The organism is Vibrio metoecus (genome assembly GCF_009665255.1).
In the GTDB taxonomy this organism is placed as follows: Bacteria; Pseudomonadota; Gammaproteobacteria; order Enterobacterales; family Vibrionaceae; genus Vibrio; species Vibrio metoecus_B.
The window spans coordinates 519043-634385 of the sequence record NZ_CP035687.1; the positions used below are offsets into that span (position 1 = coordinate 519043).

General features: G+C 47.1%; 99 protein-coding genes and 3 pseudogenes (2 of these 102 only partly in view). 43 read left to right on the top strand and 59 right to left on the bottom strand.

The genetic code is table 11. The features are described 5' to 3' along the window. The 5 genes from rbsK to rbsD all read right to left on the bottom strand — a co-directional run. Nucleotides 1–337, bottom strand: the 5' portion of a protein-coding gene (rbsK, locus tag EPB59_RS15840) for a ribokinase (RefSeq protein WP_154173762.1). It extends 584 nt beyond the left edge of the window; the window shows 337 of its 921 coding nt (coding positions 1–337); it begins with the start codon at nt 335–337; its stop codon lies beyond the left edge, outside the window. A 138-nt stretch (nt 338–475) separates the two neighbouring features. After that, the gene (rbsB, locus tag EPB59_RS15845; protein WP_069213207.1) at nt 476–1354 is read right to left on the bottom strand and encodes a ribose ABC transporter substrate-binding protein RbsB; all 879 of its coding nucleotides are present in this window, start codon (nt 1352–1354) and stop codon (nt 476–478) included. 60 nt (nt 1355–1414) lie between these two features. Beyond that, nucleotides 1415–2398, bottom strand: a complete 984-nt coding sequence (gene rbsC / locus EPB59_RS15850; RefSeq protein WP_431355124.1) for a ribose ABC transporter permease — start codon at nt 2396–2398, stop codon at nt 1415–1417. Between the two features lie 14 nt (nt 2399–2412). After that, nucleotides 2413–3915, bottom strand: a complete 1503-nt coding sequence (rbsA, locus tag EPB59_RS15855; RefSeq protein WP_154173766.1) for a ribose ABC transporter ATP-binding protein RbsA — start codon at nt 3913–3915, stop codon at nt 2413–2415. A gap of 26 nt (nt 3916–3941) precedes the next feature. Further along, nucleotides 3942–4361 (bottom strand): D-ribose pyranase, encoded by a 420-nt coding sequence (gene rbsD, locus EPB59_RS15860; RefSeq protein ID WP_154173768.1) that lies wholly within the window; start codon nt 4359–4361, stop codon nt 3942–3944. A gap of 281 nt (nt 4362–4642) precedes the next feature. On the opposite strand from rbsD, the gene EPB59_RS15865 reads away from it, so the two are divergent. Beyond that, nucleotides 4643–4903: a DUF3012 domain-containing protein gene (locus tag EPB59_RS15865; RefSeq protein ID WP_055050116.1), complete on the top strand. Its 261-nt coding sequence runs from the start codon at nt 4643–4645 to the stop codon at nt 4901–4903. 58 nt (nt 4904–4961) lie between these two features. Here EPB59_RS15865 and EPB59_RS15870 read toward each other — a convergent pair whose 3' ends face one another. The 19 genes and pseudogenes from EPB59_RS15870 to EPB59_RS15960 form a co-directional block, all read right to left on the bottom strand. Further along, the gene (locus tag EPB59_RS15870) at nt 4962–5405 is read right to left on the bottom strand and encodes a hypothetical protein (RefSeq protein WP_154173770.1); all 444 of its coding nucleotides are present in this window, start codon (nt 5403–5405) and stop codon (nt 4962–4964) included. After that, entirely contained in the window at nt 5392–8457 is a 3066-nt protein-coding gene (tssI, locus tag EPB59_RS15875) for a type VI secretion system tip protein TssI/VgrG (RefSeq protein ID WP_154173772.1), read from the bottom strand. The genes EPB59_RS15870 and tssI overlap by 14 nt, the downstream gene beginning before the upstream one ends. Before the next feature lie 240 nt (nt 8458–8697). Next, complete coding sequence (locus tag EPB59_RS15880) at nt 8698–9960, bottom strand: type VI secretion system ImpA family N-terminal domain-containing protein (protein ID WP_154173774.1); 1263 nt, start codon at nt 9958–9960, stop codon at nt 8698–8700. 51 nt (nt 9961–10011) lie between these two features. Next, a complete protein-coding gene (gene tssM, locus EPB59_RS15885) occupies nt 10012–13512 on the bottom strand; it encodes a type VI secretion system membrane subunit TssM (protein WP_195707188.1) in 3501 nt (1166 codons plus the stop codon). A gap of 60 nt (nt 13513–13572) precedes the next feature. Further along, a pseudogene (tssA, locus tag EPB59_RS15890) lies at nt 13573–14975 on the bottom strand (type VI secretion system protein TssA). A 9-nt stretch (nt 14976–14984) separates the two neighbouring features. Beyond that, the gene (gene vasI / locus EPB59_RS15895) at nt 14985–15632 is read right to left on the bottom strand and encodes a type VI secretion system-associated protein VasI (protein ID WP_195707177.1); all 648 of its coding nucleotides are present in this window, start codon (nt 15630–15632) and stop codon (nt 14985–14987) included. After that, nucleotides 15629–17215 (bottom strand): sigma-54 interaction domain-containing protein, encoded by a 1587-nt coding sequence (locus EPB59_RS15900; RefSeq protein ID WP_154173780.1) that lies wholly within the window; start codon nt 17213–17215, stop codon nt 15629–15631. The genes vasI and EPB59_RS15900 overlap by 4 nt, the downstream gene beginning before the upstream one ends. Before the next feature lie 2 nt (nt 17216–17217). Further along, entirely contained in the window at nt 17218–19827 is a 2610-nt protein-coding gene (tssH, locus tag EPB59_RS15905) for a type VI secretion system ATPase TssH (RefSeq protein ID WP_154173782.1), read from the bottom strand. 25 nt (nt 19828–19852) lie between these two features. Continuing rightward, entirely contained in the window at nt 19853–20626 is a 774-nt protein-coding gene (gene icmH, locus EPB59_RS15910) for a type IVB secretion system protein IcmH/DotU (protein WP_000083403.1), read from the bottom strand. Between the two features lie 2 nt (nt 20627–20628). Continuing rightward, complete coding sequence (gene tssK / locus EPB59_RS15915; RefSeq protein ID WP_055050124.1) at nt 20629–21963, bottom strand: type VI secretion system baseplate subunit TssK; 1335 nt, start codon at nt 21961–21963, stop codon at nt 20629–20631. A gap of 6 nt (nt 21964–21969) precedes the next feature. After that, the gene (gene tssJ / locus EPB59_RS15920; RefSeq protein ID WP_055029344.1) at nt 21970–22446 is read right to left on the bottom strand and encodes a type VI secretion system lipoprotein TssJ; all 477 of its coding nucleotides are present in this window, start codon (nt 22444–22446) and stop codon (nt 21970–21972) included. A gap of 2 nt (nt 22447–22448) precedes the next feature. Then, nucleotides 22449–23936: a type VI secretion system-associated FHA domain protein TagH gene (gene tagH, locus EPB59_RS15925; RefSeq protein ID WP_154139124.1), complete on the bottom strand. Its 1488-nt coding sequence runs from the start codon at nt 23934–23936 to the stop codon at nt 22449–22451. 2 nt (nt 23937–23938) lie between these two features. Beyond that, complete coding sequence (gene tssG / locus EPB59_RS15930) at nt 23939–24955, bottom strand: type VI secretion system baseplate subunit TssG (protein WP_154173784.1); 1017 nt, start codon at nt 24953–24955, stop codon at nt 23939–23941. Beyond that, complete coding sequence (gene tssF / locus EPB59_RS15935) at nt 24919–26688, bottom strand: type VI secretion system baseplate subunit TssF (RefSeq protein ID WP_154173786.1); 1770 nt, start codon at nt 26686–26688, stop codon at nt 24919–24921. Before tssF ends, tssG begins: the two co-directional genes overlap by 37 nt. Nucleotides 26689–26693: 5 nt before the next feature. Continuing rightward, a complete protein-coding gene (gene tssE, locus EPB59_RS15940) occupies nt 26694–27131 on the bottom strand; it encodes a type VI secretion system baseplate subunit TssE (protein ID WP_000221000.1) in 438 nt (145 codons plus the stop codon). A 2-nt stretch (nt 27132–27133) separates the two neighbouring features. Beyond that, a complete protein-coding gene (tssC, locus tag EPB59_RS15945) occupies nt 27134–28609 on the bottom strand; it encodes a type VI secretion system contractile sheath large subunit (protein WP_055050128.1) in 1476 nt (491 codons plus the stop codon). A 37-nt stretch (nt 28610–28646) separates the two neighbouring features. Then, nucleotides 28647–29153: a type VI secretion system contractile sheath small subunit gene (tssB, locus tag EPB59_RS15950; RefSeq protein ID WP_000031393.1), complete on the bottom strand. Its 507-nt coding sequence runs from the start codon at nt 29151–29153 to the stop codon at nt 28647–28649. 427 nt (nt 29154–29580) lie between these two features. Beyond that, nucleotides 29581–30501 (bottom strand): sel1 repeat family protein, encoded by a 921-nt coding sequence (locus EPB59_RS15955; protein ID WP_055050447.1) that lies wholly within the window; start codon nt 30499–30501, stop codon nt 29581–29583. A 67-nt stretch (nt 30502–30568) separates the two neighbouring features. Next, entirely contained in the window at nt 30569–30853 is a 285-nt protein-coding gene (locus EPB59_RS15960; protein WP_055050129.1) for a type VI secretion system PAAR protein, read from the bottom strand. A 595-nt stretch (nt 30854–31448) separates the two neighbouring features. On the opposite strand from EPB59_RS15960, the gene EPB59_RS15965 reads away from it, so the two are divergent. Further along, nucleotides 31449–33128 (top strand): RluA family pseudouridine synthase, encoded by a 1680-nt coding sequence (locus tag EPB59_RS15965; RefSeq protein ID WP_154173790.1) that lies wholly within the window; start codon nt 31449–31451, stop codon nt 33126–33128. A gap of 74 nt (nt 33129–33202) precedes the next feature. Here the strand turns inward: EPB59_RS15965 and EPB59_RS15970 are convergent, their stop codons facing one another. Further along, nucleotides 33203–34972, bottom strand: a complete 1770-nt coding sequence (locus EPB59_RS15970) for a SulP family inorganic anion transporter (protein ID WP_431355116.1) — start codon at nt 34970–34972, stop codon at nt 33203–33205. A gap of 174 nt (nt 34973–35146) precedes the next feature. Between EPB59_RS15970 and EPB59_RS15975 the strand changes: the two genes are divergently transcribed. The 4 genes from EPB59_RS15975 to EPB59_RS15990 all read left to right on the top strand — a co-directional run bounded on the left by EPB59_RS15975 (nt 35147) and on the right by EPB59_RS15990 (nt 39244). Further along, complete coding sequence (locus EPB59_RS15975; protein ID WP_195707189.1) at nt 35147–35785, top strand: HAD family hydrolase; 639 nt, start codon at nt 35147–35149, stop codon at nt 35783–35785. A 140-nt stretch (nt 35786–35925) separates the two neighbouring features. Continuing rightward, the gene (locus EPB59_RS15980; RefSeq protein ID WP_154173796.1) at nt 35926–37509 is read left to right on the top strand and encodes an EAL domain-containing protein; all 1584 of its coding nucleotides are present in this window, start codon (nt 35926–35928) and stop codon (nt 37507–37509) included. 68 nt (nt 37510–37577) lie between these two features. Beyond that, nucleotides 37578–37955, top strand: coding sequence for a rhodanese-like domain-containing protein (locus EPB59_RS15985; RefSeq protein ID WP_154173798.1), 378 nt, complete (start codon nt 37578–37580; stop codon nt 37953–37955). 188 nt (nt 37956–38143) lie between these two features. After that, nucleotides 38144–39244, top strand: coding sequence for a methyl-accepting chemotaxis protein (locus tag EPB59_RS15990; protein WP_055050135.1), 1101 nt, complete (start codon nt 38144–38146; stop codon nt 39242–39244). Here EPB59_RS15990 and EPB59_RS15995 read toward each other — a convergent pair. Together EPB59_RS15995 and pncB are read right to left on the bottom strand one after the other, a co-directional pair. Next, nucleotides 39222–40271 carry an oxidoreductase gene (locus EPB59_RS15995; RefSeq protein WP_154173800.1) on the bottom strand — a complete coding sequence of 350 codons (1050 nt, stop codon included), beginning with the start codon at nt 40269–40271 and terminating at the stop codon, nt 39222–39224. The two genes, EPB59_RS15990 and EPB59_RS15995, sit on opposite strands and share 23 nt — an antisense overlap. 39 nt (nt 40272–40310) lie before the next feature. Next, nucleotides 40311–41618, bottom strand: coding sequence for a nicotinate phosphoribosyltransferase (gene pncB / locus EPB59_RS16000; protein WP_154173802.1), 1308 nt, complete (start codon nt 41616–41618; stop codon nt 40311–40313). Nucleotides 41619–41903: 285 nt separating this feature from the next. Between pncB and EPB59_RS16005 the strand changes: the two genes are divergently transcribed. Continuing rightward, nucleotides 41904–42620, top strand: coding sequence for an NUDIX hydrolase (locus EPB59_RS16005; RefSeq protein WP_055050138.1), 717 nt, complete (start codon nt 41904–41906; stop codon nt 42618–42620). A 142-nt stretch (nt 42621–42762) separates the two neighbouring features. Next, nucleotides 42763–43392: an esterase/lipase family protein gene (locus EPB59_RS16010; protein ID WP_154173804.1), complete on the top strand. Its 630-nt coding sequence runs from the start codon at nt 42763–42765 to the stop codon at nt 43390–43392. 166 nt (nt 43393–43558) lie between these two features. Here the strand turns inward: EPB59_RS16010 and EPB59_RS16015 are convergent, their stop codons facing one another. Both EPB59_RS16015 and EPB59_RS16020 read right to left on the bottom strand, forming a co-directional pair. Next, nucleotides 43559–43855 (bottom strand): DUF134 domain-containing protein, encoded by a 297-nt coding sequence (locus tag EPB59_RS16015; RefSeq protein ID WP_055050140.1) that lies wholly within the window; start codon nt 43853–43855, stop codon nt 43559–43561. A gap of 118 nt (nt 43856–43973) precedes the next feature. Further along, nucleotides 43974–45065 (bottom strand): ElyC/SanA/YdcF family protein, encoded by a 1092-nt coding sequence (locus tag EPB59_RS16020; protein ID WP_095456402.1) that lies wholly within the window; start codon nt 45063–45065, stop codon nt 43974–43976. Between the two features lie 319 nt (nt 45066–45384). On the opposite strand from EPB59_RS16020, the gene EPB59_RS16025 reads away from it, so the two are divergent. Next, entirely contained in the window at nt 45385–46263 is an 879-nt protein-coding gene (locus tag EPB59_RS16025) for a DMT family transporter (protein WP_154173806.1), read from the top strand. A 280-nt stretch (nt 46264–46543) separates the two neighbouring features. After that, nucleotides 46544–47842, top strand: a complete 1299-nt coding sequence (locus tag EPB59_RS16030; RefSeq protein WP_055050142.1) for a dicarboxylate/amino acid:cation symporter — start codon at nt 46544–46546, stop codon at nt 47840–47842. Between the two features lie 89 nt (nt 47843–47931). Here the strand turns inward: EPB59_RS16030 and EPB59_RS16035 are convergent, their stop codons facing one another. Continuing rightward, on the bottom strand, nt 47932–48399 hold the full coding sequence (locus EPB59_RS16035; protein ID WP_000005594.1) for a YjiG family protein: 468 nt from the start codon (nt 48397–48399) through the stop codon (nt 47932–47934). Next, nucleotides 48396–49124 (bottom strand): nucleoside recognition domain-containing protein, encoded by a 729-nt coding sequence (locus EPB59_RS16040; protein ID WP_154173808.1) that lies wholly within the window; start codon nt 49122–49124, stop codon nt 48396–48398. Before EPB59_RS16040 ends, EPB59_RS16035 begins: the two co-directional genes overlap by 4 nt. 472 nt (nt 49125–49596) lie before the next feature. Between EPB59_RS16040 and nhaD the strand changes: the two genes are divergently transcribed. Further along, entirely contained in the window at nt 49597–51030 is a 1434-nt protein-coding gene (gene nhaD, locus EPB59_RS16045) for a sodium:proton antiporter NhaD (RefSeq protein ID WP_055050144.1), read from the top strand. On the opposite strand, the gene EPB59_RS16050 is transcribed toward nhaD, so the two are convergent. Together EPB59_RS16050 and EPB59_RS16055 are read right to left on the bottom strand one after the other, a co-directional pair. Continuing rightward, complete coding sequence (locus EPB59_RS16050) at nt 51027–51704, bottom strand: response regulator (RefSeq protein ID WP_055029333.1); 678 nt, start codon at nt 51702–51704, stop codon at nt 51027–51029. The two genes, nhaD and EPB59_RS16050, sit on opposite strands and share 4 nt — an antisense overlap. 2 nt (nt 51705–51706) lie before the next feature. After that, nucleotides 51707–53269, bottom strand: a complete 1563-nt coding sequence (locus EPB59_RS16055) for a sensor histidine kinase (protein WP_154173810.1) — start codon at nt 53267–53269, stop codon at nt 51707–51709. Nucleotides 53270–53536: 267 nt separating this feature from the next. Here EPB59_RS16055 and EPB59_RS16060 point away from each other — a divergent pair, with 267 nt between their 5' ends. Continuing rightward, nucleotides 53537–54943 carry a DASS family sodium-coupled anion symporter gene (locus tag EPB59_RS16060; RefSeq protein ID WP_154173812.1) on the top strand — a complete coding sequence of 469 codons (1407 nt, stop codon included), beginning with the start codon at nt 53537–53539 and terminating at the stop codon, nt 54941–54943. 62 nt (nt 54944–55005) lie between these two features. On the opposite strand, the gene EPB59_RS16065 is transcribed toward EPB59_RS16060, so the two are convergent. From EPB59_RS16065 to EPB59_RS16075, 3 genes are read right to left on the bottom strand one after another with little or no spacing between them, the layout of a single operon-like run. Continuing rightward, a complete protein-coding gene (locus EPB59_RS16065; RefSeq protein ID WP_055029330.1) occupies nt 55006–55407 on the bottom strand; it encodes a hypothetical protein in 402 nt (133 codons plus the stop codon). Between the two features lie 10 nt (nt 55408–55417). Continuing rightward, entirely contained in the window at nt 55418–55891 is a 474-nt protein-coding gene (locus tag EPB59_RS16070) for a methylated-DNA--[protein]-cysteine S-methyltransferase (protein WP_154173814.1), read from the bottom strand. Continuing rightward, the gene (locus EPB59_RS16075; protein ID WP_154173816.1) at nt 55892–57250 is read right to left on the bottom strand and encodes a DNA-3-methyladenine glycosylase 2 family protein; all 1359 of its coding nucleotides are present in this window, start codon (nt 57248–57250) and stop codon (nt 55892–55894) included. Between the two features lie 269 nt (nt 57251–57519). Between EPB59_RS16075 and EPB59_RS16080 the strand changes: the two genes are divergently transcribed. After that, complete coding sequence (locus EPB59_RS16080; RefSeq protein ID WP_055027912.1) at nt 57520–57957, top strand: DoxX family protein; 438 nt, start codon at nt 57520–57522, stop codon at nt 57955–57957. 93 nt (nt 57958–58050) lie between these two features. Here the strand turns inward: EPB59_RS16080 and EPB59_RS16085 are convergent, their stop codons facing one another. Then, nucleotides 58051–58929, bottom strand: coding sequence for a LysR family transcriptional regulator (locus tag EPB59_RS16085; RefSeq protein WP_055050149.1), 879 nt, complete (start codon nt 58927–58929; stop codon nt 58051–58053). A 150-nt stretch (nt 58930–59079) separates the two neighbouring features. On the opposite strand from EPB59_RS16085, the gene EPB59_RS16090 reads away from it, so the two are divergent. Further along, nucleotides 59080–59439 (top strand): DUF413 domain-containing protein, encoded by a 360-nt coding sequence (locus EPB59_RS16090; RefSeq protein WP_055050150.1) that lies wholly within the window; start codon nt 59080–59082, stop codon nt 59437–59439. A gap of 82 nt (nt 59440–59521) precedes the next feature. Further along, entirely contained in the window at nt 59522–61513 is a 1992-nt protein-coding gene (locus tag EPB59_RS16095) for a flavohemoglobin expression-modulating QEGLA motif protein (RefSeq protein ID WP_154173818.1), read from the top strand. Between the two features lie 126 nt (nt 61514–61639). Here EPB59_RS16095 and EPB59_RS16100 read toward each other — a convergent pair whose 3' ends face one another. Continuing rightward, nucleotides 61640–61891 carry a DUF3081 domain-containing protein gene (locus tag EPB59_RS16100; protein ID WP_055050152.1) on the bottom strand — a complete coding sequence of 84 codons (252 nt, stop codon included), beginning with the start codon at nt 61889–61891 and terminating at the stop codon, nt 61640–61642. A 365-nt stretch (nt 61892–62256) separates the two neighbouring features. On the opposite strand from EPB59_RS16100, the gene nagB reads away from it, so the two are divergent. Next, nucleotides 62257–63057, top strand: a complete 801-nt coding sequence (gene nagB / locus EPB59_RS16105; RefSeq protein WP_055050153.1) for a glucosamine-6-phosphate deaminase — start codon at nt 62257–62259, stop codon at nt 63055–63057. Between the two features lie 84 nt (nt 63058–63141). Here the strand turns inward: nagB and EPB59_RS16110 are convergent, their stop codons facing one another. Beyond that, entirely contained in the window at nt 63142–64290 is a 1149-nt protein-coding gene (locus EPB59_RS16110) for a tetratricopeptide repeat protein (RefSeq protein WP_154173820.1), read from the bottom strand. A 176-nt stretch (nt 64291–64466) separates the two neighbouring features. Beyond that, nucleotides 64467–65393, bottom strand: coding sequence for a LysR family transcriptional regulator (locus EPB59_RS16115; protein ID WP_154173822.1), 927 nt, complete (start codon nt 65391–65393; stop codon nt 64467–64469). 319 nt (nt 65394–65712) lie between these two features. Here EPB59_RS16115 and EPB59_RS16120 point away from each other — a divergent pair. The 3 genes and pseudogenes from EPB59_RS16120 to EPB59_RS16130 all read left to right on the top strand — a co-directional run bounded on the left by EPB59_RS16120 (nt 65713) and on the right by EPB59_RS16130 (nt 71637). Next, a pseudogene (locus EPB59_RS16120) lies at nt 65713–67349 on the top strand (alpha,alpha-phosphotrehalase). Between the two features lie 54 nt (nt 67350–67403). After that, on the top strand, nt 67404–69182 hold the full coding sequence (locus tag EPB59_RS16125; RefSeq protein WP_154173824.1) for an alpha-amylase family protein: 1779 nt from the start codon (nt 67404–67406) through the stop codon (nt 69180–69182). Nucleotides 69183–69318: 136 nt separating this feature from the next. Then, complete coding sequence (locus tag EPB59_RS16130) at nt 69319–71637, top strand: amylo-alpha-1,6-glucosidase (RefSeq protein WP_241666234.1); 2319 nt, start codon at nt 69319–69321, stop codon at nt 71635–71637. 215 nt (nt 71638–71852) lie between these two features. On the opposite strand, the gene EPB59_RS16135 is transcribed toward EPB59_RS16130, so the two are convergent. From EPB59_RS16135 to EPB59_RS16145, 3 genes are all read right to left on the bottom strand, one after another. Further along, nucleotides 71853–72689 carry an alpha/beta hydrolase gene (locus EPB59_RS16135; RefSeq protein ID WP_154173828.1) on the bottom strand — a complete coding sequence of 279 codons (837 nt, stop codon included), beginning with the start codon at nt 72687–72689 and terminating at the stop codon, nt 71853–71855. An 81-nt stretch (nt 72690–72770) separates the two neighbouring features. Next, nucleotides 72771–73616 (bottom strand): MalM family protein, encoded by an 846-nt coding sequence (locus EPB59_RS16140; RefSeq protein ID WP_154173830.1) that lies wholly within the window; start codon nt 73614–73616, stop codon nt 72771–72773. 62 nt (nt 73617–73678) lie between these two features. Beyond that, nucleotides 73679–74965 (bottom strand): carbohydrate porin, encoded by a 1287-nt coding sequence (locus EPB59_RS16145; protein WP_055044726.1) that lies wholly within the window; start codon nt 74963–74965, stop codon nt 73679–73681. A 430-nt stretch (nt 74966–75395) separates the two neighbouring features. On the opposite strand from EPB59_RS16145, the gene glgX reads away from it, so the two are divergent. The 4 genes from glgX to EPB59_RS16165 all read left to right on the top strand — a co-directional run bounded on the left by glgX (nt 75396) and on the right by EPB59_RS16165 (nt 81240). After that, nucleotides 75396–77366 carry a glycogen debranching protein GlgX gene (glgX, locus tag EPB59_RS16150; RefSeq protein ID WP_154173832.1) on the top strand — a complete coding sequence of 657 codons (1971 nt, stop codon included), beginning with the start codon at nt 75396–75398 and terminating at the stop codon, nt 77364–77366. Between the two features lie 358 nt (nt 77367–77724). Further along, nucleotides 77725–78939 carry an NRAMP family divalent metal transporter gene (locus EPB59_RS16155; protein ID WP_154173834.1) on the top strand — a complete coding sequence of 405 codons (1215 nt, stop codon included), beginning with the start codon at nt 77725–77727 and terminating at the stop codon, nt 78937–78939. A gap of 79 nt (nt 78940–79018) precedes the next feature. Next, the gene (locus tag EPB59_RS16160) at nt 79019–79270 is read left to right on the top strand and encodes a DUF2999 family protein (RefSeq protein ID WP_154173836.1); all 252 of its coding nucleotides are present in this window, start codon (nt 79019–79021) and stop codon (nt 79268–79270) included. Nucleotides 79271–79608: 338 nt separating this feature from the next. Beyond that, nucleotides 79609–81240, top strand: a complete 1632-nt coding sequence (locus tag EPB59_RS16165; protein ID WP_154173837.1) for a methyl-accepting chemotaxis protein — start codon at nt 79609–79611, stop codon at nt 81238–81240. 131 nt (nt 81241–81371) lie between these two features. Here the strand turns inward: EPB59_RS16165 and EPB59_RS16170 are convergent, their stop codons facing one another. The 3 genes and pseudogenes from EPB59_RS16170 to EPB59_RS16180 form a co-directional block, all read right to left on the bottom strand. Further along, on the bottom strand, nt 81372–81779 hold the full coding sequence (locus EPB59_RS16170) for a hypothetical protein (RefSeq protein WP_195707122.1): 408 nt from the start codon (nt 81777–81779) through the stop codon (nt 81372–81374). A gap of 314 nt (nt 81780–82093) precedes the next feature. Beyond that, nucleotides 82094–83362 (bottom strand): annotated as a pseudogene (locus EPB59_RS16175) (ABC transporter substrate-binding protein); the annotation flags it as partial. 7 nt (nt 83363–83369) lie between these two features. Next, nucleotides 83370–85349, bottom strand: coding sequence for a HAMP domain-containing methyl-accepting chemotaxis protein (locus EPB59_RS16180; RefSeq protein WP_154173841.1), 1980 nt, complete (start codon nt 85347–85349; stop codon nt 83370–83372). A gap of 262 nt (nt 85350–85611) precedes the next feature. Here EPB59_RS16180 and EPB59_RS16185 point away from each other — a divergent pair, with 262 nt between their 5' ends. After that, nucleotides 85612–85860 carry a DUF3297 family protein gene (locus EPB59_RS16185; protein ID WP_001000415.1) on the top strand — a complete coding sequence of 83 codons (249 nt, stop codon included), beginning with the start codon at nt 85612–85614 and terminating at the stop codon, nt 85858–85860. Between the two features lie 196 nt (nt 85861–86056). Here EPB59_RS16185 and EPB59_RS16190 read toward each other — a convergent pair whose 3' ends face one another. The 4 genes from EPB59_RS16190 to EPB59_RS16205 all read right to left on the bottom strand — a co-directional run bounded on the left by EPB59_RS16190 (nt 86057) and on the right by EPB59_RS16205 (nt 90672). After that, the gene (locus EPB59_RS16190; RefSeq protein ID WP_154173843.1) at nt 86057–87352 is read right to left on the bottom strand and encodes a DEAD/DEAH box helicase; all 1296 of its coding nucleotides are present in this window, start codon (nt 87350–87352) and stop codon (nt 86057–86059) included. Between the two features lie 119 nt (nt 87353–87471). Then, entirely contained in the window at nt 87472–88662 is a 1191-nt protein-coding gene (uxuA, locus tag EPB59_RS16195) for a mannonate dehydratase (RefSeq protein ID WP_000438600.1), read from the bottom strand. Between the two features lie 127 nt (nt 88663–88789). Then, nucleotides 88790–89581, bottom strand: a complete 792-nt coding sequence (locus EPB59_RS16200) for an FCD domain-containing protein (RefSeq protein WP_000877540.1) — start codon at nt 89579–89581, stop codon at nt 88790–88792. A gap of 107 nt (nt 89582–89688) precedes the next feature. Further along, complete coding sequence (locus EPB59_RS16205) at nt 89689–90672, bottom strand: TRAP transporter substrate-binding protein (RefSeq protein WP_154173845.1); 984 nt, start codon at nt 90670–90672, stop codon at nt 89689–89691. Nucleotides 90673–90994: 322 nt separating this feature from the next. Here EPB59_RS16205 and EPB59_RS16210 point away from each other — a divergent pair, with 322 nt between their 5' ends. From EPB59_RS16210 to EPB59_RS16240, 7 genes are all read left to right on the top strand, one after another. Further along, on the top strand, nt 90995–91510 hold the full coding sequence (locus EPB59_RS16210; RefSeq protein WP_001038354.1) for a TRAP transporter small permease: 516 nt from the start codon (nt 90995–90997) through the stop codon (nt 91508–91510). 11 nt (nt 91511–91521) lie between these two features. After that, nucleotides 91522–92823, top strand: a complete 1302-nt coding sequence (locus EPB59_RS16215; RefSeq protein WP_000455167.1) for a TRAP transporter large permease — start codon at nt 91522–91524, stop codon at nt 92821–92823. Between the two features lie 51 nt (nt 92824–92874). Then, complete coding sequence (locus EPB59_RS16220) at nt 92875–94338, top strand: fructuronate reductase (RefSeq protein WP_154173847.1); 1464 nt, start codon at nt 92875–92877, stop codon at nt 94336–94338. A 12-nt stretch (nt 94339–94350) separates the two neighbouring features. Beyond that, complete coding sequence (uxaC, locus tag EPB59_RS16225) at nt 94351–95763, top strand: glucuronate isomerase (RefSeq protein WP_154173849.1); 1413 nt, start codon at nt 94351–94353, stop codon at nt 95761–95763. Nucleotides 95764–95766: 3 nt separating this feature from the next. Further along, on the top strand, nt 95767–96732 hold the full coding sequence (locus tag EPB59_RS16230) for a sugar kinase (protein WP_154173851.1): 966 nt from the start codon (nt 95767–95769) through the stop codon (nt 96730–96732). 9 nt (nt 96733–96741) lie between these two features. Next, nucleotides 96742–97368, top strand: coding sequence for a bifunctional 4-hydroxy-2-oxoglutarate aldolase/2-dehydro-3-deoxy-phosphogluconate aldolase (locus EPB59_RS16235; RefSeq protein ID WP_000094948.1), 627 nt, complete (start codon nt 96742–96744; stop codon nt 97366–97368). A gap of 70 nt (nt 97369–97438) precedes the next feature. Continuing rightward, entirely contained in the window at nt 97439–97933 is a 495-nt protein-coding gene (locus tag EPB59_RS16240) for a YgjV family protein (RefSeq protein ID WP_000367971.1), read from the top strand. Between the two features lie 22 nt (nt 97934–97955). On the opposite strand, the gene EPB59_RS16245 is transcribed toward EPB59_RS16240, so the two are convergent. Continuing rightward, complete coding sequence (locus EPB59_RS16245) at nt 97956–98900, bottom strand: LysR family transcriptional regulator (protein ID WP_148531796.1); 945 nt, start codon at nt 98898–98900, stop codon at nt 97956–97958. A gap of 120 nt (nt 98901–99020) precedes the next feature. Here EPB59_RS16245 and grxB point away from each other — a divergent pair, with 120 nt between their 5' ends. Together grxB and EPB59_RS16255 are read left to right on the top strand one after the other, a co-directional pair. Continuing rightward, a complete protein-coding gene (gene grxB / locus EPB59_RS16250) occupies nt 99021–99674 on the top strand; it encodes a glutaredoxin 2 (protein ID WP_154173853.1) in 654 nt (217 codons plus the stop codon). A gap of 9 nt (nt 99675–99683) precedes the next feature. After that, nucleotides 99684–100787, top strand: a complete 1104-nt coding sequence (locus EPB59_RS16255; protein WP_154173856.1) for an alkene reductase — start codon at nt 99684–99686, stop codon at nt 100785–100787. A gap of 120 nt (nt 100788–100907) precedes the next feature. Here EPB59_RS16255 and ctlX read toward each other — a convergent pair whose 3' ends face one another. Beyond that, nucleotides 100908–101879 (bottom strand): citrulline utilization hydrolase CtlX, encoded by a 972-nt coding sequence (ctlX, locus tag EPB59_RS16260; RefSeq protein WP_195707123.1) that lies wholly within the window; start codon nt 101877–101879, stop codon nt 100908–100910. 370 nt (nt 101880–102249) lie between these two features. On the opposite strand from ctlX, the gene vcaM reads away from it, so the two are divergent. Both vcaM and EPB59_RS16270 read left to right on the top strand, forming a co-directional pair. Continuing rightward, a complete protein-coding gene (gene vcaM / locus EPB59_RS16265; RefSeq protein WP_154173860.1) occupies nt 102250–104109 on the top strand; it encodes a multidrug efflux ABC transporter VcaM in 1860 nt (619 codons plus the stop codon). Between the two features lie 151 nt (nt 104110–104260). Then, nucleotides 104261–104965, top strand: a complete 705-nt coding sequence (locus tag EPB59_RS16270; RefSeq protein ID WP_195707124.1) for a DUF445 domain-containing protein — start codon at nt 104261–104263, stop codon at nt 104963–104965. Between the two features lie 89 nt (nt 104966–105054). On the opposite strand, the gene EPB59_RS16275 is transcribed toward EPB59_RS16270, so the two are convergent. Next, on the bottom strand, nt 105055–106098 hold the full coding sequence (locus EPB59_RS16275) for an alkene reductase (RefSeq protein WP_000129732.1): 1044 nt from the start codon (nt 106096–106098) through the stop codon (nt 105055–105057). A gap of 149 nt (nt 106099–106247) precedes the next feature. Between EPB59_RS16275 and EPB59_RS16280 the strand changes: the two genes are divergently transcribed. Beyond that, a complete protein-coding gene (locus tag EPB59_RS16280; protein WP_154173863.1) occupies nt 106248–106823 on the top strand; it encodes a TetR/AcrR family transcriptional regulator in 576 nt (191 codons plus the stop codon). 71 nt (nt 106824–106894) lie between these two features. On the opposite strand, the gene EPB59_RS16285 is transcribed toward EPB59_RS16280, so the two are convergent. Continuing rightward, nucleotides 106895–107524: a LysE family translocator gene (locus tag EPB59_RS16285; RefSeq protein WP_000568041.1), complete on the bottom strand. Its 630-nt coding sequence runs from the start codon at nt 107522–107524 to the stop codon at nt 106895–106897. Nucleotides 107525–107727: 203 nt separating this feature from the next. On the opposite strand from EPB59_RS16285, the gene EPB59_RS16290 reads away from it, so the two are divergent. From EPB59_RS16290 to EPB59_RS16300, 3 genes are all read left to right on the top strand, one after another. Then, the gene (locus tag EPB59_RS16290; protein WP_055029304.1) at nt 107728–108558 is read left to right on the top strand and encodes an AraC family transcriptional regulator; all 831 of its coding nucleotides are present in this window, start codon (nt 107728–107730) and stop codon (nt 108556–108558) included. A gap of 151 nt (nt 108559–108709) precedes the next feature. Beyond that, the gene (locus EPB59_RS16295; protein ID WP_154173865.1) at nt 108710–109429 is read left to right on the top strand and encodes an AzlC family ABC transporter permease; all 720 of its coding nucleotides are present in this window, start codon (nt 108710–108712) and stop codon (nt 109427–109429) included. After that, nucleotides 109426–109743: an AzlD domain-containing protein gene (locus EPB59_RS16300; protein WP_000605630.1), complete on the top strand. Its 318-nt coding sequence runs from the start codon at nt 109426–109428 to the stop codon at nt 109741–109743. Before EPB59_RS16295 ends, EPB59_RS16300 begins: the two co-directional genes overlap by 4 nt. 51 nt (nt 109744–109794) lie before the next feature. Here the strand turns inward: EPB59_RS16300 and EPB59_RS16305 are convergent, their stop codons facing one another. Both EPB59_RS16305 and EPB59_RS16310 read right to left on the bottom strand, forming a co-directional pair. Beyond that, nucleotides 109795–110409, bottom strand: a complete 615-nt coding sequence (locus EPB59_RS16305; protein WP_154173867.1) for a fumarylacetoacetate hydrolase family protein — start codon at nt 110407–110409, stop codon at nt 109795–109797. Between the two features lie 115 nt (nt 110410–110524). Then, nucleotides 110525–110983 carry a MarR family winged helix-turn-helix transcriptional regulator gene (locus EPB59_RS16310; RefSeq protein ID WP_154173869.1) on the bottom strand — a complete coding sequence of 153 codons (459 nt, stop codon included), beginning with the start codon at nt 110981–110983 and terminating at the stop codon, nt 110525–110527. A gap of 111 nt (nt 110984–111094) precedes the next feature. On the opposite strand from EPB59_RS16310, the gene EPB59_RS16315 reads away from it, so the two are divergent. The 4 genes from EPB59_RS16315 to EPB59_RS16330 all read left to right on the top strand — a co-directional run bounded on the left by EPB59_RS16315 (nt 111095) and on the right by EPB59_RS16330 (nt 114481). Next, complete coding sequence (locus EPB59_RS16315; RefSeq protein WP_154173871.1) at nt 111095–111517, top strand: organic hydroperoxide resistance protein; 423 nt, start codon at nt 111095–111097, stop codon at nt 111515–111517. Nucleotides 111518–111768: 251 nt separating this feature from the next. Beyond that, nucleotides 111769–112764, top strand: coding sequence for a porin (locus EPB59_RS16320; protein ID WP_154173873.1), 996 nt, complete (start codon nt 111769–111771; stop codon nt 112762–112764). 195 nt (nt 112765–112959) lie between these two features. After that, nucleotides 112960–113817, top strand: a complete 858-nt coding sequence (locus EPB59_RS16325; protein ID WP_195707125.1) for a DMT family transporter — start codon at nt 112960–112962, stop codon at nt 113815–113817. Nucleotides 113818–113863: 46 nt separating this feature from the next. Then, a complete protein-coding gene (locus EPB59_RS16330; RefSeq protein ID WP_055050287.1) occupies nt 113864–114481 on the top strand; it encodes a glutaredoxin domain-containing protein in 618 nt (205 codons plus the stop codon). Nucleotides 114482–114596: 115 nt separating this feature from the next. Here the strand turns inward: EPB59_RS16330 and EPB59_RS18855 are convergent, their stop codons facing one another. The 3 genes from EPB59_RS18855 to EPB59_RS16345 form a co-directional block, all read right to left on the bottom strand. Next, nucleotides 114597–114731: a hypothetical protein gene (locus EPB59_RS18855; RefSeq protein ID WP_277753098.1), complete on the bottom strand. Its 135-nt coding sequence runs from the start codon at nt 114729–114731 to the stop codon at nt 114597–114599. 103 nt (nt 114732–114834) lie between these two features. After that, on the bottom strand, nt 114835–115185 hold the full coding sequence (locus EPB59_RS16340) for a hypothetical protein (protein ID WP_057568088.1): 351 nt from the start codon (nt 115183–115185) through the stop codon (nt 114835–114837). Between the two features lie 132 nt (nt 115186–115317). Next, a protein-coding gene (locus tag EPB59_RS16345) for a multidrug effflux MFS transporter (protein WP_154173879.1) crosses the window boundary here: on the bottom strand, nt 115318–115343 show its final stretch. 1186 nt of this gene lie beyond the right edge of the window; 26 of the gene's 1212 nt are visible here — the last part of the coding sequence; its start codon lies beyond the right edge, outside the window; its stop codon occupies nt 115318–115320.

The following is a 115343-nucleotide window of genomic DNA, read 5'->3' on the forward strand; positions in this document are numbered from 1 at the left end:
CTTCTGCAGAAATACAGATGCTGTTCTCACCACTGTCAGAGACTTGAATCATCGCAATACCGGTTGGGCAGTTCGGTTGCAGCTTCACGCCCACCGTATTAATGCCATCTAGCTTAAAACTTTCACGAATATTAATGCCAAACGAATCATCGCCAACACAGGCAATGAAACCGACATCCGCTTGCATACGCGCGGCGGCAACGGCTTGGTTTGCCCCTTTTCCGCCCGGAATGACTTGATAATTGCGCCCGTGTAGGGTTTCTCCGGGGCGAGGAAATGAAGGCACTTGCAGCACATGGTCTGCATTGACGCTACCCAGAACCACCAACTTATTCATACGGTTATCCTTTGTATTGATGAGGAAAAACAGAGTGGTTTAATGGCTGATACCCTCTTTATTCTTTGGGTAAACGAGGAAAATAAAACCAGTAAACCGCTCGGTTTTCCCTCCTCATGTGAGGAGGGAAAGAGGAGATTATTTTGCAATCACTTTCAGAGCGACTGGGATGTAAGCTTCCACTTTTTCACCCTTGAGCATTTTGTCGGCAGTTTCAATACCAATCGCGCCAATCATGTCTGGCTGCTGTGCAACAGTGGCTGCTAATTGACCGCGCTCTACCGCTGCAATGCCATCATCAGTGCCATCAAAGCCAACAATCATCACAGACTTACCTGACGCTTGAATTGCACGCAGTGCGCCCAACGCCATTTCATCGTTTTGCGCGAAAACCGCTTGAACATCTGGGTTCGCTGCCAGTAGGTTTTCCATCACGTTCAAACCTTTAGTGCGGTCGAAATCCGCAGGTTGGCTAGCCAGCAGTTGCATCTTGCTGCCTTTCACTGCATTCATGAAACCTTCACCACGCTCACGAGCCGCAGAAGTTCCGGCGATGCCTTCCAATTGGATCACTTTGGCATCGCTACCAATCTTCTCTTCAATAAAATGGCCTGCCATTTCACCGCCGACTACGTTATCAGAAGCGATGTGGCTCACTACCTCACCACGGCTTGCGCCACGGTCAAGCGTCAGCACTGGGATCTTTGAGCGGTTCGCGATACGAATCGCGTTAGAAACCGCATCCGAATCAGTCGGGTTGATCAGAATCGCTTTCACGCCGCGCACGGTGAGGTCTTCCACGTTTGAAAGCTCTTTGCTTGGGTCATTTTGCGAATCCAGCACAATCAGGTTGTAGCCAAGTTCTTTGGCTTTCGCTTCGGCTCCATCCTTCATGGTCACGAAAAACGGGTTATTCAGCGTTGAAAGTACAATCGCCACGGTATCTTGCGCTTGCGCAGCAAAAGAAACCGAAGTGGAAAGTAGAGCAGCAGAGATAAGAGTGGTCAGTTTTTTCATTCTCATAGTCCTTTTTGGTTTAGCCTCGCAGCCCTTGCCCTGTCGAGGCGGATTCACGTTTTATTTATTTTTGTTGTCTACCAAGACCGCCAGCAAAATAACCACAGCTTTCGCAATCATTTGGTAGTAGGAGGAAACATCGAGCAAGTTCAATGCGTTGTTTAAAAATCCGATGATGAGAGCGCCGATCAGCGTGCCCATGATGCGACCTTTGCCGCCCATCAAACTGGTGCCACCGAGCACGACAGCCGCAATCGCATCCAATTCATAGCCCATACCCGCAGTGGGTTGCGCAGAAGAAAGGCGTGAAGTGACGATGATGCCCGCCAGGGCAGCCAGTAAACCGCAGATGGCATACACGCCGATTTTGACGCGATCTACGTTGATACCTGAAAGGCGAGTCGCCGATTCGTTACCGCCCACCGCATACACATAGCGGCCAAAGCGAGTGTGATTGAGTAGATACCAAGCGCCGGCAAACACCACTACCATCAGCCATACCGGAACCGGAATGCCCAACGCGTAGCCAGTACCGAACCACGCAAAGGTGTCCGCCGTATCGGTAAATCCGGTCGAAATAGGACGACCATCGGTGTACACCATGGTCACGCCGCGCAGCAGCGTCATGGTGACTAGAGTGGCAATAAACGCCTGCACTTTGCCTTTTGCAATGATGATGCCGCTAATCGCACCCAACGCTGCGCCAGCCAGCAAAGCCGTCGGTACAGCCAGCAAAACCGGCACTTCCATCGCAATCAAACTTGCAGCGAAAGCACCACACAAGGCGAGCACCGAACCGACGCTCAAATCAATCCCTGCGGTTAAGATGACCAAGGTCATACCCACCGCGATGATCGCGTTGACCGAAGTTTGGCGCAGAATATTCAGTAAGTTATCAACCGTGAAAAAATTCGGGTTTAAGAAAGAGACGACAACCACTAAAAACAGCAGTGCGATCAGCGATTTTTGTTCAATCAACCACTCTTTGCTGAGCAGTTTTTTACGGTTATCAGATGTCGTATTAGTCATGGTTCGGGTACTCATGCTGTATCCTTGTTTCATGCTGCGTGAGCAGGGTTACGCCCTACCGCACACGCCATTAATTTCTCTTGATCGGCTTCGCTCGCCATAAACTCGCCGCTAATGCGCCCTTCATGCATCACTAGAATGCGATCACTCATGCCAAGTACTTCTGGCATTTCTGAGGAGACTAAAATGATACTCATACCTTCAGCTTTGAATTGGTTGATCAGTTGGTAGATCTCTTTTTTCGCACCGACGTCAACGCCGCGAGTCGGTTCGTCCAAAATCAGTACTTTGGGTTTGGTCATCAGTCCTTTAGCGATCGCCACTTTCTGCTGATTGCCCCCAGAAAGATTGCCAATAATTTGATCTCGACTTGGGGTTTTGATGTTGAACAAACGAATAAAGTCATCCACAGCAATCACTTCATCGGCATGACGAATTTGCATGCCATTGCTCAGCCGATCGAGCGCGCAAAGTGACATGTTCTCTTTCACCGAAAGGCCTAGTACCAAGCCATCGCCTTTACGATCTTCAGAAATATAAGCGATACCATTGGCCAAACCATCTTGCGGGCTGACTGGGTTAACCGTGCGCCCGTTGAGGTTAATCACGCCACACTCCGAAGGCAGCGCGCCATAAATCACCTTCATCAGTTCAGTGCGTCCAGCCCCCATCAGGCCAGAGACACCAAGAATTTCGCCTTTTTTAAGCGTAAAGCTGACATCGTGCACACCCGAGCCAGTTAGGCCAATCACCTCAAGGCTGATGTCACCTTGCTGCGCAGCAATGCGTGGGTACTGTTCTTCCAGTTTACGGCCAACCATCATCTCAATCAGGCCATCTTCATTGGTATCGCACACGCGGCACTCACCAATAAATTTGCCGTCACGCAGTACGGTGATGTCGTCACAAATCTCAAAAATCTCTTTCAAACGGTGTGAGATATACACAATGCCGCAGCCTTGTTCGCGCAGTTCATTAATGACATTGAACAGCGATTCAGTTTCGGTATCGGTCAGCGCATCGGTCGGTTCATCCATGATGATGACTTTCGATTCAAACGACAGCGCTTTGGCAATTTCTACCATCTGCTGCTCACCCAAGCTCAGATCACCGAGCAAGGTTTTGGCACTGTGTTTTACATTCAAACGCGCGAGCAGTTGATCGGCTTTGCGGTACATTTCATCCCACAAAATGCGCCCAAGAGGTGACGTCATTTCACGGCCAAGGAAAATATTTTCCGCAATCGTCAGCTGCGGGATCAGGTTGAGCTCTTGGTGAATAATGCTGATGCCCGCCAGTTGCGAATCTCGTGGGCCTTTAAAACTCACAGGTTGGCCTTGATACTCGATGCTTCCTGCATCTTTGCTGTAGATGCCGGTCAGCACTTTCATCAAGGTTGATTTGCCTGCGCCGTTCTCACCCATTAACGCCATTACCCGCCCCGGATAGACATTCAGGCTCGCTTTGTCCAAAGCTTTCACGCCAGGGAACGCTTTTTCAATTTGGCTCAGGGCTAAAATTGCTTGAGTCATAGTGTTTACTCCATGGTTAGGCGTGGTTAAAACACGACACCCGCTTGGAAAATCACATTAGCGTAAGGTGTACATTCACCGGTGCGCACTACCGCGCGGCTTTGCAAGGTGCGTTGTTTAAACGCTTCATGGCTGATGTATTGGATAGCAATTGGCTTACCGCACAACTGTTCTTCTTCTTTCAGCTCGCGACATAAGGCTTCATGCAACACCGGACTTACTTGAGCAAACTCTTGTGCCACGATGACACTTTCAATCTGCGATTCAGACAAAATCACCCGCACCGTTTCCAAAAAAGAAGGCACCCCGTGAGTCAGCGCGAGATCAATACGCGTCACTTCATCAGGGATTGGCAGCCCAGCATCACAGATCGTGATTTCATCGGTATGGCCGAGTGTTGCCACCAAGTAAGAGAGTTCAGAGTTTAGTAGGGTACTTTTTTTCATGGTGATACCTTTTATTGATTCACGTTTGAATAACGACAGCATCACCTTCAATTGGCGAAAAAATGCACATCGAAACGTTTCGATGACATAATAGTTTACTCAATTAAGTTTGCACGCGACAAATCCACAGAGTGTGAAAACGATCAGCAAAATGACGCTTCACATACGCAACTGAATGAATTCAATTCGAGACAACACAATCTTTTCGCGCTGATTTAACACAGCGGCCTCATGGATCGGTATAGTGATGCCAACAAACTAAAGCAGTAAATGAGGATCGAATGAAAAACACTCTATTAGTAATATTGAGTGCGCTAACGCTTTCAGCTTGTACCGAAGTGGGCAGCAAAGCTTGGTGTGAAGATATGCGCGAAAAACCAAAAAGCGAGTGGAATACTCAAGACACGCTCGACTTCGCCAAACACTGCATTTTCAACAACGAAGTCGGTAGCAAATCTTGGTGCGAAGATATGGATGAGAAATCCAAAGGTGACTGGACAGCCAAAGAAGCGGGTTCGTACGCTAAATATTGTGTGCTGTGAGAAGGAAAAACCCCAGAGCACATTTGGCTCTGGGAGTAAAGTTTACAATAAATTTTATTTAATCACAGCCAAGTGCAGAATCAGTGTCACAAGCTAACTTTGTTGATAGATCACTAAGGCGATCGATATGTACAGTTTCACATTCGTAATTTGATTCTTTTTTGTTGTTTATATTAGCAACAATTATTCCACGTTTTTCCTGATTGCTCTCATAATTACTGAAGATAGTATATTTGTAATCTAAATTAATAAATGAAACATTGAAATAGTCGGTTTGAAACCTTGAGTAATGATTATATTTAAAGCCTAAAAATCCATCACCTTTTGACTCAAAGACAATCTCATTTTTTTTATCTCTTACTAAAGTGTAACTAAGTACACCTTGACTTTCCTCCAGAAAAACTGTTCCCTTTTTTGTATCACAAGAAAAATACAATTCATTTCCAAATGATGAGCCACAATATAAAACTGACAACAGTGTAATAAATTTATAATAGGTCATTGTAATTTTTCTCCATTTTCAAATCATAACCTTTCTGTCTTGGACCATTATATCTTTTGGCGAATGAAAGCCAGTTTTTAGAGCGTATAGAACTAAGTAAAACCTTATCAGACTTAATGAAGTTAACAAATGATTTCAGTTGATTTTTCTCAGATTTACTTATGTCTAGAATAAAATCTTCTGGACTTGAATACCCTGCTTCTACATAATTCGATGCTAAGATCTGAAATTTACCCCAAGACACGGATTTTAATGCTGCTCTTTTATCGAGAGCATATGCCTTCATTAATTTAGAATACTGCGTTGATATAGTTCCGTAGCCACCAGCGATAGGATTCGATATGTCTTCATACATGTCATATTTTCCGTTTGTATATTTATGAAAATGATGTCTTTCAAACAATATAGCGGGAACATCATCATCACCTTGTCCAAAATTAAAATATGCACCATAAGAGCCTGTTTCAGTTTTTGCTACAGCTTTAATTGCAGCCACCTCACAATTTAATTCTCTTGCAGCTTTCTCATAATCAGACTCTTCGATTTCATCACCATTATAAAAATTGAGAAACTCTATTGGTACTAATTCTCCATTAACCAGAGTCATCGGGAATCGGGGACTTTCATACACCCACCCATCCATCAAGGCTTCGTCTAGTGCCAGTAGTGTACCTTTGCCGACAATACCGTCAACAGCGCCAATGCTGTAAGACAGGTGGGTTTGGTGGCTTGGTTGATAGCTTTTCTGAAACTGCTCAATCGCGGTTTTAGTTTTGCCACCAAAGTCACCATCAGCTCCTGCTTTCCCGAGATCAAACCCCAGTTTTATGAGCGCTTCTTGTAGTAACTTAACCTCATCGCTGTTATTACCTTGACGATAAGCACTGGCTTGTCGCTTGGCGAGTTTCTCTAACTCATCGGATGGTTTGAGAAGATCGGATTTTAAAATTCGCTCCGGTGTTTTCTCTTCGGCCACAGGCGCATCATTTGCCGTGTTATTGGCTGAACTCGGCATCATAGTGGGGAGTGATGCCACATCAATAACACGCGCCGCGCCTGATTGCATTGAGGCAGCAATATCCGGCTGAACCAATTCTGCTACTGGTTTAGCTTGCGCTAACATTCTTGGTGCTGCCGCTAATTGCCCACCATAAGCGCTACCGCAGCCTGCACTGCCGCCCGCGTTTAGGTTAATGGCAGGACCGACTAAGTGCACGCCACCTGCATCGACTTTTACAAAGCTGCCCCCTGCTTTTAGGGTTAACTCCGCTCCGGCTTCAACCACGATTTTTGCGCCGCTTTTGAGTGAAATCTCTTTACCCGCCTCGACAGCAATGCGTTGCCCGACTTTGTGTTGTAGTGACGCGCCGACTTCATGACTGCTATCGAGTGCGATTTTACTACGGACTTCACCTTCAACCGTTAAATGTTGGTTGCGCTGAATGCGGGTAAAGCAATCATTGTCCACGGTGAGATGTTGATCGTGGCGAATCACTTCGGTGTGATTATGCTCAATCAACGCATCCCAATCTTTTTGTGCATGCAGCAAAATCTGTTCGCTGCCCGCTTGATCCTCAAAACTCAGTTCGTTGTAGCCTTGCCCTTGGTGAGTCTCAGTGCGCAGCACGGTTTTGGTTTTGTGGTCAGGCAAGGCGTAAGGCGCGGTATTGGTCGCATGATACGTACGACCCGTGATAATGGGTTGATCCGGATCGCCATTCAGGAACGAAACAATCACTTCATGGCCAACTCGCGGAATCGCCATACTACCGTATTGGCTACCTGCCCATTCTTGTGCCACTCGCACCCAGCAAGAGCTTTTCTCATTGCTACTTGAGTAGCGATCCCACGGGAAATGCACTTTCACGCGACCAAAGTTATCGCAATAAATCTCTTCACCTTGTGGCCCAACTACGGTGGCGATCATGGGACCATCCACTTGCGGCTTAGCACAAGGCCTTGCTCGCCAAGTGATGTGAGCAGGGATAAGTTTTAGCTGATTGCTGTAAGTGGTAGCGCCTGAGCCGCCTTCTTCTTGTAATGCTTGTGGCTGAGTCCCTTGGTGATTGGCTTGTACCACGAGCCAATCTCGATTCATTGCGGGATCAAGGTGATCTTGCAAGTCAAAACGCACTCCCGCCAATAGCAAAGGTTCGTCACTCTTCGCATCAGCAAGCAAAGCATCGCGGCGTAAATACTCTAAGCGAATTTGGCTAAAGGCTTTGCCATTTGCATCGTCTTTGTAGCGTCCCGGAGCATCAAAATACTCATAATTTGGCTGCTGATAAGCGATGTCTTTGCCCTGCGTGCGCTGAGTAAATCCGTAAGCAGGCTTTTTAAAGCTGTAATCTTTAAGTTCGGCATGGCTGACTTGCGCGGTAGTTTTTAATTTAAGATCAACAATATAAGGAATATTGATCTGCCCACCCGCCAAGGCGTTATAAGGTACTGGCTTGGTTAACTTTGGCTGATTATCAGTGCTGTCGGTAAACAGTAGCGTGTGTTTCTGCGCTTCGTGTAGGTGGCTGTAAACCAAGCCTTCTTCAGCGGCGATACGGTGTAAAAACTGCAAATCCGTTTCACGATACTGTACACAAAACTCACGCTGGGCGCACTCACGCTTGAGGGCAAATGCATAATCTTCAATCCCCATCTCTTGCAGTAAAATGGAGATAATTTCCGGTACTGTTTGCTGCTGAAAAATACGGCTATTACTACGCAGAGAAAGCCTTTCCAACGCAGGAACTAGCGTTAATGAATAGAAAGTATGTCGATGGCCGGTATCCCCTTTGCTGAATTGACGCACAATACCGTTTATTTGCTGCACCACTTGCCCATCACGCAGAATGGTGAGATGGGCTGTTTGATCAACAAATTGTTCGGCTGTTAAATCAACATACGCGCTCGCGAGATCAATCTGATAACGGAAACCGTAGCAGGGTTGCTTACACCACACACTATCAGACAGGGATTCTTGACCTTCAAATCCGCGTACGACTAACGATTCATCATCAAGGCCATCCACTTGCAATTGAAACTGTAACCTAGCCATCCCATTTTCCTTGTTCGCTTTTTATCGACTGCATTGCTAAACGTCACAGCCATATTAGGTTGGGTGAAATCATGTGTGACAGAGATTGGCAAACTCAATGCCAACTTTTTATCCCTTTTTTCTTGGTAATGCAGGGGCTTATTTTTCCCTGCGAGCAACCCCTTGCCTCAACGAAGCAAAAAGCTGCCCACGAGCGATTTTTTGCCCCTATACCGAACCGAAATGCAACTGATTGAGTGATTACTGCACCTTAGCGGCATCAGCCATGCGCAATTCCAGCTCAGCCATTTTCCAACTCAGGCTATCGAGTCTTTGCTTAAGGATCGCAAACTCTTTCTGTGCATTAGGAATATCGCCTTGCTCAAGCAAGCCTTGCACATAATCAACTCGGCCATAGATAGGAGACAAGCTCACGGCAAACTCTTCTAGAGACTTCGTTTGCTTCTCCAATTCGCTCCATTTACCTCGCTTCGCGAGTAACGCGATATTGGCCATTCTGGTGCGAATTTCGCTGAACTTCGCCACAAACAGTGCTGTTTGCTCCAAAGCTTCTTGCTGCTGAAGGTTAAACTCTTTATTCAACGCATTGACCTGCTCATTCTCAGGATAAAGAGTACGCAGCAGTAGTAGATGACTCATGGCCTGCTGCTTAGAATCACTGAATGAGGCGGCTAAATTGCGTTCAAGAGTCGAACGATAAAGTGCTACCAATGCCTCTTGCCAACGAGCTCGATCTTGTTGAGAGGATTCACCAATTAAGGCCTGTGCTTGCTGCTCATTATTGAGTGAGGTCACCTGTTGTGGCGTTGCATACGGTGTAGTGTAAAACCACGGCCAAGCTTTGAATCCCCCCATCAATCCTACCCCAACACCAAGCAGGCTCAGCGCCACCAAACCGTAGCCTCGCTGCCAAAATTTGAGCTTAGGCGGTTCGCGGTTTTCCTGTTTTTTTAGCATGCTGTGGTATTGCGTTTCTATCCGGTCAATATGCTCAAACAGAGCAAAGCCAACCCCTTCAAAGTCCACTTTGTATTCGGTTTGTTGCTGTTCAAACAGCTGATGTAACCGCTCGCAATGGCGCTCGGCCCGATACAAATCACGCAGCGATTCATAAGTCGGCTTCAGCGCTTTTAGCTCCTGCACCACGCGTGCATTAACCCAATCAAGGATTTCTTTACGCACTTTGGCGCTTTTAACATCACAATCGCCCTGATTGGCAAGGCTTGCACTCATTAGCTCCATGCCCGTGGCATAACCCGCCAAACCCTGCGTTTTCAAGCAGGCTACTGCGTAATATCCGCAGATCAGAAAATCCATCCCGTGATGGCGAGCCAATCGCTCACACTGCTCTTTCACCTGTTGCCAATCCGTGCCCCCTGCAATCGGATTAAAACGGCGATTTATCTCTTCTCGAACTTTAAGGTAAGGTTCTAATCCTCGTATTTCCTCTGAATCATTGGTTAATCGGTAGCAAACGGAATCAATAAAAATCATGTTGGACATAACAACTTCGTCCTAAAAAAGCCAGAGCGAGACACTCGCTCTGGCAACTTATTAATAGAGTGTCTTAGACAGCTTGAACGACTTGAACAGGCGTTCGGTAAATGGGTTAGCATCGGCTTCAGAGTTGATGCGATAAATCATCTCGCCTCCATCGACGATAAATTTAAAATCAACCGAAGTCGGGCTTGCAGAGACAACATCACCTTGATCCAACAAGCGGAAGAACGCCCACGGACCTTGGATTTGCAAACTGCGTGGCGACATATTGGTTTTGGTCGGGATCAAGGTCACCTTAGACACCGCCGAATCACGCAAGGTATTCGGCCAAATCAGCTCAACATTTTCACGCGGGCCATGGCTATACGCTAAAAATTGACCATCCACATTCAACACACTACGACGCTTGTTGTTACTCAAACTCAGCGGCTCAACCGTGAAGTTCACATCGAGAATTCCCTTACGGTTAAAGAACGCTTCACGGATTTTCTGCGCCTGTTTGATTTGATCCAGTACCTCTTTGCGAATAATAGATTGCGCTGAATCATCCTCAGCAACCGTAATATTCTCTTCGATAAACATCTTCAACTGGTGGTTGTAGAAATTATCTAACGTGCCGTTGGGGGCAAAGAAGGACTCAAAATCTTCCAGAGAAGCATCTTTACTGGAAGCCGGATTAAACGGATAACGTCCAGCCAACTTGTTTTGGAAAGTTTTGTACACATCTTCCGTCCAGCGGACTTCAAGATGTTTGATCGCTTCTTGCTTTACCACGTACCAACTTTCATCGGCCAGTTTCGTCATCATGGTATCTAATGGTTTAGGCAAACCAGATGAGATGCGTTTCAACGTGTAAATCGGATCAGCATTGACCAATTTAACGCGTGCTTTAGTTGCATCTAAGGCTGCCATTCCTACATCCGGTGCATCTTGAATTGATTTTAAATAACTTTTCAATTCATCGACTGACGCCAACACTTCTGTCATGTAAGCCGGTTTGCTGCCTACCGGCTTCAACATACCATTGAGATCCGCAAACGGGGTTTCGATCATCGAAGCCACTTTGTATTTCGGACTTTTCAGCACTTCTTTCAGTGCCGATTCATCTTTAGGTAAAGCGCTATAAAGCTGAGTATTACCGTCTAAAGTACGCAATAAGCGTTGCATCGGTTCAAGGTTACTGGTGATGTTTTCCAATACCAGTACCGCATCGTTGATGTCATTGAAGTATTTCACATCAATTTCATTAAGCGCTGCTCGCCATGTATTGGTGTAATCCGCCACATAGAGGTCACGGATTTTATCGCGCAGCGCCTGTTTATCCGCTTCGCTAAATTGTGCCGTTTTAGTTTGCCCTAAAACCCAACTGTCGATTAATGCCAGTTCAGAAACGGATTCTGATTGCGGCATAAAATAGTTATCAAAACCACGTTTAGTGAGCATCTGGGGAATGTACAAATTGTTGCTATTGAGCACACGTTCTTCAAACACCACATCGAAAACCGGTCCAATCAGGCTGCGTAGATTGATCGAGGGGCCTAATACCGTCTGCGCACTCAGTTTTAAGTTACGATATACACGCTGATCATTGGGCATTGAACCAAGTTCAACCTGAGCACGAGCGACCACTTTATCGTAAGGGCGCATCACCTGCTCTGCCCCTTTATCCCCATTCAGACGTTCTGCTGTCAGATCGGTATGGCGCATCGCATAATCTAAGTGACCCAGCAACTCTTCTTGGATCTGGCGCTGGCCTGAGAAAGACTTCTGCCAGTATTTGGCAAAATAATCCATCACGTAATCTTGGTAACGTCCACTCTTATCCACCAACATGCGATAGACGCGCAACACTGCCAGTTTCTCTTCATCGGTTTGAGCTTGATTCAGCGCCACCACAACGTCCGCCATGAGCAAAGGCAAGAAGCGGGTCTCTAACAAATTAAGGTAGGTTTCTTCCACTTTAGGACCAATAGTGTGCCCTTGGTAAAGACCGAAATCAGAAATGTACTGTGGTTTGTCACGGAAGAAGCCGAACTCAAGTGTTGCTTCACGGATCTTGTTCAGCGGCTCTAGCACCTCTTGTTGCGAGGCTAAAGATCGGCTAGTCGGGAACTGCTCTTTATACTGATTGACTTTCGTCAGCACTGTATCAGCATGCTGCACGTTATTGAGATAGTTACGATGCCAAGTACCCGCCAGCAGTAAAGTGGCGATCGAACAGGCAACAAAAGAAAGCAACATTAAACGCCGTTTATTCTTGGCCACTCGAAAGTTGTCGGAAGCCAAACCTGCTTCAGGATAGATGATGTGAGTAAACAGTTTTTGCGTGAAATAAACGGTTGAATTCTTCGCGCGTTGCGCGGTATTGATCGCATGTGAAAGACCATACCGACGCGATGCCGCGTCATCAAATGCGTTGGTTGGTACACCTTGTTGGTAAACCGACGTGAAATAGGCACCACGAACCAGCGCAGACGTTGAGAATTGATCACTCGCCAACGCTTCTTGGAAAAATTGTTGCAAGATTTCTTTAAGACCGGAAATTTGGCGAGTAAAACTGTAAATCGCGTTTCGCTCTTCCAGCGTCATCGGGGCTGAAACCGCATGGGGCAACATGCTATTCATGCGCTCAACAAACTGACCATATTCTGCGGCAAACTCTTCCAACCATGAATCCAAGTTATCCACCGAATCCATCGAAAAAGTAAAGCCAAGCACTTCTTCGCGCTGGCTTTTAGTGTAGTGCTTAAAGAAAGGTTCAAAGCCGTGCAGCAGATCGAGCTTAGTCAACGCAATGTAGACAGGAAGGCGAGTAGATAAGGTTTCCATCAGCTCACGCAGACGAGCACGCAACAAATTAGCATAAGCTTTGCGCTCAGATGCTGTTGCAGTCGCAAGATGAGAAACATCCAACGCTAAGACGATCCCGTTCAATGGTCGTCGGCTACGAGTGCGCTCCAACCAATTGACAAAGTGCATCCATAGGCGGCGCTCCAACGCACCATCATTTTCTTCACTGCGATTGCCTTGGGTAAGCAATTCACCATCAGGATCAATCAGTACCGATTCATCACCAATCCACCAGTCAAACGAGTACGGATTTTCACTTTTTTGTCCAGAAGCTCGCATCACCGAAGAAAACACAAAGTTCTGTCCAGAGCGGTTGATCAAACTGGTTTTACCGGCATTTTCTAAACCCAGTACCAGATACCAAGGCAGCGCATACAAGTAGTTATGCTTATTCAGGCTCTGCTTCATATTGAGCATCACCTGATTCAGTTCCACTTCTTGTCGCTCTTCGTAGACTTTGATCGGGTCTTGGCGCAGCTGATCTTCGCGTTTTTGATCCGCTTTGAACGCTTGCAGCTTACGCCACTGCCAAATCCCCCAGACCGCTAAACACCCAAGAGTAAACAAGCTGCTCGCCATAACGCGAGCCATCGTCGACTCTAATGGTTTATAACCAGCCACCTCTAGCCAGGGGCCGGCCCACCAAATGGCAACATTCAACAAAATGAATGTAGTGAATAGCAAAATAGGTAAGGCTGCCACCACCGTGGGTTGAAAACGCCTTACTATTCCGACAATGAATTTCCACATGAATTGTGTCCTTGTTTACTCTGACGTTGTATATCTTTGAATTTGTTCGACTAAACTCGGCTCCCACTCAGGTACTGACAGAGTCGTGACCTGAGTAAACAGAGTTTGATACTGCTCATTCGCCATGGCATCGAGATGATTTGCACGCAACAAATCTGCCGATAGCAATCGCCAATAAAATTTGTCGCGAGGTTCAATGGCACTGACTAGGCCATCATTGAGCATCGAGAGCGCCACCGCGATGCCACCCTCTTTAGCTAATTGGAATGCCTCTTTACGCTTCTCTTGCCAATCCCCACTGACGGATTGAGCCGAGCCTTGGCTCTGGCCTGCGCTCGCTAGCCACTCTTTAACCGCATCGCTGACAAACGGCTCCCCCCTTTGAATTTGAGATCCAGTAGAGAAGGTAAACGGCGTAAGAAGTTTTGTGTTTCCTCAACAATCGCTTGGCACCAATCATTTTTCCCCAGTTGCTGGGCGATGGTGTAACTCATCCACTGCCCCTCAAACCAATAAGGCGCCATCGTTAGACTCTGCTCCACTTTGCGCCACAGCGCTAAATCAGGATGACGCAATTGATCTTGGTAATCTTTAACCCGATCCGCTTGCATGCTGCGTAGCAGGGTTTCACCATCAGGTTTATGATCGGGCAGAGAAGTAATGCTGCCCCACACCGCAAAGCGGCGCAGACGAATCGACAGCGCGATACCAAACTCTTGTTCAGCCAAAAAATCAGCGACTTTAAGCAGCGTCTGTTTCGCCGCTTTATCACTAGAATGATCGACCACCATACTGGCTGTTGGTGAAGAGGCGGCGACACTTGGCGTTTCACGTTCAGAACTCTGCGCTATCACTTGCTGACGTTGTTCTGCACGTTTGATCTCCGACTCAATTCGCACCACAACGGATTCAACCAGATCCGATGATAACCCTTGCTTTTCAACCGCTTGCTGCCACTCTTCAACCGCCGCTTGCAGCGCTTGGCGATCCGCTTCATCCAAATGATGAAAATCGAACTTTTCGATCACTGCCGCAAAACGTTGCGCCATCTGGCTAAAGAATTTACGACGCGGCAAATTGCCACGAGCTCCCGGCGCGGGGTAACTGTCATTCCAATATTGGTTAAGAAATTCACTCATCACAGCAAACGAGGTGATGAGGCGTACTGGCGTCACTTGGTTATGCAAACACTGCAGTAAATACACCAACAGTTTGATGTCTTTACTCTGCTCACCCAACAATTTGAGAGTGCTGTGCTCAACTTCATCCCACTGCACTGAAGCGTGGGAAAGTGAACCCACTTTCATCATTTGATCTTCGATAAAATCAAATAATGGATGATCGACCAAACGTTCACCCACGGAACTACTGCCACTGATCGGTTTAGCAATGCACTGACGGTATTCGGTTATTTCCATACTGTCCCCTTACCAACCACAACGTTCGCGCAGTGCATCAAGAGCTTCATTTAACCCTCGTGTATCAAACTGCAAGCCATCAGCAAAAGGCGCATTCGAGCGAAGCAGAAGGCGAGGTTCACTCGCTGCCGACTTCATCATTTCAATCGCGGGCATGCCGCGTGCCGAAGAGAACAGAACACCATGATCATCGCTACGCCAAAACTGCTTTGCGTGTCGAATAGAGACTTGAATACGTGCATCCGCCACTTCTTTGGGCAGCGCAAGTTCAATACGACTCAAGTTGTTAATGCAACTGAGCAAGAGAATGGGGGGCGTTTGATCGCCAGTGACTCGATTTTGCGCAGGTAAAGCAATCCAAGCACTGCTGCCTTTACCCTCTCCTTCTGTCACCAAGGCCCAGCCCGACTCTGAGACAGGTTGGGTTAACGCAGACATTGCCCGCCGCCATTCGGCAGGATAAGGATTCGTAGGTGCTGTCACTACGGCTTCTAACGGTGTCGCGAATACGCGGTCAAAACAGGCTAAACGCTCCAAACGAGCTGGGATTTCACGACATAGTTCCGCTTGATCCACAAGCGATGCTGCAGATTGTGCCCAAGCCGCAGAAGTGGGCAAACCGAAGAACACACTGACCACGAGAGTGGGTATTTTCATGGGGTTTTGATCTCCAGTTTCAGGCACTTATAGGCCAACGTACGCTTAGGAATACCCAGACTTTGCGCGGCTTTTGCGCGATCGCCAGAAAAACGAGTAAGACGCTCGCTAATGATTTGCGCTTCATATTCATTCAACGCCTGCTTCAAATCATTGATGACGGCAAAGTCTGGTTCAGTGTTCATCACAGACGTATGCGATGTTGCCGGAATTTGCGAGACAGAAGCGTTCACCGGGGCAGAGCCATTTAAGCACTCCATTGATTGCAATCGGTGCGCAAAGCAACTGGCTTCCACTTCGGTACCATCGGTGGTTTGCGCACAACCAAACTCAATTAAATGCTTCAGTTCACGAACGTTGCCCGGAAAGTCATACTGCTTCAGGCAATCGATCGCACGATAGTTCAAGCCACGAATACGCGTGTTGTGTTGTAAATTAAACACACGCACAAAATGCTCACCCAGCAGTTCAATATCTTCCAAACGTGCCGCTAACCGCGGCAACGTGATCGGATATTGGAACAAGCGATAGTAGAGATCTTGGCGAAAGGCTTTTTTGCGTACCTGATCGAGTAAGTTAACGTGAGTTGCAGAAACAAGGCGAAAGTCGGAACTCAGTTCTTGCTTGCCACCAAGAGGACGAAAAGTGCGTGACTCTAGTACTCGCAACAACTTAGCTTGCAAAGTCAGTGGCATATCGCCGATCTCATCCAAAAACAAGGTTCCACCATTGGCTTGAGCGATCAACCCTTGTTTATCTGAATCCGCGCCAGAAAATGCACCTTTGCAATACCCAAATAACTCACTTTCTAGTAGGTGCTCAGGGATCGCCGCACAGTTGATCGCGACAAATGGCGCCGACTTACGTGAGGAGAGCTCATGCACAGCTGCGGCAACCAATTCTTTTCCCGTTCCCGTTTCACCTTGCACCATCACGGATAACTGGGAATTAGCGGCAGAGACAATCTGTTCACGCAGCTTTTGCATGGCGGCACTTTCACCAATCAAAGTACGCGATAACGCATTCGCGAGTGAGCGTTGTGCCGAATCACGTTCTATATCGGTCAAGGATTGCTTCAATTCCAAGCGGTTTTGCTCTTCCCGCTCCATATCATTGAGCAACGCCCATTGTTGCGAAAAGACATCGACAAATTTCAGGAAATCGTCATCGGCAAAAGCATTCACAATGCCGTGACTTTCGCCCATCAATAATAAAATAGAGTGCACTTGGCGTGTGCTCATCGGCAAAGGTTGCACCCAAACCGAATCAAACATACCCACTTTGGCCGTTAACTGGCTAAAGGTTCGATTAGATTGCCAGAAAACCAATTCTTCTGCGGTTAAATGCATGGCGTTGGAAGACTGCAATACATGGGCAAATGGCACATCAAAATCGGTAACAGACCACGCAAGCTGACGCTGTGGATCATGAGGCACAAGCAAGCGCCCATCAGATGATGGTAACAACAAAAGGCTATCACTCAGATCCAAACCTTGAGTCAGCAGATCAACAAATTGCAGCGCAAGCTGGTGGGATCTTCTCACTCCCACCAATTGAGTTGCAAACGTCAGCCATTGACTCATGGTTACGCCACCTCTCCAATAAACTCACCCTCTTCCGCCGCTAGGCGAATACGCTCAACGGGCGCTCTCTCGGCGAGTTTGTTAAGCAATGCTAACGAGACAGGAGGAAGCAGTTGACCTTCAATGATCGCCTCTAACATACGTGCGCCATTTTCACTCCGTGTCGCGCGGTTCAAGATCTCTTCAATCAAACTCTCTTCAATCACCACTTCGGCGTTGTAACGCGTCTTGAACAGTTTTTCGAGTCGAGCCAGCTTGCCGCGAACAATCTGTGCCAACACTTCTTTACCCAGTGGCAAGTAAGGGATCACTTCCATACGTGCCAGCAGAGCGGGTTTAAAGAAAGCGGCCAATTCTGGATAGAGTGCTTCATCGAGCTTGGCAGGTTCATCGGCATAATCGACTATGGTTTGGTAGCCTAAGTTCGACGTCAGGAAGAACACGATGTTTTGGCAGTCGATGACTCGACCTTCACCATCAGCGATTTCCCCTTTATCAAAGCCTTGGTAGAAGATATTTAAAACTTCTGGATGGGCTTTTTCGACTTCATCGAGCAAAACCACAGAATAAGGCATCTTACGGATCGCTTCGGTCAGCACACCGCCTTCACCGTAACCAACATAACCCGGAGGCGAACCAATCAGGCGGGAAACGGTGTGTTTCTCTTGGTATTCTGACATGTTGATGGTGGTTAGAAACTGCTTACCACCGTAGAGTTGTTCCGCCAGTTGCACCACGGTTTCTGTTTTACCCACACCACTTGGCCCAACCAATAGAAACGCGCCTTTCGGACGCCCAGGACGACGCAAATCCGCACGCGCAGTCAACAAATGGCGATGGATTCGTTCGATCGCCGTCTCTTGCCCTCTAATGGCTTGACCTAAAATCTCTGTCAAATGCGTGATTTTATGCAGCTCATCGGTGTTCATTTGATCCACTGGGACACCTGTCCAATCGGCGATGACTTCAGCAATTTGGTCTGCATCGACTTGGGGGTGCATCAGACGTTGTTCATGTGCAATCGCTTCAAGGGCTTGATACTGCTCTTGCAGTGCCGTACGCACCACAGATAAATGGTCAGGATCTTGCTCTTCGGTTTGGCTCAGCTCCATAAGCTCCGCTCGCAGCGCGATGATCGACTCCACCAAGCTTTTTTGCTGTTGCCAACTTTCCGTCAATGCGGCTTTTTCCGCTTCATCGGTCAACTCTTGATTACGCAAAACATCAAGACGCTCACTATCGACGTCTTGTCCTAGGAATTGCGCGCGCTGCAACATGTCAATTTCTAACTGACGTTGATGGCACAAGGTTTCCAATAGTGCTAAACGCTTAGGCGGAGTAGTCATGTTGATCGCGATACGCGCACAAGCGGTATCCAACACATCAATCGCCTTGTCTGGTAGTTGACGGCCAGAGATATAGCGTGCCGAAAGCTCAGCAGCTGCTTTTAAGGCATCATCGGTGATCAGCACATTGTGCGCCTTTTCATACACGCTATTGAGGCCGCGCAGAATATCCACTGCTTGTTCAATCGTCGGTTCATCGAGTTTGACCAACTGGAAACGGCGCGTTAACGCAGGATCTTTCTCAAAATATTTTTTGTATTCTTTCCAAGTGGTTGCCGCGACCGTGCTCAATTCTCCACGGGCTAATGCCGGTTTAAGCAAGTTAGCGGCATCACTGCCCCCTTCTTGGTTGCCTGAACCAATTAAGGTGTGTGCTTCATCAATAAACAAAATGATGGGTTTAGGTGACTGTTTGATCGCATCAATCACCCCTTTTAGGCGTTTTTCGAACTCCCCTTTCACCGATGCCCCCGCTTGTAAACGGCCAAGGTCTAGCGAATAAAGTTCAACATTTTGCAGTTGTGTCGGCACTTTTCCGGCAACAACCCGCAGAGCCAAACCTTCAATCATGGCACTTTTACCCACACCGGCTTCACCCACAACTATCGGGTTGTTTTTGCGGCGGCGGCACAAAATGTCGATCATGAGGTTAAGTTCATTTTCACGGCACAATACGGGATCCAATTCACCGTTGCGCGCTTGTTCAGTCACATTGGTGCAAAAACGTCCTAGCGGTGTTTCCGCAGCCGCTTGCAGTGGGTTCACGAGAGTTTTCTCGCTCTGCTCAACGGCGGTTTCGGCAGAATCACTCAAAATCATCACAAAGTGTTTTTTTAAGTTTTCGCGGTTGATACCTTCAAACAGGCTGATCAATTTAAACGATAGGTAGCGATCCGCACGCGTTAATGCGGCTAAGAAAATTGCGCCTGAACGCAGCTCATTTTGGTTAAGTTCTGTGCTCGAAAGCAGCCAAGCCTCTTGTAATAATTCAACAAGCAGGGGCGAAAACGCAGGATACGTATCGAGTACCTGTTCACGACTGTAGGTCGATGCGATCGCTTGTTTGACTTGATCGATGTCTAGCCCAGCTTGCTTGAGCACAAGGCGCACATCCGATAGAGGGTTATCCAGTAACACATCCAGATAATGTTCGAGAGTGACTTCCGGATGCTGGCGTTCAATACAGAGCGACGCAGCTTGCTCCAGTGCTAATTTGCTTTGTGCATTCAGTTTTGCAATAAGAGTGGGTAATTCAATACGGATCACAACGTACCACCTAGCCTAATTATGTTTAAAGTATTTGATTGAGTTGATTGAGCACATCACTGGATTTGCTGTGCAGTAGATAGCTGTAACCAAGAAACAGACCGATCCAGAGCACGATAAAGCCAGCAAAAACCGACCAAACCGGCATCTGCCGACTTAAGGTGTATTTCGCTCGTACCACATGATCAGTTGGGCGCGTGAAATCTTGCGGTTCACTCTCCTCAAAACTGCTGAGCAAATGATGCAAACGGTTGATCACTTTTTCGCGCTCCGCTTGCCCTCCTTCCATGACTCGGTATTTCCCTTCAAAGCCTAAAATTAGGCATTGATAGATAAAAGCTAACAACGCTTGGTAGCGATGGGGTTCACCTTCAAGACGGCTTAAAATGGTGAAGACTTTCTCGCCGCCCCAAGTCTCATTATGAAAGCGGGACAACATAGAGTGTTCCGCCCACACACTGGATGCGCCCCATTCTGTTCCCATCACAGACTCATCCAAAAATGCACACAGGATGTAGCGATAGGCCATTAAGATCGCATGCTCGTAGCCTTGTTCGGTGAGTTCGATTTCAATCGCTTTAATCTCTTCTATCGTTTGGCGATAGATCTGTTCAATGTTGTCGCATTCGGTCAGTGAACGAACTCGTAGTGAAAGACCAAACAGGGGCGTTGCTGCATCAATCAACACATTCGGATTATCACCACGCAGTTGAAACCAGTAGTCTTGGTCGTGATTGATTTTTTCCACATCGTCAAACAACAAACTGGCTAGTGGTGTCTCTTTTTTACTCTGTGACATGATTAGCTCCTGATGGCCCAGAATTGCAGCTCAAGGTCATCAAAAGCTGCAGCAACATGGAACGCGAAACCGCTAGAGTGCGTTAACATCGCCCACGCGGCGCTGGTTTTATCCAATTGGTAGTAGGTGTAACCCGCATGGTATGGCAACTGACGCGGCGCGACAGGTAATGGTGTGAGTGGAATACCCGGCAACTGCAGTGAGATAAGCTCGCGAATTTTCTCCACCGAAGCCACTTTGGTTTGCTGAGTAAACAGACGACGCAGCTCATCCAAAGGCATGCGTGCTTTCACTGCAATAATAAATTCAGCGCTGTCCATCAATTGTGGATCATGAATTGGCGCGACCATCAAACCGTACTTACGTTTATCAAGCTGAATCGAAACAGCCCGCGGCTCTAGCACTACGCTCAAGCTCTGGCGCAGACTGTGGATCAAAGGCTGAAATGACTGGCTTGGTAAGTCATGGTTATAACTGGGTAGACTCGGCGGTAGACGGCTTTCATCAGTAAAAGTAGCAAGTTCACCACACACCGAAGAGAGACATTCAAATAAACGTTCAGGCGCCAAACTGCGTAGCTCGGCGAGATGTTTCATTTGCGGTTGTAGACGGTTTAATGCTTGCAACAACATAAAATCAGACACATCCGCCACACCACCTTGCGCGGGGGAACTGATCCGCTGGGCAATATTTTTCGCTCGCTCACGCATTAGCCCTGACATCTCATTAATAAAGCGGTGCAGTGACGAAATTCCCACCACATTGAGGTGGCAAGGAATAAAATCGGGATCGAGCACGACACTGCCATCAGGGCGTTTTTCTAAGATGCGACCAATCGCAATCGAAGCAAATGAGCTGCGGTCTTCACGCTCAAGCATGAGTTGCAAGCGCACTGGAGAGACATCAATCGTTGTAGTATCGCCTTGCACACTGTGCACATCACGCACCTCAAGACGACGGCTGATGTAACGTCCTGTACCACGTTCTTCAGGCCAGTTAATCTCCATTAGGGATTCACTGCGTAGTGGTACCGCCAGATAAACAATCTGATTGGCCAATGACGCATCGGTCACTTCGAGCGCATCAGGCAGATGATCTTCTTGCGGAATACGGAAAGCCGTTCCATCAGGCATCACCCCTACTGCGCGCTCAATCGCGATGCGGCCAAAAGAGAGGTATTCAGGGTTAAGTGATAACTCAGAAATACCATACAAATAACGACTCACGGTGCTCAGGCGTTCATCCAGGCAGTACTCCGTATATCTCTGCTGTTGCTGAAAATGCTGGGGTTTAATGAACAGCCCTTCATTCCAGATCACTCGGTTACGCGCAAACATCGTTTGTTATTCCACCTTATCCAATTTCACATCGTAGTCTTTGAATAGCATCAGCAAGTGATACTCTCGTCCTTTGTTAAGCACCTTGACCGCTTTCTTCCACTCGCTCAGCTCTGGCTCGGCAAAATGCGCCATAACGCCGATGTAGTTCGTTTCTTCATCCACTTCAAAAGCGTTCACAAACTTGAACTGTCCGGGCGTCAATACGTAGTCGTAGTTTTTAACAAAGTTACTGCGCAGCGCTTTTTTATAATCGGTTTTGAGCTGGTCGTAGTCGGATGACATAAACATTGAGTCATCTTTTAGCTCAAAGACTTGAATTTCAATCGGTGACGCTTCCCCCCAAATGTTGGGGTTCACCCCTTCATCACTCACAAGACTGAAGGTCACTTTAGTTGGCTCTTTCGCAGGCTCGTACTGTTCCGACGAACTGCAAGCGGTCAATACCATCAACGAAAACAGCATCCACAGCACTTTGTTCACGGTTATAGCTCCAGTTGCTTCTCGCGAATTTTGCGATCGTAGGCTTGCTCAAAGATCTCCCAGAACAGTTTTTCAAATCCACGCTGACGATTAGAGGTCAACTCTTGGTAATAGCTGCAATACATATTCCAAGCCCATGCATCCGTTGAAGTTTGCGTAGCATCCGAATTACGTTTGTAATGATGGAAACGGCGCAGCATCACTTGTGGAGAGAAAGCATTGAGGATTTGGCTTAACGCTTCTGACGTCGCAAACTGCATGGCTTCGTTATGGTCACGTACCGTTTTTAGGCTTTCCGCAATCGCAGCGGGCGCTGAAAGGTGCACCACACTTTTCTCTGCATCGTATAGCGTGCGTATTGTTTCTTCGTAAGAGAGGCCTAAACGCAGTGGGTTATCTTCAATCGGTTGTAGGTTGCGATTCAAAGTACCGAAACGGCTTTCACTGACCTGTTGGTGCAAATCGAGTAAACCACGAACACACGCTTGTAAAGATTCACCTAACTCTTGCGACAGCAAATGCATGCGTGTCATATCATGCTCATCGCTCAAATCAACACCCAGTCCTTCTAAGATCGGGCCGGTAACTAGGTGGTTAACTTGGCTAGTCGGTGAGGTATGCAAGTGAGAATATGCGTTTTTTTCCTGCTGCGGCTGGAAACTTTTCGCGACTTCCTCTTCTAACAAATCCAGTACTTTTTCATCCATTGTGAAGCCCTCTGATACGTTGCTTGCGCTAGTGTTATTGTGTGAAACGGTGGGATTAGAGGAAGCCATATTGGGTGCTTCCGTTTTGATTTGTTTTGAAAATGTGGCTTTCGCAAAACCGAGAATTTTCTTCAGACGGATCGATGACGTCATTTCATATTCACTGTCCGCCTGCGGCGTAAAATCGGCGTTTTGCAGTACCAAATTGTCCTGCGGAACCAAGTTAGGCTGTTCCTGTGGGGCCAGTTCATGCACTGATTCATCCAGAAGTGACGTGGCTCGGTCAGAGGTTCCCATTAAGGTGTCGAGTGCCTGTAACGGGTCGGTATTGGGTGATACGCCGGTTTTTTCTGGTTCGATATCCAAGGTTAAATCAGCCAACAAATCTTCTTGCTGTGATGAAAACAGCGTGTCGAGTGAGCCATATTGCTCTTCCACTTCCAGCGCATTACCGAACAACACTCGTAACCGATAAGGCCCAACACTGATTTCATCTTTATGAGTAAGACGTGCTAACTTTTCCCGCCCCAACGGCATGTCTGCCCCATTGACGTAGGTTTCACCACAGTTGTCTTTTAAGCAGTACGCGCCATCGACCATCATGACTTCACAGTGCACCGGTTTTACGCTGCCTTGCGCATCCACTAAACGCCATTGTGCTGCAGGCGAAGCACCAATCACGCCGCCGGCGGATGTCCAAGTATGCTGAGCCGACAAGCCCGATTCTAGGTGTTGCGCATTGGTGACTAAGAGGGTCAACGAAGGGAGCGTCACTGAGTTCATGGTTATTGCCTTACTTGAATTAAAACGTGTTTATTGGCTGCATCTTGGCCAAGAAACGAGGTCCAGCCGAGGGCGATGTTTTGTTCAGAATCCAGACAAAATACTGGAGCTTCACTCTCATCCATCGTCAGCTCAAGGTCATACGCCATCTGCTCACGTAAGATGAACTCGACTAACTTACAAAGCGGTTGATACTCTTTGCCAGATGGCAAGAAATCCGCAAATCGACTGCGCGATAACTGTTTAATGCAGATGATGAATTTCCCGCAGCAGTCCACGACAGATTCACCAATCACCGTATCGACACCTAAGCGCGCATTCTGATGACCAAGTGCAAATTGTTGGCTACGGTCAATCAACACCCGACGTCTGACCCACTGGCGAATGGATACATCCGGCAAATCAAAGCAATGTGCGATAATGCCTGCAACCACTTGCGGAGAGCGACTGCGCCCAGCCAACGTGCCAGCATAAGCCAGCATCTTGCACCAGTTGATCGGCGTTTCACCGCGCAGATCTGGATCACCCAATCCCACTAGCGCAAACAGTTGTGCTGAGAACACATCCTGCGCACCGGGCTGAAAGCGCACGTAGTAGCGGTATTTACGCCAAACTCGATAAACTAAATTAATCAATCGGTTATTGAAAAAATCGAGGAATGGTTGTTTATGTCCACCCGGCTCTTCTGTCACCAACTGTTCAATAATGAATCCGGGTAGAGGGGACTGTGCGCCCGACAAACCAAAAAAGTTGGTGAGCATGACCCAACGCTCATCTTCACGAGCGTCTAACGCCATCACATCACTAGGCGAAAATCCAAGGCTCGGGTTGGCACTAAACACCAAGCGGCAATCGCGCTCCCACTCTTCCGACTCTGGATTCAGATCCGCCAGCTTTTGCAATAGCTCAACCAGTTGATAGAAGTTGTATTCCCTAACATTGCTCGGCAAGCCCATCGGAGAGGCTTGCGCTGGATCTGAATTCAGATCAACGGCTGCATTCCGCTCTGTGTGCCCCATGAGTACTTCTCTTGATTGCTGATGTTGACCACGACTAGCTCGTGGAATGAGTTAATGCTGGCGTAAAGCGCAAAGAAATGACTCAGTACCGTACCAAACAAGAACAGATCGCCTTCGGACCCAAAACCTGCTTGATCAACGTACAAAGTCGATTGCAAACCACGTACAGGTAAACCACGAAGGATTTTATCCATCGGTTTCGATTCGATTTTGACTATGCCATCGAGGCGCATGCGTGCGACTCGCTCAGCTTGCCTATCCACCAAGGCGCGAAAATCGTAGGCGCGCAGCACGCAGCTCAGGGCGTCCTTTGATAACAAAGAGAGATAATTGAGCGAGAGGTTCGAAATCAACGTCCACAATAAGCTGCCATCGAGCACGGGACGCAGCGACTGTGACGGTACCGTAATATTTTTAAATGTGGCAAAAGGAGGTGAGCTATCTGTCGCCACACAAATATCTCCCACCCCGAGTTCCAACGGCAGCAAGCGATTGGTGCAGGTGAGCTTGATCGAGACGGCTTCATCTACGCCGATGGACAGCGTTTCATCACCACGCACAAAAGAGATAAATGAATCAAACCCATCCCCCCGGATGCTCTCTTTCACTCGTGTGCGGTAGTAAAGTGCCTGACGATGACGAACTCGTTCGACCTCATGTTGAAAACTCTCGAAGGAGGAGTAAACCCGCTTTTCACCGCGGATCCGTTTCCCTTCTGATTGGGTATCTTGCCAACCAACCACTTGATCCACGCTGAAAATTTCATAATGGGCGGGATAACGGCTAGATGGCACAATACGATACTCTGAACGGCGTCCTGTCAAATCAATCGGGTCAGCATCATGCTCAAACAGATTAATGACTGGCGTACAGTAGAGTTGAAAATTATCCTGACGAACTCGCGTATCCGCGGGCAATGTTTTTGAAAAATAGATACGTAAGGTGAAATCACCACCCACCGTTTTCGGTAAAGCTTTGGCAAAGCCTTTCACATCAAAGAAATGAAATGCCTCAGGAAACGACAGATACTCTTGTAAGATTCGATAGCCGTCATAGACATTTTTTGGATAAGGCAGCAGTGCTTGATTGCTAGAAAAACCGACGGTAGAAAACGCATCGGTCGGTAGCGAAAACTCGACACCCTGCACTTCAATGGTCATTTTTTGCAGATAGTGATGTAACCAAAGATAAAGAGTTTGCGAGCTGTATTTATCGCCACCCAAATAAAAACGCAGTGTATCGAGCTTAGCATCACCCACCGTCATATCGCCCAGCATGCGCAGAGAGATCTGAATAGTGGTCGCTTCGCGAGTATGCTCAGCATGAACACCTTGACACTGCATCGGATACAAAACGACATCACGGCAAGTATTGAAATGACATGCGGTGCCAAATACAGGCTTACTATCCAATTGAGTATTACGTGGGATGACTTGCTTTTCGCTGACACTTTTATCAGGTTCAAACGCCACCACACTCATGCTCGGAATAGGGCGCAGATAATTTGGCCACAGCATGTTAATGATGGAGTGAGTAAGTTCAGGGAACTCATCCTCCACCTTTTCGCGCAAACGCGCGGTAAGAAATGCAAACCCTTCCAAAAGACGCTCAACGTCAGGATCGGTCGTACGGCCATGAAGAAAACGCGAAAGCTGAGGGTGAATTTCGGTAAATTCTTTCCCCTGCTCTTTTAAAAAAGCGAGCTCTTCCCTGAAATACTTGTCTTGCGTCATAGAGGTTAAAACACTCGATATTTTCTGCTTTGATCCAATAACAGACTGAACTGGACTTTTTCGTGTAACGCTTCGCTATTGATGGTCGCGGTAATGTGGAACCTTAACGTCAGCGGGTTAAAGCTATCTTGATCCGCTCTCACCAGAACGCGAGTTAAACGCGGCTCGTAGCGCTCAAGGCACTGTTGAATCGCCAATTTAATTCGCACGGAGAGATCTAAGGTTTCCAGCGTTGCATCATTAAAATCCACCAACCCGAGATGAGGGGCACTTTGTGCTCCGCCAATTCGAGTGTTCAGAATGTTAGAGACATTCCGTTTGATCGATTCGAGGACATCCCACGCGTCTGGCCCACGGGTCAGCGACATAGGTTTGGCGTTGGCTTCCAAACGTTCGAAAAAGCCAACACCAAATGCACTCTCTTCAGGTGCGATGTACGTCATAATCAGGCTTGATCAAGACGTCCAACTAATGACAACTCAAAGTTCGCCCCCATGTACTTAAAGTGAGGACGAACCGAGAGTGACACCTGATACCAACCTGGATTGCCTTCCACATCCATCACTTCAATGCGCGCAGCACGAAGTGGACGACGGCTACGTACGTCTGCGGGTGGGTTCTCTTGATCAGCAACGTATTGTTTGATCCATGAGTTCAGTTCACGCTCAAGATCTTGACGCTCTTTCCAAGCACCAATCTGCTCGCGCTGCAGAACTTTCACGTAATGCGCTAAACGATTGATGATCATCATGTACGGCAACTGGGTACCCAACTTGTAGTTGGTTTCCGCTTCTTTACCTTCTTTGGTATTTGGGAAAATCTTAGGTTTTTGAATGGAGTTTGCAGAGAAGAACGCCGCGTTATCACTGCCTTTACGCATAGTAAGAGCAATAAAACCTTCTTCCGCCAGTTCAAACTCTTTACGATCAGTGATCAGAACTTCGGTTGGAATTTTGCTTTGCAATGCACCCATGGATTCAAAGACATGCACAGGCAGATCTTCAACCGCACCACCGCTTTGTGGACCGATGATGTTTGGACACCAGCGATATTTAGCAAAGCTATCTGTCAAACGAGTCGCGAAAGCAAATGCCGTATTACCCCACAAATAGTGCTCGTGTGAAGCACTGACGTTTTCCGCATAGTTGAACGACTTCACTGGATTTTCGATAGGATCGTAAGGAACGCGCAGCAGGAAACGAGGCGCGGTTAGACCGAGATAGCGAGCATCTTCAGACTCACGCAATGAACGCCACTTGGTGTATTTTGGACTTTCAAAAGTGGATTTCAAATCTTTAACATTCGGCAGTTCTTCAAACGAATCAATACCGAAGAATTCAGGCCCAACACTAGAGATAAATGGGGCATGCGCCATCGCACCAAGAGCACCCATGTACTGTAGCAATTTCATATCAGGCGTTGAAGGAGTAAAGGCGTAATTACCGATAATCGCACCGACAGGTTCACCACCAAATTGGCCATAACCTGATGAATAAACATGTTTATAAAGACCGGATTGTGCAGTTTCTGGTGCAAACTCGAAATCTTCCAGCAATTCTTCTTTCGTAACGTGAAGGATTTCGACTTTGTTGTTTTCACGAAAATCGGTGCGATCAATGAAAAGCTTCAAGCCACGCCATGAAGATTCCATTGCTTGGAATTCGGCATGGTGAAGAATTTCATCCATTTGTGCACTGATTTTTTTGTCTAACTCCACCAACATCTGGTCGACTAGAGATTTGTTAACAGGCTCAGCAGAGTGCTGTGAACCAATCAGATTTTCGATAAACGCAGCGACACCTTTTTTCGCAATGTCATAACCCTCTTCGCTTGGTGCGATGCGGGTTTGCGCCATAATTTCATCAAGAAGGCTGCTTTGGGCAAGCTGTGGCCTTTCCAATACTGTTTCAGTAGTAGACATCATTAAGTTCCTAATGAGTAATTAATTGGATGATTGCTTACGCTTGGGGTTCTTCTTGGCCACTGAGTAGGTTCAGTTCAGCCAATAGCTTCTCTCTCGACTCATCAGAGTTGAGCAAAGATTGCAAACGATCGCGAAACGCAGGGATATTACCGAGAGGTCCTTTAAGAGCGACCAAAGCTTCGCGAAGCTCAATTAATTTTTTCAATTCAGGAACTTGTGTTGCCACGGCATCGGGAGCGAAATCGCCTAGAGATTTGAAATTCAGTTCTACAGGAAGATCTGCATTTTCATCATCACTTAGCTTATTTTTCACCGTAGTTGTGATTTTCAACTCGCTTTCGCGCATTACAGCTTCAAAGTTATTCTTGTCGACTGTCACCGTGGCACGTTCTTCCAATGGGGTTTGCTCCGCATGCCCTTTGAAATCACCAACCACCAGAGTTTTGAGTGGAAGCTCAACCTCAGCCTGTGCATCCCCCGTCGCTGGAATATATTTAATATTAATCCGCTCTTTGGGAGCTACACTTCCTTCTTTAGACATATTACGTCTCCAATACCTATGCCAAACGTTGTCAATGAAACAGCGGTTTAAATTCACGTTCAAACCACCAAGAATCTTGAACTCTCCCTAGTCATTGCTAAGGTTGCCCATTTCAATATATGAAATTGAGTCAATATCCTCTGTGAAGTGGTGAAATGTAATATCCCACCCTAAGCCATACGTTCACAGGGTATTTTGATTGATTCGTTAACACTGGAATTAATATGCAAAACTATCATTAACAGCGCTTTGCTGTTATGTGTCAGTTATCCGATCTCGATATTTTTTGCTATTGTTTAATGCCAATTAATTATGAGATGGCATTCTATTCAAGGAGACAAAAAAGGTAATATAAAAAACCTCAAAGCGTGATCTCTTCCCAGAAAATGACGCCTATAACCATACTCAAACTATATTTACCGTTTTATTAATAATCCCAATACGCATCATGATTAAAAAATGGCTGATAATTTTCCAGTTGCAACTCTATTTCACTCGCTTCCATTTTTTCCTGCTCGGATAACTGTAGAGAAATATCAGTCATCTGTTTTTCACTATTTTGGTAGAGATTAGAAAGACGATCAGGACCTGCGGTTTCTAAATACAACCCGAAATACGCTTTCGCTTGTTTAATATCACTCTCAACAAATCGATAAAGGTCACTTTGACCGCTTAGGATATTTCCCATTGCCACTAATGCGGTCAAATCACTATGTTGTATCGCTTGTTGGCGCCAATAATACGCATCCCTGTATTTCCCTTTATTTTCAAGTAGTTGAATGTAATTTCGTATCGCAGGTATGTATCCGGTCTGCGCAGCCTGCAAGTAGGTTTTACGCGCTTCTGTTGCTCGACTGCCAGGCATGGGGTAGCTTCCCTCTCCTCGCTCAATCTGCTGAGCAGCGAGCATTAATGCTGCGGGATGCTCAAGCTCAGCCGCTATCTTTAAATAATGTTGAGCAAGCGTTGGATCGCTATATTGATAGTAAAGTGCTAGCTCATAAGCCGCTTGACTTGGTTTCTTTGCTCCTAAATCAATCACCGCATCATGGTAACGTTGCTGCCATATACGTCGTTCCGCCGTTCTGAGCCACTCACCATCTTGGTATAACACTCGCATTGCTTGACGACTGCCACCTTGCGCCGCCAGTAACAAATAGTGCTGACTTTCTGGTGGTGTGCGAATGGTGGTGCGATAATTGGCGACTTCCATAGCATAGAGGTAGGCAGCATTAGGCTCTCCGAGATCTGCTGCATACTTTAGATACTGACGCGCAGCTAAATTTTTAAATTGTGCACGCAGTAAGCGCCCCTTCTCAAAGGCTTGCTGAGCAGACAACTGTTGCATATCGTAGTTTTTTTCTTCACTAAAACCACTGAACGCAAGCAGCAATCCCACTATACCAATCAACACCTTACCCAATATTGACACTACTCGCCCCCTGTAATACGCCACCACAATCGACAGCATCTCCCGCTCTTGCTGCCGGCTTACCATCAATCATGACGGTGCCAGACCCTACCGCAATCGAGCGACCATGTGCAGGATGTTTCGGCTTATCATGAGGCGCTAACGGATCACCAACCCGAGCAGCTGGAATGCCATCGTAGCGAACCGTTCCTGAACCGGCAGTGATCGGCGTAGGAGGAAAACCATCATGATCTGTACCAATATGTCCGACTACAATTCCATTACCCATATTTAATCCTCAATTTCAATTTATGAACTTTCAAGCAATTAATGTTCCACTCTTTGTTATGAAAACACACCGATAAGCCACCCATGCCTGGGCAATATTTTGCCCGCAAGGGCATAACACACACCATTTCGAGCAAAAAGCTGCCCAAAACAACTAATGTCATAAAAATGTCAAAAAACAAATAAATAAACCATTCTTGGGATGCTTGTTCCTATTTAACTCATCGATAATAATTAAAATAGTAAATATAATTTAATCCATTAAATAGTGTAATTTAGATATTACTAAACATTAGCTTTATCGAAATAGTCTATTTGAACAAACACACTCTTCTTAAGAATAAACTTTTTTCTATATTTACACTTCATTCTTACATTGTAATTCATTATATATTCCATTAAATCCATACTGTTTATTACTTAATCAATTTTCTATCATTTAATGAATGATTATGAACTTAATCTCACAATGATTAATCTAAAAAGAGCAGAATTTAAATACTTTAAGATGAATAGATGAAACCGAAACATTGCCTGACAAGTATTGCCTAAGCGGGTAAAATGCATATTGGCTTGAATCTACCCTATTGCTTGTTATGTCTGCGTTACCAAACTGCTTTACTCACTTTGAGTCATCAATTGCTGAGATCACACTTCCAGAATGTTTTACTTATCCATTTTGTTATCAACCTCATCCATTGTGTGAAATCGCTGCCCATGAGCTGCAACAGCACCTGCTGACCCAAAAACAGTGGCATCACCCCTTTGGCTTAACCGATTCGGATCCGCAAGCCCATGGCAAAATGTTTGGCGTTTTAGTTGTGCAGCATCTCTCTGGGCAATTAGGCTATTTATCAGCATTTTCTGGTCAATTAGCTGAGCAGAATGAATTACCCGGTTTTGTCCCTCCTGTCTTTGATCGTTTTGCTGATGAGCGTTTTTTCCGTATCGATGGCGATGACATTGCTGCTATTAATCAACAGGTTCGTGAACGAGAAGCGGATCCAGAACTGACGCGCCTCACTCATCTTCTCGCACAAGATCGCAACCTAGCGGCACAGGCCATAGATCAACATCGCTTATTGATGGTCGAGCAGCGCGACTATCGTAAACAGCAACGTGCTCAAGCAAGCGAATTGTCGGAGTCTGAACGAACAACGCTTTTCGCCGCCTTAGCGGAAGCGAGCGTATTACAAAAACGTCAATTACATCAGCTCAAGCAAGATTGGGAACAGCGCATCACTAACACGCAAACTCAATTAGAAAGTAAACTCGCAGTTCTTATGCAACTGAAGCAACAACGCAAACAGCGGTCGGCGGCATTACAAACCAAGCTGTTTTCAGCCTATCGATTTCTCAACATAAGTGGGGTTGAAAAAAATCTTGTCGACCTATTTTCTGTTACTAAGAATCCGTTGCCTCCTGCGGGTTCGGGTGAGTGCGCAGCACCTAAACTGCTGCACTATGCGTTTAAGCATCAACTCAAACCCATTGCGTTAGCCGAGTTTTGGTGGGGGCGTTCTCCTAAGTCAGAAATTCGGCAACATAAAAAGTTTTATCCCGCTTGCCAAAGTAAATGTCAGCCCATCTTGGCGCACATGCTGCATGGGATGAAGTTGGAAGAAAATCCATTATTGAACAATCCAGCCGAAGGGCAAGAGATCGACATTGTGTATCAGGATGACGCCATCGTTGTGGTCAATAAACCTGCGGAGTTTCTCTCTGTCCCCGGTGTACATGTGCATGATTCTGTGTTGAGCCGCTTACAAGCACAATTTAGCGATGCCGAAGGCGTATTTGCTCTGCATCGTCTCGATATGTCTACATCTGGACTTCTGATCTTTGCATTGACTCGACGTGCCAATAAGCATCTGCAAAAGCAATTTATTACTCGTGCAGTACAAAAGCGCTATGTCGCACTGTTGGAAGGAACACTAGATAAAGATCGAGGTGAAATTCAATTGCCTCTGTGTGGCGATCTTGATGATAGACCGAGACAAAAAGTTTGCCTACAACAAGGCAAACCGGCTCTCACACATTGGGAAGTGATCCGCATTGAGCAAGGTCGAACCCGAGTACATCTCTATCCACATACTGGCCGCACTCACCAACTACGGGTTCATTGTGCTCACCAACTTGGGCTAAATTGCCCAATTGTGGGTGATGATTTGTATGGCCAGCAAGCCCAACGTTTGCATTTGCATGCTGAGCAATTGTGTTTTACCCACCCCTATACCAAACAACTTATGACTTTCCAAGCTAGTCCTGACTTTTAAGCCTCAACGTCTTATATCGATGGTGGGTAAGAAAAAGGGGCTCACACAGAGCCCCATCCAACCCAATAAGTGAGTTACGCCACTTCCGTTGCTGTCGGTGTTAACAGTACGCTAATCTCTGGCTCCTTTTGTACCGCAGGAACATGGCCTTCTTCCATAGCACTCAAGTAACAACCACTGAGCTTAATCGCTAAGTACATATCCGCACGCAATACCACCCCACCTTCAGCAGTATTAATTCCAGTTAACTCACACCAGTGGCGTAAACTCCGCTTTCGCCCTGCAAGGATTAAGCGAATACCGCGTTTTTTAAGTATGCCGTGCAAATCTGCCAGCATCGCCATCACACTGAGATCTAAGTGAGTAAAGCTGGCCACCGCATCGATAACCACACAACCGACTTGCGTTCCTTCTCGTTCTGTTTGATCGAGGATGCGTCGCTTGAAATAAGGGGCATTAAAGTACGTTAACGGTGAGTTGAAACGGAAAATCACCATACCTGGAATCGGTTTGGCTTTCTCTGAACCATCTAAAGTACGCAGAGTGCCTTGATCATCAAGTCCCATCATTTGATCGGTGGGGCGCATGATCACTTTGAGAAATTGGAACAACCCCAGTAGCACCGCCAGCGTAATGCCCGGAATAACCCCTATCACTAACACCGAGATGAACGTAATCAGTGCCAGATAAAAGGCATCTTTATCGCGTTTTCTGAGATTCCAGATCCCTTTGAAATCCAGTAGAGAAAGCGAAGCGATCACCAGCACTACCCCCAACGCGGCAACCGGAATGAACTGGAGAGGTTGATAAGCAAAAACCGCGACTAACGCAATCATCAAGGCGGCAATCACAGAGACCAGCTGTGATTTACCTCCATTGGCATCATTCACCGCCGTACGAGAATCCGCACCGCTGATCGCAAAACCTTGCGAGAAGGCTGCTGCGACATTCGCGACGCCAAGTGCACGAAACTCTTTATCGGCGTCAATATCGTAACCATTTTTGGCAGCGAAACTACGCGCGGTCAGCATCATACTCACAAAACTCACCATAGCTAAGTTCAGGGCTGGCATGACCAATTCACGGCTGATCCCTAAGTCAAAAGCAGGAGCTTGAAATTCAGGTAAGCCACCTTGAATCACCCCTACCACTTGTATTCCAACACTTTCTAGATCCAGCCCCCAAACTAACAAAGCAGCAACCATAATGGCAAACATGGCCGCAGGCCAACGAGGTTGCCAGCGTTTGATAACAAGGTAGGTAGTCAACGTCAGAATACTCACACCTAAGGTTTGCCAATGTAATGAATACAGAAGATCTGGAGCTTCAATAATCCGCTCAAGTAAGTAACGTTTCTCATATTTCAAACCGAGGACTTTGGCAAACTGACCAACAATGATAGTCAGGGCAACGCCATTTAAAAGCCCAAGCAAGATCGGGCGAGAAAGAAAATCGGCGAAAATACCCAGTTTTAGTCGACTAGCAAGAATGCACCATAACCCGGTCATGGCCGTCATCGTCATCACCAACTGCCAATGTTTGGTCGAATCTCCAGCGGCAAGCGGAGTCACCACTGCCGCAATCACTGCACAGGTAGCAGCATCTGGCCCGACAATCAGTTGGCGTGATGTACCCATTAAGGCATAAACCAGCATTGGCAAAACACAAGAGTAAAGACCAACAATCGCCGGCACTCCGGTCAACTGCGCATACGCAATTGCAACCGGTAAAGCCACCGCGACCACGGAAAATGCGGCGCGAACATCATCCGTTACCCATCCCCGTTCATAGTCTTTAAATTGGTAGAGTCCGGGGAACCACTGCCGTATCCATGCTGATTTCAATTCTCTCACCTGTTAGGCATAAAATTGTCATTGTTTTGCAACATAGTTTAGCGGAAATTGTTGTAACTCTCCCGCTAATTTGCTGATTTAAAATGCTCTCTTCGATGAGGGGTTCTCAGCCATCCATAAAGTATGGGACAATAACTGCTCACTTTTTTGACGTAGGTGGAAATGATGGAATTTCAAGCGGCCATTTTTGATATGGATGGTCTACTGCTCGATACCGAACGAGTGTGCATGCGCGTGTTTCAAGAAGCCTGCACTGCTTGTGAATTGCCTTTTTATCAAGAGGTGTACTTATCCGTGATTGGTTGTAATGCCAAAACGATCAACGGCATTCTCAGCCAAGCCTATGGTGATGATTTACCGAGATTACATCACGAGTGGCGTCATCGATATAACGCAGTGGTCATGCATGAAGCCATTCCCCATAAAGAAGGCGTTTTGACATTACTCGACTGGCTAAAAGCCCGTTCTATCCCCCTCGCCGTGGCGACATCAACTCAAAAAGAGGTCGCGCTAGTCAAATTGCAACTCGCGGGTTTAGATACCTATTTTGATGTCATCACCACTGGCTGTGAAGTGGCACAGGGTAAGCCTCACCCAGAAATCTACCTGCTCGCCGCGCAACGCTTAGGGGTGGAACCTGAGCTCTGCCTAGCGTTTGAAGATTCCAACAACGGTATTAAAGCGGCCATTGCTGCACAAATGCGGGCGTTTCAAATCCCAGATTTAGTGAAACCCAGTGCCGAAGTTATCGCCTTAGGACATCCTATTTGTCGCAGCTTAAATGAGGTGATCGAACTGCTGTAATGTGTACGACGCCGTAGCAATACGGCGCCGTTACTCTTTGGTTATTCCTTTATCATCATAAACAAGACACACCAATGCATTGCTTTGCATTTCATTGTGTTACATAGTTCATGTCTTATTCGCCACGATGATACATCGCCATGGCTAAAGGAAAGGCTGTGATTTCAAAAATACCCACAAGAATTGCACTTGCGATTTTCAGTGCACCATTGGTTGTTTTTTTACTGACCCAACAACTTTGGGCCCCCTATGTAGCCCAATACTTGCTGAATCAGAAATTCTCCGAGATCAATCAATATCTTGACCAACGAAGCCTAGCCTTAGATAACATGATCCAAAGGCAAGCGCAGTCGGTTTCCTTTCGTTGTAATATCGACGATATTCGTTTAATCCGTGACCCTCAGTTCTACAACCGGTTCGTCCGCCTGATCGGAATTGAAAGTGCACAAGGCGTCGGTTGCTCAACGGTTGGTTACCCCATTCAATTGCCTCCTATGATCGGCCAAACACACATCAATCGTGATTCCGAAAACCCATTACCAACCAGATTCCACCTTTCTGCAACGCCGAAAAGTCAAACAGCTTCCAGAGAACTCTTAGTGCAATATATTGAGCCTAGAGGGCGAATGTTTTGGGTGATTGATGGGAGTTGGGCGCAAGAACAGCTGCGACAAACCTGTACCGATTGTTTCTATTTACAATTCAGATTCTTAGACCCTACACTCAGTGAGTTGGCGATCCAACGCGGTAACCCCGCTCTCGCCCATCAACCCAGCCATATTTCCGTCCATCGCACTTCGGGAGTGGCACCATTCCATAGCGAGCAAACATTAATTGCCGGAGAGGCTTTAGAAGACTTTGCTCGCCAGCAAACTCTGGTTTGGGGTATTCCCCTCACTGTGCTATTGGGACTGCTGTTAGCAAGTGGTTACCTTATTTTGCGTAACTACCGAAATTCGATTGAAGGCTTGATCGAAAAAGGGTTACGCGATGAAGAGTTTATTCCCTATTATCAACCTATTATCGATTCCAGAACCCAAGAAGTCGTCGGTTATGAAGTATTGTTACGCTGGAAAAAAGGCCATCAAATGGTGCCACCCGGTATGTTTATTTCCGCAGCCGAAAACTCAGGCCTGATTATTCGAATCACGAACCAACTAATGCATCAAGTCTATCGAGATTTAGCGCGGCTCCCTACATCATGCTGGGTTAGTATTAATGTGGTGGCCGAGCACCTTGAACAACATCATCTTTCTCATTTTCTGGAACAACTCCAGTGGCCATACAGTGAACGGCTCAAATTTGAATTGACTGAGCGAGTACCGATCAAAACCATGACTCAAGCTCAAGAAGAAGTGTTTTATCTCCTGAAAAAGGGCTACCAATTTAAAATTGATGACTTTGGTACTGGTTACGGCGGATTCGCTTACTTACAAAACCTACAGATCAGCAGTATCAAAATAGACAAAATGTTTGTCGATACTATCGATACCAGTGATGTAAAAATCAGTGTGCTAGATTCCATCATCGCTTCTGCCAAACAAGGCAATATCGAAGTGATCGCAGAAGGTGTCGAAGGACAGCACCAAGTCGATTACTTAGCAGAGCGCGGCGTATACTGGATTCAAGGCTATTTTTATGCCAAACCAATGCCAATCAACGAAGCTCTGGCTTTTCATGTTACTACGCGAGCCTCAACCAAGATGGCCACGAATAAAACATAAATCACTTGATTCTGTAACGGATCTCATAGCAAATTAGGCACTCGATTTTGGGATAAGGAGTTCCTGACATGCAACAAAACTGGCTTAAAGCAATCGTCACACTGTTTACCGCTTGGATCAGCACAGGAGCGCACGCTTCTGAACGCGCGGATCTCGCATGGCAAATGATACGAGAAGGTGCGTTATTAGTTGACGTCCGCACCGTTGAAGAATATGCCCAAGGCCATCTCGACAATGCTTTAAACTGGCCACTCAGCGAGGTAGAGACGGCGTTTCAATCTATCGCGAAAGATCGACCGATTGTGGTTTATTGTCGCAGCGGCAATCGTTCAGGGATGGCTCAAAAATACTTAATGGACCAAGGTTACACACAAGTACACAATGGCGGTGGCTATGATGAGCTGCAACGCGCCGTTCGCCTAGTGGATGCCACACCCGACCAATAACCCACCACGTTGAGCCGATGGGAACCCCTCATTCACAAGCGCTACGACTAAAGGGGAATTGCTACCAAAACGATTCGCACGCTATGCTTGTACTGTACAGCGCTAGGCTCAACTAAAAACAATAAAAATCATTATGTTAGATTTGCGGTTGTTTTGCCCACTCGGCTCACCGCGTTTTAGGGGATACTATGCTGCTATTCAATAAAGCCCTCATACATGAGCGCGACACACTGAAACAACAACTTGAGCAGATCACTCAAGCTCATGAACAAGAAGTCGCCCGCTTACAAGCCATCATCCAACAAAAAGACACGGAAATTCGCCAGATCAATCAAGATGCGTTACTGATGAGTACCTTAGCCTCCAACCAATTGACGGGGGGAGCATTGCTGGATGTGATTCGCAATGGGCTTGCTGAAAACACCCAAAATTTAGTGGCAGAAAACCAAACGCTCCAAGAGTTTGGCCAACTCTTTAATCAAACTCACCACGCACTGGAACAGCTTTCACAACGTACGCTTGAAATCGACCGTCAAGCCAAACAGAACATGCAAGCCGCCAACCAACTCGATCAAACCGCGTCTTCTATCGGTAATTTGGTTCACACCATTCAAGAAATCTCCTCACAAACGAATTTACTGGCGCTCAATGCTGCGATTGAAGCCGCTCGTGCCGGTGAAAGTGGGCGCGGATTTGCAGTCGTGGCTGATGAAGTGCGTTCCTTAGCGGCTAAGGCACAGCAAGCCAGTGAAAAAATCCATGAACTTGTCGGCCAAGTGGTGTCTCAAACCTCCGATATCAAAAATTCGATTGTTGATAACCAGACCATCACTCAAGATATGGAGGTCACCGCCAGTCAGATTAAATCGGTCGTTTCTGAAGTGCTTTCGCGCTCCAAACACATGCAGTTCGTGATTGGAATGTCGACCGCGACGATGTTCCTCAATACCGTCAAATTGGATCATGCGGTTTGGAAACATCAGGTCTATAAGCATCTCGATGAAGGGAACAAGGAAGGACATGTCGCGACACATCATGAATGCCGCTTAGGACGTTGGTACTTTGAAGGTGAAGGAGCAAAACTCTATAGCCATCTTCCAAGCTTTGCCAGTTTAGATAAGCCGCATAAACAAGTGCATGATGCAGGACAACAAGCTTTAAAGGCCTATGCTTCAGGCAATATTGCCTCCATCATCAACCACTTATCGATGATGGAGAATGCCAGCTTTGATGTGACCAGTGTGATTGACCGCTTACTGGGTGAAATTATTCACCATCTTGAGCAATAGCCATTCGTAAGCCTTGCGCGCTACTCTCTAAGGCCAACTCAATCAGTTGGATGGAGCGTAGCGCGGATTCTGCACTCACTGGGCTCGCCTCACCATCACGAATCGCCGCCACAACTTGTTGGAAGTAGTGTTGATACCCGCCTTGCTCAGTCGGAATAACCTCGCTTCCCTCTGCATGATAGAACATCCCAAACTGCTCTGGCGTTTCTTGCGCCCATTCGGGAGTAGAAGGAGCAACACCCGCTTTCAAACGATCCTCTTGTGGATCCAAGCCGTATTTGACGAACTTACCTAAGCTACCAAGCACTTGATAACGCACATTGGGTTCAGGGCTATACAAGTTGGCATGCAGCCGCACTACATGTTGCGGGTAGTACAATTGCAGATCAAAATAATCAATCGTGCTTGCCTCTGGCCTCATAATTCGGCAATCCGCCGATAACGATTGTGGAAGACCAAACAACGCTAAGGCTTGATCAAGTAGGTGGGGGGCTAAATCGAACAAAATGCCGCCCCCCTCTTGGGCTTGTTCACGCCAACGTTGGCGAACAATGGGGCGATAGCGGTCAAAATGTGATTCAAACAGTTTTATTTCGCCTAGTCGGCCGTCCCCAATCAGTTTCTTGATGGTCAGAAAATCCCCATCCCAACGTCGATTATGAAACACACTCAATACTAGGTTTTTCTGTTGTGCTAATTCGATGAGGGTTTTGCCTTGCTCAATACGCGTAACAAAGGGCTTTTCCACAATCACATGTTTACCTTGTTCTAACGCCAGTTTAGCGAGAGAAAAATGCACATCATTCGGTGCGGTGATAATCACCAATTCAACAGCACTTTCTGTGATCAGCCGTTCAGCGGTATCATAATACGCGACCTGAGGATGCGCTTGTTGTACGGTTTGCTGCTGGCTAGAGCTGATCGCCACCAGCATCAGCGAATCTAATGCCTCAATAAACGGTAAGTGAAAGGTTTTTGCGGAATATCCATAACCAATAACGCCGACCTTTAATGCTCTTTCTTGCATGGCAAACAACCTTTCGTTAAACGCTGAGTGGGAAATAGATCATGCCGCCGAAATATAATGTCGGGGTGACCGTTTTTGCTGACGAAGCTCTTGGATAAGGGCATCAACATCCAGTTCAATATTGAAACGACGCTTCAAGTTTGCCAGAAAGATCGGATCTTCACACATCGCTTTCTCTGGCTGATCACTAATTTTGGCAACAGGGCGGCCTTGGCACTCGGCCAATTTGATAACGATAGACAAGGGACGATACTCAACCCCTGCTGTGTTACGCCATTGTGCCAAATCATTGGTTAAAAAGGTGCCAATCCCAAATGAAATGTTCACCCGTCCGGCAAAATATTCACACAAATCCAGCGCTTGCTCAAAATCCAAACCGTCAGAGAAAATAAACAGTTTCTTCATAGGGTCTATCCCCAACTGCTGATAATGAGCAATCATCTTATCTCCCCATCGGAATGGGCAGCCGGAATCATGTCGCACACCATCATAAACATTCGCTAAATGGCGGTTAAAATCATTCAAAAAAGCATCAATGGTTAAGGTATCTGTTGGAGCAATCGCCAACATACCATCAAATGCAGCCAGCCAACGCTCCAATGCCACTTGTTGTGAATCACGTTCATTGACTAGGGCTTGGTGACCCATAAACCACTCATGGGCAATGGTACCAATTGGTTTGAGTTCAAACTCGCGGGCAAAATGATAATTACTGGTTCCCAGCATCCATTGTGGAATTTCTTGCTTCAAGCACGCCAATACATCACGCTGTACTTGGCTAGAAAAACGGCGACGTGTTCCCATCTCAGTCAGTGAAAAGTTGGTGATGCCACGACGGGCAATCTCTGCTTTTAGATGGTTGAGTTTGTTGTGTAACACACTGATAGGCAATGTTTCTGGCACATCAGCCCAACGCTGACGACTACGAACTTCCGAGACAATCGCCATCACAAGAGTTTCATACAAAATCGTATCGCGCCAACTGCCACGAATACCGATTCGCAACTGTTGTTTGCCCGCCTGCTTAAGAATGCCTATCTCCACTTGCTCTTGCGGTGTAAAACGGAAATAACGCAGCGATTGTAAGAAAGTCGGTTTGAGGTGCGGCGCATGTTGCGTCAAGTAGTGAATATCTGCATCGGAAAAACGTAATGACCCGAGCTGAGTGATTTCTTGGCGTATTTCATCAAGCAGTGTACTGACATCTTCATCACTACGCACAATCAATTCATAACGGACCGAAACATCGGGATAAAAGTGATGTATCGCCTGCATCATATTGATTTTGTAGGCATCGAGGTCAAGCAGACTACGAATGATGTGGGGAGAAAACAGGCGCGGGTTCATGGTAGCCTTCCTTCAGTTCACTTCTGATGTTAGTAACATTTTGTTGCTAACTTTTGCTGGCACGATAATCGAGCCACCTATGTTTGTCAACTTTTGTGACAAACCCATGTTCATAGCATGGATTAGCATGCTATACCATCAACTAAGCTAGACAGCACTCTTTTTATCATGCGTCGAGTAGCCGGTTAGTTTTCTGCACAATAAGTTTGTCACATTCCGTTATTTACATTTGACCCTTACCTTTCAGTTACCTAGAATAGCCGCATCTCACTTTAGGAAAGTTGTATGATTGTCACCATCGATATGATCTGCTTGCGTCTTGCTCCCACGGGCATTGAGACTTTATTAGTCAAACGCAGCAATCCCAATCGACCAGACTGTGGCCTGTGGGCAATCCCAGGCGGTTGGGTATTCGATGAGGATCTGAGTGGACAAGGAGGAGAGCCAGCGGATAAAGATTTTGACTCGGCACGCCGCCGCATTTGCCGGCAAAAAATCCATACCTACCCGAACTTTATTAGTGACCCTTTAGTGGATGGCAACCCTAAGCGCGATCCCAGTGGTTGGAGCATTAGTATTTCTCACTACGCACTGCTTAATCACTCCAACGTCAAACAGATTGAAGATGCCGGAATGGATAGAAGCCGTGTTGATTGGTTTGCACTGGAGAGTATTTTGCTAGGCAAACAACCCTTAGCGTTTGATCATGTGGCGCAAATTCAACACGCATGGAAGAAATTGCGCGCAGCAGTGGAGTACACCTCTGTGGTGCTATTTTCACTTGAACACGAGTTTTTGGTGGCAGACATTATTGACGCGTACGCCAAATTCGGGGTTGAAATGAACCGGATGACGGTTAAACGCAGGTTGATTGATACCGGTGTGATTATCAGCACGCAGCGCATGGCAGCTTCAAGCAAAGGCAAAGGTGGTAAGCCTGCAACGGTTTATCGGCTCGCGAGTAATGAGGTGACATACTTTCAAACCTGTTTACGTAGCTAACTCCGCACTTTTCCGTTTACCACCGCAGGTAGTAAGCTTCAATCTCCGTGCAACCTCCCGTTCTTTTTCATCACTCTTTTTATTCCCCGTCAAGCGTGGTTAGATAGAACCCTCTACGTAGCGATCGGAGAACCCGCTAGTGATGAACATTGTCATTTTGCATGGTTTGTACATGCATGGTTTAGTGATGCAACCTCTTGCCCAGCGTCTGAATAAACTCGGGTATCAAACGAAAGTGCTCAGCTACAACACCCTCGCCATTGATGATGAAAAGGTGTTTCAGGCGATGGATGATGCCTTAAATCCAGATCAGGTTAACGTACTGGTCGGCCATAGTCTGGGTGGGTTGATGATCAAACATTATTTACGTTCTCGCCACCCATCTCTGAGTATGATCTCTCATGTGATTACCTTGGGTTCCCCCCTTAAAGGTGCCTCAATTGTCGGCAAAATTCAGCAAATGGGCTTAGGTGCGATGTTAGGTAATGCCAATTTATATGGCCTAGAACTTCACCAAGATCATTGGGAACTCCCGCAATTACTCGGCAGTATTGCCGGAACCTTACCGCTAGGCTTTCGCCCCTTATTACTCGGGGGATCACCCTTGTGCGATGGTACAGTAACGGTGGCAGAAACCCAGATAAGTGGAATGACCGATCATCTTCTCCTGCGTCAAAGCCATACCGGTTTGGTGTATAGCCATCAAGCCGCTCACCAAATTGACCATTTCATTCGCCACAATCAGTTCGACCATAAAAAAATCCCCGAATGAGATGATAAGCCTCAATTCGGGGAGAGCCAGGTGAATATAGTTTGGCAAAAGAACCACTTTCACTATCGTAGAAGGAGAAAGTGGTTGGTCACAGCGGTTCTGTGACATTCAATTTACTCGTCATCTGGCCATTACGCAGGCGGGTTGTCTCGATTAATGTGATAGCTTAATCCGATGAGTCATTTTCAACAGACTGAATGTGCAATGCTTTTTGATTTAGCAAGCATTCCACTACTTTAAAACGGGCAGCTTTAACTAAGTTAGCTAACGTTTGCCTTGATACTTGCATCTGCACCGCGGCTTGTTGCTGCTGTAAACCGAGTTGGTCAACCAGCCTTAGGGCTTCAAGCTCATCCGGAGCCAACGTAACGCTATCCAGTTCACTTAAAGGGATTCCGTTAGGTTTAAAACAAGAGGCTTGCGGGTGGCAACCAATTCGGCGCGGGATTTTAGGGCGAACCACTGTACAGCTCCTATCAACGTAGACCGAGGTATTGAACGAGAAATCAGTCAAAAACTCAACTCATCCCTATCGCCTTATCCAATAAAAAGGCCGCTCCGTGCGGCCATAGTGTATATGATTAACGAGATTCAAGCGGATAAGAACGGTAACTCCACATTCCATACGTTCTGAGTGCATCACGGTAAATACCTAAAAGCTCTCCACTTGACGCCGTTTCTAATTCACTCAGTGGTTTATCTGGGTAAGACACCGTATCGAAAGTAATCCCTCTTGGTCCTGTTTGCCAACTGGCGATCTCAAACAGCGTTTGTCCACGGCGCACATGACTCGCGGAGCTAATAATCGTCGCATGTTTAATGCCGTGACGAGCCAACGCATAACTACTGAACAGCGCGTTGTCTACCGTACTGGTCGCGTAATTTTCTTCAATAATGCGTGTCGCACTGACACCATGCTCCACCAACCAATCGGCCATCAACTTCCCTTCTGTTTTGTGGTTTTGCGGAACACCTCCCGTCAAAACAATCACCGCGTCGGGATTGGCTTTTGCCATTGCAAGTGTCGTTTCCAATCGTTTAATCAGGATCTCATGCATAGAACCATCAGGGTTGAGTGCATAACCCAAAGTCACAATGGCACCATCTTGCCCCAGTTTTTGTGTGGCTTCGGCTTTCAGAGGCGTGGCGATAATCCGATCAACCGTTTCAATGATGTGTTGCAGATCAGCGGCTCGGCCAAGATTCAACGATTCTACGGCTTTCATGTGTTGTTGGTAAGCGACTTCGTTACCTTTGAACTTTTGCCATACCGCAAGGTAGCTGTGTACATCAACATCATCTGGAGCCACACTCAACGCTTGGTTAAACAACTCGATCGCTTGATCAACATTCTTATTATAAATTTGCGCGTTAGCCGCCGAGATCAGCAAGTCTGTACGATACGGCTCCAGTTGATAAGCCTCTAACAGCCTTTGAGTGACTATCTCCATATTGCTTGGCATTTTAGCGGTAAAACCCGCATGGGAGACTCGCGCCGGAGACTTAAAGGCTATCAATGCATCTTGTAAAAGTTGATCGACCACTTGCCGCTGAGTGACAAACTGACTGTATTCAACACTCGGTTGCACCACCTTTTCCTTCGCGATGACCGAGCAAGGTAAGGAAAAAGCCATAACGCTGGTGATAGCGAGTGTGAGTAGCGATTTATTCATAATGATGATTCCTTATTTGGAGCAGCAAAAAATCAATCTATGAAGTAACACCCCAACAAACCGTGATTCGGTTCGCAGAGTGGGCATCGCTAGTAAATAGAAAAACGGAACACTGGCAGCAACCTCACTTTCTGGCTAGCTTAGCCGATCAACGCCACCATGCCCTGCCACTCTATCTTCTCAGAAACGATAAAAAGCGGATGATTAATAAATTAACATCCACTTTCTCGCCACTTCCGGAACTCGATTCTATTTGTCGATTGCATATTTTGAGTTTGTGGTTGAGATTACATGCTCTCAATCAGAAAAGGGGATAAGTATGTCGTTCGTGCACCTTCTGCAACTTTTGTGTTTGGCTGCAATATGGGGAGGATCATTTCTTTTTATGCGCATTGCCGCACACAGTTTTGGCCCCGCTTATCTGATTGAAGCCCGCGTCGGGTTTGCGGCACTCAGTTTGCTTTTGGTTTCCCTGCTGTTGAAAAAGTCGCTCCCAGTGCGCCAACATTGGCGGCATTTCATGATATTAGGTTTGGTCAACACGGCCGTACCGTTTTTATTTTTTGCTTATGCCGCACTCACGCTGAATGTGTCCACGCTCTCCATTCTCAATTCAACGGCTCCCATCTGGGGAGCGGTAATTGGCTTTTTTTGGCATGGCACGCCATTGACGCGCAAAGCTTTAGCTGGGCTAGTTTGCGGTGTGATGGGAGTCGCGGTCATTGTCGGTTGGGATGTCGCCGCCATCGGTCAACAAGCCACACTACCGGTCATTTGTGCAGCGCTGGCCGCCGGCAGTTACGGCTTAGCCACCAATTACACCAAGCATGCGCCACAAATTACCGCTTTTGAAAATGCGCATGGCAGCATGTGGGCCGCCTGCTTGTGGGTGGCTCCGCTGATGTGGTTTATCCCGTTACGCGCCCAACCTTCGAGTTTGGAATGGGGAGCAGTCGTGCTATTGGGGGTCATCTGCACTGGGTTGGCGTATTTAATCTATTTCCGCTTAGTCAAAGCGATCGGGGCGGCATCAACGTTATCGGTGACGTTTTTGATCCCAGTGTTTGGCATTCTCTGGGGCTATTGGATCCTTGATGAGTCTATCGGTCTAAATACTTTCTTTGGCACGCTATTAGTTCTCACCGGAACGATGTTGGTAACCGGTTTTTCTCTGCGAAAAGCCCTACTTCCGCATTAATTTCAAACGTATTCACCTTAGAACATTCAGCCATTTTCATTCGATGAGAATGGCTTTTTTTGTTGCATATCCAAACTTATATGTTGCATTTGATGCAAAAGACAACATTTAAGGCTAAAACTTTGTTACCAAAAGTGAGCTCCAGCCACAGTTTAAGTGATAAAGATCACAATGAAGTGGCATGATTTACTTTTTATTTTCGAGTTTTTCTTTACCCCTGCTAACCTCCCGCTCGCTTTGCAATGATGTCAGAGCGAAAAAACTATAAGGAGTGTTCTGGATGAATACCAAAAAACCGTTATCGCTCACCGCCAAGGTTATTCTTGGTATGGTAGCCGGTATTTTGACTGGATTTGCGATTCGCGCCCTGTTTGCAGGAAATGGATTTGTAGACGCATATATCGTTAATGGACTGTTTGATGTTGGCGGAAAGATTTTTATCGCCAGCTTGAAAATGTTAGTCGTACCACTGGTGTTTGTTTCCCTAGTCTGTGGTACCAGCTCACTGAAAGATCTCTCGACCTTGGGACGCATGGGTAGCAAAACTTTAGGCTTCTACCTTGCAACAACCGCAATTGCGATCACGTTAGCCCTAACCATGGGTAGCCTATTCCAACCCGGAGCCGGCGCTGATCTCACTGCCGCCAGCAATTTTACCTCGGCGGAAGCGCCCTCACTGGGCAAAGTGATTGTGGATATGTTCCCAACCAACCCGATCAGTGCAATGGCGCAAGGCAATACCTTGCAGATCATCATCTTTGCTGTGTTGTTTGGTGTCGCTATCAGTGCCGCAGGCAAACCGGGTGAACGCATTGCTCAAGTATTCAGTGATCTGAATGAAGTGATCATGAAGCTGGTTGCGATGCTGATGCACCTTGCGCCATACGGTGTATTTTTCCTCATGGCGAAATTGTTTACCGGTCTTGGCCTTGGCGCCATTTTGAATCTGGCCGAATACTTCGTGGTGCTGGCAGGTACGTTATTGCTGCATGCTTTTATCACTTACGGCTTGATGCTGAAAACCTTCGCAGGTCTAAGCCCGTTGGTGTTCTTCCGTAAAATGGAAGATGCCATCATGTTTGCGTTTTCGACCGCATCATCCAATGCCACCATTCCTATCACCATGGAAACGGTGAAAAACCGTTTAGGTGTTGACAACAAAGTGGCTTCTTTCACCGTACCACTCGGTGCTACTGTCAACATGGATGGTACCGCGATCATGCAAGGTGTCGCGACTGCATTTATCGCCCAAGCTTTTAATATCGACCTCACCATGACTGATTACCTGATGGTGATCCTGACGGCCACGCTCGCCTCTGTCGGTACAGCAGGCGTTCCTGGGGTCGGCTTAGTCATGCTAGCGATGGTACTGAACCAAGTGGGTCTACCACTGGAAGGGATTGCACTGATTATGGGTGTCGACCGCCTACTCGATATGATCCGCACCGCCGTTAACATTACTGGGGATGCGTGCGTATCTTGTATTGTGGCGAAATCAGAAAACGCTTTTGATGAAGCTCGTTTCTCTGACCCCAAAGCAGGTGAGAAAGAAGAAGCGGTACATCTATCACAAGCGTAAGCAATCACCACCACTAAAAGCAGTGGTTTAGGGATGATAAGAAATAGGCCTCGCATTTTGCGAGGCCTTTTGCATAACAATGTCGTGAATTACAAAAACAGGTTCATCACCCACATTGCCCCAAAGGCATTCAATACTGAAATGCCGATCATCACTGGGATGTAGCGACCTTCCGTACCAATTGGGCCAAGAATACGGCCAATGTACTGCACTTGTGATCCCATCAAATAGATTGCAGGAGCCAAAATCGCAATATGAGTACCGTTCAAAATGCCTTGGTCAAACAGCGTGATGACAACGCCGACCGCACCACCCATCGACATCCATGCACCAATCAGCACCGCCGCCGCTTCACCTGGCAAACCAAAAATCGCCATCACAGGGGAAAATACCGTACCCATAAGTTCCAACGCACCGGTAATTTGCAGTGCTTTGATGATCACGAATGCCATCAACACATTTGGCACCGTTGAAGTTGTGGCAATCACCCAACCTTTCTTCGCCCCTTCGACGAAGATATCAGTCACCATTGGCTTTTTCGCTTTCACTTCACTCATTTTACCGCTTCCTCTTGTTGTGCTTCTGGGTTAGATGATTCTTTACCTTCGGTCAGATTTAGGTAGATGCGGAAAAGGTTGGCACCGACAATTTTGAAGATAAACATCACGGCAACGGCAAGACCGATTGAAGAAGTCACCGCAGCGGAACCATCTGCCAGCGTGAGCGTAAATAGCACCGCGCCAGAAGAGAAGAAGTTCACGATAGTTGCCCCAGCCGAGAACTGGAACATGGTAAACACATCCGCCTCACGCTTAGTCATATGACCTTCGTCTTTGAGCTGGCGAGTCATCGCGGCACCGGCATCGGTACTTTGTAGCGATGCAATTAATGCTAAACCCGTGTTACCCGGAACACCCATGATTGGACGCAACAAAGGAGTCAGCAGTTTACGGGCTGCGTCTAATGCGCCGTAATGTTCAAGCACATTGATCATGCCTAGCGCAAACATCACCGTAGGGATTAAGGTCAGTGCGAAAAGAAAACCATCACGTGCACCGCTACCACCTTGACCACGCAAAGAGGTGGTGGTCACTTGCAGGCCATCGGCCGTTTCACTCACGTTGTAAGCCACCTTACCAAATGCACCGTTTAACGTGGTGAAATCAAATACACCGTACCACTGGTTGGACTGCAGTAAACCAGAGAAAAAGACCACGGCGAACGCTAACGCAACGTAGCACCCCCATGTCACTTTTCGCTCCAGCGTTGTCGGTTGACTCATAATTACCTCTATAAAATTGGAAACAGGTTGGCGCGATGGTGCACTTATTTCGTGCTAGAGGTGATGATCAAGGTCAATGAGAAGATGAAACTAATCTCACAATGAAAAATAAAATATTATTTTGTGAAATAGAGCATAAAAAGCATAGTCCATTAATTCACCTCACGAAGAAACACCTACAAAACATTTCACTGCACGAATGAAACACAACAACTTCATAGCGTGTCGTGAGTCGCACATACAGAAAATTTGATTAATAAACAACCATTTCTAAGCTATGTCACAACTTCCTATTTCGCATAGGGCTACTCTTTTTATTAACTTTCCCCCATCACCCCAACAACTTGAAGTTGCAGGTCACGGTCAGTGCTTTCCTTCTCAGTCCTAGCGTCCGCTGTCCACTGAGGTAACGCTGTGCCGCTCACACCCAAATGGCTTCCAGTCAACCGGAAATCTCAGAAGGAGCTTTGTTATGACGGGTCGGATAGCACTACTTAGTTTGATACTTTTTTCGCCACACAGTTTTGCCTCAACGACCAGTGAACCTGCCTTAGATTTAACGCATTCCAATGTGGGTTATGCCGCACTCCTCATTTTTGCGTTTGCCTACGGCTTGGTGATGTTCGAAGAGTACCTCAAACTGCGTAAATCCAAGCCCGTGCTGCTCGCTGCTGGTCTAATCTGGGCGATGATAGGTTATGTTTATCAGCAAACCGGAGCGACAGAAGTGGCCCGAGAAGCGTTAGAGCATAATTTGCTGGAATACGCCGAGCTGTTGCTGTTTTTATTAGTCGCGATGACTTACATCAGTGCGATGGAGGAACGCCGCTTATTCGATGCCCTTAAAGCGTGGATGATTAATAAAGGCTTTAACTTTCACACTCTGTTTTGGATAACCGGTTGGCTTGCATTTTTCATTTCACCGATTGCCGATAACCTCACCACGGCTCTGTTGATGTGTGCCGTGGTACTCAAAGTAGGCGGAGATAACCAACGTTTTGTCAGTTTAGCCTGCATCAACATTGTCGTGGCGGCCAATGCTGGCGGCGCATTCAGCCCATTTGGGGACATCACAACCTTGATGGTTTGGCAAGCTGGTCACGTGAGCTTTCTTGAGTTTATGGATCTATTCATCCCCTCGTTGGCTAACTATCTGGTGCCTGCGTTTATCATGTCGCTGTTCATTCCCAATCAAGCGCCGGCCGGAGCGCAAGAGGTGGTTGAACTCAAACGAGGAGCCCGACGGATTGTCTTACTGTTTATCTGTACCATCATATCTGCCGTCAGCTTCCACGGTTTTTTCCACTTTCCACCCGTGATGGGGATGATGATGGGGCTCGCTTATTTACAGCTCTTTGGATTCTATTTAACCAAAACCCTTGCACGCTCACTGGCGAAGAAAACCGCGCAAGCGATGGCGAAAAAAGATGAAGCCGCACTCAAACGAATTGGCTCTGTAGTGCCATTCGACGTATTTAAAAGCATTTCTCATGCAGAATGGGATACGCTGCTATTTTTCTACGGTGTGGTAATGTGTGTCGGTGGTTTAAGTCTGCTTGGCTATTTAGGCTTGGTATCACAAATCATCTACACCGAATGGAATCCGATCTGGGCGAACGTGCTCGTCGGGTTACTTTCCTCCGTCGTGGATAACATTCCGGTGATGTTTGCCGTCTTGTCAATGCAGCCGGAGATGTCTGTCGGTAACTGGTTATTGGTCACCCTCACTGCGGGCATTGGTGGTAGTTTACTCTCCATTGGCTCCGCCGCAGGGGTCGCTCTGATGGGGGCGGCACACGGGAAATATACCTTTGTCAGCCACTTGAAATGGACACCGGTTATTTTGCTGGGTTATGTGATCAGCATTGTGCTGCACTTACTGATCAACAATCACCTTTTTACCTAACGACCGATTTCATTGAGATGAGGGCGACGATAAACCCGAGTCGGTCGCCCCACCTTACCATGCTCTAGATAAGCGAGAATGTCTCCGGCTTCAACGGCACTATCAAGATAACGTCGCGCGGTGCTTTTACTGATGCCAAGCTGTAAGGCCATAGAGTCAGCCGTATGCTCAACATGTGGATGGGGGAAATGTTCCAGCATCTGCTCAAGGGTAAAGTCATCAATCGTTGAATTGGGTTTTCCTCGTTGCGGATGAAAGAGCGCATCCAAATCCTGCTGACGCACCGCCTTAGGTGACGCATCTGGCCGCTGAAGACGATAAAAACGCTGCAAACTCTCACTCAATCTCCGGTAGTCGACGGGCTTGACTAAATAATCAAAAGCCCCGAACCGATACGCTTGTTGCGCCGTTTCCAGATCACAAGCAGCCGTCACCAAAATGCATTCCGGTCGAGGCTGCACATCAATCAATCTTCTCACCAGCTCAATGCCGAGCCCATCAGGCAGATAGTTATCTACGATAAGTAAATCGGGCTTAGCCCACGCTACCATCTGTTGTGCATCCGCTAACGTAGAGACAACAGCCAGCACCTTAAATCGACTATCTTGTTGTACAAACTGGGCATGTAATCCACCAATTTGCGGATCATCTTCAACGATAATCACACTCAGCATCATCACTCCTTTGAAAAATAAAGGCTAAATGTCGTTTCTTGTTCATCACTGTCCAGCTCTAAGTGTCCTTGAGCACGGTGAACTAACGACTGAACCAAATACAGACCCAATCCATGTTCGCCCTCATCTTGCTTACTGGTGACACCGGGGCGACAAAGTTCGTCTAAAGGCTGGGTAATCATCGGGCCATTATTGCTAACCCGCAGACAGAGTTCATGTTCATTCTGGTGTAAGAACACCCGAACCCAAGGCGATGGCATGCCGCGCACGGCCTCTAAGCTGTTATCAATCAGGTTACCGATCACGGTGCAGAAGGATTCTTCGCTCATGCCCAATGAGGAAACACTCTCCACATCTTGGTAATCCAACGGAATATGCCATTCTTGAGCTTTGCTCCATTTTCCCATCAAGATTGCAGCCAGTTGTGGCCAGATATGCAGATGATGTAAAGCGTCCAGTTGAACTTGATTCAAATGGCTCTGCTGCAAAACATAGTGCAGAGCTTGATCATACTGCTGCAATTGCAGTAACCCCGCGAGCGTGGAGAGCTTATTGCGATACTCATGCCGTGCAATCCTGACACTGTCAACGTAGTGATCCACTTGCTGTAGCCGTTCAGCTAAGGCTTGGATCTCACTGTGCGCACGCAAACTGTACACGGCTCCCGCAGAGCCTTGTTTACCGAGTAAAGGAACGCGGCTCACCACTAACGATTGACCATTCAAACAGGCCAGACAGTCAATGTATTTCTCGCATTGCGCCTGTTCGGTAACCCCTTGTAACCACTGTGCAATTAAGCCTTGCTGTTCGGGTTCTGCACCAAGTAACTGCTTGGCAGAGTCGTTGATGAGGTAGATTTCACCTTGCTGATTGAGTGCCACTAAGCCCTCATGAGTCGCTTGAATCACTCCTTCATAAGTGATGAGTGATTGAGCCAATTGCCAAGGCTCGCGATCTTGCATTTGCCGACGCACTAACTTTGCAAAAGCACGAGAAATCAGCGTCGCCAGCAGTAACGTGAGCCCCCCCATCAACAGTAGCGGTTGCAGCTTCTCATTTTGCCAAACGGCGACCGTATCTAACAAATAACCCACTTTGATCATGCCAATCACTGCACCATTTGTAGCGCGAATCGGCGAAATATAGCGCAGTGATGGCCCCATCGAACCCACACTGTAAGAAAGGTAGGATTTGCCTTCCTCTAAAGCGGGACGAATGTCATCCCCCACCACGGGTAAACCAATGCGTGCCGCAATCGGGTGAGCTAACCGAATCCCACTCCGATCGCTTACGGTAATAAAATCGGCATCAGTTGCGCTTTGCAACGACGCAACTAACTGGCTGACTTGTTGTGCATCCCCTACTTCTACCGCTTGAATTAAATCCGGAAACTTAGCTAGCTGCACTGCTTGTACTTGAGCTCTGAGTGCAATTTGATGAGTCATTAAACGCTGAATTTTATCGGCGCTGACCCCCCACCACACAGCAGCACCGGCGGCAAAGGCCGCGCAAAATAATACTGTTAGTTGTTGAGTGAATGTTCGGGGAATCATTCGGCTGGGCATGTTTGTCGTCCTCGGCACAATTAGGCCAAGCATACGGTAATGCGCCCGAGAAAAAGCAGCGGAAGCCCAGAAACATGATTGAGATCGCGTTGATGAATTTTATGAATTTAATGGTTTTAACCGCTTTAATCTCAGCGGTTTTGCAAGGCGGTTTTGCACTCACCCTCAAGGCTTAAATGGCGCGGAAACAGGCACGGTAAAACTTGATTTGACTCAGCATTTCTTCCCCCACTCCCGCTAAGTTAGTAAAAAACATTGGAGGTGTATATGTTCTCATCAAGTAACCTAAAGCTACTCGCCCTACTCGCATTTGGTGGGCTTTTGTGGTTTATGCCTGTCCCCGATGGGCTTGAACCAAAAGCATGGCAAATGATGATCGTGTTTATTACCACGGTTCTTAGTTTAATTCTCGCCCCGTTACCCCTTGGTGCCATGGCATTGATGGGGCTATGCGCTACGGTGCTTCTCGGGATTTTACCGATCAAAGCGGCACTGTCTGGCTTCTCCGATCCCACCATTTGGATGATCGCCGCTGCTTTCTTTATTTCACGAGGCTTTATCAGTACCGGTTTTGGTCGCCGAGTCGGTTACTGGTTTATCTCCAAGCTCGGCCACAACTCGCTTGGGTTAGCTTACGGCTTAGTGTTAACTGATTTGCTGTTCGCTCCCGCAACCCCCAGTACCACGGCTCGCTGTGGTGGTATTATTGCGCCACTGTTTCGTTCGGTTGCCGCCGCCTACGATTCCGATCCCGAAAAAGGAACGCAAAACCGTATCGGCGCCTTTCTGGTGCAATGTATTTTCCAATGCAATGCGATCACCTGTGCCATGTTCTTAACGTCAATGGCGGGCAATCCTCTCGCCGCAAAATTTGCTGCCGAGCAAGGTGTCACTATCACTTGGGGCGGCTGGGCTTTAGCCGCGATTGTCCCAGGGTTAGTTTGCTTATTCGTGATCCCATTAGCTATGTATACCTTTTTCCCACCCGAGCTGAAGAAAACCCCTGAAATGCGCACCATCGCGAGCAAGAACCTCGCCGATATGGGCAAAATGAGTCGTGATGAATGGATGGTGTGCATCACTTTCCTTGGCATGGTAACGCTTTGGGTTTTAGGACCGACATTAGGCATCCACGCAACCGTGACTGCGTTGATGGGTATGTTGTTCTTATTGTTAACTAAAGCCATCACGTGGGATGCCGTATTAGGCGAGAAAGAAGCCTGGCACACCATCACTTGGTTTGCCGTATTAGTGATGATGGCGGGTGAACTGAACAAGCTCGGATTTATCTCATGGTTTGGTAGCATGATTGGTGAGTCGCTCGCCGGTTACGGTTGGATTGCCACTTTAGGCATCTTGCTTCTGGTCTATTTCTACAGTCACTACCTCATGGCAAGTGCGATGGCACATATCAGTGCAATGTATTCTGCCTTCCTTGCTATCGCGATTGCGGCCGGTGCTCCTGCCATGTTAGCGGCGATTGTGCTTGGTATTTTCAGCAACTTGTACATGTCAACCACGCACTACTCTTCAGGACCTGCTCCGATCTTGTTTGGTGCCGGATTTCATAGCCTTAAACAGTGGTGGAAGATTGGCTTTGTGTTCACCCTTATCGTCATCCCGATTTTCTTCTTCATCGGTGGAGCATGGTGGAAAGTGATCGGCTTGTGGTAACGCGTTATAGGTAGGTGAATGTAGGGATTTATCTATCATGCCTAAGCCCGCGTTGAGCGGGCTTATTTTGTCTCAGACGATTGAGTGCTTTGGGGTTCTGCGTTAACTTTGACCCAATTATTGCTGAGATGAACCATGGCGCAAGCATTACACGTCAGCACTTCACCACCACCATGTATCGTCATTAACAAGTCGTCTCGTTTTTCTTTAGAATTATTTCGTATTTGGATACGTAATGTATTCCCTTCCACGGAAAAAGGACGCTCCCATTTTTGCTGGGCAGAATGGATATACACCACCCCTTGGCGAAACTCCAATATGTCTTGATTGTGTGGATTATCGAATAAGCCATTGAAAGCTAATGTCTCTCGATTAACAAAGTTTTCCAATTTTTCTTGGAAACACCCTCCAAGTAGCACCACGCTCACCATGAGGAAGACTCGTTGTAATTTCACCCAGTTCATAAAGTTATCCTTACTTTCGCTGCTCCAATTCCAGCAGAAAGGCTTTACGCTCTAAACCGCCAGCATAGCCGATCAGTTTGCCACTTTTGCCAACGACTCGATGACAAGGAACAATGATCGAAATTGGGTTTTTACCATTCGCAAGCCCAACCGCTCTCACCGCCTTAGGATTACCGATCGCTTCTGCTAACTGCTGATAACTCCAGCTTTCTCCATAAGGAATCTTGCATAGTGCGTGCCAAACCGATTGCTGAAACGCCGTACCATTGGCAGCAAGGGGCAACTCAAATTGAGTACGCTGACCTGAAAAATACTCATCCAATTGTTGTATCGCGTTGTTAAGTATAGGACATTCTTCCGTATAGGTGCCTAAATGCTCAGGTTGAGTGGTTTGGGTGGTAAACCATACTCCAAGCAATCCCTGTTGATTGGCTTGTAGTGTTACGCGTCCAAGGACAGATTCATAGTAAGTAAAGTGGGTCATTTAATGGCTCCAACAATGGAAAGTGGCATAGCTCCCCCAAGGGGCAACAGATTCAGGCGTTAACTGCGGAAATGGTACCCGTGCTTTTTTGACCACCAAGTCCCCCATTAAAAAACGGTCACTCTGCGATTCACCACGCAACAAAGCGTAATCGACGGTCCATGGTCCAATTCCACTAAGTGATAACCAGTGCGATGGAGAGTCGAGAGGGTGTTGAACAACATACTCCGCCAAACGTTTTAGCGTCTGTTTGCGGCGTTCTGGCATTCGTAAAAAGCTTAAATCATGTGCTTGAACTTGGTGAGGAGTCGGGAAATAGCGAGCAGTTCCTTCCCCGCCGGTCAGTTGAGACACCAATAAGTTGAGTTGCCCAATCGCCGCTTTCACCGAAACCTGCTGCCCAAGTACCGCACGAACGCCCGCCTCCCACGCATTCCAAACACCGGGAATGCGGATCCCTGAACGCAGCACTAACCCGGGTGCAACCTGCTCAAGTTGCGATTCTATCGTAATCAGATCGGCATCCAGATCAAACATTCGCCGCAACCGCGCAACCAAATGGCGCAAATCACTCAAATGCTCCATTTCGAACTCAATCTGTAAGTGGGATTCTTCTCGGCTTGCTTTAAACCAGCCTTTACCTTCACCCAATACAAAATGACGTTGGTAACTTTGTTCATCAACACGCTCTATACCGTCAATCGCCCGCAGGCGATAAAAATCCAACATATGCATCCAGTCAAAGGGACCACGAAACCCTAAGGTGAGTTGGTTACGTGACGGTAAGTTGGCCCGTTCACGCCGAACTTGCGTTGGCGTTAAACGGAACAGCTTTTGAAAGGCATCATTAAAACGTCGAGTGCTTTGAAACCCACTGGCATAAGCCACTTCGGTCACGGACATTCGGCTCGAATGCAGCAGCTGCTTGGCAAACATCAATTGTTGGATCTGGGCGTATTGTTTAGGTGGCATCCCTAAATGGCGCTGAAATAACTGCCGTAAATAGCGATCACTGATCCCTAATCGAGAAGCTAACGCATCCAAATTTCCCTGTAACTCCCCTTGCTCAATCAGCTTCAAAGCCCGTAAAAACGTGGTTTCTGCCCCCTTCCAAGCCCACGAATGCGGCGCACTTTCCGGACGGCAACGCAAGCAAGGTCGGTACCCTGCCGAAACCGCCTGAGCTTGGGTGGTGAAATACTCCACATTCTCTTCTTTCGGCAGATTGGCGGGGCATATCGGGCGACAAAAAATACCCGTGGTTTTCACTGCGACAAAAAAATGCCCATCAAAACGTGGATCACGACTCATCCTAGCTCTTTGATATTCTTCGGTATTAAACGAATTTGACAATGCCATGGTGCGCTCTCCCTGTGCTTTCTTATTCAAAGTCTACGGGCTTTTGCTGACTACGCTAGCCATTTTCGGAACTCAATGCCGAGATCTTACCCAAAAGTTCCTTCAATAATTTTGAACAAGAACATCAGCCTCCCCTGATTATATTGCCAATCATCATCCAATAAACTTCATTCCATCAACCATACAGACCATTTTGGTCATTCAAAAATTTCAACCCAATTGCTCGTTAGCGACTTTCAGCAGAATGGGCAACACTATAGGATTTAATCATGCGTACTGTATTGAAAACCGTTTTAACTTCACCAAGTTCTTGGGCTCCACTCGCGTTGCGTCTTCCTTTAGCCATCATTTTTATGGCGCACGGTGCACAGAAATTGTTTGGTTGGTTCGGTGGTTACGGCTTAGAAGGCACTGGTCAATGGATGGCATCGATTGGTTTAGAACCTGGCGTTGCGATGGCTTTCTTAGCGGGTAGTGGCGAGTTCTTCGGTGGTTTGGCGATTTTGCTAGGCCTACTGACTCGACCAGCCGCTCTAGTACTGTCAGTGACTATGTTAGTCGCCATCTTCAGTGTGCATTTCAGTAGTGGCTTGTTCTTAGCTAATGGCGGTTACGAATTTGGCTTGGCGCTTCTCGCTGGCTCAGTTTCTCTACTTATCTCAGGTGCAGGCCGTTTAAGCGTGGATAACTGGTTAGCACAACGTTAATCGCCTCTTCCTGAGCATGAAAAAGAGGGAATCGTTTCTATCGATTCTCTCTTTTTCTTTCAAACCGCACCTCGATGATGAAAAACATCGGTTCTAGATAGACTTATCCAGCGTTCGTACCGTTAACAGCGGGTCGAGCGTCTTCATTAGCTTCTCAACTTGAACAATCGCTTCTATTGATGAGCTATTTTTGCGATAGCTCAGGTACAAAGGACGTTGCCACTCATTGACCTCAGACACTTGATACAACAGCCCAGATTCAAGCATAGGTTGCACCATGGTTTGCGGTAAGTAGGCACTTCCTCCTTTCTCAAGAATGAAATCGAGCGCAATTCTCGCGGTCGAAGTTCTCAAAAATGGCGCAGGCGCTTTAGGGTGGCGATCCGTATGTTCTGAGGCAAAGCGTGCGCCCCAATCAACATAAACATAGCGATTTTCAAATACACTATCGGCATCGTCAGGACGAGTGGAAACCAGAACCAGAACCAAATCGGCCACTTTTTTGCACTGCAGTTCTTCTGCCTTAATCGGATCCAGTGCAAAGGCCATATCTAAGGTTCGCTCAAGCAAGCCGCGATTCAGTTGCTCTCGCCCCATCACTTCCGCCAAAAAACCGTAACCTTCAAACGTGTCGGTGATCCGGCTTAAACAATGCTGTAAATACGCATCCCAAATGTTTGGCGTACCGCCCAACGTGAGCTGCAACGCTTTACCGCTTTCAAGCGATAATTCAAATTTCGCCTGTTGTAGCGTCGCCACCATGACTTCGGCATACCCCACCAAACGCTCGCCCGCAGAGGTTAATTTGATGTTGTTTCGATCACGGGTAAACAGCTGAGCATCGAAGTGGTTTTCAAGCTGTTTAATGCGTGCGCTCACCGCCGCCTGAGTTAAATACAGATTTTCAGCAGCACGACCAAAGTGGCGTACTTTGGCCAGTTCAAGAAAGGTGCGAAAGACTTTTACGTCCATATAGTTTCCTCTGATGTTACCCGTGAAGATTAACAAGTAAGAAGTATTATGACGATAAAAAATTTTTGTTTTTCTTTTCCGAAGATTACGCCTAACTTTCGCCGTAACCCACGGTTACACGGTGGTTGAACATATTCACACGAGGTTGACATGTCTGAGACAGCATTTCGTCAAGGAAAAAAACGTTTTTTCGATACTAAGAAGTTCCCAAGAGGCTTTGCTAAGTCTGGAGATTTTACTCTGGCAGAAGAGAATATCCTAACTCAGTACGGCGACACTATGCTCAGTTTGGAAAGTGGTGAGTTACAGCCCGAAAATGCGGAAGAAGCGCATTTTTTAAAAGCGCTGGAAAACCCAGAATTGGCAGAGAGCAAGTTAGAAAAAGCTTGGTTGAAATACACCCGTTTGGCACGTGGTCGCAAGCGTTTCCATACGCTGAATGGCCGCAACAAGCCAGATGGTGTTGAAGATTACACCGATGATGAGCCAAGCTTGACTGAGGAAGATTAATCCCTCCTGCGGGCTACATGACTCATTTGTAGCCCATCTGGCATGGATGGACGTGATTTTTTACGTCCCTTTTTGGGGAAAGATGCCCAACCCAGTTTCTACTCTTTATTCTCTTGAAGAGATGTTATCGCTCATCCAGCGAGAGCAGCCTTTTGCGGGAGAACTCGAATCCGCTGGCTGTTTCATCAAGATAGAAAATTATCTTCCTGTGGTGTGTACCGCCATCCATGCAGGAAGCCGTTTGCGTGATGACCTGCTCAAGCAGTGTCAGCTCAGTAAAACTGAACGCAATCTTGAAGAAGCGCCATACACTGATCAATTTATCGCCTCTCAACCCATCACCTTATGTGGTCTTGACTCTCGCTTCGAATACGATTTAAACCGCGCGAAAACCCTCAGTACCCGCTATAAATCGGCGTGGAATCGTCCGTTGAGTGATAAACAGCGTACCGAAAGCCATCGTAAGCACAGTGAGTTTTACCAACTCTATGAAGCCCTGATCCGCAAACTTGAAGCGATGCATGGCATGGTGATTGTGTTTGATATGTACGCTTACAACTATAAACAGCTGGGTGATAAACCCACTCCAGTGTTTAACGTAGGTACGGCACAAATTGATATGCAACGTTGGGGATCAGTGGTCAAGCGTTTCTGTGCTGAATTGAGCAAAATACAGCTGCCCCATATCGAAAATAAAACCGAGATCAACGCAGTATTTGAAGGCCGTGGCTATCTGATCGCTCATACTAACGCCCATTTTGACCGCACTTTGGTATTACCGACCGAAGTGAAAAAAGTCTTTATGGAAGAAGATACCGGCACAGTTTATCCCTTAGTATTGAATGCGCTATGCAGTGGCCTCAAAGGTGCACTCAGTCAAACCAGCGCGTATTTTCAGCGCCGACATAATCGCCGCCGGATCAGCAAAGCCAAAATGCTTGGCTCATCCATCGAGCCCGCGATTTTGAGTATTGATGATGCGCTATCCAAACTGACTCGCAAAGTTGAAACGCTCAAGTACGTCAACCCAACCAATATCAATATTGAGCAGAAGCGTTTTGAAGCGGCACCTAGCCGCTACAAACCCGAGTTTCGCTACAAACAGCTGCCGATCAACGCCAATGAATTTAAACAGCAACTGTATCAACTGCCGATAGAGACTATTTCCGATCCTGACTTAAAGCAGCTATACAGCTCCATGGTGGATAAGCTGAGCGAAAAGATCGACCTACTGACTAGCATCGGTCAAGAGTCTTTCTTGTACAACTCGCTGCGCTTTTATGGTCGACCGAATCGAACAGCAATAGAAAATGCCAAATTTCTGCTGTATGCCAAAACACTCCCCGAAGATAAAGGTCAACTGTATAACGCAGACCAAGCCGCAGAGATCATGCTAAAAAAAGCGCAGGAATGGGGCATGCACTGCCATATCACCCCAACGGCCTCTCTAGCCGCACGCGCGATGGTGAGCGGCAAGAAGCCACCAACCTTGTATCTCAACAGCAAAGTGATGTATTCACATGCCGAAATACAACGCCTTATTCAGCATGAAATTGGAGTGCACTTGGCTACCACGTTCAATGGTCGGATGCAGCCTCTACGAGTATTTTCCATTGGCCTACCAGGGGCAACGGAATCACAAGAAGGCTTGGCCATTTTAGCGGAGTACAAAGCCGGTTATATGTCGCATGAGCGACTGAAAACCTTAGCTACGCGAGTATTAGCGGTGGATTCGATGCTCAAAGAGCACAACTTCTACCAAACCTTTAGTCATCTTACTGAAGACTATGGTGTGGATCGCGATACCGCGTTTGTGACGACGACACGAGTCTACCGTGGTGGGGGTTTTACTAAAGACCACCTCTATCTAGAGGGGTTCATCAACACCTTGCAGCAAGCACAAAAACGCAGCCTAGATAATCTACTGGTTGGCAAATGCAGCTATCAATATCTCGATTTGATTGATGAATTGGTAGAACGTGGGTGGTTAATCAAACCACAATTTCGATTTGATGATTTAGGCAGTGAGCCAGAGCCAACCCTCAAATACTTGATTGAGTCTCTGCGCCACTAACTCACTCGATACAACAGTATCTTTCTCCAAAGCCCTGAAGCAGAACACTGCTCAGGGCTTTTTTAAGAAGACTAATCAGCACATATCCAAGTGACTTAAAACGTCAGGTAAGAAAGGTATCCTGCTTTATTTCGCCAACATGCTCAGCTTTTTCAGGAAACTGTCACGTAAGTGCTCCTGCTCATAGGCCAAATGGTAGGTATTGTGGAAGCCAATTTTTAGCTCAACACCATTACCGCGCATGAAAATGTTATAGCCATCGTAATCTGCGTACGCTTCAATCCCCTCATAAATTTTGCCAAATTCTGTGGGAGAGCCATTTTCCATAACCATCTCATACGCTGACAACACTTTGCTCGGTTCTAGTTCATTTTTCATGATCTCGTTCCTCGACATTTACCCTTATTCAGTATTGATAGTGAAACGCTCGCTTGCCAGTTTGTTGTCTGCGTTAGCTCAAATTTCCACTTAATTTTGTCCATAAATTTTTTGTCGCTTTGCTTTATTTTCACAGACAGAATAAGGTATTTAACTGTACAGGTTGCTGAATATACCCTCAGCCTAGGTCTACAGCCTGCTCGTTTTTAGCAACACTATAATTTTTTGACCTAAAACAATAGCAGTCTTGAACCACTTATTTTATAATGCAAATTAACATATACCCATACTACTTGTTTATAGCTAAGTAGCTTCAGGTAGGAAGGGGATAACAGACATCATAAATATACATCTAGGGGCAATACATGAGACTTATCCCACTGAAAGCCGCAGCACAAGTTGGTAAATGGGCAGCAGCACACATTGTTAAGCGTATCAACGAGTTTCAACCAACCGCTGAGCGTCCTTTTGTTTTGGGTCTGCCAACGGGTGGCACCCCACTTGCCACTTACAAAGCTCTGATTGAACTGCACAAAGCGGGCGAAGTAAGCTTCAAACACGTTGTAACCTTCAACATGGATGAGTATGTGGGCCTAGCGGCAGACCACCCAGAATCTTACCGTTCATTCATGTACAACAACTTCTTCAATCACATTGATATTCAAGAAGAGAACATCAATCTATTGAACGGTAATACCGAAGACCACGAAGCGGAGTGCCAACGTTACGAAGACAAAATCAAGTCTTACGGCAAAATCAACCTGTTCATGGGTGGCGTTGGTAACGATGGTCATATCGCATTCAACGAACCTGCATCATCTCTTTCTTCACGTACTCGTATCAAAACGCTGACCGAAGATACTCGTATCGCTAACTCACGTTTCTTCGATGGCGATATCAACCAAGTTCCTAAGTATGCTCTGACTATCGGTGTAGGCACTCTACTGGATGCTAAAGAAATCATGATCCTTGTCACTGGCCATAACAAAGCGTTAGCACTGCAAGCCGCAGTTGAAGGTAGCGTAAACCACCTGTGGACAGTTTCAGCACTGCAACTGCATCCTAAGGCCGTGATCGTGTGTGATGAACCATCAACTCAAGAGCTGAAAGTGAAAACCGTTAAATACTTCACTGAACTTGAAGCGAAAAACATTGTAGGTTTCTAAGTGTTACGTCATTTTTAGCCTACAAAAACGCCCCGAAGATCGGGGCGTTTTTTATTGGTGTTCATCAGTTCAAACAGCTCTTAACTATCTTTTATCGATTGTGTTTTGAGAAAAATCTAACCGTTCACTCTGTACGTCTTGCGAAAAATCGCTCAATGATGACGTTTCCTCAAACTCGATGAGTGAATCCGCGTCTTGCTCCGCCGAAGCATCAACTGAATCTCCCTTCGTTGGAATTGGAATTTCCCGTTTATATAATTTATTCAGCGCTCGGATCATTGAATGCTTAGTGACAGTCGCTGCCGCCAGTTTACGTTGCAACGGTTTCGCCAATGCTTGCAAGCCGACGATCGATTCAACACCAATCTTTCCGCCAACCCAATCTCGCAAGTTTTTAGCGGGTTCATAACCCATTGAAGCAGAAAGAAACAACCAAATATAAGCAATCGCATTACCATGTGCACCACGATCAATCCATGCTTCTCCAGCATGGAACATCGCTTCGGCATGACCTTTTTCAGAAGAGCGTTCAAGCCAGTAGCACGCCATTGGAAAGTCGCTCGCCCCACCCACACCATGCAATAAGTTCAGCCCAAGCCGCATCATACCTTCAGGGCTTCCCATATGGGCAGCTTTGCTATACCAGAACGTTGAATCAGCAGGCGTCGGCGCGATGTTATCTTTCGACACACACCATCCACCCATAAATAAAATCGCATCCACAAAATTCGCTTCTGCGGCTTCTTGGATAAGACCAATCCCCTTCGAAACGTTCACTTCAATGCCTCGCCCATACAGCCAAGCCAGGCCCGTTTCAAATTTGGCGGCTAAATCTCCTTCCATTCCACGTACACAAGCTTGCCAAAACTTGGCTTTCTCCTTGGCAATCACGTCTTCCCGAATTCGCTGACAAACACGCACAATGCCATACATGGCTGGAATATTGTCAAGATGCGCGGCTTTCTCATACCAAAACAAGGCTTCTTTTAAGCTATTACGTTCCGCCTCTTTGGCTAAAAACAAAATCGTCGGGATATGCCCTGATTCAGCCTTAAACAAACGTTCTTTACGCTCTTGCTCTCGGTTACGCTCCAAGGCTTTACGATACGCCTCTTCTCTCGCTCTGCGTTCTGCTTCTAGTCGCTTACGTCGTACAGATAACACGATCATCCAGACAAAAATCAGGATCAGTGTTAATCCGGTAGCGCCAATCGCAATTCCGATAATATTCATAGTTTCTCTAACTGAGTGCTCGCATTTACCACTACTAATAAATAGTGGACAAAACTAAAAGATGAGTTGAATTGTACTGTACATCCAACGTAGAAACTATGTGCGATAAAAAATGGGTGGAGATCCGCCACCCATTTTTGCTTCTTAAAATCACGGTTCGATTTAGATTCATAGAGTTAAGTCGACTCACTTAACTCACACGATTTCTTCAGAAAATCAATCATGCGCGATACTTTGTCATTATCGCCAAGCAGTGAAGTGTAATAAATGCCTACATTACCGACTTGCTTGGCGTTAATAACAAGCGCCTTCGCATCATGCGCTTCCATCCACTGGTACATCTTACTACTGTACGGCATGACCGCATCCGTACAACGGAGGATATCTAAACTCGCTGCTAATGAATCGACATGATAAATCTGTCGCCCCACATCTTGTGCAAAGACGGTATCCATTTTTGAAATTTGCTGTTCTGCAAGGACCGAACGATGACGTGGATGATCAGGGGTGACTCGTATGACTGGATAAGCCGCTTGTGCGACGTCAAGCTCGGTTTGAGTCTTCCCAGAGAGTAATGGATGTCCAGAACGGACATAAATGGCCTCTTTATCTTGCAATAATGGGATAAATTTCACCTTACATCGCTCACTCAACCCGTACACTTCATGCCCAATAAATAAATCAATTTCACTTTGTACTAAATGGTGCATGAGCGCTAAATTATTCCCAAACTCTAAGTGAATTGAGCTTGCTTCCACATCTTGTAGATAATGGTTCAAAGCATCACGCACAAACAGTTCCCACCAAGCATCTCCCGTACCCAGCTTCAACTTTCCTTTTTCCCTTTGCTGCATATCCTGCAAACGATGCAATAAATGATTATGTTGTTCTTGCTGCTCTTGGACATGTTCTTTGAGTAGTTGACCGTACTCAGTTAACTCAACACCTTTAGAACGGCGATGAAATAGAGTAAAACCAATATCACTTTCTAACTTTTTAATCGCAGCCGTCAAAGAAGGTTGGGTAATATGTAGCCTTTCTGCAGCTTGTTTTATGTTTCCTAGATGAGCAACCATCAGAAAATACCGGTAGTGCTTGTGCATGAATCAGTCACCTTGTTTTGCTTCAGTTCACATTTCCCTATCCAAAGCTCACTAGCATTAAGCGACGCTTTAAGTCTACTCGTGTTATGGGCATGACAAACAATGCATTTAGGCAAACACGCATAGCCAACGACACTGTAGCCCTCAGTAGGAAAGAGAGAATCCATTCTTTCTACGTAAGATAATCATACTCAACACAGAGGGAGCCTTACAAACGGATGATATAGCCATTTTCTATATCATTCAGAGAAATATCAATTTTTTACTTTCTCTTACTCTCGCTATAGTTCAGGCATTCACTTCGTAACGGAGAAAAGACATGCATAAACAATGGTGGCATGATGCCGTTGTATACCAAATTTACCCACGTAGCTTTTGCGATTCTAATCATGATGGTATCGGTGACCTACCTGGCATTATTAGTAAGCTGGATTACCTATCGACTCTTGGTGTCAACGTTCTGTGGTTATCACCTGTTTATCGTTCACCGATGGACGATAACGGCTATGATATTTCTGACTATCAAGCGATTGCTGAAGAATTTGGCGATATGCACGATATGGAGCGTTTACTCACCGAAGCTCGCGCACGAAATATCAAGGTCGTGATGGATTTGGTTGTCAATCATACGTCTGATGAACACCCTTGGTTTCAGGCTGCCCGTACCAGCAAAGACAGCCCTTTCAGAGATTTTTATATTTGGCGTGATGCGCAACCAGACGGTAGCCCACCGAATGATATGCAATCCATCTTTGGGGCAGTGCTTGGCAGTGGGATCCGCAAACCCAACAATACTACTTCCATCTTTTCTCTGCGCGCCAACCAGATCTGAACTGGGAAAATCCCCGTGTACAACAGGAAGTACACCAGATGATGAACTGGTGGATAGATAAAGGTATTGGTGGATTCAGACTGGATGTGATTGATTTAATTGGTAAGGAAATTGATCGTGGCATTACGGGTAATGGGCCTCGCTTACACACTCTATTACAAGAGATGAACCACGCGACTTTCGGAAATAAAAACCTACTGACGGTCGGAGAGACTTGGGGAGCCACACCAGAAATCGCGAAATTATACAGCGATCCCGCACGTCATGAACTTTCTATGGTCTTCCAATTTGAACATATTACTTTGACATGGGAGGACGGGGAAAAATGGCGTCCAATTCCTCTCGATCTACGCCAATTCAAGCAAGTGCTCACTAAATGGCAGATCGAACTTGCCGACCAAGGATGGAATTCTCTGTTTTGGAATAACCATGACTTACCTCGTGCAGTTTCTAAATACGGAGATACAGGGCAATATCGAGTCGAATCCGCGAAGATGCTTGCTACTACGCTCCATTTTCTTAAAGGTACCCCTTACATTTATCAAGGAGAAGAAATTGGCATGACCAATGTCGCCTTTGATAGTTTGGATCAGTACCGCGATATCGAGACGTTGAACTTTTATAAAGTGAAAACGCAATCTGGAATATCACATGACGCGATGATGGCTGCGATTCACGAAAATAGTCGTGATAATGCGCGAACGCCAATGCAGTGGAATAACAGTGAAAATGCAGGATTCACTTCAGCTCGTCCTTGGATTGATGTGAATCCCAACTACATGCAAATTAATGTGGAGCAAGCGTTAGCCGATCAAAACTCTATTTTCTATCATTACCAACACCTGATCGCCTTACGTAAAAAGCTCCCTGTGATCGTGTATGGTACTTTCACCCCCGTCGCCGCGGAACATGAATCTATCTTTGCTTATTGGCGTGAATATCAGGGAGAACGCATTCTGGTCGTCAGTAATTTCAGTCATGCTGAACAAACAATCTCTCAGTTGCCAATCGCAGGCGATGCTCACCACGAGGTGTTGATCTCAAACTACGAGTTTCAGCAATCTTGGTCTGATACGTTAACGTTAAGACCTTATGAATCCTTTGCTATTCGTTTCACCCACTAATCTCATTCGCCCGGCACTTGTCGGGTGATATGTTTTGCAGGCATGAGTCAAACCATGAAACAAAAAAAAGCGATTTATCAGGTATTCACTCGACTTTTCGGGAATAAAAAGCAGAATTTCGTCCGCTGGGGCACACTCGAAGAAAATGGTGTGGGAAAATTCAGCGATTTTACCGATACCGCTCTAGCCGAAATTCGCAATCTAGGAATTACCCATATTTGGTATACCGGCGTTCTTCACCATGCTCTCGTCAGAGATTACTCGGCCTACGGTATCCATCATGACCACCCAGCCGTTGTGAAAGGACGAGCCGGTTCACCTTACGCAATCAAAGATTATTATTCAGTCAATCCAGATTTAGCCGACGATCCAGCTCATCGTCTGGATGAGTTCATTTCATTAATTAACCGTACTCACCAACATGGTATGAAAGTTATTATCGATATCGTTCCTAACCATGTTGCCCGTAACTACCGGAGCCAAAATAACCCATTGGGTACCTGTGATTTCGGCGCTAACGATAACTCAGATGTTGAATACCACCGAGATAACAATTTTTATTACCTTCCTAACCAGCCTTTTGAACTTCCTGATTACCCAAACGATTATCAACCACTAGGTGAAAATGCCTTAATGGGCTGGCCGTCATATCAAGAAAATCCAGCAAAATGGACGGGGAATGGGGCACGTAAAGCCAAGCCTGCTTTCGATGACTGGTATGAAACCGTAAAAATTAATTATGGTGTACGCCCAGATGGCACAAAGGACTTTCCTTCTCTCCCCGCAGGTTACGAACGATTGACTTACCGCGAGCATCATGCATTCTGGCAAAACCAAGAGCTCCCCGACTCTTGGCATAAATTTCGTGATATTGCGCTCTTTTGGCTTTCTCTCGGAGTGGACGGGTTTCGCTACGATATGGCAGAAATGGTTCCCATCGAGTTTTGGAGTTACCTAAATTCCACCATCAAAATACACAACCCAGAAGCCATTTTGGTTGCAGAAGTGTACCAACCTGAACGTTACCGAGATTATCTACATTTAGGGAAAATGGATTATCTGTACGACAAAGTAGATCTATACGATAGCTTAAAAGGCATTATTCAAGGTAAAGAATCCACTCAAGAAATTAGTCGTATCCAACAAGAAATGAGTGATATTGAGCACCATATGCTGCATTTCGTTGAAAACCATGACGAACAGCGCTTAGCCGCACCTGAATTTGCTGGCAATCCCGAATGGGGAAAACCTGCCATGTTAGTCAGCGTTTTGATTAGTAGTGCACCGAGTATGGTGTATTTCGGTCAAGAGCTCGGTGAAGATGGTTCAGAAGATGCGGGCTTTGGCAGACCTTCCCGCACATCCATCTTCGATTATATTGGTGTCCCTGAACATCAAAAATGGATGAATAACGGACTCTTCGACGGTGAGCAACTGTCCGATAAGCAAAGAGATTTACGCGCATTTTACGCTCGCTTACTGAACTTTTCGCTGCAACATCCAGCCTTATGTGGACAATATTGGGATCTCTATTCTGCTAATGCGCATTCTTTAGGTAGCCAAGCTCATGCTTTTGCACGCAGCTGTGACTCTGAGCTGATTATTGCCCTTAGCCATTTTGAAGCCAATACCACTCGTGATCTTAATTTGACACTTCCGGCTGAATTGATCCGTTATTGTTCATTACCCGATGGCACTTACACCTTAGTGGATGAAATCGGTCTTGGAGAGCCTGTGCTTTTGAAAATTACTCAAGGTGTTGGGCAAATCTGCTGCACATTAAAACCCTTTGCAGCACATGCTTATTTACTTGAAAAAAAGCACGTCAACTGAACCTTTATAGACTGATTCTCTATACAGGGTGCCGTTTTCGGTACCCTTTTTAGGATAATGATTTATGAATACCCATCGAACCGAATCTCTAACTCATTCTCTCCAGACAAATATTGCTCAGCCTATGGAACAATCCATGACTTCATCTCCCTGTCTGGCACCCACTTTTGCTCTCTCTCAAGCCGAGCTTTTTGACTTTTTGGCGATTTCAAGCCAAGAGGCATTGGCTTACGTGATGACAGATAATATCGATGGATATTATGCAGGCTCCACCTATCAATCGAGTAGTACCAATAAGTACCACCATAAGAAAAATGGCTATCTTGGCGATTACTCTGCCACCATCGCAGAGCACCGTTGTGATAAATCACAAGCGCTTACCGCGCGTTTTCTACCTTATGGTGTTGAGCATCATTATGCTTTTGGCTCAGACTGTTTTTCTCTCATACAAGGCAAGCGGCTCGCCTGCATTACGCTTAACGCCAAACAACCTGCTTTGATGACTTTAAAACCCGAACTGAATCTTCCCCTCAATCAATGTATTGTCCATCTCAGTGACACCGCTTGGGTATATGACATTCCGGCGGCATATCGTACAGAAGGTGATCCTTGTTATTTAGCGATTAGCTCCAGCCAAAGTGTGACATTATGTGAAAACCACTCTCCGGCTAAACTGACCATCACAACCAACGCAAAAACAACCACGTTACACATTTACTTCTCATTCACCCACACACTGGAAGATGCCGTTGAACAGGCAGCCACAGCGGTTCAGCAACAGGCGTTTGAGCAAAATAAAAGGACTATTTATCAATTTCTGACTCAAAACATGCTGTGGTGTAACCACCACGAATACAACAAAGCTTTGATGTGGGCCAGATTCTCGGGCCATTCGATGATTAATCAGGAATTCGGTTACTCCGGCATTTGGGCTGGCCTCCCTTGGTTTAAAGATGGCTGGGGAAGAGATACTTTTATTGCTCTACCGGGAATCTGTTTGGTGAACGGCGACTTCGCTACCGCTAAATCGATTATTGAGGACTTTGCTCGTCTTCAGGAAACTCGCCCAGATTCGGTACATTATGGACGAATCCCAAATCGAGTCAGCAGTGACTCGCAGATCATTTACAACACGACTGATGGCACTCCTTGGATGATTCGCGAGCTCCTAGAATATCTCAACTACAGTGGTGATACGGCTTTTGCCTCCAAACTGTATCGCGTCTTAAAACACTTCATCTCCGGTGTAGAACGTCACTATTTAGCCGATGATGGATGCATGTTACATCGAGACCCAGATACCTGGATGGATGCAAAAATAGAAGGCCAGATCCCTTGGTCTCCACGAGGGCCAAAAGCCAACGACATACAAGCTCTTTGGTATGAAAGTCTCCAAGTAGGAGTCACACTTGCCCAACTATTAGGGGATGCGACCTCCGCCGACCATTGGCAATGTATGGCTCAAAAGGTTAAACAGAGTTTTACAGAGAAGTTTTGGGACAGTTCGAAACTACGCCTAGCCGATCGTTTAGATCACACCGATCATCCGGATTGGACTATCCGCCCGAATCAATTAATGACGATCACTATTCCACAACAACAACCGCTATTCACAGAAGAATACGCAGCAGCCATACTCACCCAAGCGACGGAAAATCTACTTTTCCCATGGGGGATTTGCTCTTTAAATCAGCATCATCCTGAGTTTCATCCTTACCATGACAACCGAAGCGAATACCATAAAGATGCCGCTTATCATAATGGGACAATCTGGGGGTGGAATGCAGGTTTTACGATCTCGGCTTTGACACGTTTCAACCAAACCGAATTGGCGTATCAGTTAACAAAGCAATTAACCCATCAGGTGTTGCATCAAGGGCATCGTGGCACGATGAGTGAAAACCTTGATGCTTATCAGATATCTGCAGAAAAACTCGTAGAATCGGGAACCTATTCTCAGGCTTGGTCTGTTTCGGAATTCGCCCGTAACGCTCAGCAAGACTATTTGGGCTATCGGCCACAAATGCTCCAGCAAACTCTAACCTTGGCTCCTCGATTTCCTAATGAATGGAACGAGCTATCTGCGCGAGTTCCGTTCGGAAGCGGTCACCACTTGGATATCATTTGGCATCGTCAGGGAATCGATCAACATATCGAGATCATACCAAGCCAATCTTTTCCCGAACTAAAACTGCATCTCAATCTCTTGGTTACAGACAATCAGCATTGGCATATTGAGACAAATTTAGGTGGGAAAATGTCCATTAGTTACTCTAAGCAGCAATACGACAGCCATCCAAAGATGCAAGCGGCACTTGTCACCATGCCAAGTTGGATTTCATACCCACTGACGTTTTGTCAGCCAGACTGGACTCTTACCCACTCGGCCCTACAAGAACAGAACTTCTTGTTAAACAAACGGCGGAGAGAGAATCTCTCAACCGCCCACGATTAACTCGCTCGGCACTCACGTTTGTATAACCCAAGGATTTGGAGTTGCAGATAGATGGTAAGTGAGTGATCGATTTTTATGCTACCAATTAGCATAGTCGTAGGCTGGTTTTTCAAGAGAGCCAAGGATGGCTCTCACCATACTTATTAACATATCGGCAAAGCGATGATCGGGTGAACGGACGTAACCAAGGCTGTTACGGTTTCAAGTAAAAGAGATCACCTATTCTTCATTACCCAACGTATAAAGCTAGGAAAACGTCGCGCCCACGCGAGTTCATTATGCGTGTCATGAGGGAACTCCTCATACCGTAAATCAATCTCTTTTTTCTGACGCAAAGCATCTGCAATTTCACGACTCCCCTTTAAATAAATCTCAGGAAAATCACTACGCTCAGGATCACTGGTTTCATTCCCCCCCATATCCATATAAATCTTAAGTGGCGACGAAAGAGCAAGACTTTCTGCCATCTCCATACAGGCTTTTTGGTTAAACCAAAATGCTGGAGAGAAAACACCAACCGTAGAAAAAATATCGGGGCGACGTAATCCTGCATAAAGACTAAATAGTCCCCCCATCGAACTTCCGGCCATCATACAATGTTGCCGTTCGGGGCGTGTCCGATAGTGCTCATCGATATAAGGCTTCAACGTATCAATAATGAAGCTCAGATATAACGCCCCCTCTCCCCCCATATGTTGTAAGTCTTTCCAGCGGCTAGGAAGGAAAAACTCTTCATCCATTTTCCAAGGCGAGTATTCGTTAAAGCGACATCGTCCCGCAAACTCTTGCCCACAATCTATAGCGACCAAAATAATACCGGATATCACGCCCTCTCTTTGCAAAAGGCTTAATGCTTCTCCTGCTCGCCAACTTTTACCGTATGTCGCGTGATGATCAAAAAAAACATTTTGTCCATCATGCATATACAACACAGGATAATTCTGATTACTGTCAAAATAGCCCGGGGGCAAAAAGAGCCTGATCTGCCGTTTTCGCTCTAACTGTGGCATAGGAAAATCCGTCAAAGTGACATAATGCTCCGTTTGATACATAGTAACTCATCCTTTTTGATGATAAAAAATGGAGCGTCAACGGCTCCATTTCTTCAAATATCAAACCTTTACAGGCTGATTTTATTTTCTCATGTTGACCGCTTTCACAAAAGCTTCCTGAGCTCCGTCAACACCTAATGCTTTCGCTTCATCTAAAAGACTCAGTGCTTTAGGAATGTCTCCAGCACTGACCGCTTTTTCAATCGCTGACAAATAAAAGGCTTGTGACTCTGGTTGAACATTCAATGGAGCGATCAATGCAGGAGCAGACTGAGGTTTTACTTTTTGCGGCTCAGCACGGAATGGTCGCCTCTTCTTGGTTTCAACACTCAACAATAACTCTCCGCCCAACTGTTTGATATAAGTTGGATCAGTGACCATCGGCATCGCTTCACCCATCTCTCTAGCTCGAACTTTGGCTGGGTGATCAATGGTTATACTTTTCCCTAATGTGTTTGCCGAGGTATAGATAACTAGGTATGGCGTTTTCTCAGTATCCACTTGGAAACGAGCGATATAACGTGTACGAGTAAAAGCATCAGAAGGGAGAATACTAAATCTATCGGCTGAATAATGTTCAGCGACTTGGAAGTCTTCCGTCAGTAGTAAAACTTCAGGAACAAAAACCGAGTCATTGATAAAGAAACTGGATAATGTCACCACGGCACTTTGTGAGCGCTCGCTAAAGCGGTATGCCGCAAAGTGGCTATTGCCATTCGGGAACGAGCCGATAGGAGAAGAAAGATCAATATCAAAACGAAACGCTTCATTTTCTTGCAGCTCTACATAAGGGTATTGAGAAGACGCATTGCAACACACCTGTGAATCAGCCGGAGGAGTCACGATCTCAGACTCCACTTTTTGTGCAGCACAGCCCGTCAGTAAGGAACCCAAGAAAAAGGCAAAGAAGGTATTTATTTTTGTCATTATCATCTCTCTGTTGTAGTGCAAAAAGGCAGCCACTTGGCTGCCTTTCGTATTTTAGACGCTTAGAACCAAATTTCAGTGTGAACACCGATCACGGTTTCGTCTTTGCTGTTGTTAATGCCAAGTTGTGATGCACTGGCTTTATCATCGGCAGAGATATAGCTTACATAAGGTTTAATTTGTGGACGACCAAAGTAATCAGCATTGACGGTAAATGCCGCAGCTAATTCTAGGTTGTAAACATCGCTCTCCACACTGTCACCTGTACGTCCCCAATATCCTTCAGCGCCTTCTTCATGCGCATAAGAACCGGTCATTTCAATACGTAGGTTGTCGTTCACTTTATAAGATGGACGAACTGCTACGATATAGCGTTTCAGATCTTTCGCGCCAAAGAGTTCATCCAGTGCGCCGAAATATGTGATTTCTGAACCCATTTGCCAGTTTTCGGAAATATTCAACACACCATAGGAGGTTAAAAACAGTGATTCTTGTTGATCATTACCACCAGACCAACCACCAAAGTTCACGCCGCGGTTTTGCGCAACGCCTTTGCCATAAGCAATCGCTGTTTGCGTCCAACCATCTAAACCATAGTAGCTAGAGTTCAGAGTCATTGCCGCACCGAAACCATCTTCAGAGCTGCTGTCTTGATTCGCTTGTTCCATATATTTGAAATCGAAGTCCAAGCTACCAAAACCTACATCAACACCGTAGTAATACAGATCGTATGACGTCAGTGTTTTACGCTCAGCGCCACGAGTCACCTCACCGGCATCAGGGTCGGCAACCACTACTGCAAAACCAGAAGTGTGACCTGCAAGTTTAGTTTGAATACCCGCACCAACACCGGAAGATTGCTTCCAAAACTCACCCGACAGCAGTCCAGCAGCACGATTGAGGAAGCGTTGACCACCCCAAATAGAAGTATCTTCACCTAAATAAGATAAACCGCCAATTTCAACAAAGGTTTCTTTTATTTCAAACTGCGCTTCATCATTTTTCTTTTGGCTACCTGAAGAAGAGTAAGCGTAAGAGTTCCCGTTACCATACTCAGAACGCACATTAAAGTTAGACCAAACACCATTTTGATGTTCAGTATGTTTCTTCAACACAAATTCAACTTGGTTGGTACTTTTGCCATGCGTTCCTGCCGTTTTGTAATCTGGCTTGCCAAATTCTGTATCTACGGTTTCACCGTCAACAGTACGGAAATTCATCGATGCATAGCCGTGTACTTCCCAGCCATCTTTAATAACATCGGTAGCATTTTTAGCATCTTCAGCGAAAGCAGAACCAGCTGCGAGCGTTGCAGCCACTGCGGCAGCAATTACACTTACTTTTTTCATCGTTAACTCCATTTAGGGTTTTTATTTTGGATTCTTCTCCCTCTTTTTTGTCGAGCCCCCAAAGGCAGAAAGTTGGCAGCATAAAAGAGAGGTAAGATGGGAACGAGTCCCCAGTTGTTTCAACTGTGGTGAGATTACGTGAGGTGGAAAAAAGCGACTTCCTCCACCCCATTTTTATTTGGGGGGGAGGAGAAAGGATGAGAAAAATTACAGTATGCTGTTTTTAAAACTCAGATCACGTTATTTGGGGGGAGTAGGTTAGCCACTTTCTAAATAAACCAATACAAAGTGTCTAAACGATCACTATTCAGCCCAATTTCTACGTTCAATATGAAAGAAAATTACAGATAAATATTTGTGACCGCGCGCTTGACCTGAGACAGCCAAAGCCTTTTACTTAATAACGTGGTGCGCTAAACAACGATTAAAAATGAAAATGAACCGATCAACGCCTTTCCCATTGGGAGCAACGCTCGATGACGAGGGTTGTAACTTCGCAATATATACTCCTGCCAATAAAGATATTTTATTGGCTCTTTTTCATGCTGATGGAAGTTATGAAACTCATCAGCTTGAGCAGGAATATGCAGGGATTAAATACACTTATATCCCTGGTGTTCACTCAGGACAAAAGTATGGGTATTTAATTCAACTTAATGATGAGTTGCATTATATTGCTGACCCTTACGCTCGTGCATTAGATAGTTCGCTGCACTACGTACCGCCCTTTGATAGCCATAAGAGCTTTGACCTGCCGAAATGTATCGTCACCAGTGTGCAATTTGATTGGCAAAGCGTGCCTAAACCGCGTATCGCCCGCGATGAAATGGTGCTATTTGAAACCCATGTTAAAGGTTTAACACGACTCAACCCAGAGGTTGAGCCCCCTCTGCGCGGCAAATATTTAGGTTTGGTCAGTCAGCCGATGCTGGATTTTTATCGCCAACAAAATATCAATACACTTCAACTACTGCCAATTGCCGCCTGCATGCATGAGCCTCATCTGCTGGAAAGTGACAAAGTCAATTACTGGGGGTACAACCCTTACCTATTTATGGCTCCCGACCCACGTTATGCCAACACAGATGCAGTACATGAGCTCAAAACGACGATTCGAGAGCTGCACCGCCATGGTATTCAAGTCATTCTGGATGTGGTTTACAACCATACGGCTGAAGGCGGTGCAAATGGGCCGGTATTTAACTTAAAAGCCCTCGACCCGAATTATTATTTGCACCACGGTGAGCACTACGCTAATTACACTGGATGCGGAAATACGGTGGATCTTTCCAACCAAGCAGCACTCAATTTAGTCATGGACACTCTGCGCTGTTGGGTAACGGAATATCAGATTGACGGTTTTCGTTTTGATTTAGCCGCCACCCTCGGCCGTCGTGGCGATGAGTTCAGCAAAGAAGCGGCGTTTTTCAAAGCGGTGGCACAAGATCCGGTACTGCGTGAGGTCAAACTGATCGCCGAACCTTGGGATATTGGTCCCAACGGTTATCAAGTGGGCAACTTTCCTTTTGGCTGGAATGAAACCAACGACAAACTGCGCGATATTACCCGCAGCTTCTGGCGTGGCGATCTTGGCTTTTTGAAAGAGTTTGCCACTCGCCTTATGGGATCACGTGATTTGTACAGCGCCGCCAACTGGCCATACAAACTGACCGTTAACTACATCACCTATCATGATGGGTTTACGCTGCAAGACTTAGTCTCCTACAAGCACAAGCACAACGAAGCAAACGGCGAACAAAATCGAGATGGTCATGGTGATAACCGCTCTGACAACTACGGTTTTGAAGGTGAAACCGACAGTATTGTGATCCGCGCGACTCGTGAACGCCAGAAACGCAACTTCATGGCAAGTTTACTGTTTGCATTTGGTATTCCACATATTCTCACTGCCGATGTGCTCTCCCATACTCAGAAAGGCAACAATAATGCCTACTGCCAAGATAACGATATCAGTTGGTTAAACTGGGACAATAACGAAACCAAACAAGATTTTCGTGAATGGTTAGCCGATATGGTAGCGGCTAGACAAACTTATATGGTGCCATTTATCCGAGCTTTCAGTGGCGAAAACCGTAACAACAACCGAATAGCTTGGCGTCGTGTTGATGGAAAAACCATGGATATGGATGATTGGAATCGTCTTTCTTCTGTTGCCTTGCATATCGGTATCGGCAGTGACGGCCCTGAGATGCTCTATTTGATTAACCAGACCAATGCGCCAGCACGCTTTATCTTACCGAAAGACCGGCAACAAGACTGGTATGTAATTTGTGACACCAACATGCGCCATGCACAACCAGGTCACGCAGAAGGTGAAATACTGCAACTCCCGGTTTCAATGTCGATTTTGTACTATCAACCGAAAAAGAAGGGCGGGTGAACACCGCATTAACACTCAAAAACTGAATTTCCTTGCTCGTAAAAGTGGCCGCATTCGCGTGCCACTTTCAGCGATACCCCTGCATCTGGAATATGCAAGCTCCATTCAAGAAGCACAAAACAACCCTATTCCACAGCGCCTATGGCTAACCAAACAAGTCTTTCGATAACAACCACACTGAGTTTATTGTTTTTAATGATTGACATCCCACCTCTTACTCTCTAATATCCGCGCCCAGCAAAAACGGAGCCGTAACGGCTCGAATTTTCAAGAGCTTAACCGCTCTTCACCAGCTGATCCCGGTCAGTTGTCTTTTCGTTTTTATAAAGAAAGAGACAACAAGAAATCGAGATTCGGCATGACCACCAAAGCACACACTCATCTCAAGACTGACTGGCAATCGAAAGCCATTTTAAGCGTCGCGTTCCTGATGGCGACCACTTCTGTCGGTCCAGGTTTTCTAACCCAAACAGCAGTATTTACCAACATCTACAAAGTTGACATGGCATTTCCGGTGTTTGCCTCCATGTTCATCACTTTTGGTATCGTGATGAATCTGTGGCGAATTGTGGGGGTCGCAGGCTTACGCATCCAAGATATCGCCAATAAAATTGCCCCAGGAGCCGGTTATTTTATCGGGATATTACTGGCGCTCGGCGCCGTTGCCTTTAACTTCGGCAATGTCAGCGGAGCTGCGCTAGGCATCAATGTGCTGACTGGCGTTGATACCACTTGGGGCGCCTTATTTACTGGTGTTGTTGGGTGTTTACTGTTTGTGGTTCATAACGCCTCAAAGCGCATGGATCAGATGGCGCGTTACTTAGGCCTATTCATGATTGTATTGATTGCCTACGTCGCCATGACTAGCCTGCCTCCGATGGGAGAAACACTGACAGCCGCTGTCATGCCGACCGATATGGGTAGCCTATTGCTTCCGACCCTAACTATTGTTGGAGGGGCAGTCGGTGGTTACTACACGGGTGCACAACGCTTGGTTGATGTGGGTCTACAAGGTCAGAACTCTGTTGAGCACATCAAGAAAGCCGCTTGGGCTGGCATTTCAATTGCTGTAGTGATCCGAATTCTGCTGTTCATGGCGATTTTCGGTGTCATTGCAACCGGCGCTTCACTCGATAACACTAATCCTGCTGCTGATGCCTTTCGTCAGGGCGCCGGAGAAATGGGCTATTTTATCTTTGGCCTAGTGCTGTTTGTTGCCTCTATCACTTCCGTCGTCGGCAATTCTTATATGGCGATTTCCCTCATCAAAACCTTGTTTCCTGTGGTTGCACGCAACGAAAAAGCATGGTGTGTTGGCTTCATCATTCTAACGAGTGTAGGGACAGTCATGATGAATATGCCCATTCTGCTGCTCATGTTGGCAGGACTGGTTAACAGTATTATTCTTCCTGTGGTGCTTGGTTTTGTGCTTGCGGCAACCCGTCGGAAAGAGATTGTTGGTGACTACAAGCACCCGATTTACCTGACCGCCATTGGCGCATTGATTGTGGTCGTGATGGCGGTATCTAGCTTCAGTAACATCCAGAACTTTATCGGAAAATTCATCGGTTAATGTTTCCGAAGCACGCTAATCAGCGAACGATATGGTATTTTGCTGAGCCGATAACTCAAAGACGAAGAGAGGAAAACTCATGAACCCGATTCTAGCCATGTTGAAAGAAAACAATATCAGCACTGAGCAGATCCATGCGCTGTTTCAAACCCTTACCCAAAACCCGTTGGCAGCAATGGTAACGTTGGCGCAACTGGGTTTACCACAAGAAAAACTGCAAATGTTACTCGCGCAAGTCATGCAGAACCCAGCTTTAATCAAGCAAGCCGTTGAAGAACTTGGGCTCGATTTTGCCCAAGTTGAAGCAGCTAAAGCTAAGCTGCAACAATAAGCGAACAACTTTCGTCATAGGGCTATGGATGCTATCAGGGCGTCCATAGCCTTTTTTCTTGGTCCCCATTTCGAGCCCATCGACTCGGTACCATCCCTCTCGCCATCAAAAGAGTTAATTCATGTTTACACTTTGGAGTCATAAAAAGTTGGCAGCCACGCGATAGAAAAGCGTAATAAGCAGCACATAATTTCATGTAATTAATGCAATTGGTGTTATACTCACCACCAATTTTTCAGTCAGGGTGACTAACATCTCTCGGCTGAACCGCAACCTGGACCGCGCATTTAACATACGGAAGTGACCAACCCGCGTTACCACGAGGTCACACACTCTCTATGTCTTTCTTCAAAAATTTAGCGATAGGCAAAAAAATCGCGGTCGCGTTTGGCGTGATTGCATTGATCAACTTAGCTTTTGGTGGCTACCTTTATAGCTCCCTTCATACCATTAAAAGCGATGTGCTCAATCTGACTGACGATACCATGCCTTCGATGATGCTCGTCAACGGCATCAAGTACAATATGTCATCCGTACGCCGAGCACAAATTAGCCTACTCGCTTCCACCGATGAGGCCGAAATCGCGGATGATATTCGTTGGATGAACGATCACTACCAACAGATCGCCCAAGATCTCGACCGTTATGAACGCAGCATCTGGACCGACTATGAACGCAATATTTTCATGCCAGTGAAAACACTATGGCAAGAATATCTGCGTCAGCTAGGCTCGTTTAACAGCGATATCCAACAACAAGAGAAGATCAAAGCACAGCAAGATCTGCAACGTTCTCTGCCGACTTTTGAGAAATTGGAAAGCGCAATTGATGATCTTCTCAAGCTCAATCTCTCTTATGTGGATGAAAACCGCAGCGAGTTGACGGTACTGATTGATAACATTAGCCAATTCTCAGTCACCAGTATTGTTTCCCTACTTGGTTTCATGTGTGTGGTTACTTGGCTATTAACCAATCTGATCTGCCGTCCTCTGCTGCAAGTGGTAGGCCAAGCCCATGCCATTGCAGAAGGCAATTTGGCACACCGCTTAGATCGAACCACGATTGGCGATGATGAGTTGGGCGAGCTCGCCGATGCGTGCAGCAAAATGCAAGATAACCTGCGCGAGATGGTTGAAGAGATCATTACGGGTGCAACACAGCTGTCTCATGCGGTAGATGAAGTGAGTGCCGTATCTGAGCAAACTTCACAGGGGATGCAAATCCAGCAAGAAGAAGTGATGCAGATTGCCACCGCAATGGCAGAAATGAAATCCACCGTTGCTGAAGTGGCTCGTAATACTGAAGTAGCCTCGGATGCATCACGTGACAGTAGCCAGCACGCCAATGTCGGCTCACAGCAAATGCATACGGTGAATGACTCGATCCAGCAAGTCAATCAAGAGATCAACCGTGCTGAACAGCGCGTTCTGGAGCTAGAAAATCAAGCACAGCAAATCAACATGGTCGTCGATGTGATCAGTAACATTGCTGATCAAACCAACCTTCTTGCGCTCAACGCCGCGATTGAAGCTGCGCGTGCAGGCGAACAAGGTCGTGGTTTTGCCGTCGTAGCCGATGAAGTTCGTGCGTTAGCAGGCAAAACTCAGCAATCGACGGGTGATATTGTAGAAATCATTCAGAGTTTGCAAAGCTGTGCAGAAAAAGCACGCCAAGCAACCGCTAACAGCAGCTCATTGATCAACCACTGTGTTCAACAAAGCCAAGATACTCAACAAGCCATCGAACAAATTCGCCAACAGAGTGGCCAAATTGCAGATATGACCATTCAAATTGCAAGCGCCTGTGGTGAACAAGATTCAGTGAGCGAAGAGTTAAGTCGTAATATCGAACGCATTAACGAATCAGCCAAACAAGTGGCTCAGGGATCATCAAGCGCCGCACAATCTTGTGTTGAGCTAAGCCAGCTCGCTAGCCAACTGCAAAATACGGTACAACGCTTCCGTTTGTAATTCTACGCAACATCATTAACTCAACAGGGGCGACTCAACATCGCCCCCGTTTTTTTGAAGACTTGAGTCTTCTTCAGTTCGTTCAGCACGTGGCCGAAACGCTTAGCACTGTGCCTCATCGAAGCCAATGCTTAGTTCCACTCACACTCAATGGAACTTATCGGGGCAGCATTTTCATCAAAACAGACATAAGCGGATTTTGCTTGGTTAGCATCAAAGGTGATGTATCCCGCTTTCACCTCTTCTTTTCTAAATGAGAGCTGGCTAGCTTGAACTTCTTGCCCATTGATCAATGTCGCTTTAAGGCGTTTCGTCAGCCATACCGCTACTTTTTCCTGACGCTGAGAAAGCGTTAGCGTAATTTCTGCGCAGCGTAGTGGTGGATTCGCCAAGAGCGTGGTGCTCCCTTCTTTTTCCACCATTTGATAGCCGCGATCCACATCCTGCAGTTGATGAATAGCCACTTCACAAACCGGCGCACTCCACGCCCCTAATGACACCATACTCAAACTCATTACTACGAGTTTTCTCCACACCATCGTATTTCTCCATCAAAATCGTTTAGGAAGACTAACCTTATGTGTTCGCAAACGCTGTCAAAAAATAGTGAATTCCTGTTTAGCAAAACTGAACATGATTCTAACTTGCCAACCACGCGCAATTCTTTTGAAGAGAGCCTAGCAACAACAAAGCGGCCTTTTGATGCCGCTTTGTTGGTCACACGATGATTTGTTAAAACCTACTCCGCAGGTGCAGGGGTATCAACCTCAGGGGCGGGTTCTGCCACTATCGTAGGCACTTCATCAGTTCCCAAAGGTGAACCTACAGGAGTGTTACTCACCACCGGTAGCGGATCAGCACACTGACACTCTTGCCCCTTCGTTTTCCGTGTTTGATGAGGCGCATACCAACCTTGTAAGCCTTTTTCCAAACGTTCAGCAGCGACTTTAGGCGTCATCTTGCCCAGCAACACGGCTTGGCTCACTTCCGCGAGTTCATCGCCAAGCTTGGGTTGGCCACGGGACAAAATCTGTGTAGCCACGCGAATGGTGGAATCACACTGATCACGCCATTCCATCATTTCTCGTGCAGCAGGGTTAGTGACCTCAAAGAAATGGTTAGACAGCGAAAAAAATCCCGGTAGCGAGTTGGTATACAGTTCAGCAAACTCCGGAGTAGTTAACCATTGTAAAAATGCCATTGCCGCTTGCGGATTTTTACTGGCCGGGTTCATCCCCATACCGATATCAGTATGATCGGTAAAGAAGCAGCCCTCACCTTGTTTGGCAACGGGTGGACGCATAACCCCAAAATCGACCTTATCGGTGAAGGGCGCGATCTCCCACGAACCCGCGATATAAAATGCTGCTTTACCAGACGTAAACAGCTCATTGCTGGTGCCATAATCTCGATTTTCCGCCCCATCACCAAGGTATGCCCGCCAACGCGCGAGTTCTTCAAACACTTTCACATACTGCGGATCGTCTAAACGCTCCTGCCCATTGATCAACGCCAATCGGCCATCTTCACCTTTCCAGTAATTAGGCCCTATATTTTGGAAGCCCAACTCCGAGGATACCCAACTTTCTGAACCACTCATCGATAACGGAATATAGCGACCATCGGCTTTCACTTTGTCCAATACAGTAAAAAATTGTTCACGGGTTTGAGGCACACTCAGCCCTAACTCATTGAAAATTTTCTTGTTATAGAAGAAACCATGAATGACCGAGGCCATAGGTACGCAAAAGGTCTGTGCTCCTGAATCGGTTTGCCAAGGCGCTTGTGCAAAGCTAGGGAAATTTTCCATCCCCGCCATTTCGGTCAATTCCGTTAAGTAACCGGCCTTAAACAACGCCAATGAATCATCAAATGGGCGACATGTAATTAAGTCTCCCGCCGTCCCACCTTTTAAATTTTCCCATAACATGGGGGTGTAGTTCACATTCGGTACTGGGTGAAATTTCACGGTAATACCGGGGTGCTTTGCTTCAAAAGCAGGAATAATTTTCTGCTCCCATAAGGTTTTGTCATCTGCACGCCAGCTTTCAATCACTAACTCACTCGCCAACAATTGGCTACACCATAGGAGACTCAGAGCTCCAATCCACTTGTTTCTCATAAGCCCCCTAGACTTTGAAATGTGCGATTAATTGCTGCTGTTTAGCAGCCAGATCCGCTAAAACTTCACTGCTATTAGCCGATTCACGCGCTTCACGTTCAGTTTCATGTGCAACTTCAGCAATCCCCGTCACGTGATGAGCCACACTTTGACTGACTAAAATTTGCTCCTGAGCGGCATGCGCCACCTGATCGGCCATTTCCTTAATCGCCGTCATGCGATCCGCGATCGATTGCAAAGCAACATCCATTTCACGAGTTTGATCCACACACACCCGCGTTTGGTCTTGGCTGCGTCCCATCACCTCAACCACTTGCTTGCTCGATTGCTGCAAATTTTCAATCATATGTTGAATCTCTTCGGTCGAGGTTTGAGTGCGTGTCGCAAGTGCTCGCACTTCATCCGCAACCACAGCAAAACCTCGCCCAGCATCGCCCGCGCGTGCTGCTTCAATCGCGGCGTTGAGAGCCAGCAAATTGGTCTGCTCAGCAATTCCGCGGATCACATCCAAAATACTGCCGATGTTATTGCTAAACTCACCCAATTTATGGGTAATGGCGACAGCCGCTTCCATGTCATTCGCAAGTTGCTCTGTGATTCGCCGTGTCGTTGCGACTTTTTGACGGCTTTCTTTCGCTTCATTATCGACGCGATCAACTTCATCTTTGGTTCCATCGGTTGAGCGAGCCACTTCCGTTGCACTCACTTCAAGCTCAGTAATCGCTGCGGCGACTTGATCTGTCTGGCTTTTTTGCTCTTGAACCCGTGCCATTGCCCGTTCGCTGATTTCTGCCGAACGGCTCGCTTCATTCACCAGATGGCGAGAACCCGCATTGATCTGAGAGAGAAGTTCACCGGTTTTATCGGCCAAAATATCAATTGAACGAGAAAGCGCGCCAAACTCACAACGGGTTTGATAATTGATGCGCCGCGTCATATCGCCTTGTGCCATATAAGCCAATTCATGATTAATTTTTTGCAGCGGCTTTTGAATACTGCGAGCCGTGGTGTAACCAATAACTAATGCCACAACGGCAGAAACAGCTGATACGGCCATGATCCAGAAATTCGCGCTGCTCACGGCAGCATCGGCAAGCACTCGGCTTTGCTGAGCAACCGCCGCGGCTGATTTAGCCATTTCATCCAGTTTGGCCAAGCTATTGGCTAAACTGGCGTCGACTTGTTGGTTCTGGGTGAGGAGAGCATTTTCCAATTGTTGGGCTTTGCGCATCGTAGCCAAAAGGCCTTGCTTGCCTAAAGCCAACTCCTGTAAGCGATTGAGATTGGCAACATAGCGTGCTTTCACATCATCAGACACGAATACTCTTTCGAGGCGTTTACGTGCCATTTCGATATCTTTACTGAGCACTTTTTCCAACGCATTTAAATCTGTTTTTGCATCCGCACGGCGAATGTTTTTCAAATCACGCGCGATACCAGAGGTGATCAGCTCAGCTTTATTGCGCATCGAACGCTTACTGGCACTCTGTTGCAGCAGCAAATCGGCAGCCCATTGATAGGTGTCTTCCAGACGAATAAACGCAATTTCTAACTCATGACGCTGTACCAGAGCGTTGACCCATTCACTGTGTTTGGATAACACCTGATCCGCTTCGGTATAAAACTGGTTTGTCGCCTGTAAAACCTCTTGGAATTGTTTTTGGTTCTCACCTACCTGAGTAAATTGATCCATACTCTGACTCAGCTGATGAAAACGTGCTTGTTGCGCTTGAAATTGGCTTGAGAGTTGAGGCAGTTCCGCAGCATCTTCACTGGTTCTAAACTCCAAAACCCAGCGATTACTTTCTTGGAGGGTTTCTTTCAACCCTGCAACCGCCATAACCAAAGGCGTCGCCCGATCAGAAACCTCGGATAACCCGTCATTAATACCGCGAATTTTCAACGTACTAATGGCACCCAGCAGGATCAACAACAAGAGCATCAATACGAAACCAGCGATGATTCGCTGTACGATAGATAAACCCATGAATGTATCCTCATTGATGAATAAAAAGATAAATTAAACATAGACAGGAACATTCAATGCTGCGAATAGCATATTTGGATTTGTGATATAAGATTCTCTCTGACACGAAATTTCCCACCGACGATTGCATCGGGAAAATCATGTTAGCCTTTCACCTGCAGCTAAAAACTCTGCGTTTAAAAAACTGCATCGACGGCATCACTTGAACCGTAGACAGGCTCTGTCTACAATGGCGCACTTTTATCGATTCAGGTCATAAATAATGAACGACACTACTGCAAAACCAACGCTACCCGATCGCCTATCTGGCAACTCTCGCAGCCCATTTTTCATTAAAGAGTGCTTCGAGCACCAAATTGGTATTCGTTTTAATGGCAAAGAGCGTACTGATGTAGAAGAGTACTGCATTAGCGAAGGTTGGATTAAAATTCCGTCACCAAAAGCGAAAGATCGCTACGGCAACCCAATGTTGATCCAATTAAAAGGCACGGTAGAAGCTTACTACGCGTAAGTGCTTACTCTCGTGTTAAGGCAAGTGTCTATTATTTAGAGTCACTTTTATTGCCAATCGAAAGCCGTTTAAATACTCACATTAAGAGTGTTAAACGGCTTTTTTGATTGAGTGAAGGGGTCACAAACAGCAGCGCAGAACACATGCCTTGTCACGCATCATACTCGGATGATTAAAGCAATAAGCACTATGATGCTTACTGCTTTGGCTTATTTATTTTACCCTGAAACTGCTTAACGCTCTTTTTATTCTGCGTGCGGCGATTGGCTTGTTTATCACGCGGAGCACGTTTGCTTTCACCGGTTGATGGCTGATCGGTCACTGGGAAACCCTCCAGATTCTGCAAGGGCAAATCACGTTGCGTCAGGGTACGAATGGCATTGAGTGCATCCATTTCTCCGTGACACACTAACGAGAGTGCAATGCCTTGCTGCCCCGCTCTGGCGGTGCGGCCTACACGGTGCACGTACGTTTCCGCATGCATCGGCAACTCAAAGTTAATAACAACGGGAAGCTGTTCAATATGAATGCCGCGCGCGAGCAGATCGGTGGCAATCAACACTTGGGTTGTGCCTTTTTTAAACTCTGCCAGTGCAGCTTCACGTTCCGCTTGGCTTTTATCACCATGCAACGCAGTGGCTACCACGCCTGCTTTGTTGAGTTTTTTGGTCAAGCCATCAGCATTCTCTTTTGCACCGATAAAGACCAGCACTTTCGGCCATTGGTGCTGCTTTAAAAGGGCCACTAAGGCTTGCGTTTTACTGCCTTTGTTCACCAAATACAGCGTTTCTTGCACTGCTTGGTTGATGCTGTTTTCAGGATTGGCGGAAACTTGGGTTGGCGCATGCATCAATTGCTGCGCTTTAAGTTTCAAATCATCAGAGAAGGTCGCAGAACACATCACGGTTTGACGCACACTGGCGGTTTGGCTTGCTAGCGCTTGTACTTGCGGCCAGAAGCCCATATCGAGCAGACGATCGGCTTCGTCTAACACGAGCGTAGTTACGCGGTTCAAGCTCAATCCACTTTGGGTTAAATCGAACAAACGCCCCGTGGTTGCCACCAGAATATTCGGGTTCTCAGCCAGCGCATTTTGCTGCTCAGCCTTATCTACCCCACCGCACAAGCAGAGCGCGTTCAGCCCTAACGGTGTACCAACGTGAGTGAGCACTTCGCTCACTTGCATGGCTAATTCACGCGTGGGTACCAACACTAAGGCTTGCTGCTCAGGGCTAGTTTTTAAACGTTCAAGCAGAGGCAGACCGTAAGCCAAGGTTTTTCCACTTCCCGTATTCGCCAACGCCAACACATCTTTGCCCGTTAACATTGTAGGGATCACCAAAGTTTGAATGGCTGTGGGTTGGGTGATCTCTTTGGGCAGAGCTTGGATTAGATCGGCGCTTAACGCGAGAGAGGAAAATGACATGGGTTGGGTACCTGAATATTCAAAAAACAATTTGGGGCGAATTATCGCAGGCGTGGACTTTACCACAAGCGTATTTGAGAAGTGACACTCTTTTCCGCTCAAGCGTATGGCCCAGCGTTAAAACGAAAAACGCAGAGCCGAAGCTCCGCGTTGATGGGGTTGCGCTTTATATCACTCGCGCAAGATTAGATTTTAGTAAAGAAAGCGCGCTTGAGGGCCATTTCAAGGCCACGAACTTCGGCTAGCCCTTTCAAGCGGCCGATCGCCGAGTAACCCGGATTGGTCTTTTTCTTCAGGTCATCCAGCATTTGATGGCCGTGATCAGGACGCATCGGGATCAAACGATGATCGCCCACTTCGGCGCGGCGATGTTCTTCATCCAGAATCGCCATCACTACGTTGTACATATCCACATCGCCATCAAGGTGAGCCGCCTCGTGGAATGTCATCGGATTGCTCTCTTCACGTTTGGTTGAACGTAAATGCGTAAAATAGATACGCTCGCCGTGCTTTTTGATCATCTTGACCAGATCGTTATCACCGCGCACACCGTACGAGCCGGTACACATGGTTAAGCCGTTCATTTTGCTTGGCACATTTTCGGTCAGCCAATCAATGTCTTCAATCGTTGAGACAATACGTGGCAGGCCAAGGATCGGGCGCGGTGGATCATCAGGATGTACCGCCAGTTTCAAACCATAAGATTCACAAATCGGCATCAGTTGTGAGAGGAAATACGCCATGTGCTCACGCAACTTGTCTTTGTTAATGCCGGCATAACGATCAAGCTGGGCTTGGAACTCTTCTAAGGTGTAGCCTTCTTCCGCACCCGGTAAACCCGCAATAATGTTGTTGGTGAGCTGCTGAATCTGCGCTTCACTCATGTTGTTGAAGTATTCCAAGGCTTGCGCTTGTTCTGCTTCGGTATAATCCGCTGCCGCACCTGGGCGTTTGAGAATATGCAGCTCAAACGCAGCAAACGCGATTTGGTCAAAACGCAGCGCTTTTGAACCATCCGGCATTTCAAATTCCAGATCGGTACGCGTCCAATCCAGCACTGGCATAAAGTTGTAGCAAACCGTATCAATGCCGCATTCCGCTAGGTTACGCAGAGTTTGTTTGTAGTTTTCGATCCACTGTTGGTAGTTGCCGGTTTGAGTTTTAATTTCTTCATGGACAGGCACACTTTCCACGACAGACCAAGTCAGCCCTTTCGCTTCAATGATCGCTTTACGTTTTAAAATCTCTTCTTTTGACCACACTTCCCCGTTCGGGATGTGATGCAAAGCATTCACGATGCCCGTTGCGCCCGCCTGACGAATATCGTCTAAAGAAACGGGATCATTCGGGCCATACCAACGCCAAGTTTGTTCCATGACACTCACCTTTTTCAAAACGCACTTATCCCGCTCGAATATTTTCAAGCTCGGTGCGTAACGACTTCTTATTATGCGGTTGCAAAACAACCGCGCTGATCAGTGCCAGCTTACGCTGGCTAGAGGGTTATCTTTTTTCAGCACCCAGTAGAACCACTGGGTTTGAGCTAAATAAGTAACCATCAAAGTTAGGATCGTCGACGTCGGACAACGCCAGCAGGCGCTGCTTTACGTTTTCAAGGTGTTGCCACATGGCACTTTTGGCCGCGATAGGATCTTTACGCTGCAAAGCGGCAAGAATTTTGGCGTGATCATCAAGCCACTCTTCACGGTAGTCTTGACTGCTGATGTGAGAATGCAGTTTTTTCCACATCGGACTTTTTTCGCGTCGTTCCCATGATTGTCTCAACATGTCCACCAGCACAGAGTTTTGGGTTGCCTCTGCAATGCACATATGAAACCTTTCATCACCGTGACACTCTTGCGCGCCACTCACCAGTTCATCACGTTCTAGTTTGAGTGCGGCACGCATCTTCACGATGTCTCCCGGCGTGACTTGCGTTGCGGCAAATTCAGCAATATTGCTTTCGAGCAACTGTCGCGCTTGGAGCATTTCGAACGGGCCAGCATCATCGCTGATCACATTCTCACGAGCGTTATTTTTCGATGGAATATTAATGACATAGACACCCGAGCCTTTTTTCACTTCGACTAAGTTTTCCAGTTCCAACATGATGATGGCTTCACGCACTACGGTACGGCTGATGTCTAAACGTTCAGCAATATCGCGCTCAGGCGGAAGTCTATCCCCCACTTTATAGTGGCCGTTGATCAACTCTTTTCTTAGTACTAAACCAATCTCTTGATACGGTCTTTTCGGTTCAAAAGGCATCATGATGATATTGTCACTGTATTTCATCTAACTACTCACGCCATCATAATGACCAATAATAATTGGTCAACCTATATGTACCAGTATGTGGTAACACCTTGTTTTAATTTTACAATTACGACGATTTTAATGAATTACTGAACGGCCTTGATGCGTTCAACCAATTGATTTAGTTCAGGATTATTCTTTTCAATCTCTTGATACATTGGTTGAACGGCTTCCACGAAGGCCGCTTTGTTAGGTTCAACAAACGTTACGCCCATTTTTTCTGCTTTGGCGCGCTCTTTCGCTTCCGATTCTGCCCACAGCTTCTTCATGTATTCCGAAGAATCCGCGGCGGCTTTCATTAATGCTTTTTGCTGCTCTGGCGTTAACTTGTCGTAGGTCTTAGTCGAAATCACCAGTACATCTGGAACCATGGTGTGTTCGTCTAAGCTGAAGAATTTAGAAACTTCACTGTGGCGGCTCAAGCTAAACGATGGAATGTTGTTTTCAGCAGCATCCACGACGCCTTGTTGCAGTGCGGTGTAAAGCTCGCCGTAAGCCAGTGGCGTTGGGTTACCACCCAGAGCCTTCACCATCGCGATAGCCGATGGGCTTGGCTGAACACGGACTTTCAACCCTTTCAGATCCGCTGGCGTATTGATCGGTTTGCTGGTGTAGAAGCTACGAGCGCCTGCATCGTAATAAGTCACGCCAATAAAGCCGCTGCTTGCCGATGAATCCAGGATTTCACGACCAACTTCGCCATCAGTTACTTTGTAGTAATGCTCTTTATCACGGAACAAGTAAGGTAAGTTGAAAGCAGAGTAAGCCGGTGAGAAAGCCTCTAACTCAGCCGCATTGCTTTTCACCATATCAAGCGCGCCGTTTTGCATCAGCTCCATCGACTCACGCTGTGTGCCTAGCTGCGCATCAGGGTAGATACGAATATGCACTTCCCCGCCCGTCAATTCATTCACTTCTTTTGCCATGTAATCCATCGCTTTATGCACCGCATGGTCACGAGGGTGGTTATGGCTCAGTTTTAATGTGGTCGCAGCATAAGCAGAAGCTGTGGCGCCGAAGGTCATTGCAGCACCCACAAGGGCACTTAATAGAGTCTTACGCGTCATCATGATTCTTGTCTCCGTGGATTGGTTGTCCAATGTGTAGGGTAATTGTTCTTCTCTAACGAATATTGTTGTTTCGATGGGCATGTTGACCTTCAAAAAAGTCATCGTCAAAACAAAAGATCAAATTGATTGACCACAATCACACTAATAACCCTCAAATTGGTTAACCAATTCATTTGTGAAGCCGCTCACGTGACAACCAAATCGACTAACTTATAATCCGCTCAAAAATACCCTACACATTTTGAGACCACACACAAGCACGCGACCCAAAGTGGTAAACCAATTGTTATGAGATACGCGTGTTTACTTTAAGGAAATGAAAATGAATAAATTGGTCACATACATAAACAGAGGATTGGCGGCGTTCACCATTTCTCTTTCAAGTTTTCTTGTCTTTTGTGTTGTTTGGCAAGTGCTGTCTCGCTATGTACTTGGTAAACCAAGTACCGTCACGGATGAACTCGCGCGTTATCTGTTTATGTGGGTCGCTTTGATTGGTGCAGCCTATACCACAGGGCTAAAACGCCATCTTGCGATTGATCTGTTGACCATGAAACTGACGGGGAAACGCAAACTGATTAATGAAATCGTCATCCAAATCGCCATCGCCCTCTTCTCTTATGTAGTTTTGGTTCACGGCGGCACCCAATTAGCCTTAAAAACCTTAGCCACAGGCCAATTGACTCCCGCGTTAGGTTTAGAAATGGGCTACATCTATTTCTGCTTACCGATCAGCGGAGCACTAATGATTTTTTATTCCGCCATCTTCACTTATGAACGCGTTAAACAGCTCATCCTTGGTGAAGCCCTACTCACCAACTCACCACTTAACTCATAGAGGGTTCCATCATGGAATGGCAATTAATTCTTACCCTGTTTGGTAGCTTCGCCGTTTTACTCGCAATTGGTGTACCGGTTTCATTTGCGATCGGTTTGTCGTCCTTAGCCACTATTTTGATGGGCTTACCGCTTGAACCCGCGATTGCGGTGGTTGCACAGCGCATGGCGGCGGGTTTAGATAACTTCGCCCTGTTAGCCATCCCGTTCTTTATTCTGGCAGGCAACATCATGAACCAAGGCGGTATTGCTTTGCGCCTGATTAACTTCGCCAAAGTCTTAGGCGGCCGACTGCCAGGCTCACTCGCCCACGTTAACGTGATGGCAAACATGATGTTTGGTTCGATTTCAGGTTCAGCGGTTGCTTCTGCCGCCGCAGTGGGTGGCACTATGTCTCCGCTGCAAAAGAAAGATGGTTACGATGAAAACTTCTCTGCCGCTGTAAACATCACCTCTTGTCCATCAGGTTTGTTAATTCCACCCAGCAATACCTTGATTGTGTTCTCGCTGGTTTCTGGTGGTACTTCGATCGCGGCTCTGTTTTTAGCTGGCTACATCCCGGGTATTTTGATGGGGCTGAGCATCATGGTCGTGGCAGGCATTATCGCCAAACGCCGTGGCTACCCAGTGGCAGCGCGTCCAACGCTCGCGATGGTGTGGGATACCTTCCTCAAAGCAGCACCTTCACTCGCGCTAATCATCGTGATCATGGGCGGCATTATCGGTGGGATTTTTACCGCAACGGAAGCGTCTGCGATTGCGGTGGTGTACACCTTTGTGCTCGCAGTATTGGTTTACCGCGAAGTGAAGTGGCGCGATCTACCCAAGATCATCCTTGAATCGGCGGTCACCACATCGATTGTTTTGCTGTTGGTTGGCGCGTCTATGGGTATGTCTTGGGCGATGGCCAATGCGGATATTCCTTATATGATCGCCGATGCCCTGCTCGCGATCTCCGATAATCCAATGATGATTCTGCTTATCATCAACATCATCCTGTTGATTGTCGGCATCTTCATGGATATGACGCCAGCGGTGCTGATCTTCACGCCAATCTTCCTGCCTATCGCGCTCGATATGGGCATCGACCCTGTGCACTTTGGCATCATGATGACCTTCAACTTGGCGATTGGTATCTGTACTCCGCCGGTCGGCAGTGCACTGTTCATTGGCTGTTCGGTGGCTAATGTGGCGATCGATAAAGTGATTAAGCCTTTGCTGCCTTTCTACGCGGCGCTGATCTTGGCGCTGATGGCGGTGACCTTTATTCCTGAACTCAGCCTGTTCTTACCCAAACTGGTACTTGGCTACTAACTCTTTCAATGAATCATCCCGCAGAGCACTCTGCGGGAGAAGGGAAATAAAATGAAAACCATTGCAAACTCCACACTAAATGCTGCTGTTTCACTGCCAGATTACGACCGTTCAGCCCTCAAAAGCCGCATTGTTCATCTTGGTTTTGGCGCTTTCCACCGCGCTCACCAAGCCCTATTCACCCATGAAATGCTCAGCAAAACGGGCTCTGATTGGGGTATTTGTGAGATCAACCTGTTTGGTGGTGAAGATTTAATTCAATCACTGCGCGCGCAAGATCACCTCTACACCGTCGCGGAAAAAGGGGCGCAATCAACAGAAGTCAAAGTGATCGGTTCCGTCACCGAATCTCTCCATCCCACTTTAGATAGTATTCAAGCGGTACTGGAAAAAATGGCCGAGCCGCAAGTGGCGATCGTTTCGATGACGATTACCGAAAAAGGTTACTGCGCCGATCCTGCCACCGGCAGGTTGGATAAAAACAATCCGTTGGTGATTGCCGATCTGGCGAATCCAAGCGAGCCAAAATCGGCACTCGGCTACATTGTTCAAGCACTGAAACTGCGCCGCGATCGTGGTTTGAAATCTTTTACTGTGATGTCTTGCGATAACGTGCAAGAGAACGGCCATGTCGCCAAAGCCGCGATTCTCGAATTCGCTCAATTGCTTGACCCACAATTACGCGACTGGATTGAAACCAACGTCACCTTCCCATGTACCATGGTGGATCGCATTGTGCCGGCAGCAACAGAAGAGACTTTGACAGAAATCGCACAGCTGCTGGGCTGTGAAGACCCATGTGGCATCGCTTGCGAACCTTTCCGCCAATGGGTTATCGAGGATAACTTCGTCGCAGGTCGCCCAGATTGGAATGTGGCTGGCGCAGAATTTGTCGCCGATGTTGTACCTTACGAAGAGATGAAACTGCGCATGCTCAACGGCAGCCACTCATTCTTAGCTTACTTGGGCTACTTGGGCGGCTACGCGCACATTTCAGACACCATGACGGATGAAGGCTACCGCAAGGCCGCTTTCGATATGATGATGAAAGCGCAAGCTCCCTCCCTCACCATGCCAGAAGGCACCGATTTAGCCGGCTATGCCAAGCTACTGATCGACCGTTTCACCAACCCAAGCCTAAAACACAAAACGTGGCAGATTGCGATGGATGGCAGCCAGAAAATCCCACAACGTATGGGCGGCAGCTTACGCTTCCACCTCGCACAAGGCTCTGATTTTTCATGGTTAGCCACCGCGATTGCCGGTTGGATGCGTTACGTGGCCGGTGTTGATGAACAAGGCAACGAGATTGACGTTCGCGACCCGATGGCCGCAACTCTGCGCCAAATCTGCGATGAACACGGCTTAAACGTTTCAGTGGTACCAGCCCTACTCAGTGTCGAAGCGATTTTCCCCGCTGAATTAGGCCAAAACGCCAAAGTGATTGAAGCGGTCAGCCGCGCTTATCAAGCTCTACTGGCTCACGGTGCACGCGCCACTGTAGCAGCGCTGTAAGAGGAAGAAACCATGAAGAATTTTTTGTGTGAAGATTTTTTACTCTCCAATGAAACGGCGCGCCGCTTGTACCACGAACATGCGTCCCACCAACCGATTTATGACTACCACTGCCACCTTAATCCGGCAGAGGTAGCGCAAGATCGCCAGTTCGAGAATTTAAGCCAAATTTGGTTGGCCGGCGATCACTACAAATGGCGCGGCATGCGTTCCGCAGGCATTGAAGAGCGTTTGATCACTGGTGATGCGAGCGATTACGACAAATACATGGCGTGGGCGAAAACCGTACCGCAAACTTTAGGCAATCCGCTGTATCACTGGACTCACCTCGAACTGCGCCGTCCATTTGGGATTACGAATACGTTGTTAAGCCCGAAAACGGCCGATCACATCTGGCACCACTGCAATGAACTGCTGGCAACACAGGAATTCAGCGCCCGTGGCATTATGCAGCATATGAATGTAGTGATGGCAGGAACAACGGATGATCCGATTGATTCACTCGAACACCATAAAGCGATCGCCGCCGATGACTCATTCAATGTGCAAGTACTGCCCAGTTGGCGTCCAGACAAAGCGTTCAAAATTGAGTTAGCGGGCTTTGCTGATTATCTCAGCCAACTCGGTGCCGTGGCGGATATTGAAATTCGCCGTTTCAGCGATTTACTCAATGCCTTAGATAAACGCTTGGCGCACTTCAATGCACACGGCTGTCGCGCGGCCGATCACGGGATTGAGATGGTTCGTTACGCCCCAATTCCAACCGAGCAAGATTTGGATGCGTTGTTAGCTCGCCGTTTAAAAAGCGAAGTGCTTTCCGAGCTCGAATGTGCACAATTCTCGACTGCCGTTCAAGTTTGGCTTGGCAAGCGTTATGCGCAATTGGGCTGGGTGATGCAGCTGCACATTGGCGCGCAGCGCAACAACAACACACGTATGTTCCAATTGCTGGGCGCGGATGCGGGTTTCGATTCGATTGGCGATCGTCCGTTTGCCTTTGAGCTGGCGCACCTACTGGACGAAATGGATCAAACCAATGAGTTGCCTCGCACGATCTTGTACTGCTTGAATCCGCGTGATAACGAAATGATGGCGACCATGATCGGCAACTTCCAAGGTGGGGGCATTGCAGGTAAAGTGCAATTTGGCTCGGGTTGGTGGTTCAACGATCAGAAAGACGGCATGCAACGCCAAATGGAGCAGCTCTCGCAGCTTGGTCTGCTCAGCCAATTTGTTGGCATGCTGACCGATTCGCGCAGTTTCCTATCCTACACACGCCACGAATATTTCCGCCGTATCCTGTGTGATATGGTCGGCCGTTGGGCAGAAAATGGCGAAGTACCGAATGATCTATCTCTGCTTGGCCCAATGATTGAAAACATCTGCTTTGGTAACGCTAAACGCTATTTTGAAGAGAGGGCGTAACGAATGAAACATATCGCCATTGTGGGTGAATGTATGATTGAGCTGAACGGCAAGCCGTTCGGCGCAATGCATCAAACATTTGGTGGTGACACGTTAAACGCCGCGATATATCTGCGCCGCGGCTGTGAAGCCAATACTAACCCGGACGACATTAAAGTCTCTTACGTGACCGCACTCGGTACCGACCCAATCAGTTCAGGCATGCTGTCGCGCTGGCAAGAAGAAGGCGTTGCAACGGAACTCGTGCTGCGCGATCCCACTCGCACACCCGGTTTGTACCTTATCCAGCTTGATGATCAAGGTGAACGCACTTTCTTGTATTGGCGAAACCAATCTGCGGCGCGTTACCTGCTGCAACACCCCGATTTTGGCCAGATTAAGCAAGCGTTAAATCAGGTCGATATGGTGTTTCTTAGCGGAATCACTCTGGCGATTTTGCCTGTCGAAGATCGTATTGCCCTGCTCAACCTGTTGGTTGAACTCAAAGCCAATGGCGTAGAAATCGCGTTTGACAGCAACTTCCGCCCTGCCCTGTGGCCGCAAGATGACAACCATACGGTGAAAGAAATATACCAAGTCATGTACCAACTAACGGATGTAGCGCTCGTTACCTTTGATGACGAGCAGTGGATTTGGGGTGATAGCACTCCAGAGCAGACCATTCAGCGCCTCACCGCACTTGGCGTGCAAAAATGCATCGTCAAATTGGGGGCCGAGGGCTGCTTGATTCAAGACTCCTCCACTTCAACTTTCGCTCCACAAGCGGTGCCAACCCAACCGGTAGAGCAAGTAGTGGATACCACTTCCGCGGGTGACTCCTTCAATGGTGGATTCCTCTCGGCCTACTTAGCGGGCGCAGATTTAGCCAACGCATGCCAACGTGGTAACACTCTGGCTGGCACTGTGATTCAGCATCGCGGAGCCATTATTCCCAAAGCCTTCACACAATCGGCGCTTGGCGTCGCTTAAGGAACCAACATGTCTAGTATTAAACAACAACTGAAAGCTCTGAAAGTGATCCCAGTGATCGCCATTGACAACGCCGAAGACATCATCCCACTGGGTAAAGTGCTGGTGGAAAATGGCTTGCCTGCTGCCGAAATCACTTTTCGCTCAGAAGCCGCAGTAGAAGCCATTCGTCTGCTGCGCCAAGCACAACCGGACATGCTGATCGGCGCAGGCACGGTGCTCAACCGTGAACAAGCGATTGCAGCCAAGGAAGCAGGCGCGACCTTTATTGTCTCCCCTGGCTTTAACCCTAATACCGTTAAAGCGTGTCAGGAGATCGGCATTGATATCGTACCGGGCGTGAATAACCCGAGCACGGTTGAAGCGGCACTGGAAATGGGCTTAACCACGTTGAAGTTTTTCCCTGCCGAAGCCTCTGGCGGTATCAACATGGTGAAATCCCTGCTCGCGCCGTATACCGATATTGAGCTGATGCCCACTGGAGGTATTAGTCCCGCCAACATCAAAGATTACTTAGCGATCCCACGCGTGTTAGCGTGTGGCGGTACTTGGATGGTGGATAAAAAGCTGATTGAAGCAGGAAACTGGGAAGAACTGGCTCGGCTGACTCGTGAAGCCGTTGCGTTAGTCAACTAACCCTCTGACTAAGCTTAACCATCTTGACGCCCCTCACTTTGAGGGGCGCTTTCACTAAAGAGACACAACAATGGACAATGCATTAGCGCAAGGCATAGGTGGTATTGCGTTTCTGGTCGGTGTGATGGCCTTTTGGCAAAAAGATGACATGCGCTTTCGTTATCAGATGGTCGCATTTTGCTTCATCATGGGCATTCATTTTGCCTTGTTGGGTGCGACCGTCGCCGCCATCGGTGTCGTTATTAACGGCATGCGCAGTTTTGCTTCCATCAAAACGCAATCGCGCAGAGTCATGTGGTTTTTTATCGCGTTGATGTGGCTGATGACGCTGCCCAACATCACCCACTTTTTCGAGTTTATGACCGTGTTTGGATCGTCAGTGGCGACTTGGGCACTGTTTTCTAAACGAGGGGTCGCCCTACGCAGTCTGATTCTATTTAACTCGCTGTGTTGGGTTAGCCACAATATTTGGCTTGGCTCCATCGGTGGTACGCTCGTGGAAAGCACCTTTATTGTGACCAACCTGATGACCATTTATCGGTTACACAAAAGCGCCCATCCATAATCAGAAACCCGCGACGATGGGCTCATGCATTTTCTGAATGCTCTTTGCCAGCCAAGCGCAACGAGCACTGCTCAATCAAAAAGTCGATAAACAACCGCAGGCGTTTGGGCTGGTATTGTCGGCTGAGATAAAGCACATTCAAATCCGCCCCAGAGGCCGAGGTAGAGGCGTTAAAATTCTTCATGTAACCATCGAGAACAGTGACCAACCGCTGCTGATTGAGATCGTCCTGCACATCGAGGATCGATTTCAACGCGATCCCCATTCCCGCTAAAGCCCACTGGCGAATCACTTCGCCATCATCTGCAAAACTCTTGGGTACTACTGTGATCACTTTGTGCTGCTCATTCTCTTGGAAGTGCCAGGTTTTCATCTCTTCATTGCTGCGCACCATGGCCAAACAGTCATGCTGTGCAAGATCTTGCGGCGTTTTCGGTATGCCTTTACGCGCTAAATAAGCCGGAGAAGCGCACAACACTCGGCGACTCGTCGCCAGCTTGCGTGAAATTAGACTGCTGTCGGCCAGTTCACCGTAGCGGATCACCACATCCAAACCTGATTCCGCCAAATTCGAGATGTTGTCATTGAGGTAGAGATAGGGCACCACTTCCGGATATTGCTCAGTGAAAGCGGCAAGAATCGGAGCGATATGTTGCTTCCCGATGTCACGCGGAGCAGAGACTTTTAGCGTTCCCCGGACTTCTTTGCTGCCTGTTTGCAGCAAATTTTCTGTCTCGCGCACGCTATTAAGAATCTCAAGGCAAGCTTGATGATACAAAACGCCAGATTCGGTTAAAGAGAGATGGCGAGTGCTGCGATTGAGCAATTTGACTCCATAGCGATCTTCCAGCGCTTGTAACCTTGCCGTTACGGTTGCGGGCGATAAACTCAACTCTCGGCCAGCCGCCGCAAGGCCTTGGTTTTTAACTATGCTGGCAAATAGCACCATATCTGCAAACTTATCCATAACACCCCCCTAAATCCTGATTATTCAATATAACCGAACAATCAATTCAGTTTCTCGCCAATTATCAATTTTTATATGAGAAATATACTGCCTCAATCTCAACTGGATTAGGAAATCGCCATGAAACTCTATATTTATGAACACTGCCCTTTCAGTGCACGCGTGCGCTACGTGGCAGGTATGTTGAACATTCCACTTGATGTGATCATCCTTGATTACGACGACCAAACCACTAATCAAATCATTGGTAGCAAACAAGTGCCTTTGCTGATCAAAGAAAGTGGCGAAGCACTGGCAGAAAGTCTCGACATCATTCAATTCTTGCTCGAATCGGTGAACTCAAGTGAAACCGCACAACCAGCACAAACCACGTTGGATTGGCAGCGCAGCGCATTCTTGCCTTTGCAAAAAATCGGCTATCCACGCTGGTCGAACATGAATTTACCTGAGTTTAAAACTGCATCCGCTCAACAAGCATGGCGTGTAAAAAAAGAGACCACTGAACTTCATTTTGAATCCCTACTGAAAGACACGCCGCAAATTGCCCTGCAAGTACAAGCCTGTATTGATGCGGTTAAACCGCTGCTAAAACTTCATTCCTATCAGCACGTTGCTCTTATTGATGAAGCGATCATTTTCTCAATCCTACGAGGGTTTTTCAGCGCGCCTGAGATCCAATGGAACAGCGAAGTCAGAGATTGGATGGTATCGGTCAGCCAGAAAACCCAAGTCCGCTTGTTGCAAGAACCGTTGCAAATCACATCGCAGAAATAAGGAGGCAAAATGAGCAGATTATTTGAACCAACCGATTTAAAACAACTCACGCTGCAAAACCGTGTGGTGATGGCACCGATGACTCGTGCACGCAGTAGCCAACCGGGGAATATTCCCAATCCAATGATGGCAACCTATTACCAACAGCGCGCCAGTGCAGGGTTAATCATTTCCGAAGCGACCCAGATCTCTGATGATGCGCAAGGCTATTCATTCACTCCCGGCGTTTATACCGATGAGCAAGTTTCAGGTTGGAAAAGCGTAACTCAAGCGGTCAAACAACAAGGTGCAGCGATGTTTTGCCAACTTTGGCATGTCGGGCGTGTTTCCCACCCTGTTTTTCAAAAAGGGCAGTTGCCGATTGCCCCGTCAGCCCTCAAACCGGTTGAAACTCAAGTTTGGATCGCAGATGAACAAGGTAATGGCCAGATGGTGGATTGCGTTGAACCCCGCGCTATGACTCAAGCCGATATTGATAGAGTGGTGAACGACTTCGCTCAGGCGGCGAAATGTGCCATTGAAGCAGGATTTGATGGTGTAGAAATCCACGGTGGGAATGGTTATCTCATCGATCAGTTTTTGCGTACCAACTCGAATCATCGTACCGATAGTTATGGTGGTAGCCGTGAAAATCGGATGCGATTTCTGCTCGAAGTGGTGGATGCGGTCAGTCAAGCGATTGGTGCCATCCGAGTAGGCGTTCGCTTAGCGCCGTTTATTACCTTCAAAGACATGGAGTGCCCCGACATAGTGCCAACAATTTTGGAGGCATCAAAGCAGTTGCAAGCACGAGATATTGCGTATCTGCACTTATCAGAAGCGGATTGGGATGATGCTCCTACCATTCCAGAAGGCTTTCGCATTGAGCTACGCAAGCATTTCACTAACGCGATTATCGTCGCTGGTCGCTACACCCTTGAGCGCGCGGAAGAGGTGCTACAAAAAGGCTATGCCGATTTAGTCGCATTCGGGCGTCCTTTTGTCGCCAACCCCGATCTGGTTTCTCGCCTCAAGCACCAGCAACCGCTGGCGCAACTGGATGGTAAAACCCTGTTTGGTGGCGGTGAGCAAGGCTATACCGATTACCCTAGAATCCCTGAACAGCCAATCTAGCCTGATCGGATTTGCTCAATCCTCGTCACTTTACGCCGCTATTTGGCCTAGCGAAGTAAAATGACGCAGGGATACTTTAAAGGGAGAGTCCCTCCTCTCCCTTTGTTTTGCTGATTCACCTTACGCTTGCTTTGGTAAAAACAACTCAGCCAACATACAGCGCACACTGCCACCGCCGATGGTTTCTATGGTCGGCACCGCAAAAGGCAGCAACTTACCGTGAGTGGCAAGCTGGTTGAGTTGAGCGGGTGTAAAAGCTTCATAAGCCGATTGCGACATCGCGATCACTTTCTGACCATCATGAGTTTCTAGTTGCAGGATATTGCCGCAAAAGCAGTTCATCTGCTCAATCGAAATCGAAATTACCTGTTTATCTTTAGCCAACGATTTTACGACAAATCGGCGCTCATATTCGGGGATCGCTTCATCGCAAATAACGCAGAAATGCTCACCTATCGCCATCATCACATTGGTGTGATAAATCGGCGAGCCAGACGGCAATCGAGTTTGGAACGACACCACGCGCGAATAGCCGATCTGTTCGGCATACACTTCCAACACTTCACGATCGCAGCGCTGTGAAAGCCCCGCATAAATGGTGCGATTGGGGTGATCCATTACCATCACTCCGGTACTTTCCAAAAACGCTTGCTGCTCCATAAACGCCAGCAAAGAGTGCTGTTTTTTCACAGCAAAGCCTTGCTTTTGTAAGGTATCAACCAAAGCTTCAGGGCGCACTTCCAAACGGCGGTTTGCGCACGCCATTGGGAACAAAAATAGCTCGCCCGCTTCAGTGGTACTAAACCAGTTATTGGGGAATACCGCATCCGGCGTTTCGCTGTTCGCCAATGGATAATCAAATACCACAACATCAACGCCCGCTTGGCGAAGACCGTTTACCATGGCGTTAAACTCGGCCATAGCACGCTGCAAAATGGTTTCAGCGCTCAGTGCCAGCGGGTTTTGAAAGGCATTATCTTGCGCGGTTTGCGCATTAAAGCCGAACTCTTTTGGCGGCACCATAACGACAGCGCGAGCCGTTTGTGCAACAGAGCGCGGAATCAACATATTGGGTTGTAGATGAACATTCATAATAGGCACTCATCACCGATTTCACCCCAAGAGTGTAAACAGAATGTTAACTAAAGATTTGCTGATTTTGATGAATTTCAATCGATAAATTTTATCTTTTTACTGGAAAAATGAATTATTACAGTCAAATTTTCTGGTGTTATGGATGACATCGGCTGGATTCACTTCAAAATAGCACGCCAAACGGATTGGCTCACACAACCGAAACCAAACGACTAGGAATGGCAGCTTCCAGTAGGAAGGGTATAACTTCAAGTCACCGATGGATAACGTTATACTGCTTCCGTTTTAACAGAAAATCACATTTTGGCGGACGCTCGAACGCGTGCTTTTCCTACTCTTCCGCCCTATTCACAGCAAGGATCTTCTCATGTTTAAGCTATTCGAAAGCTTTACCGAACCTTTCCCCAAAGGTGACCCACAACGTCCACCCGATACCTTGTGGGCATTCTGTCGTCACTATACTCGTGGTTTTGAAAAACCACTGATGGTGATGGCGTTACTCAGCACTTCAATCGCGATTATCGAGGTATCTCTGTTTGGCTTTATGGGCAAATTGGTGGACTGGCTTTCCACTAGCTCGCCAGACACCTTTTTAGTCGAGAATCAGAGCACACTGATTGGGCTAGGTTTACTGGTACTGATTGGTATGCCGATGTTGATCGCACTCTATTCATTGCTGATCCATCAAACACTCCTCGGCAATTACCCGATGTCAATCCGTTGGTTGGCGCACCGTTACCTGCTCAAACAAAGTGTGTCGTTTTATCAAGACGAATTTGCAGGGCGCATCTCAACCAAAGTGATGCAAACGGCGCTCGCGGTTCGTGAAACCGTGATGAAAAGTCTCGATGTGTTTGTCTACGTGATGGTCTATTTCACCGCGATTGTGGTGATTTTGGCACAAGCCGATTGGCGCTTAATGATCCCGATGCTGATTTGGCTATCCATCTATGTCACGGTGCAAATGTATTACGTGCCTAAGCTGAAAAAAGTGGCTTCCGAGCAAGCCGATGCCCGCTCATTGATGACCGGACGCATTGTGGATAGCTACACCAACATCATGACGGTAAAGCTGTTTTCACACAGTCAACGTGAAACGCAATACGCCGAAGAAGGCATGCAAGATTTTCTGGGCACCGTCCATCGCCAAATGCGTTTGGTGACTGGCTTTAATATTTGGGTAGAAATGGCCAACTACTTATTGGTGTTTACCATTGCAGCCCTGTCGATTTATCTCTGGACCACCAGCGCCATCAGCGTCGGTGCCATTGCAGTTGCAGTCAGTTTATCCTTACGTATCAACGGTATGTCTAAATGGATCATGTGGGAAGTTAGCGCCCTGTTTGAAAATATCGGGACCGTTGTGGACGGCATGACCATGCTTGGCAAACCCATCACCGTCACCGACAAACCTGACGCTAAACCTTTGGTGGTTAAGCATGGCGGCATTACGTTTGATGATGTGAGCTTCCACTACGGTGAAAACAAAGGCGTGATCAACCATCTCAATCTCAACATCAAACCGGGTGAAAAGGTCGGTTTAGTGGGGCGTTCAGGAGCCGGTAAATCGACCTTGGTGAACCTATTACTGCGTTTTCATGATGTGGAAAGCGGCCGGATTTTAATTGATGGTCAACCCATTTCGGAAGTGACCCAAGAATCGCTGCGCAGCAAAATCGGCATGGTGACACAAGATACGTCACTGCTGCACCGCTCCATTCGCGACAACATTTTGTATGGAAATCCAAACGCCACCGAGGAGCAGCTTTTGAAAGCAACGGCGCAAGCCCACGCTCATGAGTTCATCCTCGGTTTGACCGATCCACATGGCAACAGTGGTTACGATGCACAGGTCGGTGAACGTGGCGTCAAACTCTCTGGTGGACAACGTCAGCGGGTTGCGATCTCTCGCGTACTGCTCAAAGATGCGCCACTGTTGGTGTTGGATGAAGCAACTTCCGCGCTCGATTCTGAAGTGGAAGCCGCGATTCAAGAGAGCCTCAATGAACTGATGCAGGGCAAAACCGTGATTGCGATTGCGCACCGTCTGTCGACCATCGCAGCGATGGATCGCCTGATCGTGCTCGATAAAGGCCAAATTGTTGAGCAAGGCTCGCATCAAGAGTTGATTGCACAAAACGGCATTTATGCTCACTTGTGGGCGCATCAAACCGGTGGCTTTATCGGTTGTGATGAAGACGAAGCGGAAGAAGCAATACTCGCGTAATTCCAATCAGCACAGAATAAGCCCGCGACCATTCGCGGGCTTTCCTCTTTCAGGGCTTTTGACTTAGAATTTCGCTACTTTTTCCATGCATTAACCGAGAAGCACTTGGCCGCTATGCCAAGGTAAGACTTTGAGTAACTTAGAGAACACTATGAATAAAAGCCTTATTACCAATGTAGTGGCGCTGGCCCTGATGGGTGTCGGCTATTTCCTGCCTAACCACTATGCCTTTTATGCGGGGCTGTTTGCCTTTTCCGGCGCGATCACCAACTGGCTCGCCATCCATATGCTGTTTGAAAAAGTGCCGGGGCTGTATGGCTCCGGCGTGATTCCCGCACGTTTTGAAGATTTCAAAGCCGCCATCAAAAATCTGATGATGGAGCAGTTTTTTACCGATACCAATATCGACCGCTTCCTCAATAAAGAGATGAATGGCGCGCTGAACCTTGATTTGCAACCGGTGATCGCCAAAGTCGATTTCAACCCGACCTTTGATTCGCTCGTCGAAGTGATAAGCCAATCCTCCTTTGGTGGCATGCTGGCGATGTTTGGCGGCGCGACCGCGCTTGAACCACTGAAACAGCCCTTTGTGGAGAAGATGCAAACAGCGCTTGTCGAGATGAGCCAAAGCGAGTCAGTACGTGAAGCCCTAAAAGGGCAACTCGAATCCCCCGCGATGCTGGATGAAATCAAAGCCAATATCGAAGGCATCATCGATCAGCGCTTAAATGAACTGACCCCACAGTTGGTCAAAGAGATCGTGCAGAAGATGATCAAAGAGCATCTAGGCTGGCTGGTGATTTGGGGCGGTGTGTTTGGTGGCTTGATTGGCCTTGTTTCCGCGGCTTTGGTTTAACTTTGGTTTAAATATCCGCACTGTAAACCTAAAAAATCAGCCCCAATAGTGGGGCTGATTTTATCAATAAAGAAAGGTGAAATACCGACTTAGTAAAGCTCCGTTAACATCGAATCTTGGTACGCTTTTAGCTCTTCACCCTTTTGAACACGGGCGATGTAATCTGGGTTAGCGATAAATGGACGACCAATCGCGAGCAGATCAAACTCATTATTTTCAATCGCAGTCGCACCCGTTTCTGCGCTAAAACCACCCACACCCATCAGCGTTTTTGAGTAGTGCTGACGCAAGTAAGTGGACACTCGACCACCTAAGAAATCAAAGGTCACGCTGTCATCAAACATCCCTTCATGCAGATAGGCCAAATTGCGCTTTTCCAACTCAGGCAGTAAATAATCAAACACTTCACGATCACGCGGGTCCGCTTTGATATTGAAATACGCCCCCGGAGACACACGCAGCGCAGTGCGCTCTGCGCCAATACGAGCGATCACCGCATCCACTACTTCCAAAGCAAAACGCGCCATATTGGCCGGCGTTTCACCGTACTCATCGCTGCGTTGGTTAGAATCAAAATGCAGGAACTGGTCGATGAGATAGCCGTTCGCGCCATGAATCTCGACTCCATCAAAACCCGCCAAGCGTGCATTTTCCGCCGCTTGTGCGTAATCGGCCACCAGTTGCTTGATCTCCGCTTGGCTCGCCGCTTTTGGTACTGTGTACTGCAATTCACGGCGGCGTGGCACGCTGCCTTCGACACCGAGAGCTGAAGGCGCTAGAACGTATTCACCCGCAAAAAAGGCAGGGTGAGCCACGCGTCCGGTATGCCATAACTGAGCGAAAATCTTACCGCCATTGGCATGCACGGCATCCGTTACTTTTTTCCAACCAGCAATTTGCGCTTGCGTAAACAGCCCTGGAGTGTTCGGGTAACCTTGAGCATCGGGGCGAATAATGGTGGCTTCGGAAATGATCAGCCCAGCATCTGCACGGCGTGCGTAATACGCCACCATGGCATCGGTCGGCACCAAATCATCATCAGCCATACAGCGCGTCAGTGGCGCCATCGCAATTCGGTTGTTTAAGGTAATCACATCGTTGAGCGCGTATGGCTGAAAAAGAATATCGGTCATTTGAGTTGTCCTTTGGTTGTCTGTTGCGCTTATGCTAGATCATTCTTGAACAATCGTTCAAGAACTTTTTTGAATGAACGTTCAAGATACTTTGTCATCGACTCGGTTTAGCGCTAGAATCGCGCCATGTTCGATGAAGAGAGTGTGTTGTGCGAGTAGCTGAATTTGACCGAGAGCAGGTGTTGCGATCCGCGATGGATGAATTTATGTCCAAAGGATTCAACAAAACCAGCATGCAAGATTTAAAACGCGTGACCGGTTTACACCCCGGCTCGATTTACTGCGCGTTTGAAAATAAGCGCGGTTTGCTGATTGCCGCCCTTGAGCAATACACCAAACAACGCGTCTCGGAATTTAATGCGATTTTCGCCGCACATCCCACCATCTTAGCGGGATTAGAGCAGTACATGGCGATGGTCGTTGATGAGTGCGAACGCGATGAGATCAAAGATTGCTTGCTGCAAAAAGCGCTCAATGAACTCTCTTGTCAGGATGAAGAAGTCGAAACGCTGATCCGCGCCACAGTGGGTACTTGGAAGCAAGGCATGCTTGCGCAATTACAAGAAGCACAGCAGCGCGGCGAGATAAACCCAGACAGTGACTGCGTGCTGCTCACCGAATATTTGGTGATGGGCATTTATGGTTTGCGCTCGTTTGCCCACACTCGGCCGGAAAAAGGCTTACTCAGAAAGCTCGCCGATAAACTGTTGAACGCGATTCGCTGATCCGCCAATGTTGGTCGTTCTGATAAAAAAGCCACAGATACGATCTGTGGCTTTTCACTTTTTTGGCGATATCACACAAAATCGCTGAGCATCCAGAGCGCTAGCAGCAAAAAAACCGCGCCCATCACTTTGTGCTGATAAGTGCGAAAACGCTGATTGTCGACCAGCGAGCGACCAAACACGCCAATCAAAGCCACCAGCAGCAGATTAAACAGCAAGCCGCACACATTCAGTACCATACCCAGCGCGAACATCTGTTCGGCAGAGCTGGCTGCGATATTGGTTGAAACAAACTGCGGCAAAAACAGCACAAAGAACACCAAGGCTTTGGGGTTCAGCAAATTACTCACTAAAGCGCGTTGGTAAAAGGTTTTTGCTACCGCTTGTGACTCATCCAAGGTGGGCGCTTGCGCTGCATCGGCGCGTAGGCAATCCCACGCCATTTTGAGCAGGTATGCTCCCCCCAACAAATGCAGCACATTGAGCGCCAACGGGTTCATGGCAATCAGTGCAGAAACCCCGAGCGCCGCGAGTAAGGTTAAAATCATCCCTGATGTGGCATTGCCCAAGCTGGCAAACAAACCGACTCGGCGTCCGTAGCTCATACTAGAGCTCGCAATCAGCAGCATATCTGGCCCTGGGATCAGCAACAGCGCCAATACCGCGGTGAGATAAACTGGTAATACCGAAACATCAATCATGTTGAAAATCTTGTTAAAGCTGGAAAACGGCGGATTTTATAGGAGACATACCGCCATTTCCATATGAAAGATAATCCAAATAAACTCATTTCTAGCCAGAGATAAAATAGTGCGGATTTCGATTAATACAAAAGCGCAATTTTGTACAAAAATTTTCCTGCACTTTGCAGTAGACTCATTAGGGAAAAGCACAAGGAAGCGTGATGGGCGACTCAGCAGGCAAAATTAAAGAACAAGCAAAATTTCAGATTGCCGAAGAGTTTGGCGGCCTAGAGCTGCTCGATGCGCAATACGAAACGCAGAATTTTTCTCGCCACAGCCATGAAGGCTATACCGTGGGAGTGATTGAGCGCGGTGCACAATCTTTCTACCGCACCGGCGGCACCCATATTGCGCCGCAAGACAGCATTATTTTGGTCAACGCCGATGAAGTGCACACCGGACACTCCGCCGTCGAAGGTGGTTGGGCGTACAAAGCCATGTACCCACTGCCCGAGCAGTTTGCCACGGTTGCCAAAGAGATTGGCGCCAATACCGGCGCGCCTTATTTTCCACAAGCGGTGGTGTATGACCCCGAACTCGCGAGCCAACTGCGCTTAGTGTTTGAAACCCTTGAGAAATCGACTAACCGCTTGCTACGTGAAACCCTGATTTACGCCAGCTTAGTCAAGCTGATGACACGCCACGGCCGCACAGCGCCAAAGGCTGATCAACCGCTATCTGCACTACGCCCATTATTGCTAGTTAAAGAGTTTCTGGATGATTTTCCGCAGGCCGATGTTTCACTCGAAGAGCTGGCACAACTGGCGGGATTAAGTCCTTTTCATCTGGTGCGTACCTTTCAAAAACAGTTTGGTTTGCCACCCCACGCTTATCAAATCCAAGCCCGCTTGCGCCTCGCGAAAACCCTTTTAAAGCAAGGCGTGAGTATCTCAGAAACCGCGCAAGAGTGTGGCTTTCACGATCAAAGCCATCTGCATCGCCACTTTAAAAAAGCGCTCGGCATCACCCCAAAACAGTACGCAAGACCTTAGATAATCAGCACTCGTCACCTGCACGCTACCGCGCAAGATTATCCAAGCTTATCGGCTTATCCCTGTGTTCTGATAACCCTGACGATACCCAAATCTCTTGGAGTTTCAGGTAGGAAGGGTATAAGGTTTTCTTCTATAAATTGGAAAGAGTATGAATAGCCAAGTGTTAACCATTGATGATTCACCTACCCCCACCCGGCTGTTTTGGCAGGGCACAGTCGCTATGCTGCCGTTGAGCATTGCGGTATTACCTTGGGGTTTACTGGCCGGCTCGTTTGCGATTGAAGCGGGGTTATCGGTCATCGAGAGCCAAGCCTTGTCTGCAATCTTGTTTGCAGGAGCGGCACAGTTAGTCGCTATCGGCATGTTTAAAACGGGGGCGGGGTTACTGAGTTTGTTGATAGCCACTTTTTTTATTACCTCACGCCATTTTCTGTACAGCGTATCAATGCGCAGCAAAATCAGCCCATTACCCTTGCGCTGGCGGCTGACACTGGGCTTTTTGCTCACCGATGAGCTGTTTGCGATTTGCGGCGCGCAGTCCGACAAGCAGTTTAATCGCTGGTATGCGTTAGGCGCAGGGCTGAGTTTTTATCTGATTTGGAATTTAGCCAGCTTGGTCGGCATTGTCGCAGGCAGCTATCTGCCCGATCTCAATCAGTGGGGATTGGAATTCGCGGTCGCCGCCACTTTCATCGCGATTGTGATCCCGAATATCAAAAGCTGGCCTGTGCTGATTTCGGTACTAACCGCCTTGGTGTTATCAGTGTTACTCACCGTGATGGGGATTGAAGGCAGCCTAATGTTCGCCAGTATTGGCGCCATGCTCGCCGGCTACGGTACTGAACGTTTATTAGGAGCTCACCCATGATCATGCTTTCGATATTCGCGATGACGGCACTGGTGTTTCTCAGCCGTTATCTGTTTCTTGAACCTAAGCTGCCCCTGCGTTTGAGCCCCACGTTGCAACGCTTACTTAGCTACTCTGGGCCTGCGGTGCTCACCGCGATTTGGGCACCAATTGTGTTTATGCCGGAAAAAACCTTGTGGCTAGAGTGGCACAACCCCTATCTTCTCGCCGCACTGCTTTCTGGTTTACTGGCTTGGTTAAGCAAAAATGTCCTGCTGACGACCGTCGTGGGGATGGGGAGTTTCTTACTGCTCAAGCTGGTGGTATTAGCTTAAGCCCGTAAGAAACGGGCTTAGTGTATGTTAGGAGAGAGGGTGAAAGTTCGGTTATTCAGCCAACCATTCCACTTCAATCAAGGTCTGTTCACCACATTTCAGGCGGCCCACAAAACGGTCGCCTTGATGTACTTCCCCAACGCCTTGTGGTGTACCTGTCATCACCACATCACCATCTTCCAAAGTCAGATAGCTTTTTAGCTCTTGTAACACAGCCTCCGGCGAGTGAAGCATCTGATTAACATGCCCTTTTTGCACACGTACGCAGTTGATCAGCAGTTCCAAATTGAGATCGGCGGCATCCAACCCGTCAAGCGCAACAAATCGGCTCAAGACTGCAGCACCATCAAACGCTTTAGCACGCTCCCAAGGCAAGCCTTTGGACTTGAGATAACTCTGCATTTGGCGCTTGGTCAAATCTAGGCCAATTCCCACCGCGACATATTGTCCCTTTTCAACCAGAAAACAGATCTCTGCTTCATAATGCAAAGGCTCTTGATGGAAGGCGCGCAGATGCGATGTAACCGCTGATGAAGGCTTATGAAACAGCACCATCTGTTCTGGAATGCTATTGTGCAGTTCCTGAATGTGTTCAACATAGTTACGCCCGATACACAGCACTTTACCCACGGATATGTTTCGGTTGGCAAATTGGATATGACTCATCTCTCTTCCTTGACCAGACACAAAGCCGCGATTCTAAACTAATCGCTGATAAACTACGCAGAAATCAATCACACATTTGTGGAAAATGCGCACCTCAGCCCATTCATTATCGAACTCAATCAAGAGTATGGAGAATTTTCTCGCACAACGTTTTTAGGCTAATCAGCTCCTCTAAGCTGAGATCAAATTTACACAGCATCTCATTCGGTACTGAACGTGCCTGCTCCTGCAACGCAAACCCTGCAGGCGTCAAAAATAGCTCACGAACCCGCTCATCACTGCTGCTGCGTCGCCGTTCCACAATTCCTTTCGCTTCCAACCTTTTCAGTAGCGGAGTCAGCGTGCCGGAATCCAAATGCAGCTTAGCACCGAGATCTTTCACATTAATTCCGTTTTGTTGCCACAGTACCAGCAGCACCAAATATTGCGAATAAGTGATATCCAGTTGATCAAGCAGCGGACGATAAGCACGGATTACCGCATTCGATGCACTGTAGAGTGGGAAACAGACCTGATTTTCCAACAGTAATGGATCATGAGTCGGCGTTTGGCAGCTCACTTGTGGAGAAGACATGATTTATCCTCAAAAAATAAATTGCACACAATATACTTGCAAACAACAAAAGACTCGATATAAGATTGCAAACAATTAAATTGCACACAACTTAAATTAAGGAATAAAAACATGAGTACGATTTATCAAACTTCCGCCACCGCTTCTGCAGGACGCAATGGAGTAGTCAGTACCGAAGACAAACTGCTTGAGCTCAATCTCAGCTACCCAAAAGAGATGGGCGGAAGCGGTACGGCAACCAACCCAGAGCAACTGTTTGCAGCCGGTTATGCCGCTTGCTTTTCGAACGCGATTTTGCACGTCGCTCGTGAAGCAAAAGTCGCCTTAAAAGAAGCACCTGTGACCGCCACTGTGGGCATCGGATCCAATGGTCAAGGTGGCTTTGCGCTAAGTGTCGCCCTCGCCGCACACATCGCTTTAGAAGATGAACAAGCCAGACAGTTGGTGACCGTTGCCCATCAAGTCTGTCCTTATTCCAATGCTGTGCGTGGCAACATTGACGTGCAAGTCAGCGTCAATGGTTTAGCCCTGTAATTTCGATTCCCCATTACTCACCACGGCGAAGCGCCTCATTACTCTAGATACGAAATGAGAGAGGGTATCCATCCGCAACGAACTTCGCCGTGTGTTTAGGGATCTATCCTGCTTTTACTTTGTCATCCCTACGCCATAAAAACTCAACCAAAACGTCACCAAATAGAAACGCATTATTCATTTTCAATCAGTACCTTAGCGGCATCAAACGTCGGGCAGTTAAGCCCATCCATTAAAATAGGGTAAGTAAAATGAAAAAGGCAGCAGTTGCTCTCGCCATCGTTTCCGCACTGGTATCAGGTTCTACTTTAGCCGCAACCGTTTATGATGCAGAAGGCACCACGCTCAAAGTTGGTGGCCGTCTGGAATTTCGTGGCGACTTCAACGGTGACGACAAAGGCAAAGAAATTGCCGGCACAATGCTCAACAAGAGCCGTGTACGTCTGAATGTGGCTGGTGAAACGGATATTGGCGCAGGCATGAAAGGCTTCGGTTTCTGGGAAGCAGAACAAGGCGTGAAATCGTCTGCAGGTGCTTCAACAGAGCAAGAAACGACGTTCAAACAACGTTATATGTACGTCGGTATGAAAGGCGATTTTGGTAGCCTTTCTTTTGGTCGCCAAAACACAGCAGGTGTGCAAATTTCTGATCTATCTGATATCGGTACTTTTACGGGTGATCAAAAAGCCTTTATCAGTGCAGGTAACGAGCAAATCAACAACACCATCGCTTACGGTTATGACTTCGAAAGCTTTAAGCTAAAAGCGAGCTACATTGCTGATGATGAGAAAAATGCCGACGGCTTTGGTATTTCTGGCATTTATTCAACGCCCTTTGGCTTGGATCTTGGCTTAGGCTATGCCGCTAACGATCTTGGCACGGATAACGGTTCAGCAGATCAAATTATTGCAGGCCTAGGTTACACCATGGGGGATCTCTACTTTGGTGCCACTTACACCACTGGTGATAAAGATGACAAAGCCGATACACAATTCACGGGCATCGAAACCTCTGCTCAGTACAAAATTACCAAGCAGTTCCGCCTGATTGCCGCTTACCAAACTCAAGAAGAAGAAACCAAAAATGTCACTAAAGACAAATCGGATTTCTTCGAGCTCACTGGCCGTTACGATTTCACGAAAAACTTCCGTTCTTACATCGCTTACAAAGCGAATGGTTTGGATGACAAAGACGCCGGCTACAAAGTCGAAGACACTATCCGTCTTGGCTTACGTTACGATTTCTAATCTCACCCATCACTCCTGAATTTGTCCTTATTTGGCCAAGCGTTTGCTTGGCCTTTTTTGTTTGAAGGTTTCGAACATCATCAGCAGCCGTAACGATTGGTTTTCTCAACATTACCACGTATGATTCAGCCCACTTTCTGACTACCTCTTTGATTCATGAGTATAAAACACCACCCACTCCAAGGCGCACTTTGGATGCTGACCGCCGGCTTATCTTTCGCGGTCGTTAACAGTATTGCCCAATACGCCAGTATCGAATTTGGTCTACCTTCTACCACTGTTGCCTTAGTGCAATACGCGATTGCGATTGTGGTTATCCTGCCTTATCTCAAAACTCTTGGCATTCGTCAGTCGCTGCGAACTCAACGGTTTGGTTGGCATCTCCTGCGCGTATTTTTGGCCGTGATTGGCATTCAGCTTTGGTTGTGGGCGCTGGCTTACCCGGTTCCCATCTGGCAAGGAATTGCACTGCTGATGACATCTCCCCTCTTTGCTACCATTGGCTCTGGCTTATGGTTGCGCGAAAAAGTCGGCATGGCGCGATGGCTCGCGACTCTCACTGGATTTATCGGTGCAATGATCATCCTTGAGCCTTGGGCAGACAATTTTAATCTCGCCTCTCTACTGCCGGTAGGTGCCGCCTTCTTCTGGGCATGTTACTCGCTGATGGTGAAAAAACTTTCCGCTCATGATTCACCGTCCACCATGGTGGTTTACCTGTTGCTGCTGATCACACCCTTTAATTTGCTCCTTGCGCTACCTGACTGGCAGATGCCGAGTGGCCAAATGCTGTGTGGATTACTGATTGGTGCAGGGGTCATGACAGCACTGGCTCAATGGGCGATTGCCAAAGCTTATGCCGTTGCTGATGCTTCTTTTGTACAACCATTTGATCACGCAAAACTCCCTTTCAACGTCTTGGCCGGATGGTTAGTCTTTGGTTGGGTTCCACCAGGACGCTTATGGCTCGGAGCGGCGATCATTGTGCTTTCCGTAGCATTTATTACCCAATGGGAAACAAAAAAATCACGGCGCGAAAGAAAAAGTGTCTAGCACCTTTCCTATCTTTTAATGAAAAGATTTGTATGAGGAATACCCGATGAGCACGCCAATTAAAGTGACACTTTACCGCTGGGCTGGCAGTTTTGGCCCATTTAAAGTCAACATCCCTTGTGGGGAATGCACGCTGACCAAAGATATTTTGGCCGATACGTTTGCCAATGAACTGGCAGGTATTCCGATTGAATTGGAAGTGAAAGATTGGCTTTCTTACTGGTGGGAACCCTTAAAACTTGGTGCGTGGCATGCGCCGATTGTGGTCGTAGCAGGCAAAGTGATCAGCCAAGGCGAAGCCCTCAATCGCGGTGTATTAGTGCAATCAATCATCAAAGAGTGGACCAAACAAGACACGTTACAAGGCAATATTGTGTTTGGCAAAGCCACCTGCCCTTACTGCGTGAAAGCCAAGCAGTTGCTTGATACTGCAGGAATCGACTATCGCTATCATGATGTGGTGAAAGAGAGCGCCGCACTGTACCGCATGATCCCTGAAGTGAAAGCAATCATCGGTGAGAAAACGCCCGTCACGGTTCCACAAATCTGGTTAAACAGTCAGTATATTGGAGGCAGTGATTCGCTGGAAAAATGGCTGAAAGAGAACCCACAACGCGTACCGGATAATGTGGTGGACATTGAAACCACACGCGTTGCGCAGTAACTTCGCGAATGCATCACCTTATGGTGAGTGGCTGCGTTGTGCACCGAGACTCTAAAGCATAAAAATGTCGACCCACTCATTGAGTGGGCCGACATTTTCTTGAACTAGATCAGACTCATTGGCTAAGTTTTTGACGAATTCGTTGTAGAAAAGAGCGTTTTTTCGTTTTGCTTTTACCAGCCTGAGCTTGATGCATCGCTTGTTTGGCAATCAGTTGCCCGAGATAAACCGAACCGAGTTCATTATTCATAACGCACGCCTCTATGTTGCTGAATGACATCTTTCGCCCAATATAACAGCAAAATCCAACAAAACAAGACACGCATCACAAATTTATGTAATTAAATTACAGGTTAATTGCGTTTGGGTTGTTTGTACGTTTTTCCAGCCGCTTGATAGATATCTTTCTGTTTGATATCGAAAAAGCCATCAAAAAACCAAGCGACAAATTTCACCACGTCGTCACCTTCGTTCATGATGTGTTCGACGTATTCTTGTTCTTCGCCCTGTTCATCCACTTCCGTGGTCACATGGTAAATACGTTGCTCACCTTCGACTTCAGCCAAAGCAAACTGACCTGAAAGCGATTGCGCCGCTTCAGCAATCGCCTCGTCTTCGCTGCTTTTCAGCAGTTCTAGGGCTTGCGGTAACGTCGCTTGCTCACATAAAAGTTTAATTAAGGCTTCAAATTGACTCTGTTGCATGATGATCCCCGTAGAGAGTGCTTTCCCGTAAAAATGAGCGCCGATTATATACACTTCTCACGGCAAGCGGCAGTGGAACCTGCATTTCCCTGCCCTACGGCCGATTGAACTGAGTTTTCATTACACCAGCTCTCATGCCTGCGTTTGTACAGCGCTCT

Bases quoted from the DNA above. Each gene is read 5' to 3' on its own strand.
- rbsB (WP_069213207.1), bottom strand. From the start codon at position 1,354: ATGAAAAAACTGACCACTCTTATCTCTGCTGCTCTACTTTCCACTTCG.
- rbsC (WP_431355124.1), bottom strand. From the start codon at position 2,398: ATGAGTACCCGAACCATGACTAATACGACATCTGATAACCGTAAAAAA.
- rbsA (WP_154173766.1), bottom strand. From the start codon at position 3,915: ATGACTCAAGCAATTTTAGCCCTGAGCCAAATTGAAAAAGCGTTCCCT.
- rbsD (WP_154173768.1), bottom strand. From the start codon at position 4,361: ATGAAAAAAAGTACCCTACTAAACTCTGAACTCTCTTACTTGGTGGCA.
- EPB59_RS15865 (WP_055050116.1), top strand. From the start codon at position 4,643: ATGAAAAACACTCTATTAGTAATATTGAGTGCGCTAACGCTTTCAGCT.
- EPB59_RS15870 (WP_154173770.1), bottom strand. From the start codon at position 5,405: ATGACCTATTATAAATTTATTACACTGTTGTCAGTTTTATATTGTGGC.
- tssI (WP_154173772.1), bottom strand. From the start codon at position 8,457: ATGGCTAGGTTACAGTTTCAATTGCAAGTGGATGGCCTTGATGATGAA.
- EPB59_RS15880 (WP_154173774.1), bottom strand. From the start codon at position 9,960: ATGTCCAACATGATTTTTATTGATTCCGTTTGCTACCGATTAACCAAT.
- vasI (WP_195707177.1), bottom strand. From the start codon at position 15,632: ATGAAAATACCCACTCTCGTGGTCAGTGTGTTCTTCGGTTTGCCCACT.
- EPB59_RS15900 (WP_154173780.1), bottom strand. From the start codon at position 17,215: ATGAGTCAATGGCTGACGTTTGCAACTCAATTGGTGGGAGTGAGAAGA.
- icmH (WP_000083403.1), bottom strand. From the start codon at position 20,626: ATGTCACAGAGTAAAAAAGAGACACCACTAGCCAGTTTGTTGTTTGAC.
- tssK (WP_055050124.1), bottom strand. From the start codon at position 21,963: ATGTTTGCGCGTAACCGAGTGATCTGGAATGAAGGGCTGTTCATTAAA.
- tagH (WP_154139124.1), bottom strand. From the start codon at position 23,936: ATGAACTCAGTGACGCTCCCTTCGTTGACCCTCTTAGTCACCAATGCG.
- tssG (WP_154173784.1), bottom strand. From the start codon at position 24,955: ATGGGGCACACAGAGCGGAATGCAGCCGTTGATCTGAATTCAGATCCA.
- tssF (WP_154173786.1), bottom strand. From the start codon at position 26,688: ATGACGCAAGACAAGTATTTCAGGGAAGAGCTCGCTTTTTTAAAAGAG.
- tssE (WP_000221000.1), bottom strand. From the start codon at position 27,131: ATGACGTACATCGCACCTGAAGAGAGTGCATTTGGTGTTGGCTTTTTC.
- tssC (WP_055050128.1), bottom strand. From the start codon at position 28,609: ATGTCTACTACTGAAACAGTATTGGAAAGGCCACAGCTTGCCCAAAGC.
- tssB (WP_000031393.1), bottom strand. From the start codon at position 29,153: ATGTCTAAAGAAGGAAGTGTAGCTCCCAAAGAGCGGATTAATATTAAA.
- EPB59_RS15955 (WP_055050447.1), bottom strand. From the start codon at position 30,501: ATGCAACAGTTGTCTGCTCAGCAAGCCTTTGAGAAGGGGCGCTTACTG.
- EPB59_RS15960 (WP_055050129.1), bottom strand. From the start codon at position 30,853: ATGGGTAATGGAATTGTAGTCGGACATATTGGTACAGATCATGATGGT.
- EPB59_RS15965 (WP_154173790.1), top strand. From the start codon at position 31,449: ATGTCTGCGTTACCAAACTGCTTTACTCACTTTGAGTCATCAATTGCT.
- EPB59_RS15975 (WP_195707189.1), top strand. From the start codon at position 35,147: ATGGAATTTCAAGCGGCCATTTTTGATATGGATGGTCTACTGCTCGAT.
- EPB59_RS15980 (WP_154173796.1), top strand. From the start codon at position 35,926: ATGGCTAAAGGAAAGGCTGTGATTTCAAAAATACCCACAAGAATTGCA.
- EPB59_RS15985 (WP_154173798.1), top strand. From the start codon at position 37,578: ATGCAACAAAACTGGCTTAAAGCAATCGTCACACTGTTTACCGCTTGG.
- EPB59_RS15990 (WP_055050135.1), top strand. From the start codon at position 38,144: ATGCTGCTATTCAATAAAGCCCTCATACATGAGCGCGACACACTGAAA.
- EPB59_RS15995 (WP_154173800.1), bottom strand. From the start codon at position 40,271: ATGCAAGAAAGAGCATTAAAGGTCGGCGTTATTGGTTATGGATATTCC.
- pncB (WP_154173802.1), bottom strand. From the start codon at position 41,618: ATGAACCCGCGCCTGTTTTCTCCCCACATCATTCGTAGTCTGCTTGAC.
- EPB59_RS16005 (WP_055050138.1), top strand. From the start codon at position 41,904: ATGATTGTCACCATCGATATGATCTGCTTGCGTCTTGCTCCCACGGGC.
- EPB59_RS16010 (WP_154173804.1), top strand. From the start codon at position 42,763: ATGAACATTGTCATTTTGCATGGTTTGTACATGCATGGTTTAGTGATG.
- EPB59_RS16020 (WP_095456402.1), bottom strand. From the start codon at position 45,065: ATGAATAAATCGCTACTCACACTCGCTATCACCAGCGTTATGGCTTTT.
- EPB59_RS16025 (WP_154173806.1), top strand. From the start codon at position 45,385: ATGTCGTTCGTGCACCTTCTGCAACTTTTGTGTTTGGCTGCAATATGG.
- EPB59_RS16030 (WP_055050142.1), top strand. From the start codon at position 46,544: ATGAATACCAAAAAACCGTTATCGCTCACCGCCAAGGTTATTCTTGGT.
- EPB59_RS16035 (WP_000005594.1), bottom strand. From the start codon at position 48,399: ATGAGTGAAGTGAAAGCGAAAAAGCCAATGGTGACTGATATCTTCGTC.
- EPB59_RS16040 (WP_154173808.1), bottom strand. From the start codon at position 49,124: ATGAGTCAACCGACAACGCTGGAGCGAAAAGTGACATGGGGGTGCTAC.
- nhaD (WP_055050144.1), top strand. From the start codon at position 49,597: ATGACGGGTCGGATAGCACTACTTAGTTTGATACTTTTTTCGCCACAC.
- EPB59_RS16050 (WP_055029333.1), bottom strand. From the start codon at position 51,704: ATGCTGAGTGTGATTATCGTTGAAGATGATCCGCAAATTGGTGGATTA.
- EPB59_RS16055 (WP_154173810.1), bottom strand. From the start codon at position 53,269: ATGCCCAGCCGAATGATTCCCCGAACATTCACTCAACAACTAACAGTA.
- EPB59_RS16060 (WP_154173812.1), top strand. From the start codon at position 53,537: ATGTTCTCATCAAGTAACCTAAAGCTACTCGCCCTACTCGCATTTGGT.
- EPB59_RS16065 (WP_055029330.1), bottom strand. From the start codon at position 55,407: ATGAACTGGGTGAAATTACAACGAGTCTTCCTCATGGTGAGCGTGGTG.
- EPB59_RS16070 (WP_154173814.1), bottom strand. From the start codon at position 55,891: ATGACCCACTTTACTTACTATGAATCTGTCCTTGGACGCGTAACACTA.
- EPB59_RS16075 (WP_154173816.1), bottom strand. From the start codon at position 57,250: ATGGCATTGTCAAATTCGTTTAATACCGAAGAATATCAAAGAGCTAGG.
- EPB59_RS16080 (WP_055027912.1), top strand. From the start codon at position 57,520: ATGCGTACTGTATTGAAAACCGTTTTAACTTCACCAAGTTCTTGGGCT.
- EPB59_RS16085 (WP_055050149.1), bottom strand. From the start codon at position 58,929: ATGGACGTAAAAGTCTTTCGCACCTTTCTTGAACTGGCCAAAGTACGC.
- EPB59_RS16090 (WP_055050150.1), top strand. From the start codon at position 59,080: ATGTCTGAGACAGCATTTCGTCAAGGAAAAAAACGTTTTTTCGATACT.
- EPB59_RS16095 (WP_154173818.1), top strand. From the start codon at position 59,522: ATGCCCAACCCAGTTTCTACTCTTTATTCTCTTGAAGAGATGTTATCG.
- EPB59_RS16100 (WP_055050152.1), bottom strand. From the start codon at position 61,891: ATGAAAAATGAACTAGAACCGAGCAAAGTGTTGTCAGCGTATGAGATG.
- nagB (WP_055050153.1), top strand. From the start codon at position 62,257: ATGAGACTTATCCCACTGAAAGCCGCAGCACAAGTTGGTAAATGGGCA.
- EPB59_RS16110 (WP_154173820.1), bottom strand. From the start codon at position 64,290: ATGAATATTATCGGAATTGCGATTGGCGCTACCGGATTAACACTGATC.
- EPB59_RS16115 (WP_154173822.1), bottom strand. From the start codon at position 65,393: ATGCACAAGCACTACCGGTATTTTCTGATGGTTGCTCATCTAGGAAAC.
- EPB59_RS16125 (WP_154173824.1), top strand. From the start codon at position 67,404: ATGAAACAAAAAAAAGCGATTTATCAGGTATTCACTCGACTTTTCGGG.
- EPB59_RS16130 (WP_241666234.1), top strand. From the start codon at position 69,319: ATGACTTCATCTCCCTGTCTGGCACCCACTTTTGCTCTCTCTCAAGCC.
- EPB59_RS16135 (WP_154173828.1), bottom strand. From the start codon at position 72,689: ATGTATCAAACGGAGCATTATGTCACTTTGACGGATTTTCCTATGCCA.
- EPB59_RS16140 (WP_154173830.1), bottom strand. From the start codon at position 73,616: ATGACAAAAATAAATACCTTCTTTGCCTTTTTCTTGGGTTCCTTACTG.
- EPB59_RS16145 (WP_055044726.1), bottom strand. From the start codon at position 74,965: ATGAAAAAAGTAAGTGTAATTGCTGCCGCAGTGGCTGCAACGCTCGCA.
- glgX (WP_154173832.1), top strand. From the start codon at position 75,396: ATGAAAATGAACCGATCAACGCCTTTCCCATTGGGAGCAACGCTCGAT.
- EPB59_RS16155 (WP_154173834.1), top strand. From the start codon at position 77,725: ATGACCACCAAAGCACACACTCATCTCAAGACTGACTGGCAATCGAAA.
- EPB59_RS16160 (WP_154173836.1), top strand. From the start codon at position 79,019: ATGAACCCGATTCTAGCCATGTTGAAAGAAAACAATATCAGCACTGAG.
- EPB59_RS16165 (WP_154173837.1), top strand. From the start codon at position 79,609: ATGTCTTTCTTCAAAAATTTAGCGATAGGCAAAAAAATCGCGGTCGCG.
- EPB59_RS16170 (WP_195707122.1), bottom strand. From the start codon at position 81,779: ATGGTGTGGAGAAAACTCGTAGTAATGAGTTTGAGTATGGTGTCATTA.
- EPB59_RS16180 (WP_154173841.1), bottom strand. From the start codon at position 85,349: ATGGGTTTATCTATCGTACAGCGAATCATCGCTGGTTTCGTATTGATG.
- EPB59_RS16185 (WP_001000415.1), top strand. From the start codon at position 85,612: ATGAACGACACTACTGCAAAACCAACGCTACCCGATCGCCTATCTGGC.
- uxuA (WP_000438600.1), bottom strand. From the start codon at position 88,662: ATGGAACAAACTTGGCGTTGGTATGGCCCGAATGATCCCGTTTCTTTA.
- EPB59_RS16200 (WP_000877540.1), bottom strand. From the start codon at position 89,581: ATGAAATACAGTGACAATATCATCATGATGCCTTTTGAACCGAAAAGA.
- EPB59_RS16205 (WP_154173845.1), bottom strand. From the start codon at position 90,672: ATGATGACGCGTAAGACTCTATTAAGTGCCCTTGTGGGTGCTGCAATG.
- EPB59_RS16210 (WP_001038354.1), top strand. From the start codon at position 90,995: ATGAATAAATTGGTCACATACATAAACAGAGGATTGGCGGCGTTCACC.
- EPB59_RS16215 (WP_000455167.1), top strand. From the start codon at position 91,522: ATGGAATGGCAATTAATTCTTACCCTGTTTGGTAGCTTCGCCGTTTTA.
- EPB59_RS16220 (WP_154173847.1), top strand. From the start codon at position 92,875: ATGAAAACCATTGCAAACTCCACACTAAATGCTGCTGTTTCACTGCCA.
- uxaC (WP_154173849.1), top strand. From the start codon at position 94,351: ATGAAGAATTTTTTGTGTGAAGATTTTTTACTCTCCAATGAAACGGCG.
- EPB59_RS16230 (WP_154173851.1), top strand. From the start codon at position 95,767: ATGAAACATATCGCCATTGTGGGTGAATGTATGATTGAGCTGAACGGC.
- EPB59_RS16235 (WP_000094948.1), top strand. From the start codon at position 96,742: ATGTCTAGTATTAAACAACAACTGAAAGCTCTGAAAGTGATCCCAGTG.
- EPB59_RS16240 (WP_000367971.1), top strand. From the start codon at position 97,439: ATGGACAATGCATTAGCGCAAGGCATAGGTGGTATTGCGTTTCTGGTC.
- EPB59_RS16245 (WP_148531796.1), bottom strand. From the start codon at position 98,900: ATGGATAAGTTTGCAGATATGGTGCTATTTGCCAGCATAGTTAAAAAC.
- grxB (WP_154173853.1), top strand. From the start codon at position 99,021: ATGAAACTCTATATTTATGAACACTGCCCTTTCAGTGCACGCGTGCGC.
- EPB59_RS16255 (WP_154173856.1), top strand. From the start codon at position 99,684: ATGAGCAGATTATTTGAACCAACCGATTTAAAACAACTCACGCTGCAA.
- ctlX (WP_195707123.1), bottom strand. From the start codon at position 101,879: ATGAATGTTCATCTACAACCCAATATGTTGATTCCGCGCTCTGTTGCA.
- vcaM (WP_154173860.1), top strand. From the start codon at position 102,250: ATGTTTAAGCTATTCGAAAGCTTTACCGAACCTTTCCCCAAAGGTGAC.
- EPB59_RS16270 (WP_195707124.1), top strand. From the start codon at position 104,261: ATGAATAAAAGCCTTATTACCAATGTAGTGGCGCTGGCCCTGATGGGT.
- EPB59_RS16275 (WP_000129732.1), bottom strand. From the start codon at position 106,098: ATGACCGATATTCTTTTTCAGCCATACGCGCTCAACGATGTGATTACC.
- EPB59_RS16285 (WP_000568041.1), bottom strand. From the start codon at position 107,524: ATGATTGATGTTTCGGTATTACCAGTTTATCTCACCGCGGTATTGGCG.
- EPB59_RS16290 (WP_055029304.1), top strand. From the start codon at position 107,728: ATGGGCGACTCAGCAGGCAAAATTAAAGAACAAGCAAAATTTCAGATT.
- EPB59_RS16295 (WP_154173865.1), top strand. From the start codon at position 108,710: ATGAATAGCCAAGTGTTAACCATTGATGATTCACCTACCCCCACCCGG.
- EPB59_RS16300 (WP_000605630.1), top strand. From the start codon at position 109,426: ATGATCATGCTTTCGATATTCGCGATGACGGCACTGGTGTTTCTCAGC.
- EPB59_RS16305 (WP_154173867.1), bottom strand. From the start codon at position 110,409: ATGAGTCATATCCAATTTGCCAACCGAAACATATCCGTGGGTAAAGTG.
- EPB59_RS16310 (WP_154173869.1), bottom strand. From the start codon at position 110,983: ATGTCTTCTCCACAAGTGAGCTGCCAAACGCCGACTCATGATCCATTA.
- EPB59_RS16315 (WP_154173871.1), top strand. From the start codon at position 111,095: ATGAGTACGATTTATCAAACTTCCGCCACCGCTTCTGCAGGACGCAAT.
- EPB59_RS16320 (WP_154173873.1), top strand. From the start codon at position 111,769: ATGAAAAAGGCAGCAGTTGCTCTCGCCATCGTTTCCGCACTGGTATCA.
- EPB59_RS16325 (WP_195707125.1), top strand. From the start codon at position 112,960: ATGCTGACCGCCGGCTTATCTTTCGCGGTCGTTAACAGTATTGCCCAA.
- EPB59_RS16330 (WP_055050287.1), top strand. From the start codon at position 113,864: ATGAGCACGCCAATTAAAGTGACACTTTACCGCTGGGCTGGCAGTTTT.
- EPB59_RS18855 (WP_277753098.1), bottom strand. From the start codon at position 114,731: ATGAATAATGAACTCGGTTCGGTTTATCTCGGGCAACTGATTGCCAAA.
- EPB59_RS16340 (WP_057568088.1), bottom strand. From the start codon at position 115,185: ATGCAACAGAGTCAATTTGAAGCCTTAATTAAACTTTTATGTGAGCAA.